The organism is Glutamicibacter sp. B1 (genome assembly GCF_039602135.1).
Taxonomy (GTDB): Bacteria; Actinomycetota; Actinomycetes; order Actinomycetales; family Micrococcaceae; genus Glutamicibacter; species Glutamicibacter ectropisis.
In genome coordinates this window covers 2,466,862-2,582,204 of record NZ_CP125942.1, presented here as the reverse complement: position 1 = coordinate 2,582,204, position 115,343 = coordinate 2,466,862, and the positions used below count along the sequence as shown (strand labels likewise).

General features: G+C 54.8%; 109 protein-coding genes, 5 tRNA genes, 1 pseudogene and 1 riboswitch (2 of these 116 only partly in view). Of the genes and pseudogenes, 76 read left to right on the top strand and 39 right to left on the bottom strand.

The window, feature by feature from the left end; translation table 11 throughout:
- Positions 1-830: the 3' portion of a 3-hydroxyacyl-CoA dehydrogenase family protein gene (locus QMQ05_RS12125; RefSeq protein ID WP_345470336.1), read on the top strand. Its footprint begins 43 nt before the window's first position; the window shows 830 of its 873 coding nt (coding positions 44-873); its start codon lies beyond the left edge, outside the window; the stop codon is at positions 828-830.
- A gap of 78 nt (positions 831-908) precedes the next feature.
- On the opposite strand, the gene QMQ05_RS12120 is transcribed toward QMQ05_RS12125, so the two are convergent.
- Positions 909-1,811: a serine protein kinase RIO gene (locus tag QMQ05_RS12120; RefSeq protein ID WP_345470334.1), complete on the bottom strand. Its 903-nt coding sequence runs from the start codon at positions 1,809-1,811 to the stop codon at positions 909-911.
- Between the two features lie 149 nt (positions 1,812-1,960).
- Between QMQ05_RS12120 and QMQ05_RS12115 the strand changes: the two genes are divergently transcribed.
- From QMQ05_RS12115 to QMQ05_RS12105, 3 genes are all read left to right on the top strand, one after another.
- The gene (locus QMQ05_RS12115; protein ID WP_345470332.1) at positions 1,961-2,674 is read left to right on the top strand and encodes a tyrosine-protein phosphatase; all 714 of its coding nucleotides are present in this window, start codon (positions 1,961-1,963) and stop codon (positions 2,672-2,674) included.
- 144 nt (positions 2,675-2,818) lie between these two features.
- Positions 2,819-4,942: a phenylacetic acid degradation bifunctional protein PaaZ gene (gene paaZ, locus QMQ05_RS12110; RefSeq protein ID WP_345470330.1), complete on the top strand. Its 2,124-nt coding sequence runs from the start codon at positions 2,819-2,821 to the stop codon at positions 4,940-4,942.
- A 326-nt stretch (positions 4,943-5,268) separates the two neighbouring features.
- Positions 5,269-7,053, top strand: a complete 1,785-nt coding sequence (locus QMQ05_RS12105) for a carbohydrate-binding module family 20 domain-containing protein (RefSeq protein WP_345470327.1) — start codon at positions 5,269-5,271, stop codon at positions 7,051-7,053.
- 51 nt (positions 7,054-7,104) lie between these two features.
- Here the strand turns inward: QMQ05_RS12105 and QMQ05_RS12100 are convergent, their stop codons facing one another.
- From QMQ05_RS12100 to QMQ05_RS12075, 6 genes are all read right to left on the bottom strand, one after another.
- The gene (locus tag QMQ05_RS12100; RefSeq protein ID WP_345470325.1) at positions 7,105-7,845 is read right to left on the bottom strand and encodes a nicotinamide mononucleotide transporter; all 741 of its coding nucleotides are present in this window, start codon (positions 7,843-7,845) and stop codon (positions 7,105-7,107) included.
- A gap of 191 nt (positions 7,846-8,036) precedes the next feature.
- Positions 8,037-8,654, bottom strand: coding sequence for a TetR/AcrR family transcriptional regulator (locus tag QMQ05_RS12095; protein ID WP_058254976.1), 618 nt, complete (start codon positions 8,652-8,654; stop codon positions 8,037-8,039).
- Between the two features lie 32 nt (positions 8,655-8,686).
- Entirely contained in the window at positions 8,687-10,006 is a 1,320-nt protein-coding gene (locus QMQ05_RS12090) for a phenylacetate--CoA ligase family protein (RefSeq protein WP_345470322.1), read from the bottom strand.
- A gap of 38 nt (positions 10,007-10,044) precedes the next feature.
- Positions 10,045-10,488: a hydroxyphenylacetyl-CoA thioesterase PaaI gene (gene paaI / locus QMQ05_RS12085; protein WP_434063142.1), complete on the bottom strand. Its 444-nt coding sequence runs from the start codon at positions 10,486-10,488 to the stop codon at positions 10,045-10,047.
- A gap of 109 nt (positions 10,489-10,597) precedes the next feature.
- Entirely contained in the window at positions 10,598-11,611 is a 1,014-nt protein-coding gene (locus QMQ05_RS12080; RefSeq protein WP_345470320.1) for a GNAT family N-acetyltransferase, read from the bottom strand.
- A gap of 21 nt (positions 11,612-11,632) precedes the next feature.
- Entirely contained in the window at positions 11,633-13,786 is a 2,154-nt protein-coding gene (locus tag QMQ05_RS12075) for a S9 family peptidase (RefSeq protein WP_345470318.1), read from the bottom strand.
- Positions 13,787-13,987: 201 nt separating this feature from the next.
- On the opposite strand from QMQ05_RS12075, the gene QMQ05_RS12070 reads away from it, so the two are divergent.
- The 9 genes from QMQ05_RS12070 to QMQ05_RS12030 all read left to right on the top strand — a co-directional run bounded on the left by QMQ05_RS12070 (position 13,988) and on the right by QMQ05_RS12030 (position 21,624).
- On the top strand, positions 13,988-15,454 hold the full coding sequence (locus QMQ05_RS12070; RefSeq protein ID WP_434063141.1) for an amino acid ABC transporter substrate-binding protein/permease: 1,467 nt from the start codon (positions 13,988-13,990) through the stop codon (positions 15,452-15,454).
- The gene (locus QMQ05_RS12065; RefSeq protein WP_058254971.1) at positions 15,451-16,206 is read left to right on the top strand and encodes an amino acid ABC transporter ATP-binding protein; all 756 of its coding nucleotides are present in this window, start codon (positions 15,451-15,453) and stop codon (positions 16,204-16,206) included. Before QMQ05_RS12070 ends, QMQ05_RS12065 begins: the two co-directional genes overlap by 4 nt.
- A 199-nt stretch (positions 16,207-16,405) precedes the next feature.
- Positions 16,406-16,855, top strand: a complete 450-nt coding sequence (locus tag QMQ05_RS12060; protein ID WP_334122648.1) for a DoxX family protein — start codon at positions 16,406-16,408, stop codon at positions 16,853-16,855.
- Positions 16,856-16,997: 142 nt separating this feature from the next.
- Positions 16,998-17,984 carry a 1,2-phenylacetyl-CoA epoxidase subunit PaaA gene (gene paaA / locus QMQ05_RS12055; RefSeq protein WP_334122649.1) on the top strand — a complete coding sequence of 329 codons (987 nt, stop codon included), beginning with the start codon at positions 16,998-17,000 and terminating at the stop codon, positions 17,982-17,984.
- A 2-nt stretch (positions 17,985-17,986) separates the two neighbouring features.
- Positions 17,987-18,277 (top strand): 1,2-phenylacetyl-CoA epoxidase subunit PaaB, encoded by a 291-nt coding sequence (gene paaB, locus QMQ05_RS12050; protein WP_141686263.1) that lies wholly within the window; start codon positions 17,987-17,989, stop codon positions 18,275-18,277.
- Entirely contained in the window at positions 18,274-19,134 is an 861-nt protein-coding gene (gene paaC, locus QMQ05_RS12045; RefSeq protein ID WP_345470313.1) for a 1,2-phenylacetyl-CoA epoxidase subunit PaaC, read from the top strand. The genes paaB and paaC overlap by 4 nt, the downstream gene beginning before the upstream one ends.
- Before the next feature lie 31 nt (positions 19,135-19,165).
- Entirely contained in the window at positions 19,166-19,663 is a 498-nt protein-coding gene (gene paaD, locus QMQ05_RS12040; protein ID WP_345470311.1) for a 1,2-phenylacetyl-CoA epoxidase subunit PaaD, read from the top strand.
- Positions 19,660-20,820, top strand: a complete 1,161-nt coding sequence (gene paaE, locus QMQ05_RS12035) for a 1,2-phenylacetyl-CoA epoxidase subunit PaaE (RefSeq protein ID WP_345470309.1) — start codon at positions 19,660-19,662, stop codon at positions 20,818-20,820. The genes paaD and paaE overlap by 4 nt, the downstream gene beginning before the upstream one ends.
- 18 nt (positions 20,821-20,838) lie before the next feature.
- Complete coding sequence (locus tag QMQ05_RS12030) at positions 20,839-21,624, top strand: enoyl-CoA hydratase/isomerase family protein (protein ID WP_345470307.1); 786 nt, start codon at positions 20,839-20,841, stop codon at positions 21,622-21,624.
- A gap of 101 nt (positions 21,625-21,725) precedes the next feature.
- Here the strand turns inward: QMQ05_RS12030 and QMQ05_RS12025 are convergent, their stop codons facing one another.
- On the bottom strand, positions 21,726-22,178 hold the full coding sequence (locus QMQ05_RS12025; protein ID WP_334122653.1) for an Lrp/AsnC family transcriptional regulator: 453 nt from the start codon (positions 22,176-22,178) through the stop codon (positions 21,726-21,728).
- 224 nt (positions 22,179-22,402) lie between these two features.
- On the opposite strand from QMQ05_RS12025, the gene pdhA reads away from it, so the two are divergent.
- From pdhA to QMQ05_RS12005, 4 genes are all read left to right on the top strand, one after another.
- A complete protein-coding gene (pdhA, locus tag QMQ05_RS12020) occupies positions 22,403-23,566 on the top strand; it encodes a pyruvate dehydrogenase (acetyl-transferring) E1 component subunit alpha (protein ID WP_345470304.1) in 1,164 nt (387 codons plus the stop codon).
- 1 nt (position 23,567) lies between these two features.
- The gene (locus tag QMQ05_RS12015) at positions 23,568-24,650 is read left to right on the top strand and encodes an alpha-ketoacid dehydrogenase subunit beta (RefSeq protein ID WP_345470302.1); all 1,083 of its coding nucleotides are present in this window, start codon (positions 23,568-23,570) and stop codon (positions 24,648-24,650) included.
- Positions 24,651-26,090 (top strand): dihydrolipoamide acetyltransferase family protein, encoded by a 1,440-nt coding sequence (locus QMQ05_RS12010; protein WP_345470300.1) that lies wholly within the window; start codon positions 24,651-24,653, stop codon positions 26,088-26,090. It abuts the gene before it with no gap.
- A 255-nt stretch (positions 26,091-26,345) separates the two neighbouring features.
- The gene (locus QMQ05_RS12005) at positions 26,346-27,344 is read left to right on the top strand and encodes a hypothetical protein (protein ID WP_345470298.1); all 999 of its coding nucleotides are present in this window, start codon (positions 26,346-26,348) and stop codon (positions 27,342-27,344) included.
- A 29-nt stretch (positions 27,345-27,373) separates the two neighbouring features.
- Here the strand turns inward: QMQ05_RS12005 and QMQ05_RS12000 are convergent, their stop codons facing one another.
- A complete protein-coding gene (locus QMQ05_RS12000; protein WP_345470296.1) occupies positions 27,374-28,237 on the bottom strand; it encodes a phosphatase PAP2 family protein in 864 nt (287 codons plus the stop codon).
- Positions 28,238-28,317: 80 nt separating this feature from the next.
- Here QMQ05_RS12000 and QMQ05_RS11995 point away from each other — a divergent pair, with 80 nt between their 5' ends.
- From QMQ05_RS11995 to menD, 3 genes are all read left to right on the top strand, one after another.
- On the top strand, positions 28,318-29,313 hold the full coding sequence (locus QMQ05_RS11995) for an o-succinylbenzoate synthase (protein WP_345470295.1): 996 nt from the start codon (positions 28,318-28,320) through the stop codon (positions 29,311-29,313).
- A 123-nt stretch (positions 29,314-29,436) separates the two neighbouring features.
- Positions 29,437-31,572: a PhoX family protein gene (locus tag QMQ05_RS11990; RefSeq protein WP_345470293.1), complete on the top strand. Its 2,136-nt coding sequence runs from the start codon at positions 29,437-29,439 to the stop codon at positions 31,570-31,572.
- Between the two features lie 147 nt (positions 31,573-31,719).
- Positions 31,720-33,429: a 2-succinyl-5-enolpyruvyl-6-hydroxy-3-cyclohexene-1-carboxylic-acid synthase gene (gene menD / locus QMQ05_RS11985; protein WP_345470291.1), complete on the top strand. Its 1,710-nt coding sequence runs from the start codon at positions 31,720-31,722 to the stop codon at positions 33,427-33,429.
- Positions 33,430-33,508: 79 nt separating this feature from the next.
- On the opposite strand, the gene QMQ05_RS11980 is transcribed toward menD, so the two are convergent.
- The 4 genes from QMQ05_RS11980 to QMQ05_RS11965 form a co-directional block, all read right to left on the bottom strand.
- The gene (locus QMQ05_RS11980) at positions 33,509-34,291 is read right to left on the bottom strand and encodes an amino acid ABC transporter ATP-binding protein (RefSeq protein ID WP_345470289.1); all 783 of its coding nucleotides are present in this window, start codon (positions 34,289-34,291) and stop codon (positions 33,509-33,511) included.
- A gap of 13 nt (positions 34,292-34,304) precedes the next feature.
- Positions 34,305-35,096: an amino acid ABC transporter permease gene (locus QMQ05_RS11975; RefSeq protein WP_334122663.1), complete on the bottom strand. Its 792-nt coding sequence runs from the start codon at positions 35,094-35,096 to the stop codon at positions 34,305-34,307.
- Between the two features lie 112 nt (positions 35,097-35,208).
- Complete coding sequence (locus QMQ05_RS11970; protein ID WP_345470286.1) at positions 35,209-35,997, bottom strand: ABC transporter substrate-binding protein; 789 nt, start codon at positions 35,995-35,997, stop codon at positions 35,209-35,211.
- A gap of 174 nt (positions 35,998-36,171) precedes the next feature.
- The gene (locus QMQ05_RS11965; protein WP_345470284.1) at positions 36,172-37,509 is read right to left on the bottom strand and encodes an isochorismate synthase; all 1,338 of its coding nucleotides are present in this window, start codon (positions 37,507-37,509) and stop codon (positions 36,172-36,174) included.
- Positions 37,510-37,798: 289 nt separating this feature from the next.
- Between QMQ05_RS11965 and QMQ05_RS11960 the strand changes: the two genes are divergently transcribed.
- Positions 37,799-38,896 (top strand): polyprenyl synthetase family protein, encoded by a 1,098-nt coding sequence (locus QMQ05_RS11960; RefSeq protein ID WP_345470282.1) that lies wholly within the window; start codon positions 37,799-37,801, stop codon positions 38,894-38,896.
- Positions 38,897-38,988: 92 nt separating this feature from the next.
- On the opposite strand, the gene QMQ05_RS11955 is transcribed toward QMQ05_RS11960, so the two are convergent.
- From QMQ05_RS11955 to QMQ05_RS11945, 3 genes are all read right to left on the bottom strand, one after another.
- Positions 38,989-39,378, bottom strand: a complete 390-nt coding sequence (locus tag QMQ05_RS11955; protein ID WP_345470280.1) for an HIT family protein — start codon at positions 39,376-39,378, stop codon at positions 38,989-38,991.
- Positions 39,379-39,500: 122 nt separating this feature from the next.
- Entirely contained in the window at positions 39,501-39,935 is a 435-nt protein-coding gene (locus tag QMQ05_RS11950) for a hypothetical protein (protein WP_334122668.1), read from the bottom strand.
- A gap of 19 nt (positions 39,936-39,954) precedes the next feature.
- Positions 39,955-41,358, bottom strand: coding sequence for a PucR family transcriptional regulator (locus QMQ05_RS11945; RefSeq protein ID WP_345470278.1), 1,404 nt, complete (start codon positions 41,356-41,358; stop codon positions 39,955-39,957).
- 114 nt (positions 41,359-41,472) lie between these two features.
- On the opposite strand from QMQ05_RS11945, the gene QMQ05_RS11940 reads away from it, so the two are divergent.
- The 3 genes from QMQ05_RS11940 (at position 41,473) to gabT (ending at position 44,775) form a co-directional block, all read left to right on the top strand.
- Complete coding sequence (locus tag QMQ05_RS11940; RefSeq protein ID WP_345470276.1) at positions 41,473-43,080, top strand: sodium-dependent transporter; 1,608 nt, start codon at positions 41,473-41,475, stop codon at positions 43,078-43,080.
- 2 nt (positions 43,081-43,082) lie between these two features.
- The gene (locus QMQ05_RS11935; RefSeq protein WP_074439759.1) at positions 43,083-43,235 is read left to right on the top strand and encodes a methionine/alanine import family NSS transporter small subunit; all 153 of its coding nucleotides are present in this window, start codon (positions 43,083-43,085) and stop codon (positions 43,233-43,235) included.
- 196 nt (positions 43,236-43,431) lie between these two features.
- The gene (gene gabT / locus QMQ05_RS11930; RefSeq protein WP_334122671.1) at positions 43,432-44,775 is read left to right on the top strand and encodes a 4-aminobutyrate--2-oxoglutarate transaminase; all 1,344 of its coding nucleotides are present in this window, start codon (positions 43,432-43,434) and stop codon (positions 44,773-44,775) included.
- Positions 44,776-44,876: 101 nt separating this feature from the next.
- Here gabT and rarD read toward each other — a convergent pair whose 3' ends face one another.
- Positions 44,877-45,815 (bottom strand): EamA family transporter RarD, encoded by a 939-nt coding sequence (gene rarD / locus QMQ05_RS11925; RefSeq protein WP_345470273.1) that lies wholly within the window; start codon positions 45,813-45,815, stop codon positions 44,877-44,879.
- 257 nt (positions 45,816-46,072) lie between these two features.
- Between rarD and htpX the strand changes: the two genes are divergently transcribed.
- Positions 46,073-46,951 (top strand): zinc metalloprotease HtpX, encoded by an 879-nt coding sequence (gene htpX, locus QMQ05_RS11920; RefSeq protein WP_334122673.1) that lies wholly within the window; start codon positions 46,073-46,075, stop codon positions 46,949-46,951.
- A 126-nt stretch (positions 46,952-47,077) separates the two neighbouring features.
- Here htpX and QMQ05_RS11915 read toward each other — a convergent pair whose 3' ends face one another.
- Complete coding sequence (locus tag QMQ05_RS11915; protein ID WP_345470271.1) at positions 47,078-47,566, bottom strand: YajQ family cyclic di-GMP-binding protein; 489 nt, start codon at positions 47,564-47,566, stop codon at positions 47,078-47,080.
- A 181-nt stretch (positions 47,567-47,747) separates the two neighbouring features.
- Here QMQ05_RS11915 and QMQ05_RS11910 point away from each other — a divergent pair.
- Positions 47,748-47,829: transfer RNA gene (locus QMQ05_RS11910), tRNA-Tyr, on the top strand.
- Positions 47,830-47,965: 136 nt separating this feature from the next.
- Positions 47,966-48,340, top strand: coding sequence for a thioredoxin (gene trxA / locus QMQ05_RS11905; RefSeq protein WP_058254943.1), 375 nt, complete (start codon positions 47,966-47,968; stop codon positions 48,338-48,340).
- Between the two features lie 22 nt (positions 48,341-48,362).
- Here the strand turns inward: trxA and QMQ05_RS11900 are convergent, their stop codons facing one another.
- Positions 48,363-49,325: a DNA-3-methyladenine glycosylase family protein gene (locus QMQ05_RS11900; protein WP_345470270.1), complete on the bottom strand. Its 963-nt coding sequence runs from the start codon at positions 49,323-49,325 to the stop codon at positions 48,363-48,365.
- 138 nt (positions 49,326-49,463) lie between these two features.
- On the opposite strand from QMQ05_RS11900, the gene QMQ05_RS11895 reads away from it, so the two are divergent.
- Positions 49,464-50,828 carry a cystathionine beta-synthase gene (locus QMQ05_RS11895; RefSeq protein ID WP_345470268.1) on the top strand — a complete coding sequence of 455 codons (1,365 nt, stop codon included), beginning with the start codon at positions 49,464-49,466 and terminating at the stop codon, positions 50,826-50,828.
- Positions 50,829-50,853: 25 nt separating this feature from the next.
- Positions 50,854-52,011 (top strand): cystathionine gamma-synthase, encoded by a 1,158-nt coding sequence (locus QMQ05_RS11890; protein ID WP_345470267.1) that lies wholly within the window; start codon positions 50,854-50,856, stop codon positions 52,009-52,011.
- A gap of 84 nt (positions 52,012-52,095) precedes the next feature.
- Here QMQ05_RS11890 and QMQ05_RS11885 read toward each other — a convergent pair whose 3' ends face one another.
- Positions 52,096-52,515, bottom strand: coding sequence for a hypothetical protein (locus QMQ05_RS11885; protein WP_345470266.1), 420 nt, complete (start codon positions 52,513-52,515; stop codon positions 52,096-52,098).
- Between the two features lie 304 nt (positions 52,516-52,819).
- Between QMQ05_RS11885 and QMQ05_RS11880 the strand changes: the two genes are divergently transcribed.
- Complete coding sequence (locus QMQ05_RS11880; RefSeq protein ID WP_345474731.1) at positions 52,820-54,721, top strand: DEAD/DEAH box helicase; 1,902 nt, start codon at positions 52,820-52,822, stop codon at positions 54,719-54,721.
- A gap of 113 nt (positions 54,722-54,834) precedes the next feature.
- On the opposite strand, the gene thiC is transcribed toward QMQ05_RS11880, so the two are convergent.
- Positions 54,835-56,577, bottom strand: a complete 1,743-nt coding sequence (gene thiC, locus QMQ05_RS11875) for a phosphomethylpyrimidine synthase ThiC (RefSeq protein ID WP_345470265.1) — start codon at positions 56,575-56,577, stop codon at positions 54,835-54,837.
- Positions 56,573-56,682: riboswitch (TPP riboswitch) on the bottom strand. It overlaps the preceding gene by 5 nt.
- 176 nt (positions 56,683-56,858) lie before the next feature.
- Positions 56,859-56,930: transfer RNA gene (locus QMQ05_RS11870), tRNA-Thr, on the bottom strand.
- Positions 56,931-57,450: 520 nt separating this feature from the next.
- Between QMQ05_RS11870 and QMQ05_RS11865 the strand changes: the two genes are divergently transcribed.
- A tRNA-Thr gene (locus QMQ05_RS11865) sits at positions 57,451-57,522 on the top strand.
- Between the two features lie 47 nt (positions 57,523-57,569).
- A tRNA-Met gene (locus tag QMQ05_RS11860) sits at positions 57,570-57,643 on the top strand.
- A gap of 126 nt (positions 57,644-57,769) precedes the next feature.
- On the opposite strand, the gene QMQ05_RS11855 is transcribed toward QMQ05_RS11860, so the two are convergent.
- Positions 57,770-58,501 carry a GTP pyrophosphokinase gene (locus QMQ05_RS11855; protein WP_058254937.1) on the bottom strand — a complete coding sequence of 244 codons (732 nt, stop codon included), beginning with the start codon at positions 58,499-58,501 and terminating at the stop codon, positions 57,770-57,772.
- A gap of 346 nt (positions 58,502-58,847) precedes the next feature.
- Between QMQ05_RS11855 and QMQ05_RS11850 the strand changes: the two genes are divergently transcribed.
- The 7 genes from QMQ05_RS11850 to QMQ05_RS11820 all read left to right on the top strand — a co-directional run bounded on the left by QMQ05_RS11850 (position 58,848) and on the right by QMQ05_RS11820 (position 64,040).
- Positions 58,848-59,789: a DUF2797 domain-containing protein gene (locus tag QMQ05_RS11850; protein ID WP_345470262.1), complete on the top strand. Its 942-nt coding sequence runs from the start codon at positions 58,848-58,850 to the stop codon at positions 59,787-59,789.
- Between the two features lie 87 nt (positions 59,790-59,876).
- Positions 59,877-60,152, top strand: a complete 276-nt coding sequence (locus QMQ05_RS11845; RefSeq protein ID WP_345470260.1) for a hypothetical protein — start codon at positions 59,877-59,879, stop codon at positions 60,150-60,152.
- Positions 60,153-60,246: 94 nt separating this feature from the next.
- Positions 60,247-60,693: a MaoC family dehydratase N-terminal domain-containing protein gene (locus QMQ05_RS11840; RefSeq protein WP_345470258.1), complete on the top strand. Its 447-nt coding sequence runs from the start codon at positions 60,247-60,249 to the stop codon at positions 60,691-60,693.
- Positions 60,694-60,695: 2 nt separating this feature from the next.
- Positions 60,696-61,136, top strand: a complete 441-nt coding sequence (locus tag QMQ05_RS11835) for a MaoC family dehydratase (protein ID WP_058254933.1) — start codon at positions 60,696-60,698, stop codon at positions 61,134-61,136.
- Positions 61,112-62,350 (top strand): MFS transporter, encoded by a 1,239-nt coding sequence (locus tag QMQ05_RS11830; RefSeq protein WP_345470254.1) that lies wholly within the window; start codon positions 61,112-61,114, stop codon positions 62,348-62,350. The genes QMQ05_RS11835 and QMQ05_RS11830 overlap by 25 nt, the downstream gene beginning before the upstream one ends.
- Before the next feature lie 53 nt (positions 62,351-62,403).
- Positions 62,404-63,465, top strand: a complete 1,062-nt coding sequence (locus QMQ05_RS11825; RefSeq protein ID WP_345470252.1) for a UDP-N-acetylmuramate dehydrogenase — start codon at positions 62,404-62,406, stop codon at positions 63,463-63,465.
- Between the two features lie 44 nt (positions 63,466-63,509).
- The gene (locus QMQ05_RS11820; protein ID WP_334123933.1) at positions 63,510-64,040 is read left to right on the top strand and encodes a GNAT family N-acetyltransferase; all 531 of its coding nucleotides are present in this window, start codon (positions 63,510-63,512) and stop codon (positions 64,038-64,040) included.
- A gap of 96 nt (positions 64,041-64,136) precedes the next feature.
- Here the strand turns inward: QMQ05_RS11820 and asd are convergent, their stop codons facing one another.
- The 9 genes from asd to QMQ05_RS11775 all read right to left on the bottom strand — a co-directional run bounded on the left by asd (position 64,137) and on the right by QMQ05_RS11775 (position 72,504).
- Complete coding sequence (gene asd, locus QMQ05_RS11815) at positions 64,137-65,255, bottom strand: aspartate-semialdehyde dehydrogenase (protein WP_345470249.1); 1,119 nt, start codon at positions 65,253-65,255, stop codon at positions 64,137-64,139.
- 112 nt (positions 65,256-65,367) lie between these two features.
- Positions 65,368-65,595, bottom strand: coding sequence for an NF038396 family protein (locus QMQ05_RS11810; RefSeq protein ID WP_058254929.1), 228 nt, complete (start codon positions 65,593-65,595; stop codon positions 65,368-65,370).
- 7 nt (positions 65,596-65,602) lie between these two features.
- A complete protein-coding gene (locus tag QMQ05_RS11805) occupies positions 65,603-66,178 on the bottom strand; it encodes a dihydrofolate reductase (RefSeq protein WP_345470246.1) in 576 nt (191 codons plus the stop codon).
- The gene (locus QMQ05_RS11800; protein WP_058254927.1) at positions 66,175-66,978 is read right to left on the bottom strand and encodes a thymidylate synthase; all 804 of its coding nucleotides are present in this window, start codon (positions 66,976-66,978) and stop codon (positions 66,175-66,177) included. The genes QMQ05_RS11805 and QMQ05_RS11800 overlap by 4 nt, the downstream gene beginning before the upstream one ends.
- Positions 66,979-67,051: 73 nt before the next feature.
- Positions 67,052-67,384: a GNAT family N-acetyltransferase gene (locus tag QMQ05_RS11795; protein WP_058254926.1), complete on the bottom strand. Its 333-nt coding sequence runs from the start codon at positions 67,382-67,384 to the stop codon at positions 67,052-67,054.
- A gap of 134 nt (positions 67,385-67,518) precedes the next feature.
- Complete coding sequence (locus tag QMQ05_RS11790; protein WP_434063198.1) at positions 67,519-68,481, bottom strand: NUDIX hydrolase; 963 nt, start codon at positions 68,479-68,481, stop codon at positions 67,519-67,521.
- 44 nt (positions 68,482-68,525) lie between these two features.
- Complete coding sequence (locus tag QMQ05_RS11785) at positions 68,526-70,742, bottom strand: RNA degradosome polyphosphate kinase (RefSeq protein ID WP_345470241.1); 2,217 nt, start codon at positions 70,740-70,742, stop codon at positions 68,526-68,528.
- An 84-nt stretch (positions 70,743-70,826) separates the two neighbouring features.
- Entirely contained in the window at positions 70,827-71,783 is a 957-nt protein-coding gene (mshD, locus tag QMQ05_RS11780) for a mycothiol synthase (protein WP_345470240.1), read from the bottom strand.
- 52 nt (positions 71,784-71,835) lie between these two features.
- The gene (locus QMQ05_RS11775; RefSeq protein WP_345470238.1) at positions 71,836-72,504 is read right to left on the bottom strand and encodes a winged helix-turn-helix domain-containing protein; all 669 of its coding nucleotides are present in this window, start codon (positions 72,502-72,504) and stop codon (positions 71,836-71,838) included.
- 126 nt (positions 72,505-72,630) lie between these two features.
- Here QMQ05_RS11775 and QMQ05_RS11770 point away from each other — a divergent pair, with 126 nt between their 5' ends.
- From QMQ05_RS11770 to QMQ05_RS11760, 3 genes are all read left to right on the top strand, one after another.
- Positions 72,631-73,371 carry a hypothetical protein gene (locus QMQ05_RS11770; protein WP_345470236.1) on the top strand — a complete coding sequence of 247 codons (741 nt, stop codon included), beginning with the start codon at positions 72,631-72,633 and terminating at the stop codon, positions 73,369-73,371.
- A gap of 255 nt (positions 73,372-73,626) precedes the next feature.
- Positions 73,627-74,241 (top strand): FABP family protein, encoded by a 615-nt coding sequence (locus QMQ05_RS11765; protein WP_345470234.1) that lies wholly within the window; start codon positions 73,627-73,629, stop codon positions 74,239-74,241.
- 2 nt (positions 74,242-74,243) lie between these two features.
- Positions 74,244-75,326: a YgfZ/GcvT domain-containing protein gene (locus tag QMQ05_RS11760; protein WP_345470232.1), complete on the top strand. Its 1,083-nt coding sequence runs from the start codon at positions 74,244-74,246 to the stop codon at positions 75,324-75,326.
- 89 nt (positions 75,327-75,415) lie between these two features.
- Here QMQ05_RS11760 and QMQ05_RS11755 read toward each other — a convergent pair whose 3' ends face one another.
- The 4 genes from QMQ05_RS11755 to QMQ05_RS11740 form a co-directional block, all read right to left on the bottom strand.
- Positions 75,416-76,444, bottom strand: a complete 1,029-nt coding sequence (locus tag QMQ05_RS11755) for a 6-phosphofructokinase (RefSeq protein ID WP_345470230.1) — start codon at positions 76,442-76,444, stop codon at positions 75,416-75,418.
- A gap of 257 nt (positions 76,445-76,701) precedes the next feature.
- Positions 76,702-76,944 carry a PspC domain-containing protein gene (locus QMQ05_RS11750; protein ID WP_058254918.1) on the bottom strand — a complete coding sequence of 81 codons (243 nt, stop codon included), beginning with the start codon at positions 76,942-76,944 and terminating at the stop codon, positions 76,702-76,704.
- A gap of 40 nt (positions 76,945-76,984) precedes the next feature.
- Positions 76,985-77,233: a hypothetical protein gene (locus QMQ05_RS11745; RefSeq protein WP_345470226.1), complete on the bottom strand. Its 249-nt coding sequence runs from the start codon at positions 77,231-77,233 to the stop codon at positions 76,985-76,987.
- Between the two features lie 12 nt (positions 77,234-77,245).
- Positions 77,246-78,583 (bottom strand): PspC domain-containing protein, encoded by a 1,338-nt coding sequence (locus QMQ05_RS11740; protein ID WP_345470224.1) that lies wholly within the window; start codon positions 78,581-78,583, stop codon positions 77,246-77,248.
- Positions 78,584-78,709: 126 nt separating this feature from the next.
- Between QMQ05_RS11740 and QMQ05_RS11735 the strand changes: the two genes are divergently transcribed.
- Both QMQ05_RS11735 and QMQ05_RS11730 read left to right on the top strand, forming a co-directional pair.
- Complete coding sequence (locus QMQ05_RS11735; RefSeq protein WP_345470223.1) at positions 78,710-79,975, top strand: ATP-binding protein; 1,266 nt, start codon at positions 78,710-78,712, stop codon at positions 79,973-79,975.
- Positions 79,972-80,640: a response regulator transcription factor gene (locus QMQ05_RS11730; protein WP_345470222.1), complete on the top strand. Its 669-nt coding sequence runs from the start codon at positions 79,972-79,974 to the stop codon at positions 80,638-80,640. Before QMQ05_RS11735 ends, QMQ05_RS11730 begins: the two co-directional genes overlap by 4 nt.
- A 75-nt stretch (positions 80,641-80,715) precedes the next feature.
- Here QMQ05_RS11730 and QMQ05_RS11725 read toward each other — a convergent pair whose 3' ends face one another.
- Complete coding sequence (locus QMQ05_RS11725; protein ID WP_345470220.1) at positions 80,716-81,915, bottom strand: pyridoxal phosphate-dependent aminotransferase; 1,200 nt, start codon at positions 81,913-81,915, stop codon at positions 80,716-80,718.
- 269 nt (positions 81,916-82,184) lie between these two features.
- Between QMQ05_RS11725 and QMQ05_RS11720 the strand changes: the two genes are divergently transcribed.
- From QMQ05_RS11720 to QMQ05_RS11685, 8 genes are all read left to right on the top strand, one after another.
- Positions 82,185-82,257 (top strand) — tRNA-Trp (locus QMQ05_RS11720).
- Between the two features lie 117 nt (positions 82,258-82,374).
- Positions 82,375-82,623 carry a preprotein translocase subunit SecE gene (secE, locus tag QMQ05_RS11715; protein WP_058254912.1) on the top strand — a complete coding sequence of 83 codons (249 nt, stop codon included), beginning with the start codon at positions 82,375-82,377 and terminating at the stop codon, positions 82,621-82,623.
- Positions 82,624-82,697: 74 nt separating this feature from the next.
- Positions 82,698-83,534: a transcription termination/antitermination protein NusG gene (nusG, locus tag QMQ05_RS11710; RefSeq protein WP_345470217.1), complete on the top strand. Its 837-nt coding sequence runs from the start codon at positions 82,698-82,700 to the stop codon at positions 83,532-83,534.
- A gap of 130 nt (positions 83,535-83,664) precedes the next feature.
- Entirely contained in the window at positions 83,665-84,096 is a 432-nt protein-coding gene (gene rplK / locus QMQ05_RS11705; protein ID WP_022874150.1) for a 50S ribosomal protein L11, read from the top strand.
- 135 nt (positions 84,097-84,231) lie between these two features.
- Positions 84,232-84,936: a 50S ribosomal protein L1 gene (gene rplA / locus QMQ05_RS11700; protein ID WP_345470214.1), complete on the top strand. Its 705-nt coding sequence runs from the start codon at positions 84,232-84,234 to the stop codon at positions 84,934-84,936.
- 545 nt (positions 84,937-85,481) lie between these two features.
- Entirely contained in the window at positions 85,482-86,003 is a 522-nt protein-coding gene (gene rplJ / locus QMQ05_RS11695; protein WP_058254908.1) for a 50S ribosomal protein L10, read from the top strand.
- Positions 86,004-86,075: 72 nt separating this feature from the next.
- Complete coding sequence (gene rplL, locus QMQ05_RS11690) at positions 86,076-86,450, top strand: 50S ribosomal protein L7/L12 (RefSeq protein ID WP_066140753.1); 375 nt, start codon at positions 86,076-86,078, stop codon at positions 86,448-86,450.
- A gap of 148 nt (positions 86,451-86,598) precedes the next feature.
- Positions 86,599-87,768, top strand: coding sequence for an acyltransferase family protein (locus QMQ05_RS11685; RefSeq protein WP_345470211.1), 1,170 nt, complete (start codon positions 86,599-86,601; stop codon positions 87,766-87,768).
- Here QMQ05_RS11685 and QMQ05_RS11680 read toward each other — a convergent pair.
- The gene (locus QMQ05_RS11680; RefSeq protein WP_345470209.1) at positions 87,722-88,219 is read right to left on the bottom strand and encodes an aminoacyl-tRNA deacylase; all 498 of its coding nucleotides are present in this window, start codon (positions 88,217-88,219) and stop codon (positions 87,722-87,724) included. The two genes, QMQ05_RS11685 and QMQ05_RS11680, sit on opposite strands and share 47 nt — an antisense overlap.
- Positions 88,220-88,835: 616 nt before the next feature.
- On the opposite strand from QMQ05_RS11680, the pseudogene QMQ05_RS11675 reads away from it, so the two are divergent.
- The 19 genes and pseudogenes from QMQ05_RS11675 to QMQ05_RS11585 all read left to right on the top strand — a co-directional run bounded on the left by QMQ05_RS11675 (position 88,836) and on the right by QMQ05_RS11585 (position 111,308).
- Positions 88,836-92,344 (top strand): annotated as a pseudogene (locus tag QMQ05_RS11675) (DNA-directed RNA polymerase subunit beta).
- A gap of 98 nt (positions 92,345-92,442) precedes the next feature.
- Positions 92,443-96,333, top strand: a complete 3,891-nt coding sequence (locus QMQ05_RS11670) for a DNA-directed RNA polymerase subunit beta' (protein WP_345470207.1) — start codon at positions 92,443-92,445, stop codon at positions 96,331-96,333.
- 560 nt (positions 96,334-96,893) lie between these two features.
- On the top strand, positions 96,894-97,268 hold the full coding sequence (rpsL, locus tag QMQ05_RS11665; protein WP_013349694.1) for a 30S ribosomal protein S12: 375 nt from the start codon (positions 96,894-96,896) through the stop codon (positions 97,266-97,268).
- The gene (rpsG, locus tag QMQ05_RS11660; RefSeq protein WP_022874142.1) at positions 97,268-97,738 is read left to right on the top strand and encodes a 30S ribosomal protein S7; all 471 of its coding nucleotides are present in this window, start codon (positions 97,268-97,270) and stop codon (positions 97,736-97,738) included. Before rpsL ends, rpsG begins: the two co-directional genes overlap by 1 nt.
- Before the next feature lie 69 nt (positions 97,739-97,807).
- Positions 97,808-99,922 (top strand): elongation factor G, encoded by a 2,115-nt coding sequence (fusA, locus tag QMQ05_RS11655; RefSeq protein WP_345470204.1) that lies wholly within the window; start codon positions 97,808-97,810, stop codon positions 99,920-99,922.
- Positions 99,923-100,163: 241 nt separating this feature from the next.
- On the top strand, positions 100,164-101,354 hold the full coding sequence (gene tuf / locus QMQ05_RS11650; protein ID WP_345470202.1) for an elongation factor Tu: 1,191 nt from the start codon (positions 100,164-100,166) through the stop codon (positions 101,352-101,354).
- Between the two features lie 161 nt (positions 101,355-101,515).
- Positions 101,516-105,253, top strand: coding sequence for a hypothetical protein (locus QMQ05_RS11645; protein WP_345470200.1), 3,738 nt, complete (start codon positions 101,516-101,518; stop codon positions 105,251-105,253).
- 422 nt (positions 105,254-105,675) lie between these two features.
- Entirely contained in the window at positions 105,676-105,984 is a 309-nt protein-coding gene (gene rpsJ, locus QMQ05_RS11640; RefSeq protein WP_013349689.1) for a 30S ribosomal protein S10, read from the top strand.
- A 20-nt stretch (positions 105,985-106,004) separates the two neighbouring features.
- Positions 106,005-106,655 carry a 50S ribosomal protein L3 gene (gene rplC / locus QMQ05_RS11635; protein WP_345470199.1) on the top strand — a complete coding sequence of 217 codons (651 nt, stop codon included), beginning with the start codon at positions 106,005-106,007 and terminating at the stop codon, positions 106,653-106,655.
- Positions 106,656-106,659: 4 nt separating this feature from the next.
- Positions 106,660-107,262: a 50S ribosomal protein L4 gene (gene rplD / locus QMQ05_RS11630; RefSeq protein ID WP_058254900.1), complete on the top strand. Its 603-nt coding sequence runs from the start codon at positions 106,660-106,662 to the stop codon at positions 107,260-107,262.
- Positions 107,259-107,561, top strand: a complete 303-nt coding sequence (rplW, locus tag QMQ05_RS11625; RefSeq protein ID WP_022874136.1) for a 50S ribosomal protein L23 — start codon at positions 107,259-107,261, stop codon at positions 107,559-107,561. The genes rplD and rplW overlap by 4 nt, the downstream gene beginning before the upstream one ends.
- A 31-nt stretch (positions 107,562-107,592) precedes the next feature.
- On the top strand, positions 107,593-108,432 hold the full coding sequence (rplB, locus tag QMQ05_RS11620; RefSeq protein ID WP_345470198.1) for a 50S ribosomal protein L2: 840 nt from the start codon (positions 107,593-107,595) through the stop codon (positions 108,430-108,432).
- A 12-nt stretch (positions 108,433-108,444) separates the two neighbouring features.
- A complete protein-coding gene (gene rpsS / locus QMQ05_RS11615) occupies positions 108,445-108,726 on the top strand; it encodes a 30S ribosomal protein S19 (protein WP_022874134.1) in 282 nt (93 codons plus the stop codon).
- Between the two features lie 59 nt (positions 108,727-108,785).
- Positions 108,786-109,148, top strand: a complete 363-nt coding sequence (gene rplV / locus QMQ05_RS11610; RefSeq protein ID WP_022874133.1) for a 50S ribosomal protein L22 — start codon at positions 108,786-108,788, stop codon at positions 109,146-109,148.
- Positions 109,149-109,934, top strand: a complete 786-nt coding sequence (rpsC, locus tag QMQ05_RS11605) for a 30S ribosomal protein S3 (RefSeq protein WP_058254899.1) — start codon at positions 109,149-109,151, stop codon at positions 109,932-109,934. It begins immediately after the preceding gene.
- A complete protein-coding gene (gene rplP / locus QMQ05_RS11600; RefSeq protein WP_022874131.1) occupies positions 109,935-110,351 on the top strand; it encodes a 50S ribosomal protein L16 in 417 nt (138 codons plus the stop codon).
- A 2-nt stretch (positions 110,352-110,353) separates the two neighbouring features.
- Positions 110,354-110,617, top strand: coding sequence for a 50S ribosomal protein L29 (gene rpmC, locus QMQ05_RS11595; protein WP_022874130.1), 264 nt, complete (start codon positions 110,354-110,356; stop codon positions 110,615-110,617).
- Positions 110,617-110,904: a 30S ribosomal protein S17 gene (gene rpsQ, locus QMQ05_RS11590; protein WP_058254898.1), complete on the top strand. Its 288-nt coding sequence runs from the start codon at positions 110,617-110,619 to the stop codon at positions 110,902-110,904. The genes rpmC and rpsQ overlap by 1 nt, the downstream gene beginning before the upstream one ends.
- A gap of 194 nt (positions 110,905-111,098) precedes the next feature.
- Positions 111,099-111,308: a hypothetical protein gene (locus QMQ05_RS11585; RefSeq protein WP_345470191.1), complete on the top strand. Its 210-nt coding sequence runs from the start codon at positions 111,099-111,101 to the stop codon at positions 111,306-111,308.
- A gap of 130 nt (positions 111,309-111,438) precedes the next feature.
- Here QMQ05_RS11585 and QMQ05_RS11580 read toward each other — a convergent pair whose 3' ends face one another.
- Positions 111,439-112,233 (bottom strand): AraC family transcriptional regulator, encoded by a 795-nt coding sequence (locus QMQ05_RS11580; RefSeq protein WP_345470189.1) that lies wholly within the window; start codon positions 112,231-112,233, stop codon positions 111,439-111,441.
- Positions 112,234-112,301: 68 nt separating this feature from the next.
- On the opposite strand from QMQ05_RS11580, the gene QMQ05_RS11575 reads away from it, so the two are divergent.
- From QMQ05_RS11575 to rplE, 5 genes are all read left to right on the top strand, one after another.
- Positions 112,302-112,823 (top strand): VOC family protein, encoded by a 522-nt coding sequence (locus QMQ05_RS11575; RefSeq protein ID WP_345470187.1) that lies wholly within the window; start codon positions 112,302-112,304, stop codon positions 112,821-112,823.
- Positions 112,824-112,858: 35 nt separating this feature from the next.
- The gene (locus QMQ05_RS11570; RefSeq protein WP_345470185.1) at positions 112,859-113,824 is read left to right on the top strand and encodes an endonuclease/exonuclease/phosphatase family protein; all 966 of its coding nucleotides are present in this window, start codon (positions 112,859-112,861) and stop codon (positions 113,822-113,824) included.
- 468 nt (positions 113,825-114,292) lie between these two features.
- A complete protein-coding gene (rplN, locus tag QMQ05_RS11565) occupies positions 114,293-114,661 on the top strand; it encodes a 50S ribosomal protein L14 (RefSeq protein WP_058254887.1) in 369 nt (122 codons plus the stop codon).
- Between the two features lie 2 nt (positions 114,662-114,663).
- Positions 114,664-115,008, top strand: coding sequence for a 50S ribosomal protein L24 (gene rplX / locus QMQ05_RS11560; RefSeq protein ID WP_058254886.1), 345 nt, complete (start codon positions 114,664-114,666; stop codon positions 115,006-115,008).
- Positions 115,008-115,343 carry the 5' portion of a 50S ribosomal protein L5 gene (gene rplE / locus QMQ05_RS11555; RefSeq protein ID WP_058254885.1) on the top strand. Its footprint extends 234 nt past the window's final position, so only the first 336 of its 570 coding nucleotides appear in the window; its start codon is at positions 115,008-115,010; its stop codon lies off the right edge, out of view. Before rplX ends, rplE begins: the two co-directional genes overlap by 1 nt.

Sequence of the window (115,343 nt, the reverse complement as noted above, 5' to 3'; positions counted from 1 at the left end):
ATAGTGGTGTGCTCGGCGGTGGCCGCATGGGTGCCGGCATCGCCCACGCGCTACTCATCAGCGGCAGTACCGTTGTGGTCGTTGAACGAGACGAAGCCTCCGCACAAGCCGCATACGAACGAGTTTCTGAGTCCGTGGACAAGTCCATCGCGCGTGCCGTGGTCAGCGAGTCCAAAGATCAGCTGATGCAGCGTTTCTCGGTCAGTACGGATTATGCGCAGTTCGCTACCGCGCAATTGGTGATTGAAGCGGTGCCGGAAATTTGGGAACTGAAAGTTTCCTCGCTCCAGGCCGTAGAAAAGGTGCTGGATCCCAATGCTGTGCTGGCATCAAATACTTCCTCACTCTCGGTCAGCGGGTTGGCCAAAGAATTAGTGCGACCGGGTAAGTTCCTTGGATTGCATTTCTTCAATCCGGTGCCGGCATCAACGCTTATTGAAGTGGTTATCGGTGAACAGACCGACGAAAACTTGGTCGAAGCATCGCGCGGTTGGGTCCAGGCCCTGGGTAAGACTGCTGTGGTGGTTAACGATGCTCCAGGCTTTGCTTCCTCGCGTTTGGGGGTGGCTATCGCATTGGAAGCCATGCGCATGGTGGAAGAAGGTGTCGCCTCGGCTGAAGACATCGATAACGCCATGGTGCTCGGATATAAGCATCCGACAGGCCCACTGAAAACTACCGATATTGTCGGATTGGATGTGCGTCTGGGAATTGCCGAATATCTTCATGAGACCTTGGGGGATCGGTTTGCACCACCGCAGATCCTCAAAGACATGGTGGCCCAGGGCAAATTAGGCCGTAAGAGCGGTCAAGGGTTCTACTCCTGGTAAATCGCAGGTAGCCTGACACCAATAGGACAGTCCCCGTCGGAGCAAAGGTTCCGGCGGGGACTGTCCTGCGATGAGCTACTAGAACAGGTGCCCTAGAAGGGAAGCAAAGAGCTCATCAGGATCGTTGGATAGTCCCTTGGAGGCGAACCAATCACACAGGTTCACACAATCGCGATGAAGGAAGTCCATTCCTTGCGGGTTACCGGCCAGATCGACACACTGCGGTACATCAATGACGACCAAGCGCTCGCCGGAAACCAAAAGGTTGTAGGCAGAGAGGTCACCGTGCGCCACACCCAAGCTAGCGAACTTTTCCAAGGCTTCGGTGAGCTGTTCCCACAGTGACGGTAGGCGTGGGTCAAAGCGCGAGAGCTGCTGAAGGCGTGGCGCTGCGGTCAATGGATTATCCGGGTCAGCAATGAACTCCATCAAGATTTCGGTGCCATCAATCTGCACCGGATACGGAACCGGAATGCCAGCGGCATAACACCGCAACAGGTACGTCCATTCAGCATTAGCCCACTGAAGGGCGGCGATGTCCCGACCATACGTGGAATTATTGCGGATAGCTCGATTATCTCGGGATCGCCGGGCCGAGCGACCGTCACTATAGGCTTGCGAGCGGCTAAATTGCAGGTGCTCGCGGGAACGATAGCGTTTGGCAGCCAGTAGGCTCTTGCGTTCGGCAGTGGCCCGTTCAAGCAAAAAGACATCGCCCTCTTTGCCCGTCTTGAGGATGCCTAGCTCGGTGTCAATGGCCGCTGCATCCTCGATCAACCACACTGGATAGGGTTGCGGACCGCGCAAACCCTTCTCGACGAATGGCCAGGTGGAGTACCGTTGGCCGGCAGGAGGCTCATCGGGCGCAGACTCTTTCCAAACGGGCTTACGCTTGAGGAATTTGAGTTGACTGTCGTTGTCAGCGAAGTCAGAAGTGATCAGCTGTGCGCTGGTGGATTTTTCTCCAGCTGGAAAATGCATTGGGGGAAGTCCTTAGAAAGGGAGATACGTGACTGGGAACGGCGGTAAACAATCATCGTTACCCCTCCTTCAATAGACTGATTGACATTTGCCAATGGCTGTAACTCTACATTAGAGAATTGGTGTGTTGCAATGGGTCTATGGGCCAAATGGTGAACTATCAAAAGCAATCCGGGGACTTGTCATGGGCAGGGGCTGTCAACGCACGACATATCTGCGGCGCTTTTTACCGCATGGGCCGTCATGAATGGCTCAGCGCCTCAGGCTGGGAACGCATGCGCGAGGACGGCATTACTAAGGTGATCGACCTACGTAACCCGCAGGAGATTCACCGGCGCGAATATGACCCTGAGGTGCCCGCGGCCAGTCTATCCGGCATAGAACTGGTTAACCTTCCGCTGGAAACCGCTGGTAATCCACGATTTGAAGCTATCGCTGTGCCTTATATGAACCACACGGGCATGTACCAACTGGTTTGTGAGGAGTTCGGCGGGCACGTGCGTGCAGTATTTGAGAACTTAGCGTCCTCCCAAGGCTCTACTGTCATCCACTGCTCCGCAGGGCGCGATCGCTCCGGGCTCATCGCCACACTCTTACTTGACCTTGCTGGACGTAGGAATCAGATCCTGGAGCATGACGAGTTGGCCGTGCGGGGCATTAACGAATGGCACCGAGTTTCGCCACGAAAGCATCCCTACGAGAGTTACCAGCAGGAGGATGAGCTACAGGCAATTATTTCCGAGCGTGCCGCAGCGCTTGAGGAATTCTGCGACTGGATCGGAACAGCGAGTTCGTACCTGCTAGGCCAGGGGATGAGTGAGCATGCCATTGAGCGGTTGCGTTCGCTGACCAAGAGCAGTTGATGTATTCCTGCCCTATCTCCCATAACTTTTGAATGGCGCTAGGCGCGAAAATTACGCCGCGGAAGATTTGGGTGTCCTCCGTCACGATCTTGCTGATAAGGTTAACGGTAATACTGACCGACCGTTCAGGAAGGAATTGTGTCAATGTCGACAAAACAGATCAGCGTAGTCCCAAGCTTCATCGCAGGACAATGGTGGACCCCCGCCGCCGCGGGCGGAACAGAAGTCCGAGATGCTAATACCGGCGAACTACTTGCCACAGTCACCAACGACAAATTAGATGTCGCGGCTGCCGTGCACTATGGCCGTAGCACCGGGCAACAAGAACTAGCTAAGCTCTCCTTGCATGAGCGTGCGCTCAAGCTCAAGGAGCTAGCGCTGTATCTGAATGATCTACGAAAAGACCTCTACGAGGTCTCTTTTAAGACCGGCGCCACCAAAATTGATTCCATGGTGGATATTGATGGCGGCATCGGCGTGCTCTTCACCTTTTCTTCCAAGGGTCGTCGCGAACTACCCAACAGCAACGTCATTCTTGATGGACCCAGCGAGCCATTGAGCAAGGACGGCTCATTTGTGGGCACCCACATCTACACTGCAATGAGTGGTGTTGTGGTTCAGGTCAACGCTTTTAACTTCCCTGTCTGGGGCATGCTCGAAAAATTCGCCCCAGCCTTTATTGCCGGCGTGCCGACTATCGTGAAGCCGGCAACTCCAACGGGCTACCTCACCGAGGCTACCGTCCGACTCATGCTTGAATCTGGAATTCTTCCAGAGGGGTCCTTGCAGTTACTTTCCGGCTCGGCCCGAGACCTCATGGATCACCTGGACTATCGCGACATGTTCGCCTTTACGGGTTCGGCTGCCACCGCCAGTAAGCTCAAGTCTCATCCAAACGTCATTGATGGGGGAGTGAAGTTCGCGGCAGAAACTGACTCGCTCAACGCTGCAATTCTGGCGCCGGACGCGGTGGAAGGTAGCCCAGAATTTGAGGCCTTCGTCAAAGTCGTGGTGACCGAGATGACCTCTAAAGCTGGCCAGAAATGTACTGCTATCCGTCGAAACATCGTCCCTGCTGAGCTGGTTGAGCCAGTCATCGCTGCTATCGGAAAACGCATTGACGAGCGAGTAGTCATTGGTGATCCACGTGTTGAGGGCGTAAACATGGGTGCGCTGGCATCTTTGGAACAGCTGGCGGATGTACGCTCGGCGGTTCAAGACATGATCGACGCCGGTGGCGAGCTGGCCTATGGTCGTCTGGATGCCCCTGCGGTACGCGTGGCTCCTGAAAAAGACGCCGTGGCGGAGTCAGGTGCGTTTATGTCTCCCGTTGTTCTTCGCTGGGCAGATGCGCGCAATCCACTCGTGCACTCTCGCGAAGCCTTCGGACCAGTCAGTTCTGTGATCGGTTACGAGAACCTTGAAGAAGCAGTGGAACTTGCTGCAATGGGCTCCGGTTCATTGGTCGCCACCGTGTGCAGTAATAACACTGACAGCGTGCGCAAGCTCGCTTTGGGTATTGCTGCCCACCATGGTCGCGTGCACATCCTCAATCGAGAGACCGCTCGTTCAACGACCGGCCATGGCTCGCCGGTGCCTCATTTGGTCCATGGCGGTCCAGGTCGAGCCGGCGGTGGTGAAGAACTAGGCGGAATTCGATCGGTCAAGCACCACATGCAGCGTACCGCCGTACAGGGCTCACCCAACATGTTGACGGCGCTCAGCGGGGTCTGGCATACGGGGGCCGAACAGCGTTTGGCAGGTTGTGAAGAATTCGGTGGGGAAGCGAAATACACTCACCCATTCCGGAAATCACTGGCCGAATTGCGCGTAGGCGACGGCTTTGCCTCCGACTTACGTACTGTGAATCTGGAAGACATCAGCGAGTTTGCGCAGAAGACCGGTGATACGTTCTATGCGCATACTGATGCTAAGGCAGCAGAAGCTAATCCGTTCTTCCCTGGCATCGTCGCTCACGGCTACCTCTTGGTGTCTTGGGCAGCTGGCCTGTTCGTTGAGCCAGCTCCGGGGCCGGTATTGGCCAACTATGGATTAGAGTCCTTGCGCTTCATCACCCCTGTGGCCGCAGGAGACGCGATTCGCGTGACACTCACGGCCAAGAAGATCACGCCTCGTGTCACCGACGAATATGGTGAAGTCGCCTGGGATGCCATCTTGCACAACCAAAATGGCGAAATTGTCGCAACCTATGATGTCTTGACTCTCGTGGAGAAAGAAGACGTCACCTACGCCAACTTCCAGAGCTAATCGATAGTCCTTTCACGGGTGGATACCGCGCATGCGGTATCCACCCTTTTCTTATGTTCAGAGCAGCATTTTTCTCTCCAAAACATCGTGGAAGCGTTTCCATCTCTGACGTGTTCTTTGAGATTCCGAAAAATTATTTCGTTGATATAGGCGTGTAGATTCGCGCATTTAAGGTATTTACAGAAATTTACTTGTTGGTTTACCTTAGGAAAGCGTTTACAGTTATGTCGCAGGTCACACGTTGATGGGGAGCGTGTGGTTGAGCGATATCGACGCAGTCGCGTCGTTCGATCGCAGCCCAATCATCACATCGAAGGAGCTTTTCTGTGGGACTCTTGTCATCGCGTGCTAACCCAACACAACGACGAAAAGGTACAAAGATTGCCAAACCAGCCGCAGCTTTGGGAGCCTCCCTGGCTTTGCTTGCTGCCCCGCTGTTCTCTGCACCTGCCCAGGCTGCTACCCCGTCCAATGACGGGAAAGACGTTATCCTCAATTTGTTCCAGTGGAACTGGAATTCTGTTGCGCAAGAGTGCAAGTCATCCATTGCCCCCGCAGGTTACGGCTATGTGCAGGTTTCCCCTCCGGCCGAGCATTTGCGCGGCACAGCATGGTGGACCTCGTACCAACCGGTCAGCTACAAAATTGATTCGAAGCTAGGTAACCGTGAAGAATTCTCTGCCATGGTCAAAAGCTGCAATGATGCAGGGGTCAAAGTGATAGCTGACGCGGTGGTCAACCATATGACCGGTGCTGGACAGTCGGGAACAGGAACCGCCGGATCGCCCTTCTCAGATGACAATTTTCCAGAGTACTCGGCACAAGACTTCAATGACTGCCGCACCAACATCTCCAACTACTCTGACCGTTGGCAGGTGCAGAACTGCCGCCTAGTGGGCCTACAGGACCTCAAGACCTCAAGCAGCTACGTTCAACAGAACATCGCCGATTACCTGGATGATCTCGTTTCACTCGGAGTCTCAGGATTCCGCATCGATGCTTCAAAACACATTCCAGCAACGGATCTCGAAGCCATCAAGTCCAAGATGAAAAACCCGGGCGTCTTCTGGGTGCATGAAGTCATCGGAGCGTCCGGAGAACCAATTCAAGAAACCGAATATCTTGGCAGTGGTGACTCTCATGAGTTCGACTATGCCCGCCAGCTCAAGCATGATTTTGACGCGCAGATCGCCAACTTACGCTTCATCGGTGATGGCAAACTCACCAGCGACCGTGCCGGCGTCTTTGTGACCAACCACGACACCGAACGTAATGGCGAGTCCATGAACTACAAATGGGGTGCCAAGTACCTATTGGCCAACGTCTTTATGCTTTCCTGGCCTTATGGGTCGCCCACCGTGTACTCAGGGTTCACCTTCACCGACAAGGAAGCCGGTGCACCTGGTGCGAGCGATGCTTCCGTGCCAAACGCAAACTGCGATTCTTCATCCTGGACCTGCGAGCAGCGCCAAGACGAAATTACCGGCATGGTTGGATTCAACAATGCTGTGGGAGACGCTGCGGTTGGTAACTGGTGGGACGACGGGAGCAACCAAATCGCTTACGGCCGAGGCAATAAGGGATTCGTAGCCATTAATAACACTGGGTCTGCCACCACCCACGAATACACCAGCGCTCTGGCGGCAGGAACCTATTGCGATGTGGTTGCTGATGGGGATTGCTCAAAGACTATAACCGTCGGTGCCGACGGAAAGTTCACCGCGACCCTGCCAGCCTACGGTGCTCTTGCATTACACGTCGGTGCTCTCTCCGATGGCACCGGTGGTGGGACGGAAACCCCAGATCCGACTGAAGGCTCAGCCGATGTTAGTGTGGCAGTGACTGCTGAAACCGTCATGGGGCAGAACATCCGCATCGTTGGCAATCAGCCAGAACTTGGAAGTTGGAATCCAGCTAAGGCAGTTCAGTTATCTGCCAAGAATTACCCCAGTTGGACTGGGACGGTTGATCTGCCGGCCGGCACCCAATTTGAATACAAGTACGTCAAATGTGACCAAAGCGGCAACACCGTGTGGGAATCGGGAAGCAATCGCACCGCCACGGTGAAAGCCGACGGCTCTCTCAAGCTGGCTGACAGCTGGCGTAACTAGGCAACAAAAAAGTGTTCCCGGCACAATGTCGGGAACACTTTTTGCACTGAATTAGTTTTCGGTTTTGGTGTTCAACTTATCCAAGGTTGCCTGCTTAGCTTTTTGCAGTGCCAGCTCTTCCTCGCTCAGCTCTACACCTTCGACTTCGCTTCCTGCCACCGGCAAATTGCGCCACAGGAAGTAGCCGTAGAGCGCGGATAACGCAATAAAGACATATAGGCCCAGCATGCCAAGCATTGGTGAAATCAGGAAGTAAACCACCAAATCGGCGATGGCAGCCACAGCCAGTAGCAACCAGCCTTCGCGAACGCCGCGGGCAACCATGACGAAGGAAGCAAAAATGGCTGCGTCCGCAAAGTACATGACCCAGACTTCAGGCGTTGCGGAGAGGAAACCAGAGTTGAACAGGAATGGGCCAAAGCGAAGGGCGACAAGCAAGATCAAACCCACGACCATGCCGATTCCAGACCATAGGGTCACAGATGTTTTGGTCACCTCACGGGTGAACTTGCCGCGAAGTTTGAACTGCGAGAACCGCCAAAGCCCAAAAATAGGGAGCAACAACAGTGGGATCGCGTAGATCAAACCCATCAGATCGTACTGCAAGGCCGAGATCATCGGGCCGACAAATACCGAGAGGATTAGAGTCCACCAGCCCAGATCATTGCGATGCGCAAGCAAAATTGCGGAGACGAAAACTAACAACATGCTAGCGGCAGACAGCAGGATCTGAACGTAGGAACTACTGCCGTCCGCAGTAGTCATGAACAGGGTTTCTAAGATGGAATCCACGGTGCTCTTCACTCGATTGATTGGCAACGACAGGTGCAAAAGGCACCCCTTAGATGCTAGCGGTGAAACCTGTGAGTACGTGAATTCCCCAAGGTTGCATGTACCACAGGGCGTTAGATATTTATCGGTTGAAGACCAATGGGCCCTCTGTTCAACGAACAGAGGGCCCATCAGTGATTATGTAAGAATTCCTACTTCGCTACAGTATGCAGACCATCAAAGAGTAGCGATACCGCCTGGTTTTCCAACGACGAAGCTTCGATCGGGCCATCAACGCGATACCAGTCAACCACTGAGTTGATCATGCCGAACAGCAAACGAGCGGTGGAACGCGGTTCTAGGTCGTCTCGCAGTTTGCCGTCGCTTTGCGCCGCAGTGACCAATTCCGCCAACTGACGGTCCATTGCACGACGGCGTTGCAACGCATCGCGTTCCAACTCGGTATTACCGCGCAGGCGCAACAACAAGGTCACGTAAGGGCGCTTGTCGATCAGAATGCGGATGGTCGAACGTAAGAAAAATTCCAAACGTTCATCGGCGCTACCTGCGTGTGTGCGTACTTCGCTGATGACCGCTTCCAGTGGAAACAGTGCCTCATCTAAGGCCAGGCGGAGCAAATCCTCTTTTGAAGGAACATGGTGATAAATCGCGGACTTGCTAATGCCCAATCGGTCGGCGAGCTTGCCCATTGAGGTCGCGTCGTAGCCGTATTCATTAAAAGCCTCGACGGCAATTCTTAGTACGGTTTCCTGATCGTACCCGGGGCGCCCGCGTTTTACTGGGCGACTAGCAATGTCGGTTGTGTCCATGATGAATCGATTATTCCATGTCCCTGAGGATATTACTGGTTACGTAGGTCATAGATGCGCTTGAGTTTACCCATGGAACGTTCGAGAGACTCTGGCTCTACAACATCGATGGCGCAGGAAGAACCAATGTGGATCTTGATCAGTTTGGCCAATTCCTTGCCGGCAAGTGCTGCCTGCTCAGCGGTAGCATCCGAACGTCGCTCAACTTTTACTGCCAACTGGTCCATGCGGTCTGGACGCGTGAGAATCAGCTGGAAGTGAGGGGAGAGGCCTGGAACCTTCAAGATGAGTTCTTCAATCTGGCTCGGGAAGAGATTGACTCCGCGCAGAATGATCATGTCATCACTGCGTCCGGTAATACGTCCCATACGGCGGTGGCCCGGTCGAACACTGCCGGGAAGAAGGCGAGTCAGGTCGTGGGTGCGGTAACGGATAATTGGCAGGGCCTGCTTGGTCAACGAGGTAAAGACCAGCTCTCCGTGTTCACCGTCGCCTAATACCTTGCTGGAATCAAAGGCATCAATGATTTCTGGGCGGAAATGATCTTCCCAGATGTGGCTACCGTCTTTGCGTTCGTTAGATTCACCGGCAACGCCTGGGCCCATGACCTCTGAGAGACCATAAATGTCACAGGCATCGATGTTGAACATCTCTTCGAGCTCGTGACGCATTTCCTCGGTCCACGGTTCAGCACCAAGGACTGCGACCTTCAGCGAAGTATTGCGCGGATCCAGTCCCTTACGCTGCATCGCATCTCCGATGGTCAACAGGTAGGTAGGTGTGCACAGAATCGCATCCGGAGCGAAGTCTTGGATCAGTGAAATCTGCTTATCCGTTTGGCCACCGGACATGGGGATGACCGTGGCTCCCAAACGTTCGGCAGCAGCATGGGCGCCCAAGCCACCCGTGAAAAGTCCGTAACCGTAAGCATTGTGAACTTTCCAGCCTGGCTTCACTCCAGATAGGCGAAGGCACCGCGCCCCGAGCTTGGCCCAGTCGTCCAAATCCTTTTGGGTATAGCCCACGACTGTTGGTTGTCCGGTAGTCCCTGAAGACGCGTGGATCCTTGAGATTTCATGCTGGGGAACAGCAAACATTCCGAAGGGGTAGTTCTTGCGCAGGTCTTCTTTATCGGTGAAGGGGAAAAGCGCAAGATCGCCCAGTTCCTTCAGGTCCTCTGGATGAACTCCAGCGGCGTCGTATTTTTCTTTGTAATACGGAACGTTGGTGTAGGCGTGGTTCAGTGTTTCCTTGAGCCGTTCAAGCTGGATAGCTTCGATCTGATCACGACTCATGGTCTCTTCGGGATCCAATGGATTAGGAAGGGAATCGCGGCTGGAAGTCTGGGACATGGTGAAACTTTCGTGTGGAGTGAACTGAAGAGTAGGCGCTACTGGGGCTTGGGAACGGTGCGGGATCGGCCGCGGAATTCAGCCACGACTTCGGTGGTGCCCTCGGGTGATTCTTGGGTCACGGTAATGTCATAAACCCCGCTACGTCCTTGTTGCGAGACTCGTTTACCGGTGGCGGTGAGCGTTCGTCCTGGAATTGCCGGCCGTAGGAAGTTGATGTCTGCGCCGGAGGCGACGGTGATGTTCTGCTCGGAACCTTCTACTGGATTGCAACTTAACGCGAAGGCGGTATCGGCGAGGGCGAAGATCATTCCGCCGTGTCCAATGCCGAAACCGTTGAGCATTTCGGGGCGCAGCTCCATGGTGATGACAGCGTGCCCGTCACGTACTTCGATGACATTGATGCCCATCCACTGGGTGGCGTAGTCATTACGGAGAATGGCGTGCGGTACTGGTTCTTCTACTTGTGCTTTGGTCATCATTGTCCTTCGCCGATTTATTTACCGAACGATCATTAGGTAATAACATAATGTGAGCTAAGTCAAGTTTTGAAATGCTAAACAACGCTCTGTTGCGAATAAGAAGTGCAGACTAGTGGCGGAAGAGCTTTTCGTGCAGCCGAAGAATGAAGGGTTCCTTGACCCGGTTGTAATCCATGACGAGACCATCTTCGCCCTGCTCACGTAATAACTGAGCGGCCGCCTGACGCTTGACGCGGGCATACGCCGTTCGATCAACAGCATCGGTACGTAGATGCTCACGAAAGAGCATCATGCGTAGATATTCTGGGCTACCAACCGAAAACACATGGATATTGGCATCCATACGATCATGCTCAGCCCGTGGCTTGAACATGCGATGTGCATACCAACCGGGCTCGCGATGCCAAAACACTAGCCCCGCTTTTTCCAGTGCGGGAACGTAGCTGGCTTCATCATTGGCATCTAGTACCAGTAAGGCAATATCAATAATGGGTTTGGCAGCAAGACCTGGAACTGAGGTGGAACCAGTATGCTCGATGGCCATGGCGGCCGGGCCTAGTGCAGCCCTGATCGTTTCTGCGAGCACGTTGAACTCCTGTGGCCAGCTCTCAGAAGGATCCTCAAGGACAATTTTTCTCCGCATCAGTTGACCACCAACTGCCTCATACTCGGGATCTTCGTCCGGCTGACTGGTCAGCAGTGGAAGATAGGGCAGAGTGCACAGATAACGTGAAATTCCGGGCCACCGTGGATCTTCGGGGCCAGATGAGATGACGCAACCCAAAGACCGATAAAAATCGATGGCATCATCGTCCGTGGTGGCCCACACGCTTTTGTGGTGCACGGTGCGTAATTCTTCGACCACGGCTCGTCCCAAACCCCGCTGCTGGAATTCAGGAAGTACTGCTAGATACTCCAGACAGAGCGAATATCGGTCGCTGGGCCGATAAGCGGCCAGGGCTGTGATGGATTCATCCTCGGTGAAATGAGCCAGCACTTGAAGGTTCTGACATTCATCGAGCAAGTCTTCGAGTCCTTGTGCGCCCACAGGATCGGCGGCCAGCACCAATAACTGGCGTACCGACGGATCGTTACGATAGTCCTTGATGTTGATATGGCGCATGGCCGCTCCTCCTGTTTTCGGCTAGATGAGTTTGGTGCAGCCCAAGGCATCTAGGGCAAAGGCGTAATCCCACGCCCGCGACTTCCACGATTCGTAGCGGCCCGAAGCTCCACCGTGGCCACCATCCATCTCGGTCTTGAGCACAATCGGTGCATCCCCGGTTCCAACTTCGCGCAGCTTGGCCACCCACTTGGCTGGCTCGACGTAGAGCACGCGAGTGTCATTCAGTGATGTCACCGCGGCGATCTTGGGGTAGGCCTGGGCCGTGACATTCTCGTAAGGAGAGTAGGACTTCATGTAGTCATAGACTTCCTTGCTCTCAATCGGATTACCCCATTCTTCCCATTCCAAGGCGGACAGGGGAAGCTCTGGATCCAAGATTGACGTCAGTGCGTCAACGAAGGGAACCTGGGCGATGATCGCGGTGTACAGCTGCGGTGCCATATTCGCGATGGCGCCCATCAGTAGTCCACCGGCAGATCCGCCAAGAGCAACAATGCGGTGTGGATCAGCCCATCCGGCGTCAATCAAATACCGGGTGGAATCGATGAAATCGGTGAAAGTGTTTTTCTTGTGCAGCTTCTTGCCCTGTAGGTACCAGTCGCGACCCAATTCGCCGCCACCGCGTACATGCGCAATGACAAACACCACACCACGATCCAGCACGCTCAAACGAGGAATGCCGAAGCCCGGATCCATTGAAGCTTCGTAGGAACCATATCCGTAAATCAAGACCGGCTGCGGCACCGAGGTATCCAGATCCGCACGACGCATGATGGTCAGAGGAATCTTGGTGCCATCGGCGGCCGTGGCCCATTCGCGGGTGGACACGTACTTCGACGCATCATAATCGTTGACTGGCGTTTGTTTGCGTAGCACCAATGACTGATCTTCCAACCACAGGTCGTAGACGCGAGCTGGCGTGAAGTCCGCGGTGTAGCTAATGCGGATCAGTGGTGCATCAGGTTCAGCGAAGGTAGGTGAAGCGGTGAACAGCTCATCATCAAACTCTGGCTCGATGACCGAAGCCTGTTGCTCCGTGCCCAACCCTTCAAGTGGTAGCAGCTGGACGCGTTCGCAGGTGTCTCGACGGACCGAAAGGATCACGTGGGAACCGCTGAGCGCGGTGCCTTCAACCTTGACGGTGTTTTCATGGGCCACCACGGTCTGCCACTGTTCGGGTGTGGTGTGCTGCCCTAGCTGATCCAAGGAGGCCAGCGAAACCATGTTGTTCGGTGCCTGGTAATCGTGGGTAATGAGCGCTTGATCGGTACCCGGCATGAGGTCAATACCGTGCAACACTCGCAAAGTACGGGGAACCAACACGGTTACTTCAGCGTCTTGCGCCACCAGATCGAGCATGCTGGATTCTGAGTATTCAGAGTTGCCGCTGGAGATCATCAGAGTTTTGCGGTCCGGACTCAGCTCGAAGCCCAACCACATTCCGGGGTCGTTTTCTTCAAAGACCAGTTGATCCTGGGAAGCATCGGTACCGAGGCGGTGCGCGCGAATCTGATGTGGGCGCCAGGTCTCGTCGACGACGGTGTAGAAAACGGTCGAGGAATCAGGGGAGAATGCAAGCCCATAAAAGACGCCTTCAATGACATCGGGCAAGAGTTCCCCGGTGTTCAAATCCTTGATGTACAGGGTGAAGCGTTCGTCGCCGGCGTTGTCCACACAGTAGGCCAGCAGGTTCGCTTCTTCGTTCAGTGCCATGCCACCCAGGGAGAAGAATGGTTGGCCCTCGGCTAGTGCATTGCCATCGAGCAAAACTTCTTCGGCGGGCAAGCTGTGTTCCGGGTCGATGACCGGTGGGGTCCAATCGGCCACCAGATCCGAGGAATCGTTTGCTTTGACTCGGCACTGCACCGTGTAGGGCTTGCCCTCGGCAGAACGGGTGAAATACCACCAGCCGCGGCGACGTACTGGAACCGACAGATCGGTCTCTACGGTACGTTTCTTGATCTCGTTGAAAAGTTCATCGCGCAAGGGTTGCTGGTTGGAGGTGACTGCATCGGTGTACTCATTCTCGGCTTTAAGGTGGTCGATCACCTCAGGGCTGGACTTTTCGCGGAGCCACTCATAGTTGTCGATGAAATCATCATCATGGAAGCTGCGAGTAGTCGGACTCTGCACGGCGCGCGGTGGAATAGCGGTCAACGATGGTTCAGTCATAACCCTATTCAATCTCACCTCTGTGACTGTTGGACACAAGCTATGCTCAGCGCGGACAGATTCGCCAGATCCAAAACTGAAAACCTGTGGCAACGAGGGACAAAGGGTTCCGGCTAGACTTTATTGCGCTTAGGCTTGCTGGAATAGGAACCTATCTGCAGCTTGGGCCACTCGCCCTTCAGCACGAGAAAGCGATCATCAGTGGAAAAGAAACAAAGAGTTGCCTACACCGGGCGCCTGAGGCGATGGGTTGCCGCCGCAACCATTGGCCTAATGGCCCTGGTTGTTGGCGCACCATCTGCAATGGCCCAAGGCAGTGAAAGCGTCGAAGGTCAGACCTACGTTATTGGTACCGATACCACCTTCGCCCCCTTCGAATTCCGCAAGGATGGGGAACTGACCGGTATCGACATGGATATTCTGAACGCGATTGCCGAAGATCAGGGTTTCAAGGTTGAAGTCCGCTCGCTCGGTTTTAGCGCTGCCCTAGCTGCCTTGTCGGCTAACCAGGTGGACGGCGTGATCGCAGGCATGTCGATCACCGATGAACGTAAAGCAATTTATGATTTCTCCGAGCCTTACTTCGAGTCCGGCGTTCAGATGGCCGTGGCCCAAAATAATGAGGACGTCAAAAGCTATGAAGATCTTGATGGCAAGACGGTAGTAGCTAAAACTGGCTCCGAAGGTGAAACCTACGCGAAGTCCATTTCTAAGGAATATGGGTTCACCGTCAAGTCGCTAGATCAGTCGGCAACGATGTACGAGTCAGTCAAGGCCGGTTCAGCAGTGGCGGTCTTCGATGACTATCCGGTGCTGGCCTATGGCATTGCGCAGGGCAATGGGCTGAAGACCGTGACCGATAAGGTTCCCGGCGGATCCTACGGCTTTGCAGTTAATAAGGGCGAGAACACCGCGCTGCTGGCAGCCTTTAATGACGGCCTAGCCGAGTTGAAGGCAAGCGGCGAGTACCAGAAGATCCTCGATGAGTATCTCGCAGATCCAAGCGCTGCAGTTCCGAGTAACTTCTTTGACCTCGTAGTGAAGTCCTTCCCAGCGTTGATGAGCGGTTTGTGGCACACCCTGCTAGTCACCGCGATCTCCTTCGCCATTGCGATGGTCTTGGGCTTACTCTTCGGCTTCATGAAGATCTCCAGCAACATCGTATTGCGCGGTATTGCCACGACCTTCGTGAACATCTTCCGCGGAACCCCATTGTTGCTATGGGCGTTCATGTTCTACTTCGGCCTGCCACAGCTGTTGCACGTTGATATCAGCGTGTGGACCGCGGGTGTTTTGACCCTGTCGCTGAACGCTGGCGCCTACGTGGCTGAAATCGTGCGCGGTGGTATCCAGTCGGTGGATCCAGGACAGCTTGAAGCATCACGTTCGCTGGGTCTGGGCTACGGCAAGTCGATGCAGAAGGTCGTGGTTCCGCAGGCCTTCAAGATGATGACTCCGTCGCTGATCAACCAGTTGATCATCAGCCTGAAAGACTCGTCGCTTCTATTGGCCATCGGCTTCGGCGAACTGCTCTACCAAGGTCAGCAGATCTACGCAGCGAACTTCCGCGTCACCGAAACCCTGCTCATTGTGGGTGTCATCTACTTCATCGCCATCATGGCCCTAACCAAGCTGGCTAACTACGCCGATCGGAGGTTCAACAAATGAGCACTGAAACTGTCAAAAGCTCCGAGGTGAAAATTCAGGTCAAAGACCTGCACAAGTCATTCGGCTCTAACAATGTCCTCAAGGGTATTGATATTGATATCCGTGAAGGCGAAGTCGTGTGCGTGATTGGGCCTTCGGGTTCCGGTAAGTCCACCCTGTTGCGGTGCCTGAACAAGTTGGAAGATATCACCTCCGGCAAGGTGGTCGTTGACGGTTTTGATGTCACCGATCCCAAGGTGGATATCAATGAAGTCCGCCGTCACGTGGGCATGGTGTTCCAGCACTTTAACCTCTTCCCACACATGTCCGTGGCCGAGAACATCATGCTCGCCCCGGTGGAACTAAAGAAGATGAACAAGGCACAGGCGCGTGAACGTGCCCTAGAGCTGCTGGAGCGCGTTGGCCTGCGCGATAAAGCGGATGCTCGGCCGGTCTCGTTGTCCGGTGGTCAGAAGCAGCGTGTGGCCATCGCCCGAGCCCTAGCTATGGCTCCTGGCATCATGCTCTTTGATGAGGCCACCAGTGCTCTTGACCCGGAGATGGTCGGTGAAGTGCTCCAAGTTATTAAGGAGCTGGCCGAGTCGGGTATGACGATGGTCTTGGTGACTCACGAAATGGGCTTTGCCCGTGAAGTGGGTGACCGCGTGATCTTTATGGCTGATGGTGTCGTCTGCGAGCAGGGGGAGCCTGAGCAGCTCTTTGGTAACCCTCAACAAGAACGCACCCGTGACTTCCTTTCCAAGGTTCTCTAGCGTCTAACCTAGTGGTTTCTTCAAAAGCCGTACTGTCCATTCCAGCTTGTTCTGGGCATGGGCAGTACGGCTTTTTGCGTGAGGAAGCTTACTGACTTTTGACGTCAATGTGCTTGAAGGTTCAAGTTGATGTGAATAGCGTGGGGTAGGAAAACGAGCTGGAACCCCTGGCCGGAAGTCTCTATTTAGGAGCTAGACCATGACCACGTTGGAAAATAATCACCGCTTGCTTGCCGCGGCGCAGATCGTCTTGCGCTTGGCGATCGGTTTCCTCTTCGCAGCTCACGGATGGCAAAAATTCTCACAATTCACCATCGCGGGTACCACTGCCAGCTTTACCGAGATGGGTGTCCCGGTGGCAAACCTTGTCGCGCCTGTCGTGGCAACCTTGGAACTTGTTGGCGGTATTGCGTTGATTCTTGGTATCGCAACTCGAATCTTCGGAGCTCTCTTGGCTCTGGATATGTTTGGCGCTATTGTTTTGGTTCACGCCCAAGGTGGCGTTTTTGTTGCTGAGGGCGGTTTTGAACTAGTCCTCGCACTGGGTGCAGGTGCAGCTGCCTTGGCATTGATGGGTCCAGGTAGCTGGGCATTGGATCGACTGTTTGTTCGCCGAAAGGGCGCGCAGCGCGATTCAGTTAACGCCTAGTTGATAGTGCTTTAGGCAAAACCCCAAGGAATCTTCCTTGGGGTTTTGCTTTACCTGGGCAAGCCATGTTGACGTGATGGAGCGCACTCTGACATACTGAACGAACGGTCAGTATGTAATTTGTAATCGATGAGGTGAACCCATGGCTCCGACCACACCGCAGGAACCGGGACTAAGTGCCGTCCCTAGCTACGAAGAAGAGCAGTCTAAAGCTCGCTTTGATGCCTTGATTGATCAGGACTCCCGCGTGGAACCACGCGACTGGATGCCTGAGCCCTACCGCAAGACTCTGACCCGCCAGGTCTCCCAGCATGCGCACTCTGAAATTATTGGCATGCAGCCAGAAGCTAACTGGATTACCCGCGCTCCATCGTTGAAGCGCAAATCCATTTTGATGGCCAAGGTGCAGGATGAAGCAGGCCACGGCCTATACCTGTACTCCGCCGCTGAAACCCTAGGTACCAGTCGCGACGAGCTCAACGAGCAACTACTGACCGGCCGTGCAAAGTACTCGTCAATCTTTAATTACCCGGCTCGTTCCTGGGCTGATATGGGTGCCATTGGATGGTTAGTCGACGGCGCAGCTATCGCAAACCAGGTACCGCTGTGCCGTGCATCCTACGGACCGTATGGCCGTGCAATGGTACGTATCTGCAAGGAAGAATCCTTCCACCAGCGTCAAGGCTTTGAAATCCTGCTTTCCTTGTCCCGGGGAACTGAGGCGCAGAAGAAGATGGCCCAAGACGCCATTAATCGTTTTTACGAGCCATCGCTGATGATGTTTGGGCCACCAGATGACCAGTCGCCTAACTCCCAGCAGTCCATGGCTTGGAACATCAAGCGATTCTCCAACGATGAACTGCGCCAGCGCTTCGTGGGCATGATTGCAGAACAGGTCAAGGTTCTGGGGATGACCCTGCCAGATCCAGAACTGCACTATGACGAAGAGAAGAAGCAGTGGATCCACAAGGATTTGAACTGGGATGAGTTCATGGCAGTGATCAAGGGCAATGGCCCGGTGAACTCCCAGCGTCTAGAACGTCGCCGCGAGGCACACCGCGAAGGCGCATGGGTCAGGGAAGCAGCATCGGCGTACGCCGCAAAACAAGCACAGAGCGAGGTCGCCTAATTATGAGCCAGTCAAACAATTGGCCTCTATGGGAAGTTTTTGTCCGTTCCTCCCGAGGTCTCTCGCATGTTCATGCTGGGTCCTTACATGCACCAGATGAACAGATGGCGGTACGCAATGCCCGTGACCTGTACACCAGGCGCAATGAGGGAGTCTCCCTCTGGGTAGTGAAGTCATCGGACATTATTAGCTCTGATCCGGATGAAAAGGATTCGTTCTTTGAATCGCCACAGGGCAAGGATTATCGCCATGCCACGTACTACAAGGCCAGTGAAGGGGTGAAGCACCTGTGAAGCACGAAGAACTAGATGCCGCCCTGGACAGCTTCGGCGATGCGCTGGCATCAGCCACCCGCGTTACCCCCGGCAACGCATTGCGCCCGGAAGACATTGCGGTTGACGGCGTTGCACCGAGTGACGAGGTTGCGCAGTATGCGCTGACCCTGGGCGATGACGCACTGATCCTGGCCCAGCGGTTGGCACATTGGATTTCACGAGCACCGGAACTAGAAGAAGACGTTGCAATGGGCAACATTGCCCTAGACATCCTCGGTCACGCCCGCTCTTTCCTTACCTATGCCGGACTGGCCTGGGATAAGAGCGAAGACGACTTGGCGTACTGGCGTGAAGAAGAAGAATTCACTTCACTATGGATCGTCGAACAGCCCAACGGACACTTCGGCGTCACAATTATTCGGCAGCTCATCGTTTCCATCTACCAGCACCTGCTTTACCAAAAGCTGGCTACTTCCCAGGATGAAACCCTCGCAGCCATCGCGGCCAAGGCAGTCAAAGAAGTGGACTACCACCGTGACCATGCGATCCAGTGGACCATTCGCTTAGGTCAAGGCACCGAAGAGTCAGCCCAGAAGATGCGCCATGCATTAGAAATTCTCTGGCCCTATGTTGATGAAATGTTCCGCGACGAACCGGTTCATCAGAATCTGGAATCAATTGCAGTTCTCCCATCATCTTTGCGAAATGCCTGGCAGGAAGAAATCTCGGCCGTGTTGGCTGAAGCTGGTTTGGAAATTCCAGCAACCGGTCAAGCCATGGCTTTTGGCCGTCGCGGTGAGCACTCCGAGCACCTTGGCTATTTGCTAGCCGAAATGCAAGTACTTGCCCGCAAACATCCCGGCGCCAGCTGGTAACCACACATTAAGCCCAAGAGGGGGAGCAGTCTTGAGCAAACTGATCGCTGACACCACAAAGCTGTTCGCCATCGCCGCGAACGTTAACGACCCAGAAATTCCCGTGCTGTCCATTGCGGATCTCGGGATTCTGCGAGAAGTTACTCTCGACGATGATGGACAGGTGCAGGTTGTCATCACACCTACGTATTCCGGATGCCCTGCCATGGACGTGATCACCGAAGATCTGCACCGGGTATTTGAGCAAGCCGGGTACAACAAGGTGGACATCAAGCTCGTGCTGACGCCTGCCTGGTCGACTGACTGGATGAGCGAGGAAGGCAAAAAGAAGCTCGAAGAATACGGTATTGCTCCGCCGACCGGGCGGGGCCATGCTGGGCGCATCACCCTAGGTATGAGCGTGAAGTGTCCGCGGTGCCACTCGCTCAATACCCGTGAACTAGCCCGCTTCGCATCGACTTCTTGTAAAGCGCTCTATACCTGCAAAGACTGCTTGGAACCCTTCGACTACTTCAAGGTGCTCTCATGACCGAACAACAAACTTCCACACGCCGTAGGGCCTCATTTCATCGCCTCACCGTTTCGAACGTGCGCCGACTGACCAAAGATTCCATCGAAGTAACCTTTGATATTCCCGAAGCACTCAGCGATGAATATGACTATGTAGCCGGCCAATACGTGGCATTACGCAAAGAACTGCCCAATGCGGAAGGTGAACTCGTAGAGCTGCGTCGCTCTTACTCGATCTGTGCCGCACCGACCGGCGATGAAATCAAGGTTGCTATCAAGCGCGACCTTGGCGGTCTCTTCTCTACCTGGGCTAACGAAGAACTCACCGCTGGCAATCAGATTGATGTGATGAGCCCTGCTGGTGCATTTATTTCCAAGCACAAGCTCACCGAGATCAACGATCCAACGAAGATCAATACGACCAGCCAGGACCGATTTGTGGCCGTTGCAGCTGGCTCGGGTATTACCCCCGTGTTGGCCATTGCCCGCACGATCCTCGAAGCTAATGATCATTCTCGCTTTGATCTGATCTATGCGAATAAAGCGGCTATGGACGTCATGTTCTTAGAAGAGCTAGCGGATCTGAAAGATCGGTATCCATCACGACTGGCATTGCACCACGTGCTCAGCCGAGAACAGCGCATCTCTCCTTTGCTCTCGGGACGCATTGACGCGGAAAAGCTGAGCACCCTGTTGACCAATGTCGTGCAGGCTCCAACAGTTGATGAGTGGTTCCTCTGTGGGCCATTCGAACTTGTTCAGCTGGTCCGAGATCAACTTACGGCCTTGGAAGTCCCGGCCGAAAAGGTTCGTTTCGAACTCTTTACTACGGGTGAGCCGAACAAACCACAGGGACACATTGGACGCCCAGTGACGGTGGATGAAAACGAGGAAAGCTATGAGATTAGCTTTAACCTCGATGGGCTCAAGGGTGAAGTGAAATCCCCAGTTCGCGCAAACGAAACGGTGCTGAATGCTGCTTTGCGAGTGCGTCCGGATGTTCCTTTTGCTTGTGCCGGTGGCGTGTGTGGTACCTGCCGTGCCAAGGTGACCTGTGGTTCGGTGACGATGGCCGAAAACTATGCGTTGGAGCCAGAAGAAGTCGAAGCCGGCTACGTGCTGACCTGCCAGTCGCATCCAACCAGCGAAAAGCTCACCGTCGATTTTGACGCCTAGGAAGGTTCACGAACCATCATGATCGAATTGACGATTGCTGACTCAATTGCTCGCGTGGTGCTTAACGCACCGCAGAAGATGAATTCCTTAGACGAAGCGGCACTGGCTGAGCTTGCTGAAGCCTATGACACTGCGGCTGCTGGAGTTGCCGATGGAAGCGTTCGCGCGTTGATACTCACCGGCGAAGGCCGGGGATTTTGTGCAGGACGAGATATCTCTGGCGTGAATCCGGCAGATGATGACGTCATCGGCTATTTGGAAGGTAAGGTACAACCCTTACTTGAGAAGATGTCGACCTTTCCGGCACCAACCTTTGCCTTGGTACAGGGAGCTTGTCTGGGCGTCGGACTGGGTCTAGCGATCGCCACCGACGTGGTCTATGTCGCCGAGAATGCAAAAATTGGGTCGCCCTTTGCCAATCTTGGGGCAACCCTTGACTCCGGTGGCCATTGGTTGCTGACCGAGCGCCTGGGGGCTCACCGCACCTTGGACATGATTTACACGGCCGAATTGATTTCTGGTGCTGAAGCCGTGCGCTCGGGCCTGTTTTCGCGGGCGTTCCCTGCGGAGGAACTTGTGAGTCGTTCTGAAGCATTGATCGGAAAAGTCGCTCGGGGTGCTACCCAAGCCTTTGTTGCTTCAAAGCAGCTCGTGCAAGAAATTCGTGACCAGCGTGTTGGGCTCTGGGCTTCTATGGCTAACGAAAATCGTGCTCAAGCTGCCCTATGCGACACGGCAGACTATGCCGAAGGATTTAAGTCTTTCCAGGAGAAACGACAGCCAGTATTCACTGGCAAGAAGTAAACCCAGAGAATTCAGTTCTCAAATACAACATGAAGCTGCTTCCAAGGCCGATGGTTCTCTGTGAACCTATGGTCGGGGGAGCAGCTTCTTGTGTTCTCGGTCTAGCGAGTATCGGTGTCCTCGAAGATCAAATGAGTCTGTGTGTCGAGCACGGTGGGAAGTGCTTGTAGCTCTTCGAAAACTACGCGCCGTAAATCGAGATTATCTTTAGCACGCACCAAAAGAATCACGTCAAAGTTTCCACCGACCAGACCAATGTGCTGGACCTCCGGGATCGAGGCAAGGTGATTGCGTAGCTCTCTCCACGAGTGTTGGCGAAGCTTCAACGTGACGTAGGCGCTGGCCTTGAGCCCAGCTTTGACTGGGTCAACCACGGCCGTATAACGCGTGATCACCCCGGCATCTTGTAACTTGGCGATCCGTGAATAGGCATGGGCACGTGACACGTGAACTTTTTGCGCCACCGTTGTTACCGACTGGCGCCCGTCACGGGTTAATTCTGCCAATATGGCCCGGTCAACATCATCAAGTTTAAGTTCCGCTTCCGCGGCCATAACTCCCCTTTTCAATGTGTCTGACGTCTCAGCGCTAAACACAATTTAATGCAACGTTTCGTCCACAAGTATACGTATCTGATTCTCAACTTTCCATGATTTCCGACCCGACTGGATACAGAATGCAATCGCTACGCATAATTGATTGCAAATGATGTTTAGGTGAACTGAGTCACAAGGGTGTGTGCCCGTGGACTGAGCCCAAAAGATGGAAGGTGGGGGAGATGAGCGCGGACGCAACCTCGGATCGAATTTCTGAAGTCAGCAAAAAGTTCGGCATTAGCCCAGAAGACTACATGCTGCCAGCACGGCACATGATCAACCTGTTGAACCCGGATGGAACACTACGCCCGGAGAATGAACAGGGCACCGAACCAGGTCACGAGTATCCACTGCCTTCCCCAGCCAGACTCATGGAAGCCTACGCCGCACTCGTCACCGGCCGCCGAGTCAACGACCAGAACTCGGCACTAGTCCGCCAGGGCCGCATGGCCGTATACCCATCAAGCCACGGCCAAGAAGCATGCCAGATCGCAGCCGCACTTTGCCTTGAAGAAAACGACTGGCTCTTCCCTACGTATCGCGACACGGTAGCCGTGCTGACCAAGGGCGTTGCGCCGATGGAAGTGATGACTAGCTTCCGTGGCGAATGGCATTGTGGTTATGACCCTAAAGCCTACAAATGTGCGCCGATGTCCACCCCACTGACCACCCAGCTCTTACACGCGGTGGGAGTTGCACACGCAGCCAAACTACGCGGTGAAAATACCGTAGTCGTCGCGATGTGCGGTGACGGCGCCACCAGTGAAGGCGACTTCCACGAAGCACTGAATTTTGCTGCAGTATTCAATCTGCCGGTGATCTTCTTTGTGCAGAACAACAAGTACGCCATCTCCGTTCCACTCTCTCAGCAGAGCGCAGCCCCATCACTCGCACACAAGGCTGTGGGCTACGGCATGGCCGGCGAGCGCGTGGATGGCAACGACTTGATGGCTCTGATGGCCATCATGACTCGTGCCGTTCGTATGGCCCGCGAAGGTAACGGTCCACTCTTGATTGAAGCCCACACCTACCGTATGCAGGCTCATACCAACGCGGATGATGACAAGCGATACCGCGAAGACTCCGAAGTCCAGGCGTGGATCGCCAAAGACCCGGTGACACGAATGAAGGCCTACCTCGAAGACGCCGGCCTACTCACTGATGAAGCCGCTGACAGAATCGCGCAGGATGCCGAAGAAGTTGCCAAGACGCTGCGCGATGGCATGAATCAGGATGCCAATACGGATCCTCGTGAACTGTTTGAACATGTCTATTCCACCAAGAGCACTCAGCTCGCAGAGCAGCAAGCACTACTTGCTGACGAACTAGACCGTGAGGAGGCCTAAGTTGACTGCCACGACATCGAGCGTGAATCCGAACGTGAGCGCCGCTACCGCCCGAGCGGCTGCAAAAGCTGCCAACGAAAACCAGCCGGTGACCTTCGGCAAGGCCTTGAACACGGCGCTCGCCGACGCATTGGTTGCCGATGAGTCCGTCGTCATTTTTGGTGAAGACGTAGGAACCCTAGGCGGTGTCTTCCGTATTACAGACGGTCTGACAGCACGCTTTGGGTCGGAGCGTTGTTTTGATACTCCATTGGCCGAGTCGGGAATTGTTGGAATGGCCGTAGGCATGGCCATTAACGGTATGCGCCCAGTCATCGAGATGCAGTTTGATGCTTTCGCATACCCGGCCTTTGAACAGGTTGCATCGCATGTGGCCAAGATGCGCAACCGTACTCAGGGCAAATTGTCCTTGCCAATGGTGATCCGCATTCCGTACGCCGGTGGAGTCGGCGGCGTGGAGCACCACTGCGATTCTTCGGAAGCTTACTACGCCCATACGCCAGGACTAAAAGTGTTCACGCCATCCTGCGTGGAGGACGCTTACCTGATGTTGCGTGAAGCCATTGATTCGGATGATCCAGTGGTCTTCTTTGAACCTAAGAAGCTGTATTGGTCCAAGGAGCAGGTAGACCTTGAAGATCTAGCGCGCTCCTATGAAGCGCAAAAGAGCGCTCGGACCGAGGGGCGTGCACGTATTGCTCGCGCCGGTAGTGATGCCACGTTAATTACCTATGGGCCAAGCGTCTCCACTGCCTTGGACGCAGCCAAGATGGCCGCCGAAGAAGGCATCAGCTTAGAAGTTGTCGACATTCGTAGCATCGTCCCCTTCGACGATGAGACTGTGAGCGCCTCGGTGCGTAAGACTGGCCGCGCCATTGTAGTGGCCGAAGCACAAGGATTCGCTTCTGTGGCCAGCGAAATCGTTGCACGAGTGCAGGAACGTTGTTTCCATTCACTGGCTGCTCCGGTCTTGCGTGTGACCGGCTTTGATATTCCGTACCCAGCTCCGACACTGGAGAAATTCCACCTGCCTAGCGCAGAACGCATCCTCGATGCCGTTGACCAGCTTCAATGGGAGGCATAAATGACTGTCAAAACTTTCCTGCTGCCCGACCTCGGTGAAGGACTGACCGAGGCAGAGCTTGTACGCTGGATGGTTGCAGCTGGTGACAATGTCGCAGTGGATCAGCCGATTGCTGAAGTTGAAACTGCCAAATCACTAGTAGAGATTCCTTGCCCTTTTGAGGGCGTTGTATCGACCCTGCACGGTGAAGCCGGTCAGATGATGTTGGTTGATGAGCCTTTTATCTCTGTGAATACTGGTGGGGAGGAAGCCTCAACTACTCCAGAGGCTCCTAGCGAGCGGGCTCAGTCTTATCGCGAAGAAGAACTGGCAGGAACTCAGGCTCCATCCGAAGACACCGAGGGCGATTCTGAAGCAGATGAGGGCAGTGGCAACGTGCTCATCGGATACGGAACTGGTTCCGCGCAGCGTAAGACTAGTCGTCGACGCAAGCCACGGACCGCGGTCGGTGGGGCCAGAGCAGCCGTTCAGGAACCGAGCGAAGCAGTTCGCGTGATCAATCCATTGGTCCGCAAGCTGGCACGCGAGAATTCACTAGACATCAATTCGGTGAAGGGCAGCGGTCCGCAGGGACTGATCCTGCGTTCTGATGTTGAAGCCGCATTGGCTGGTTCTAATACCGACACCTCTATGAGCGCACCTGTGACCGAGACTGCTGCGCAGTCCGAGGCTCCCGCGGCGTCTGCACGCCCAGAGCAGGTAGCAGCAATGGGCGAGGCGGATTCCCGTACTGGTCTGCCAGTGGCTTCATCACAGGTTCTTTCCGGTGTTCGCAAGACTATTGCTAACGCCATGAGCACTTCGCGTCGCGAAATCCCTGAGGCCACCGTGTGGGTCGATGTGGACGTGACCAAGCTGCTGAAACTGCGGTCTAAGATCAAGGAAGCTGATGGGCGGGCGCCGAGCGTCATGGCCTTGATTTCACGATTCGCCGTGGCTGGACTGCAACGCTTCCCAGAACTTAATAGCCGAATTGATACCGAGGCTAATGGCGCCCTACGCCATACCCTTTTCGAAGGGGTTAATCTTGGTTTCGCTGCGCAAACCGACCGTGGTTTGGTAGTACCGAATGTACGCGATGCTCATAAGCTCAATGCTCAAGAGCTATCTGCTGAGTTCGCTCGCCTCGCCACGGTTGCTCGTGAAGGCAAGGCCTCAGTGGCTGATCTTTCCGGAAGCACCTTCACCATCAATAACTACGGTGTGTTCAACGTCGACGGATCGGCAGCTATCATCAATTATCCTGAGGCAGCAATTCTCGGCATCGGACGCATCATCGAAAAACCATGGGTGGTCAACGGCCGGCTTAAAGTCCGTTCTGTCTGCGAACTGACATTGAGCTTTGACCATCGGGTTTGTGATGGCGGGACTGCTGCTGGGTTCCTGCGCTACGTTGCTGACGCGATGACCGACCCTAAACGAGCCTTAGCGACTCTCTAACAAGAGCTTTCGATACCTTGATACTTTGTCAAGGGTTGCTGATGCCCGCCAAACCAATCCGGTTTGGCGGGCATCATTCTTAATGCTGAAATTTCCGCACGAGTTGAACTTTTATTCCCAAGTCAAGTTAGTGTGGATGAATAGCTGACAAGCTTTGTTTAGCGATACACAGGCCTGTGTGCGACCGTTCTAGAAGCCGCTTGCAGGGTTGGATCTTAGGGGAGTAGGACCGAAATGACGGTGGCTGGGCACACAGTGAAGAATCGACCATGGGTATACGTTCTGTTGATCCTGCCGGTCTTCGTAGTGCTAGGCATTTACATGCCCTTGGCAGATCAGTTGCCGGAAGTTATTGCCACGCATTGGTCATCCACCTATCCGGATGGATTCACCCGTGCAGAGCTCTTCGTGCCAACTTGCATTGGGCTGAGCATTCTCGGGACCATCATTTCTTTAGTTTCGTTAGCTCAGCACCGCAAGCCTGCCCTGCTGCTCACGCTCATGTTTATTGGTTCCCTTCTTTCATGGACCACGGTAGGGGTCTTCATCGGTTCAGCTGTGCCGACCGCGCTGGCAGAATCACCTGAAACAGCCGTCATTGGGTACTGGATTATTCCAACGGTGGCCTGCACACTTGTAGCCTTAACTCCACTGTGGATTTGTGGGGTCTATCAGACCTATTCGAAGCAACTGCAGGATCAGCGGCAAGCTCGTATCGCGGCGGGACAAGTTCTTGCAGTGCCCCCATCGCAGGCCCCCGAAATTCTTGAAGACTCGGAATTTAGCGAAACCATGAAAGGTCCATGGTGGTTATGGGCGCTTGGGTTGATTATTGCTGTCACCGGGGTTTATGTATTCGTAGAAATGCTCGTGCAACCAGACTCAATCAATTGGACATCAGCCATCATCGGCCTGGCGACATGTTTCATCGTTACTCCGCTCGTGCTGGGATTGTGCATGATTCGAGTAACCATCACTGACCAACGAACTAGGGTGAGTTCAGCAATCTTGGGATTCCCCCTGCGCACCATCAACTTGGACGACATTCAGTCGGTGACTCATGCTGAGATCAATCCCATGGCTTGGGGCGGATGGGGATGGCGTTTCTTCCCGGGCGGATCTGCAGTGGTCTTGAGACGAGCCGAAGGATTGGCCTTTGAGCTGAAGAACTCTTCGCGATTTGCAGTTACCATTCCCAACGCCCAACGTGGCGCTGAAAAACTCAACACATTATTGTCCCAGCGCGAATCCTGAATTACGTGATGCGACTGCAATCTGAAAATTTAGTTCGCGAAAGTGCGCGTCGGGCCTATGACTACCGAACGCAAGACTAAGGAAGAGATCAGCGAAGCGGCCACAACGTGGAGAATCCCTAGCCCCGCGTAAACCAACTGCAAAGTATCCGGAATCTTTTGGATGTGCGGGTGTGGCAGGAAAAACGACAAGCCAATAATGACGGCCCAAACGATCAAGTTGGTAACCCCAAGGCTTCTAGACCAGCTGGTCTTCGGCGTCTCCTGACTCAACGGCTGAATGCGCTGCAAGATGGCACTGGCTAGCACCATCCAAAAGGCCGCCACCAGAAAACCTGCTGCGATGTCGCTGGGACGGTGCCAACCACACACCAAGGTGGCTACACCAGTGATCGTGGCAAACAGCCACGCAATGGGTTGAACTACCGGACGCAACTTCGGCGGGGAAATGACATACATGAGCCCCATAGCCGCAGCAGCGGCCGTGGTATGTCCGGAAGGAAACGAATTGCCTGTGGTCCCAAAATTGAAGTCTGGGCGGATCAAGACGCCGTGCTTCAACAACTGTGTGCTAGCCAAGGCAGCCGCGCAAGCCAAGATCGCAACAACCGCACGCAGGAAATGACGATCTCTAATCACCCTGTAAAGCAAAAAGATCGCAGCGATGACACCACAAATAACTGGAAGCAAGTCCAGGAATTGTCGTACCGGATCCAATAATTCGGTACGTGGCCACCATTGGGACCAAGCCATGAAGCCAGCCTGATCGGCCCATTGACCTGAGCGCAGAAGTACGAAGAAAAAGTACTCGACGCAGAAGAAAATCACCAACAACAATGCAGCCAACCACCAGCGAAGGTGGTGTGGGCGTGTCGTTGCTGAATGTCGAGGCATATCTCTAGCCTTACACAACTTTTAGGTCAAACGTCAGTCAATGAGACTGTAACTATGCCCACGCTCGCTAGGCTTAGACCATGAGTACTGAACTTCCACCGCTTGATGAGCTGCTAGCAAATAGCTTTGTGGTCCGCCTTCCCATGAGGGTTAAATTCAGAGGAATCACCCAGCGAGAAGCATTACTCATCAAAGGTCCAGAAGGATGGGGCGAATTCTCTGCGTTTACCGAATACGCACCTGCAGAGGCATCACGCTGGCTAGCTGCTGGGATCGAAGCGGCCTACCAGCCTTTCCCGGAACCTCGTCGTACTTCCATACCAGTTAATGCAACTCTGCCCGCGGTGCCTGCAAACCAGGTGGGGACGGTGCTGGAGAAATACGATGCGCCACACACCATTAAGATCAAAGTCGCCGAGCAAGGCCAAAGCTTCGATGATGACATGGCTCGTGTTGCCGAAGCCCGACGTTTATACCCACAGGCAGCATTACGCGTAGATGCCAACATGGGTTGGGACGTTGATCAAGCGGTGGAAGCCTTAAAGGCCCTGAGCGAATTTGATCTGCAATACGCTGAACAGCCTGTGCCCGGAATAACCGGCCTTGCCCAGGTGCGAGAGAAATTGCGCAACGCCGGAGTTGACCTGAGGATTGCTGCTGATGAGGCGGTGCGCAAACACACGGACCCCTTGGAAGTCTCCCGACTTGGTGCCGCTGACCTCATGGTGATCAAAGCCCAACCACTGGGGGGAATCCAAGCCGTCCTCGACATCGCTGAGCAAGCAGAACTCGATGTAGTGGTCTCAAGCGCCTTGGACACCTCTGTTGGGCTGGCCCAGGCCGCTGCGTTGGCCAGCGCACTTCCAGATCTGCCTTTCGCTTGTGGGCTATCTACGGGGACGCTCTTTGCTGATGATGTTTCACACGAGCCCTTGCTGGCTACAGCAGGTTTTCTTGCCGTACGACGTGTTGATGCTGATCTTGAAAAACTAGCGCGGCTATCGCCAGAGCAACAGCGCGTTGACTGGTGGCGACACCGAGTTGAGGAATGTTATCAATACCTAGTCAGGGTCTAGTTTCTACCATCGATCTATTTCCCTGCAGTTAACTTTGGTGTTGCAATTTGCACACTTAGGGGTGAAAACCTCGTATGGCGTCGTTCCCCTGACAGCGAGCCCTAACTGAGGAAGTGATGGATCATGAATCCGACCCGTACCCTTTTGCCAATGCTAGGCCACACCCGAGGCGGACGTTCCGCAGCTACCTGCCACTTCAAGTGTGGAGATGCCTGCGTTAAGCCGGATTGCAACACCTCAAACAACAGTTACTTCAAAGACGTTGCAGACAAAGCCCTTTCCCGCCGCAGCATGCTCGGCCTTGGCGCCGTCGGTGCTTCCGCATTGGTTGTCGGACCGCAGTTCTTCGGTGCCCCCGACGCTAGCGCTGTAGCACTCGTACCAACCAAGAACGGCAATAACGCCGGTGGTCACCTGTCCTTCGACGCCATTGAGCCGGTGTCGCGTTCAGTAGATGACCTCACCGTTCCTGAAGGCTACGACTGGAATGCCATCATCCGCTGGGGTGATCCACTATTCAAGAACACTGCAAAGTTTGATGCGACCAAGCAGAGTGCGCGCAAGCAGGCCGAACAGTTCGGTTATAACTGCGATTACTTGGACATCATCGTTGACAAGTACTCGGGCCGTACCGGTGTGCTGGTAGCAAACCATGAATACACCAACGAAGACATGATGTTTGACGCTGACTGGTTCGAAGCGAACAAAGACGAAGCCCGTCGCATCGCCATGAATGCTCATGGTTTCAGTGTCGTCGAGGTCAAGCGCAAAAAGAAAGACAAGAAGTGGACCTACGTCCAGGGCGGCGAGCGTAACCGCCGTATCACCGCGCAGACTGAATTCACTGTTGACGGACCAGCAGCCGGAAGTGACCTGCTCAAGACTGTCGCTGATCCAACCGGCACCAAGGTCCTAGGCACCTTGAACAACTGCTCCGGTGGCACCACCCCATGGGGAACCATCCTCTCCGGTGAAGAAAACATCGACCAGTACTTCAGCGGTAAGGGCACCGCTGAAGAAGCTCGCTACGGCATCGCTACCGGCGCCACTGAGCGCGGTTGGGAAGACACTGACCCGCGCTTCGGTTTGAGCAACGAAGGCTACGAAAACGAAGTCAACCGTTTTGGCTGGGTTATCGAAATCGACCCACAGGATCCAAAGTCAACCCCGGTCAAGCACACCAACCTGGGCCGCTTTAAGCACGAAGGCGCCAACGTGCGCATCGCCAAAAATGGCAAGGCCGTAGCCTACTCCGGTGACGACTCACGCTTTGAGTACCTGTACAAGTTCATTTCCAAGAACACCTACTCCAAGCATGACCGTAAGAAGAACATGAAGCTGCTCTCTGAGGGTGACCTCTACGTCGCTAAGTTCGCCGGCAACTCGCCTGAAAGCGAAATTGACGGTAGCGGTAAGGTTCCATCCGACGGTGCGTTCGACGGTACCGGCACCTGGTTGCCACTGCTCAAGGGCGGTGCCTCCATGGTTGAGGGCATGAGCGTTGAAGAAGTTCTGGTCTACACCCGTCTGGCAGCCGACAAGGTTGGCGCCACCAAGATGGACCGCCCAGAAGATGTTGAGCCAAGCCCAATCTCCGGCAAGCTCTACGTGGCACTGACCAATAACTCAGATCGCGGCAAGGCTGGCAAGGAAGGCGCCACCGAGACCAACCCACGTATCGCTAACCGCGATGGCCACATCGTTGAGCTGACCGAAGCAGGAAACGACGCCACCAGCACCAAGTTCACTTGGAACATCTTGTTGGTTGCCGGCGATCCAAAGGTCAACGGGTCCACCTACTTCTCGGGTTACCCAACTGATAAGGTTTCGCCCATTTCTTGCCCAGATAACTTGGCATTCGACTCCAAGGGCAACCTGTGGATCTCCACCGACGGTGCCCCAAGCACCATCGGTTACTCGGATGCTTTGCACAAGGTCACCCTGACCGGCAAGAACCGCGGCCGTGTAGAACAGTTCCTCGCTGTCCCAACCGGCGCAGAAACCTGTGGCCCGCTGGTGCATGACAAGGACAATTCGGTATTTGTCGCCGTTCAGCACCCAGGCGAAGGTGGAACCTTCGCTGCTCCTACCTCGTTGTTCCCAGATTTCTTGAAGAACCCGGAAGCAGCTTCGGCTGGCCAGTTCTACGGCCCGCGTCCAACGGTAGTTCAGGTCTTCAAAGAAGACTCGAACTCAGGTAAGGGCAACGGAAACGGTAAGGGTAACGGAAAGGGCAATGGTAAAGGCAACAACAAGTAGCCTTTAGCTCTTTGGCCACTAAGGCGCCGGTGTTATCAGGTAACTGATGACACCGGCGCCTTAGTGCATCACCATACGTTCTGAAACAACCTCAAGGCATAGACTGGGAGAACTGCCTTAACTTAGGATTCGAAGGAGCCACACCGCGTGGGATCGCAACCAGTAGATCAACAACTTGCTATCACCACCGCACGACAGGTGCTCGGCACGCTGATCCAAGCTGGTATTCAAGATTTGGTGATTTCTCCTGGCTCTCGCAGCGCCCCAATAGCCTATGCAGCAGCTGAAGCCGAATTCGCTGGGTTGCTTCGCATCCACGTGCGCATCGATGAACGCTCGGCAGCATTTATGGCTTTGGGCCTTGCCCAGAGCACCCGGCGACCCGTCATCGTCGCGGCCACCAGTGGAACAGCCATTGGCCAGATGCTTCCTGCTGTGATGGAAGCAAACCATACAGCCACACCATTACTTGTGGTTTCTGCGGACCGGCCTGATGAGCTTCACGGGACCGGAGCTAGCCAGAGCACCAAACAGAAAACGCTGTTTGGTGAACATGTTCGCGTGGCGCTCAACGTTTCAGCCGGGGCTGAGCCCATCGAAGCCATTAAACAAGCACTGCTTAACCTGCAGGGCACCCAGCTGGTTCCAGCAGGTCCAGTCCAGCTCAATGTACAGTTCCGGGATCCTTTGATTCCGGCAGACAGCGAGAGTATCAAGCATCAATTTTGGACTGAGATTCGGCCAGGCGTATGGCCTGATACCGTCCATGCTCAGAGTGCTTCTGACGAGGTTCAAGCTGAAAACTTGCCACGACGACGCACGGTCGTCGTGGCTGGGCACGAGGCCGGGGCGCAAGCCCAAATATTTGCCCGTCAATTGGGGCTGCCATTGTTCGCTGAGCCATCGTCTAACGCACGCTACTCAGAACACGCGATCGCTCACTATCGGCCACTGATTTCGGTGGGTCTGGAGCGTATCGAACGGGTAGTGCTATTTGGGCGTCCCACCCTCAGCCGCCCTGTCGCTAAACTCTTGGCTGATCCCCGGATCGAATCGGCGATCTGGCAACCTGGGCCTGTGGCTTGGTATGAAGCAGGGCGTAGATCCGAGACTCCCATCGGTAAGTGGCAGGAGCTTCGAGAGTTTGCTGGTACTGCTCCTCAGGGATGGCTAGCGGCCTGGCAAGAACTAGACTCTCAGGCACAGCGCATTCGCAGCAGCCGGGAAAATGAATCCAGTATTAATGGGTTGGATGTTGCGCAAGCGATATGGGAGCAACAGCCCAATGTTTTGCTGTTGGGCTCCTCGAATATCGTTCGAGATTTTGACCTTGCCGCCACACCAGCTGGGGACCATGAAGGCACAGTGTTTGCTAACCGTGGCTTAGCTGGTATCGACGGCACCATCTCCACCGCATTAGGCCTGGCCGTTGGAAGCCAGCAACGAACGGTGGCGGTGATGGGAGACATTACTTTCGCACATGATGCTAGTGCACTGTCGTGGACGCCGGGGGAGTCGCAACCTGAACTGGATGTCGTGGTGTACAACGACGCGGGTGGCGCGATTTTCTCCACCTTGGAACACGGGGCCGTAGATGATTCCGGGCGGTACGCCGATGCAGTGGAGCGTTTGTTCGCAACACCTCAAAAGTTTGATATTCAGTACTTGGCCAAGGCTTATGGATGGCAGTATGAACGGGCCACGACGAAGTCAGACCTAAAAAATATTCTGGAACACACCGGAGATACAAAGTTACGTTTGATCGAAGTCGTTGCCTCTAGAGAAAACCTACGTGCCGATAACCAGAACCTGAACCAGTCGATTGGGCAGCTTTCGTGGCCAGGCGCAGGCGGGTAAAAAGATCTTAAAATGACGCATCCCTTGCACTGAGAACCTCCTGTTTCTTAGTGCAAGGGATGCGGTTTATTGACAATGACTAGATGTCCACGTGAGTCGGATCCAAGACTCGACGCAAGAAGTCCTGAGTACGCGGCTGTTGAGGATTACCGATAACTTCAGCGGCCTTTCCTTCTTCCACCACGACGCCACCGTCCATGAAGATCACACGATCAGCGACTTCCTTGGCGAAAGCCATTTCGTGAGTCACAACCAACATGGTCATACCAGCCTGAGCCAGGCTCTTCATAATGGCGAGAACTTCACCAACGGTCTCAGGATCCAGCGCACTCGTTGGCTCGTCAAAGAGCATCAAGGTTGGTTCCATAGACAACGCGCGGGCAATGGCCACACGCTGCTGCTGACCACCAGAGAGCTGATCAGGGTAGCGCTCGCTGAAATCGTCCAAACCAACACGATCCAAATGGCCCTTCGCGACCTTTTGAGCATCTACCTTTTTGCGCTTAAGCACTTTGATTGGCGCCACGGTGCAGTTTTCCAACACAGTCAGGTGTGGGAAAAGATTGAACTGTTGGAACACCATTCCAACCTTTTGGCGCATCTGATCCAGATTAACTTCAGGGTCAGTGGCGTTAAAACCGCCGACTAGGATGGTTCCGCCGTTGGGCTTCTCCAACAGATTCACGCAACGCAGGAGAGTGGATTTTCCTGATCCCGAAGGACCGATAAGGCAGACAACTTCGCCTGGCTTGACGTTCAAGTCAATGCCTTTGAGCACCTCGTTATCCCCGTAGGACTTTCGCAGGCCGGAAATCTCCACGCCAGCGGCATGGACTGAAAGTGCATTAGTGTCATTCGACATTCTCAAGTCCTAACTATCGCTTGGTCTTCGCAGCGCGGGATTCAAACTTACGGGCTACCAAACTCAGCGGAATGGTGATCACCAGGTAGAACAGGCCGGCCACTACCAGTGGGGTGATACCTGCGTCCAGTTGAGTGATGCCATCTCGACCGAATTTGGTCATCTCGTACTGGGCCATCGTCGCACCGAGGATGAACGCCAAAGAAGTGTCCTTGGTGAGTAAAATGATTTCGTTAGTCATCGGAGGAAGCACGATTTTGAAGGCCTGCGGGATAACGATGGTGACCATCGCGCGCCATGCTGGCATGCCCAGAGAGCGCGCAGCTTCTGTCTGTCCTTTAGGAACTGCCTGCAAACCAGCACGCAGTGTTTCGGCGATATAGGCTGCTGAAACCAAGCCCAAGGCAAACATGACGTTGACTGGCTGTGGCCACTGCGTGCCGAAAGCCTGTGGAAGTCCCACACCAAACGCTAACAGCACCAAGATGGCGGGGATGCCACGGAAGAACTCAACGAATGCGGTGGCAAACCATCGATATGGCGCGAATGAGGCCATCTTCATCAGGGCTAGGATCAGACCTAGCACCAAGCCAAAGGCGAAAGCAATAATGGTGTAGAAGACGGTGTTTTTCAGGCCCACCAGAATCATGTCTGGGAACATCGGGCCCAGTTTGTCGAAGGAGAAGAAAGCATAAGAAGCTTTGTCCCAATCAACGAGTGCAATTACAGCGATGATGATGGCAAAGAAGAGCACAATCTGCACGATTTTGCTCGTACGGGCACGCTGACTAGTAGTCATTGCCATGGGTTATGTACCTCTCGTAAAGGTAGCGAGGGTCCGTGTAGCGACGAATTTTGATGGCATTCGTTGCGTGGCGAACCCTCGCCTGATAGATCAGTGCGTGTTCAGCTCAGAATTACTTCTCGCCGAACCACTTCACGGTCAGTTCTTCCATGGTTCCGGCATCGGTCAGACGCTTGAGGGTGCCGTTGACCAAGTCCAAGGTCTCTGCTTTGTCCTTGGGGACCGCAACTCCAAGCTGCTCGCCCGTCTTGAAGTTCGCAACAGCCTTGTAATCAGGCTTGTCCTTCACTGCATAGCCGAGGACTGACTGGTTGCCCAGTACCGCGTCAACCTGGTTTGCGAGTAAGGCTTGGGTCTGCAGACCAGCGTCTTCGAAACCTACGAGGTTTTCCAGACCATTTTCTTTGCCGTATTTTTCGCCGGTGGTTGCCTGCTGAACGCCAACCTTCTTATCCTTGGCCGTTTCCAAATCGGTAATGCCAGAATCGTTTCGTGCGATCAAGACTAGGTCGTCATCCATATACGGAGTGGAGAAATTCATCTTGGCTTTACGTGCGTCAGTGATAGAGATCGATGAGATCGCAATATCGCATCTGGTATTGAACAGGCCAGATTCAATGGAATCAAAGCTGTCGTCGAGGACATCCAAGTCTAGCTTTGCGTCCTTGGCGATTTCCGCGGCGATGTCCATATCGAAGCCGACAATTTTGTCGCCTTCTTTGAATTCGAATGGTTCGTAGGGGATATCCGAGCAAACGGTCAGCTTGCCCTTATTCAGCTCGAAGGATGAGTCACTCGACTCGGAGCTGGAGCTGCTGTCGGAACCGCAAGCGGTCATGGCCAATAGTGCTACGGAGCTGAGCGCGATGGCAGCTACGAACTTATTCTTGGGGCTACGCATAGGATCAAGAACCTACTTTCGGGTTAATGCGAGTGGATCACTACGATGCCCCCATCATAACCGCGCTAACACCAGCATGAGACACAGTTCACACAAGTGTCATCGAGGGTAAGAAAAATTTACGCTCGTGAAACATCCACCCGACACATAACCCCGGACAAGTTGCCGAAAGTACTACTCGGCTCCGAGAGCCTGACGCATCGGACGCATTTTGGCCCAAGACTCGGCCAGCTCATCTTCAGGGACTGAACCCGGAACGATGCCGCAACCCGCGTAGAGACGCATGAGCTTCTCATCTTCCAAGATTCCACCACGCAGTGCGATGCCGAATTCTCCATCGCCCCTGCTATCCACCCAACCGACGGGGCCAGCGTAGGGGCCACGATCCATGCCTTCTAATTCGCGCAAAAGCACACCGGCTTTTTTGGTTGGAGTACCACATACTGCTGCCGTCGGATGAAAAATCTCGGCAACATCCAACGCAGAAGGCAGGGCACCTGTGGCATCCGCCCGCAATTGAGCCCGGACATCACTGGCCAAATGCCACACATTAGGCAACTGCAAAATGAAGGGCTCTTCTGGTGCGCTCATGCCGTGGGAAATTGGATTCAATGAATCTGTCAACGAATCAATGGCCAGCTGGTGTTCATTGCGTTGCTTAGGATCTTCGAAGAGATGATGCTGTGCAAAGTCTGGCTCATCGGCACCCTGCGATGCCCTGTCCAAAGTTCCAGCCAATACCCTGGCTTCGGCCAAACCATCGGTGACCCGTACCAACATCTCAGGGGTTGCTCCGACCAAACCGTCAACGCTGTAGGTCCAACAATTGCCATAGCGTTCGGTGAGGGCATGCACGATCTTGGACAGATCAATAGGGGTACTGCTGTGGGCGAGGACATCGCGGGCCAAGACCAACTTGGAAATTCCACGCTCATCAAAATGACCCAACGCCTTCTTGACTGCTTGGACATAGGAACCGGCAGTCAGCTGCCCACTGGTTAACTTGATACTCCCCGCCGAGCCTTCAGCAGTGGCTGCATCTGCCATGGCTTTATTCGCTCGGTTTAATGCCTGCTCGAAAGTGACCCCGTTTAGTTCCTCCGCGGTACCCGTCAGAGTAATCCAGGCTGTGTGTTCATCACGTCCAATAACAACCTGCGGAATGATCATGCGAGATTCAAAGACGCTAGTAAAGGAGAAGGCGAATGATCCAAAGCTGACCAAACCAGTGCCTGGACGGTTCAACGGATCAGTGATCTGAGCGTTCTTGATGAGCTGAGCAAACCACGCACGAGCTCGCGCAAAACGCTCTTCACCATGGGTGTGTAGACGTGCTGCAGTGCCGAATCCAACCAAGCCGTGACCGTTGCGGGTCCACACGAGGCTTCGGTGACGCAATGAGTCGTCAAGCAATGTTGGCGGAGCATCAACATATTCAAAGGTGATGCTGGTGAGGCTAGGAGCCGACGGCTGATGAGCGCTGGCGCTAAGAACGGGCGAATCTGCAGACATGATAAGGCTAAGCCTACCGCGCGATGCCGGGGAAAATGCCCTGCAGGTGTCCCCAGTCACGCATGTGAGATGTGGCGGGTCTGGTGATAAGTACTGGCTCAAGCCGGTAAACTCTAGAACGAACTGCTAGGTCTCTAGCCGCAAGGCCTTCGTGTCTTGTGCCGTGCCAGCAACCAGTGGTGGACCGCATCGGATAGAGTGAAGAGATGTTTGTCTGCATGATGCAGACATTAATGTCTTCGCATACCGCGAGGGCCACCCCGATGAAAGATAAGTAAGCCGTAGAACAGTGACTGATTCGAAGAGCAACTGGACCGCAGCCGGACACGAAGTGTCTGACTCGATTGAGCTGAATCCTGAAACCGCTGCATTAGCTGCGGCTATCAATCTTCCCTCGGGCTTTGCGCTGCTTGCCGAGGACCCGGACTTTGGTCCGGCGATTTCCATGGGCATGGCGAAGGTTGAGAAGCTGCTGCGCGATGCGCTGGCCAATTCCGATCCATTGATTGATGCTTCCAGCCGACATCTTGTCGAAGCTGGTGGCAAACGTGTTCGCCCACTGCTGGTGCTACTGACTTCTCTGCTCGGTCACGGCGTGAGCGATGAAGTGATCAAGGCTGCAGCCATCGTGGAACTCACGCACCTTGCAACTTTGTACCACGATGACGTTATGGACTCCGCTCCACTGCGTCGTGGCGCACCAACCGCTCACGAAGTCTGGGGCAACTCAGTGGCCATTTTGGCTGGTGACCTGATCTTTGCCCGTGCTTCGGTATACGGTGCAGACCTTGGTCCGGAAGCCGTGATGTGGCAGTCGCGTACCTTTGAACGCCTGTGCCTGGGACAACTGCACGAATCCATTGGACCGCGTGAAGGCGACGATGAGATCGAGCACCACTTGCAGGTCATTAGCGACAAGACCGCATCCCTGCTCTCCACCTCCGGTGCCTTCGGTGCCCGCTTCGGTGGCGCACCAGAATACATCGACGTGCTGCGTGAGTACGGTGAAAAGGTTGGCGTGGCCTTCCAAGTGGCCGATGACGTGATTGACCTTGCCTCGGAAAAGGCTGACTCGGGCAAGACCCCGGGCACTGATTTGCGTGAAGGCGTCCCAACCCTACCGATCTTGCTACTGCGTCAGGCTGCTGCCAACGGCGATGAGCAAGCTGCCGGGGCCGTTGCATTGGTTGACGCTGATCTTTCCACCGATGAAGCGCTAGCCCAGGCCGTAGAAGCTGTTCGTGGGCACTCTGCTGTGCACGATGCGTGGAAGGTCGCACGCCAGTGGGCAGACGACGCGATCCAATCGCTAGCTCCGTTGCCGGAAGGCACCGTGAAGCAAGCCTTGATTTCCTTCGCTGACGCCGTGGTCACCCGCGACGCCTAGAAGAAGCATCAAAGAAATATCCAAAAAGGGCAATGTGCGAAGACTTCAATAGAAGTCTTCGCACATTGCCCTTTTACGTTGCTACGAAGCTATTAACGCACCAGGTCTGAAGCCTGAAGTGGTTCTGGGTGCTCGGGGGAGAACAGTGCACGGCGTAGCTCTTGCGCCTTCCGCGCCCGGTCCTCAACAGAAACCCGATGACGTAACTGTTGATACAACTGGTCATCGTGATAGCGGGGGAACACGTGCTGATGGTAATGCCATACATGCTGATTTCCCGCAGGCTCATTATGCTGTCGTGTGCTGGTGCCTTCCGGGTTCCACGCTAGCTTCATGGCCAGGGCCACCCGTTTGGTTTCTTTCATGATCGCTGCCCCGGTGGCATCATCAAGATCATAGAGTGCTTCCAAATGAGCAGTGGGGATAATCATCGCATGCCCACCGTAGTTTCCAAACCCATCGCAGGCCATAATCGCTGCCACCAGTTCAGTCTGATAAATCAGATCAGTGGGCGCGCAAAGATTATCCTGACTAAACGGCAGACCTTGGACCAGTTCACAAAACGGGCATTGGTAATCTGCCGGCTGATGGGAGCGGTGAAGCACTAGTCCTCCAGTTCGGCTGCCAATTCGTCAAAGACCCACGCGAACATGTCCAGCGTGAACTCGCTAAACGTGCCTTCTTCGCTGGTCCAAGTGCCCTTGGCATTATTGCGGCGGTAAACGATGGGATCAGGAACATCCACTTGCGAGGCCTTGAAAGCCCAGACGAATTTTTCTTCTTCGTCCTCTAGGAACAGTAGGTGTCCGTCTTCGATTTCCAGCTCTTCGGGATCAAAGAAGTAGTGGTAGGCCTCCATGAAATCTTCATTGTTGCCTAGCGCAAGGTAGAACTCTTCGAGTACGAAGGGAATGGATACTTTGGACTGGGCTAAGGCTTCACGCAGTTCTTCACTGTTTAACCCGTCGGCTTCATTCCACTGGTCATCCAAGTACTTGGGGACCAAGGAACGGAACTTCTCTAGAAACATGTCAGCCATAGGTTAATCCTATTCGAGATTAGCCAAGCTCAAGTGCGCTCAACGCGATCCACAGCTGGACTCGGTCGCTTGTCACATTTGGGTCGTAGCCCGAGAGCTCGGAAATCTGCTGCATCCGGTAGCGCACCGTGTTTCGATGTAGGCCCAAGGCTTCGGCAACCGCACCTACCGAACCATCGCGGTTGAGGTATTCGCGAAGTGTTAAAAGCAGATCCGAATCGTGGGTGGAATCAAAGTCCTGTAGCGGTCCAAGCGCTTCAGCCGCGAGATCTTGAAGTGGAACATCACGGGCTGCCAAGAGCAAAGAGGTCAACGAAAGTTTGGTTGGGACATTGATCCGCTCGCCGTGGCGCAGAGATTCGAGGGCTTCGAAGTAGCTCCAACGGATCCCGGTGGTATTTGAATAACGGCCACCGTAGCCAACTCGGGCCGAGATCCCGGCAGCTTCTAGGTACTCATCAAGATGTTTGATGGACAGCTGAACTTTGCTGTGCGCGACAATCACCGCCAAGCGGCCTTCCATGATGGCCGAAACCTGCGAGGAAAGGTCAGCGGGAAGCGGCAGAGTCTGTAGGCGCTCGGCTTGGGAAGAAGCCTGCACCAAAATTACTGAGTGCTCGCGTTGCGGATTTAGTCCCAGCGCACCAAGTCGTCCAGCAGCGTCGGCGCCGACCAGGGTGCCCGCCGCGAGGTCGGCGAGAACCTGCCCATTGGCTTGGCGCTGTGAGGCGCGCAGCCGGGATTTGTTGGCCATTTCCAGACCAATCAGTGATTGCGCGTAGTCCACCACGGGGTCATGAACGTAGGGCTCGGCTAGGTGCAGGATGCATTTATCCCGTAGTCCGGTGGCTACCGGTAGCTCGTGCCAGGTGCCCTCAGGTTCATAGTCTCCGCTGATCACTTCACCGTGAAGACTCAGGGCGACGCTGGTACCGAGCATTCGAGAAAGCTCGTCGAGCATGCTGTCCAAATCCGAGGAGAGCAAAGAACGAGCCAGCTTTTGGTGTGACTTGAGTAGATTTTCCACCCGCTTAAGGTGGTCTGCATTCATGGCTTCGGCGATGAGTCGAGTGATGGCAGCAAAAGGGATTTGGTAGGGGACCTCAAAGACCGGTAGCCCAACTTCGCGGGCTGCAGTGATGGTGGCTTCGGGAACCGAAGCATGCTCCAGGCCGGTACCAAAACCTAGGGCTACCGCGTCATTGGCGGCCAAAACGCGGACAAATTCTCGTTGTGCAGCTTTAGTTTTTTGGCGAACCCCGGTAGTCAGTACGATTTCTCGTCCAGTAAGGAATTTTGAGGGATCCAGGAGCTCGGTAATGGCTGACCAAGTGATAACCATGTCATCGCGATGTGCATGTTCGGTCATCGGACGAAGGTCGAGCTCGTCATGCTCTAAGAGCCCGCGTAAACTAATTGCCATGGAGCCATTCTAGTTGGCAGACGGAAAGTTCCCATTTCAGCAAAATGCTCAAATACTGGACACGCTTTACCGAAAATTGACCATAATGTGAACTTTTTGCAGTAGCTTAGACACATGAGCTCTCCATCTTCAAAACAGGGCGCTCCACTCGCATCTGAAAAGCGTGAGACTTTCAATTCACGAAAGCTCTTCATTCTTTCTGCGGTTGGTTCAGCTGTTGGACTGGGAAATATTTGGCGTTTCCCCTATGTCGCCTACGAAAACGGTGGCGGTGCATTCCTCATCCCGTACCTCGTAGCCATTCTTTGCGCAGGTATCCCGCTACTCTTCCTCGACTACGCGATCGGTCATCGCTATCGCGGCTCGGCACCGTTGGCCTACCGACGTGCTAACCGCAAGGCTGAGGTACTCGGTTGGTGGCAGGTACTGATCTGCTTCGTCATCGCTATTTACTATGCAGCCATCATTGCGTGGGCTGCCATGTACTGCTGGTTCTCCATCACCAAGGCTTGGGAGTCCAACCCTGAAGGCGCCTCCGGCTTCTTCATGCAGGACTTCCTCAAGGTTTCGGATGACGTCAACGTCTCCTTCGACTTTGTTGGCCGAATCTTCGTACCAATGCTGATTGTTTGGCTGATCACCGTGATCATCATGGTTGCCGGTGTGAACAAGGGTATTTCCCGTGCCAACGCCGTGTTCATGCCACTGCTGATCGTGATGTTCGTGATCCTCGTTGTTCAGTCGGTCTTCCTGCCTGGTGCAATTGATGGCTTGAATGCCTTCTTCACACCGAACTTTGAAGCACTACAGAATCCTGCAGTGTGGGCGGCGGCCTTTGGACATATCTTCTTCTCACTATCCGTGGCCTTCGGCATCATGGTCACCTACTCTTCCTACATGAAGCGTAAGAGTGACCTGACCGGCTCGGGCTACGTTGTAGCCTTCGCGAACTCTGGCTTTGAGCTGCTGGCCGGTATTGGTGTCTTCGCTGCCTTGGGCTTCATGGCACAAAATGCAGGATCAAGTGTTGACGAAGTGGCCACCAGCGGTATTGGTCTGGCCTTCATCGCTTTCCCAACCATTGTCTCGCAGGCAACGTTGGGCGGATTGATCGGCGTACTATTCTTCGGTTCTCTGGTCTTCGCTGGTCTGACTTCGTTGATCTCCATCCTCGAGGTCATCGTGGCGGCGTTCCAGGACAAGCTGGGTTGGAAGCGTACCCCGGCCACCTTGGTGGTTGTGCTTCCTGTGGCGTGTATTTCATTGATCCTTTTCCCAACCACCACGGGCCTCTACTTGTTGGACACTATGGATGCCTTCGTCAACCAGTTCGGCATCCTGGCATGTGCACTGGTATTGGTGATCGTCTTTGGTGCAGGCCTTGGCATGCTGCCGAAGCTGGCCAAGCACCTGAACCGTCACAGCTCCATCAAGCTGGGTACTGGTTGGAAGGTCTTGGTTGGTGGCATCGGCCCAGCAGCGTTGGGTTACATGCTGATCAACGAAGTCCAATCGAAGATCAACGAGTCATACTCTGGCTACCCACTGTGGTTCAACGGAGTCTTCGGATGGGGTATGGCAGGTGCCCTCATTGTCGGGGCAGTGATACTGTCCTTTGTTCCGTGGAGCAAGAACTCGAAGATCAATGACCCTGAGTTCGAAGAGCATCAGCGGAACGTTGAGGCCGAAGAACTTCCGGATCCAGTCGGAAAGGAATACTAGCCATGAGCGGCGTTGCTATTGTCTTCATGATCATTTCTATGCTGACCATCTGGGGCGGTCTCGTCCTAGCCTTGATCAACCTCTCGCGTCACCCTGAAAAAGACGACGATGACGTTATAGAAACCGCTGGCGCTACAGGAAATAACAGTCTGTAATATTGGTGCCTAGCTACAAATACCTCCTCGCCTCGGGTAGCCCCGGAGCGAGGAGGTATTTTTCTGTGCAGATGCACTACGGACCCCGGAAGTGGTTGTGCCACTTCTGGTAGTGGCCACGGGCCGTGAAGAATATTCTTCTAGTAAGAACACGTCGAGCCGCGTGCTCGTAAAACATCAATGAAAGGACAAGCAGGTGGACGTTAGCTACCGCATTGAACAGAAGCGTAAAATCAACGGGCCATTCCCCGGCCCAAAGTCGGAAGAACTTGCCGCACGCCGCGCCAAGGCAGTGGCCGCTGGCGTAGCTTCCAGCCTGCCAGTCTATGCAGCAGACGTTGACGGCGGCATCATCGTCGATGTTGACGGTAACCAGCTCATCGACCTCGGCTCGGGCATTGCAGTGACCACCGTTGGTGCCTCCAACGCAGCAGTCGCTAAGGCCGTCGCCGAGCAGGCACAGCGCTTCACCCACACCTGCTTCATGGTTGCTCCTTACGAGAGCTACGTAGCACTGGCTGAGAAGCTTGCCTCGATCACCCCAGGTAACTTTGAGAAGCGTGCAGTCTTCTTCAACTCGGGCTCTGAAGCAGTAGAGAACGCCATCAAGGTTGCTCGTATTGCCACCGGCCGTCAGGCAGTTGTGGCCTTCGATCACGCATACCACGGCCGCACCAACCTGACCATGGGTCTGACCGCTAAGGCAGCCCCATACAAGCGCGGCTTCGGCCCACTGGCACCGGAGATCTACCGCATGCCAATGAGCTACCCATTCCGTGAAGAGAACCCAAACATCTCCGGTAAGGAAGCTGCAGAGCGCGCCATCTTGGCCATGGAGAAGCAGATCGGTGGCGATCAGATCGCTGCGATCATCATCGAGCCAATTCAGGGCGAGGGCGGTTTCATCGTTCCTGCCACCGGCTTCCTGCCACGCATCGCCGAATGGGCCAAGGAAAACGGCATTGTCTTCGTTGCTGACGAAGTTCAGGCCGGCTTCGCACGTTCCGGTGCATGGTTCGCTTCGGACATCGAACAGATCGAACCAGATATCATCACCGTCGCTAAGGGCATCGCCGGTGGTATGCCACTGTCGGGCATCGTCGGCCGTGCAGAGCTGCTGGACTCGGTACACGGTGGCGGCCTGGGTGGCACCTACGGTGGTAACCCAGTGGCTGTTGCTGCTGCCTTGGAAACCATCAAGTTCATGGAAGAGCAGGATCTGCCAGCTCGTGCCCGCGAGATCGAAGAGAAGTTCTTCGCTCGTTTCACCGCGTTGCAGTCCGCTTTCCCAGCCATCGGTGAAGTTCGTGGCCGCGGTGCCATGATTGCCCTTGAGTTCGTCAAAGCTGGCGGCAAGGAGCCAGATGCTGATCTGACCAAGGCTATCGCTGCCGAATGCTTGGCTCAGGGTGTTGTCATCCTGACCTGCGGTACCTACGGCAACGTTATTCGCCTGCTGCCACCATTGGTCATCGGCGACGAGCTGCTCAACGATGCATTCGACGTTCTCGAATCTGCCATCCGCAAGCTGGCTGCCTAGTATCTAGGCCCTGATCCCCAGAATAAGTAAAGCTTCGGTTTCTCACTGATTCAGTGAGAAACCGAAGCTTTACTCGTTAATGCCTGACCTCTTCGAGGTCACTAACCAACTTTTTTCGGCTCCGGAATACGTCCTGCCCTGGGAGCGCGAAGCATGTCAATCAGGACAAAGATCACCGCGATCCAGACCAAGATGAAGCCCACCCAACGTTCAAAGGGCATGTGCTCGCCAAAGACTAGGATCCCAAGGATGAACTGGAGCAGGGGAGCGATGAACTGTAAGGAACCGACGGTGCTCAATGGCAGGCGACGGGCCGCACCGCCAAAGAGCAAGAGTGGGACAGCGGTGATAATGCCACTGGAAGCCAGCAACAGGATGCCAGCCCAATTGCTATTGAATAGGGTGGATCCGGTGGTCTGCGAGAGCCAAATGAGGTAGATAATCGCCAGCGGAGTCAACCAAAGGGTCTCAATGGTCAACGCACCGAGGGCGCTGCCTTTTGAACCGACCTTATTCTTGACCAGTCCGTAGAACCCAAAGGAGAAGGCCAAGCCCAATGAAATCCATGGCACTCGTCCTAGTCCCACGGTCAGCACAATCACTGCGACAGTAGCTAGTGCGACAGCGGCCCACTGCAACGGGCGCAGTTTCTCCTTGAGCACGATGACACCGAGCAAAATGGCAACGATGGGATTAATGAAGTAACCCAGGGAGGCTTCAAGCACGTGCCCGGTCAACACCGCTAACGCGTACAAGACCCAGTTGCCGGCGATCAGGATGCTTGCCAACGCCAACTGTCCCATGGTTTTGGTATCACGGAACATCGCTGCAAACGCGCGGATCTGTGAGGTGGCAGCAAGCAAGATGAAACAGAAGATCAGAGAGAAAAGAACGCGTACGGCAACGAACTCAACGGCAGAGATCTTCGGAAGCAACAGGAAATAGGCTGGCAGCAAACCCCAAATGAGGTAGGCCGAGGTGCCTTGGATGAGACCATAGCTGTGTTCAGAGCGGACGGGTGTGGCGGTGCTTGATGACATTCAGAATGTACGCTTTCGAGCTAAAATGATTCGAAAAGATGGTCCATGGGTGCAAAAATTGCACTTTGCAACTAATAGCTACAACGTCGCAGTCAGCGCATTATTCCCCGCTGAGCTTAAAGTTCACGATGCGTTCAGTTCCTTACATCACAGTGAGAATTTGAACTTTAGAAAGTCGGAACCCACGGTGACTTCCATACGTTGACTAGACTAGGAATCACCATCGTGGTCATTGTCATTTAGGGGAGTGCGTTCAGGTGCATGGACATAACAACGGACTGAAAACAGCATTGTTGCTCGGCGGTATGTTCGCCTTGCTCTTGGCTATCGGTTCGCTACTTTCTGCCGGAACCGGCCGGTCAATGTTCATCTGGGTTTTCGCACTGATTGGTCTAGGAACCACCGCATACGGTTACTGGAACAGTGACAAACTCGCGTTGCGTTCCATGCATGCCTACCCGGTGAGTGAAGCCGAGAATCCCATGATGTACCGCATTGTGCGTGAGCTGTCGATGAACGCTCAGCAACCGATGCCACGCCTGTACATTTCTCCAACGTCCTCACCCAATGCCTTTGCTACCGGACGTAACCCCCAGAACTCTGCAGTGTGCTGTACCGAAGGTATTTTGCAGCTGCTGAATGAACGCGAATTACGTGGGGTACTGGGCCATGAACTGATGCACGTATATAACCGTGACATCCTGACCTCATCGGTAGCCGCGGCCATTGCCGGTGTCATCACGTCCATTGCCCAGTTCTTGATGTTCTTCGGCGGCGGTGGAAACAACGACAACCGCAACGTGAACCCCATCGCGCTGATCGCCTTGTCGTTGTTGGCACCTTTTGCGGCCTCCGTTATCCAGATGGCTGTAAGCCGTACCCGTGAATACGATGCTGATGAAGATGGCGCCAAGCTGACTAACGATCCTTTGGCCCTGGCTAGTGCACTGCGCAAACTAGAATCGGGAATTTCGCAGGCACCTTTGGCTTCGAACGACCAGAAGCTGGTCAACAGCTCGCACCTGATGATCGCCAACCCATTCGGTTCGCGACTGAAGCAGATGTTCTCCACCCACCCGCCAATGGACCAGCGAATCGCCCGACTGGAAGCTATGGCTGGCGGACGCGGATACTAAGCCAATAAGGCGTCCGCACTTCGTAGAAATCGAGGTGTGGACACCTAAAAGACAGTCGAGGCGGCTTTCCCATCACTGGGAAAGCCGCCTCGACTGTTATTGGCATAAAAGATGCCGATCTTACTTCTAGCGGAAGTTCACAAACTGGAGATCTGCTTCTTCGAAGTCACGCAGCAGAGCCATCGTGGCCTGCAGGTCATCGCGGGACTTGGAAGAGACGCGTAGTTCGTCGCCCTGAATGGTGGACTTAACGCCCTTGGGAGCTTCGTCGCGGATCAACTTGTTGATCTTCTTTGCGACATCCTGTGCGATGCCTTCCTTGATGCTCGCCTCAATGCGGTATTCCTTGCCGGAAGCAAATGGCTCGCCAGCGTCCAAGGACTTCAGTGAAACGCCACGCTTGATTAGCTTGGACTGGAAGACGTCCAGAACAGCGTTGACGCGTTCTTCCGAGTTCGCCTTCATCAAGATTTTTTCACCGCTGAAATCGATCTCAGCGCCGACGCCCTTGAAATCGTAACGCTGGGCGATTTCCTTCTGAGACTGGTTCATCGCGTTCGCGACTTCCTGGCTATCAACTTTGCTGACAACGTCGAATGTGGAATCACTAGCCATGTGAATACTCCTAGCTGTAACGGTTCTGATTCGCTACATAGCCTACCGGTTTTAAGCCCTAAAATCGGGCTGTGATCAGGCTTACAGCAAAAAGAGCCTCCTCGATTTCACTTCACTGTAAATCTCCTGTAGAGTTATTTCTCGTTCCGACAAGAACAAATGTTCTTGAAAGAGCAAACTCGGCAGATTACCCGAGTGGCCAAAGGGGGCTGACTGTAAATCAGCTGGCTATGCCTTCACTGGTTCGAATCCAGTATCTGCCACAAATAACTCCCGGATCTTTGATCCGGGAGTTTTTTGCATCTCGGAAGTAGTTTCATTGTGATTCGGATCTATTCCCACTGCCAATGAAGATCACCTTTCTACGTATTTCATCTGAAATTCGGCTACCGTATAGGCATGGCAACTAGAAATGTGAGCGAAGACGACTTCGCGAAGTTGATTGAAGACAATGACATCGTCCTCGTGGACTTCTGGGCTGATTGGTGTGGACCGTGCAAGCAGTTTGCTCCGGTTTATGATCAGACTTCGGACAAGTTCACCGATGTTGTTTTTGCCAAGGTAGATACCGAAGCCGAGCAGGGCTTGGCACGTGCAGCCAACGTTACCTCGATTCCTACCATCATGGCATTCCGTGAACAGGTTCTTGTTTTTTCGCAGGCTGGTGCCTTGAACCAGTCACAGCTCGAAGACTTGGTCACCGCAGTCAAGGGTATTGATATGAGTGAAGTACACAAGCAGATCGCTGAGGAAGCCGCACAGGCAAACTCCTAAGATCACTTGTGGGCTTCGGGCCCTACCTCTGCCGATGATCCAGCGGAGCGTAGCGGGGCCCGAAGCTCTGTTTCTTTTCTCCCGAAAGTCCCAAAAGTCGGATCACCCGCTGCCGGTGCGGGGCAAAAGGAGCCATGAGCTCCAACATCTGATGATCGGTAATTCGACGCCCCGTCAGTACTTGGCCGACAAAATCCGCCAAATGGAAATCACCCACTGAAATGTGGTCCGTTGAGCCATGAGAACGCTGTAGCGTTTCGGCAATAGTCCACGGACCAATCCCAGGGATAGAGCCCATCGCCGCTTCAAGGGTTCCCGGCGCCATCGCTGCCGGTTTTACCTGATCCAAGTCCTTGTCCGCCCACCAGTTGAGGGCACCGGCGACCTGGACAAATCTTCTGATAGTTTCAGCGCGCTGTCCTTCAACGCGGGCAGCCTGCCAATCCCAGCGGCGCAATTGAGCAAGCTGATGCGCCGTAGGAAAAATTCTCAATCCCTCTGGCGCCGGTCCCGGGGCAGGTTGTCCATGGTGCCGGATCAGCCAACGCCATGCATAGTTCGCTTCAATGCCAGTGACCCGTTGTTCCAAAATGGCGCCCAGAGCGTGTTCAAAGATCCTCCCCGTTTTTGGAAAAACGAGATCTGGATTTTCGGAACGGGCACGCACGATGATTTCTGGAAATACTCCGGCGCGTAACTTCTCGTCGAACTCCGTCCAGTCATCGTCGGCTCCCAACAAATTAGGTGCGTGATCAAGGGCCCATTGTCCGCCCAAACCCCACGCCTCTAGTTGTATTGCTCCGTCGCTCTGCTGTTTCAAAATGTGCAAGGTTGCCGGCCCGTCCACTGTAGTGAAAGCGAACCAGGCTTCGGTGGCTGTAAGCCGGATCGTTGGATCGCCTAGGCCGCGTCGCAAGATCCCCAATGACTTCATCAGTGACACTGGTCGTTGCGGGCGGTAGCTGGCGCTCCAAGATTTCTGCATATTTCGCATCCTATAGCTCGGCCCCGACATGAACGTAGCGGTGAGCCTTTATCATCGTTGAAAAGATCACGTCCACTGCATGACGTTTCGCTACGTTCCAGAACGACATGTATGACGTACGCCGGTAAAGTTCTTGACATGAAGTATGCGTCCACAGTTTTAGATCTGATCGGCAATACCCCGCTGGTGAAGCTCAACCGCGTTACCGATGGGGTCAAAGCCACGGTACTGCTCAAACTTGAATACCTGAACCCCGGTGGTTCCATCAAAGACCGCATTGCGTTGAAGATGATTGAGCGCGCTGAAGAAAGCGGTCAGCTCAAGCCTGGGGGAACCATCGTGGAACCAACCAGCGGTAACACCGGTGTTGGTTTGGCCATGGTCGGTCAGCTCAAAGGCTACAAGACGATTTTTGTCACCCCGGATAAAGTCGGCGAAGAAAAACGAGACGTGCTTCGTGCATACGGTGCGAAGGTTGTTGTCACACCGACAGCCGTCGCACCTGATTCTCCGGAGTCCTACTACGGGGTCTCCGACCGACTAGTCACCGAAATTGATGGTGCCTACAAGCCTGATCAGTTCTCCAACCCTGGCGCACCAGACAGCCACTTTGAAACCACCGGACCAGAAATCTGGAACGACACCGACGGCAAGATCACCCACGCAGTGATTAGCGCCGGTACCGGTGGAACCATCACGGGCACGGGCCGTTACCTTAAGCAAATTTCTGCTGACCGCGCTTCAGGACCAGTGAAAATCATTGCTGCCGACCCAGATGGTTCGGTCTACTCAGGTGGTACCGGACGCCCATACTTTGTTGAGGGCGTCGGCGAAGATATGTGGCCAGGCAACTACGATCCATCGGTGCCTGACCAGGTTGAGGCCGTCACCGATGCTGAAGCCTTCGAGATGACCCGTCGCCTGGCCAACGAGGAAGGCCTACTACTTGGCGGATCCTCGGGCATGGCAGTGGTCGCGGCCCTGCGTGCAGCGCGTGATCTGAGCGAAGATGACGTAGTAGTAGTCATTGCACCAGATGGTGGACGCGGATACCTTGCAAAGATCTTCAACGATAGCTGGATGCTGCAGCAGGGCTTCACCACCGATGACTACTCCGCCTTGGACTTCATTGGTTCAGCCTTGTCCAAACAGGGCCCGGAAACCATCAGCGAAGATGCCACCCTGCTTCAGGCAGCGAAGGCATTGCGTGAGCAGGGTGCCGATGCGCTGGTTGTTTCAGCGGTCACCCTTCCGGCACGTATCGGTGAGGTACGCGGTGTTATTGGTGCTAACACTTTGACTGACGCATTGCTCTCCGGCGCCGAGCCAACCACCACGATCAAAGAACTCGGGAGCCTGCCCATGCCCCTGATTGGTGTGGCTGACACCCTTGATAATGCTCAAGAATTGCTTAAGTCTCATCCTGCGGTATTGGTGACCAAGGCCGGCGAAGTTATTGCCGCCGCCACCGCAGCTGATTTGCTGGCCTACTCAACTCGCTAAAGAATTCAATTAAGGACTGATTTTGATGACTGAAAACGCTCAGGGATCTAACACTCGATTTGTCCACGCTGGACAGGAATTTGAGCCACGCACCGGTGCTGTGGTGCCACCATTGCACTTCTCATCGACCTACGCGCAGGACGGCATTGGCAACCTGCGTAGCGGCTACGAGTACGGACGCGGTGGCAACCCAACCCGTGATGCCTTGCAGGCTCAGCTGGCCGGTGCCGAATTCGGCACTCACGCATTCTCTTTCGGCTCGGGCCTTGCCGCCGAAGACTCCCTGATCCGTGCCATCCTGCGTCCGGGGGACCACATTGTCCTAGGAAACGACGCCTACGGTGGAACCTTCCGCCTGATTGATCGCGTGCTCGGGGACTGGGGCATCGGCAATACTCCGGTGAACATGGCTGATGAAGCCGCTTTGGCTGCCGCCATTGAGAAAAACAAGGCCAAGCTGGTTTGGGTGGAGACTCCGTCGAACCCAATGATGACCATTACCGACATTGCTAAGGTTGCTCAGATCGCTCACGCGGCCGGAGCCCTGCTGGTAGTTGATAACACCTTCGCTAGCCCATTCCTGCAGCAGCCCCTGACCTTGGGTGCAGACATCGTGGTGCATTCAACCACCAAGTACATCGGTGGACACTCGGATGTGGTTGGCGGCGCCGTGATCGTCAAGGACGAGGCTCTGGCTGAGAAGATCGGTTTCATCCAGTTTGCTGTGGGTGCGGTTTCCGGCCCGATGGATGCCTTCTTGACCACTCGTGGTCTGAAGACCCTGGGCGTACGCATGCGGGCTCACTCGGAAAACGCTGCGCAGGTGGCTCAGTGGCTGCGTGAACGCAGCGAGGTTGAGCGTGTGCTGTACCCAGGTTTCGAAGATCACCCAGGCCACGACATCGCTAAGAACCAGATGAGCGGTTTTGGCGGTATGGTCTCGGTGCAGTTCAAGGGCGGTGAAGCAGCGGCCCGCAAGATCGCTGAAAGCACCAAGCTGTTCACCCTGGCTGAATCTTTGGGCGGTATTGAATCCTTGATGAACTACCCATCGGAAATGACCCACGCATCGGTGAAGGGTACCGAGCTGGCAGTTCCAGTGAACCTGTTGCGCCTCTCGGTAGGCATCGAAGATCCTGCAGATCTGATCGAAGACCTGGATAAGGCCTTCGCCAACCTCTAAGGGGTTGAACTAAAAGGACGTGGGGAGCAGTTCATATGAACTGCTCCCCACGTCCTTTGTTTCTTTGCGAAATCTCCGCCAGTGTTATCGGCGACGGGTTTTTGCCGGCTTGGGCGAGACCACTTTGAAGTAGCGATTGCTGCTCGGTGTCCACATGAGGACCACGCTGAACATGACGATGGCTGCCAGCAAGGAGTAACGCCCAAAACGCAGCAGCAACGGTAGAGCCATGATCACACCGAGCCAGGTGAGGTTGGTGCGGGCCGAGCGTTCACCAATGAACAGGCGGTAACCGAGCACCGCGCAGGCGCAGCCAGCCACCGCAAAAAGCAGTGCCAAAGCGATAGCGCCAAAGTTTAGTGATGCGTCGCCACTGTGCTCATAAATGAGGAAACCTCCAAAGCCGAGAAATAGCACTCCGGCTAGGAGCCAAAGGAACTGGGCAATGAGCAGTCCACCGGGAACCGTCTCATCGGGGCGTCGCGCCAAAAGAGGTTTTTTCACATCATTAACACTACGTGCTCTGTCGCGGTGCCCGATCTCACACGGCCTGAGCACTGACAATTACAGGGGTTACACGTTAGTGTTAAGTGTTCGCGAACATCAGGGTATCCCTTGCATCCAGCCCAATTTTTGAGGCCGGAGCCTTCTCGTGTTGTATTTCCGCAAAGTGTGTGCGGTTTCTTATGTCATAGGGGAGCGCTGGGTGAGCGTGACTTGTATCTGACTGTGCAGCCTATACGTCGTTTCTTTGGGGACGGCCAAGGCCCTTCCCCAACGAATGAGGTAATTCTTCGTGTCTTCTGACATGCCCGTAAACACTAACGACAACCAGAACCCAGAAGAACCAACGGTTCTTTTCAGCGAACTTGGTCTGGATGCCCGTGTGCTTGCTGCTCTAGCTGACCTGGGCTACGAAAAGCCATCGCCAATTCAGGCAGCTACCATCCCAATGCTTCTCGAAGGCCGCGACGTGGTTGGTCTGGCTCAGACCGGTACCGGTAAAACCGCTGCTTTCGCACTTCCTGCCCTCTCCCGCATGGCAGAGCTGGCTGACACCAATGGTCCAGCCCGCACCCCACAGATCCTGGTCCTTGCTCCAACTCGCGAGTTGGCACTCCAGGTAGCTGAGGCTTTCACTTCCTACGCTAAGTACCTGCCGGACTTCACCGTTCTTCCGGTCTACGGTGGTTCCCCTTACGGCCCACAGCTCAACGGTCTGCGCCGCGGTGCTCAAGTTGTTGTTGGTACCCCAGGTCGCGTTATCGACCACATCAACAAGGGTTCTTTGGACCTGTCCAACCTGCAGTACGTTGTCCTCGACGAGGCCGACGAAATGCTGCGCATGGGCTTCGCAGAAGAGGTCGACAAGATCTTGGAAGCAACCCCAGAAGAGAAGCAGGTTGCCCTGTTCTCGGCCACCATGCCACGCACCATCCGTCGCATTGCCTCGGAATACCTGCGTGATCCGCAGGAAGTTGCTGTTAAGTCCAAGCAGTCCACCGGCACCAACATCACCCAGCGTTACCTGCAGGTGATGGGTGCCCACAAGCTGGACGCTATGACTCGCATCCTCGAATCCGAAGAATTCGACGGCGTGATCACCTTCGTACGTACCAAGATGGCTACCGAAGACTTGGCTGACAAGCTGAAGGCTCGTGGCTTTACCGCCGCTGCCATCAACGGTGACATCCCACAGCAGCAGCGTGAACGCACCGTTGAGAACCTGCGTTCGGGCAAGATCGATATCTTGGTTGCTACTGACGTGGCAGCCCGTGGTTTGGACGTGGAGCGTATCAGCCACGTTATTAACTTCGATATCCCACATGACACCGAGTCCTACGTGCACCGTATCGGCCGTACCGGCCGTGCAGGTCGTTCGGGTGACGCGATCTTGTTCATGACCCCACGCGAAAAGTACTTGCTGCGTGCCATCGAAAAGGCAACCCGCCAGCCGGTGACCCAGATGCAGCTTCCTTCCTTGGATTCGGTCAACAACCGTCGTATCCAGAAGTTCACCGATCGCATCGATCAGACCATCAGCGGTCAGGACCTGACTACCTTCCGCGAAATCGTCGAGAAGTTTGCAGCTGACCACGAAGACCTGGACCAGCTGGAAATTGCTGCTGCTCTTGCCTTGATGGCTCAGGGTGGACGCCCACTGCTGATGACCGAACCAGTGATCCCTCCTTCGAAGAAGGCTCGCATGGATCGCGACCGTGCAGATCGTGGCGAGCGTGGCGAACGCGGTCCTCGTGCTCGCAAGACCGCTGCTGAAGGCAACGCTATGTACCGTCTGGCCATTGGCCGTCGTAACCGCGTACAGCCAGGCTCGATCGTTGGCGCTTTGGCTAACGAAGGTGGCTTCAACTCCTCCGAAATCGGTGGCATTGAAATCCGCTCGGATCACACCTTGGTTGAATTGCCAGCAGAGCTGAGCAAGGACCAGTGGCGTGCACTGTCCAAGACCCGCATCGGCGGCGAACTGATCAGCATGGAGCTGGACTCCGGCCGCAAGCCACGTCGTGACGACGATGGCGACCGCGGTGGTTACCGTGGTGGACGCGGTGGCGATCGTGGAGGCTTCCGTGGTGGCCGCGGTGGTGGCTTCAACGACCGTCGTGGTGGCGGCGAGAAGCGCTTCAGTGGACGTGGTGGCAAGGATCGCTTCAGCGATTCGGGTCGCAGCGGTGGCCGTCGCGACTACTAAGTCAATGGCTTACGCAACTAACTAGTTTGCGCAGCACAACGCCCCTGGCTCAAGCTTTTCAGCTTGAACCAGGGGCGTTGTTTGCGCTTAGGGCTGGTGGAGCCCTAACGCTCCTACGGGGCCGTGCTGCCTACCGGAATCTCGTCTCCGAGATATACTTTTCCGCCGCTTTCAATAAACTCTCGGCTCTTCTGTGCCATCCCTGCGAGAGCGGCCTGAGCTTCCGCTGACCCATACTCATCACGAATGTCTTGCGAGATGCGCATTGAGCAGAACTTAGGACCACACATGGAGCAGAAGTGTGCCGTTTTGGCTGGTTCTGCAGGCAACGTCTCGTCATGGAATTCCTGCGCAGTCACAGGATCCAGACTCAATGAGAATTGATCATTCCAGCGGAACTCGAAACGTGCTTTGCTCAGAGCATCATCACGGGCACTAGCCCCGGGGTGGCCCTTGGCTAGATCTGCCGCATGAGCCGCGATCTTGTAGGTGATCACACCGGTTTTGACATCGTCGCGGTTGGGCAATCCAAGATGTTCTTTAGGAGTGACATAACACAGCATGGCCGTGCCATACCGAGCGATCTCTGTGGCTCCAATGGCGCTGGTGATGTGGTCATAGCCCGGAGCAACGTCGGTGACTAGGGGACCCAGCGTATAGAACGGCGCCCCGTCACACAGCTCCTGCTGACGCTCTACATTCTCTCGGACCAAGTGGAAAGGAATGTGCCCAGGTCCTTCGACCATGACCTGCACGTCGTACTTCCACGCACGCTTCGTCAATTCAGCAAGGGTATCTAGCTCAGCGAATTGCGCCGCATCATTGGCATCCGCGATAGATCCTGGGCGTAGTCCGTCGCCTAAGGAGAAAGCGACATCGTACTGGGCAAAAATTTCACACAGTTCATCAAAGTGCGTGTAGAGAAAATTCTCTTGATGGTGAGCTAAGCACCATCCGGCCATAATCGATCCACCGCGCGAAACGATGCCGGTAACTCGGTTGGCGGTCAGCGGGACATAACGCAAGAGCACCCCGGCATGGATGGTCATATAGTCCACGCCCTGTTCGCACTGCTCGATGACGGTGTCGCGGAAAATCTCCCAGGTCAGTGCGTTTGCTTCACCATCGACTTTTTCCAGAGCCTGGTAGATCGGTACGGTGCCGATCGGCACTGGAGAGTTACGGATAATCCATTCGCGAGTGGTGTGGATGTCATCTCCGGTAGATAGATCCATGACCGTGTCTGCGCCCCATTTGGTGGCCCACTGCAATTTGGAGACTTCTTCGGCAATCGAGCTCGTCACCGCCGAGTTACCGATGTTCGCGTTGATCTTTACCAAGAACGCTTTGCCAATGATCATTGGCTCGGACTCCGGATGATTGATATTCGAAGGAATAATCGCTCTTCCGGCAGCGAGTTCGCTACGCACCAGTTCCACATCGCATTCTTCGCGCAGTGCAACGTAACGCATTTCGGGCGTGATGATGCCAGCACGTGCGTAGTGCATTTGAGTCACCGTAGCCCCATTAGCGGCCCGGAACGGGGGAGCGGCTCTTCCAGCCCATTCCTCGCTTGCGGTACCGCGACGGACCGCTGAGCGACCGTCGTCATGCAGGTTTCGTTCGCGCCCCGCATAGGTTTCAACATCGCCTCGGTCAAGAATCCAAGATTCTCGAAAAGGTCTCAGCCCCTGTGTTGGTTCGCTGCCCGGCCCACTGGTGCGATATACCTGCACCGGTTCGTTGGGCTGGCCGTTGGGGGAGTCCGCAAGAGAAATTTGCGTGACCGGAACTGAAATACCCTCGGATTCGCGGAACGCGAGAGAGTGGGCAGAATGCTGTTCAAATTGTTCCATTAAGAAACTCACTTCCTTCGCCGGCATTATCCGGACAGGTTCAACGGTCGCGGACGGCTGCAGTCCGATCTCAGCCCCTGCCAAGGGGCTCCCGTGTGGTCGCAGACGACACTAGCATGAAAATTTCTGCCTGAGTCAAACGCCCGTCCCAAAATGACGAACGCTCTGCGAAGAGTATCTTGTGAAAAATGAAGAAAATCCGCTCAGATGCGGGAAAGAATAATGGCTTCGTGAAAACGAAAAGAGAGACAACCTGAATTCAGATTGTCTCTCTTATTTCGAGCCCCCTGCCGGAATCGATCCGGCGACCTCGTTCTTACCAAGAACGCGCTCTACCACTGAGCTAAGGGGGCAACGAGTAAATACTCTACACAGGTTTTTGGAGTTTTCAAAATCCTGAAAGCGTTTGTTGTTGAGGTCACAAGATTCCTACTCAAGTCCAGAATAAATAGTGAGGTGTGGCCTAGTTTCGGGGTTGCATGAGTGGGCCTCGTGGAGGGGGAAAATTGTTGTTCATGAATTGGCAATGACGAAACCAAAAGTGTTGGACCGCGCGAGATGCCTGGTGTCATTTGTTGGCCAGGTTCAGGGGAGCTAAGTAGTGGTCTTGAAGGATTGACTGGCTAGAGCGCAGTGAATGCGGGGAAAATTTAGTCATGAATTGAAAGCAGTAATAATCGTGGATTGACCAGTAAATTCCCATCAGTGAGCATCGTCACCAAAGCACTTTTGTGCCACTGATCGTCCCGCATGGGATTAGAAGATGCCGGTAGTGGCATTTGACTAGGTATTATTCGATTTTCGCGTGTTGATCTGAGCCCTGCAGTGCCGATTTTTGTTTGCGCGTGAATCCGTGTAGAGTATTTACTCGTTGCCCCCTTAGCTCAGTGGTAGAGCGCGTTCTTGGTAAGAACGAGGTCGCCGGATCGATTCCGGCAGGGGGCTCTGAGTGAGAAGCCTTCTTGGCTTCTACTGGATAGCTTCTCACTTGTGGCGGCGTAGCTCAGCTGGTTAGAGCGCACGACTCATAATCGTGAGGTCCCGGGATCGAGTCCCGGCGCCGCTACAGATTCAGTCCCGAAATCCTTACGGATTTCGGGACTTTTTCATTTTCAAAAGTATGTCGAATGAAGACAGCCTCCGAGCACGTTGATGTGATGCTCAGAGGCTGTTTGCGGATTAAACCCAGGGCTTACTTCGACTCATTTTTCTCGTGATGATCCTTGCCTGAGGATGCCTCCTTGGCGAGCATGAAGAGTCCTTGAATGATATCGGCATCTACTTCTTGACCGTGAGCGTTTTCGTGATTGGCGTCGTGGCCGTGCACTTCGGTGTGTAGGCGTTGCATTTGCATATCAAGCTTGGTGGCAACCGCTGCTGCCTCAGCCAGTTCCGAAGCCAAGTGCGCTGGAACTTCGCCCTCATACTTGTAGAAAATCTTGTGTTCCAAGCTGGCCCAAAAGTCTTGAGCAATAGTACGAATCTGTAGCTCAACAACGACATTTACCGGTCCATCTGAGAGGAAGACCGGGATTTCAACGATGGCATGCACACTCTTGTAACCGCTGGGTTTCGGATTCTTGATGTAATCCTTGATCTGGATAACGCGGATGTCATTCTGCGCCGTCAAAGTATTGAGAACTTTGTAGATATCCTTCACAAAACTACAAGTAATGCGAACACCAGCGATATCACTGATGTTCTCCCTAATGGCTGTGAGTGACGGATGGATATTTCTCTGGCTCATCTTGCGCATGATGCTCTCCGGAGTCTTCACTCGGGAGGTGATGTGCTCAATGGGATTGTATTTGTGTAAGTAGAGAAACTCTTCGCGAAGAATTGAGACCTTCGTCAGAATCTCGTCGACGGCAAACTGATATTCCATCATGAATCGCTGGAACTCAAGTCTGAATGCCTGAGTCATTTCTTGTAGTTCGGCTGGACTCAGATTTGCCGCAGACGGTAGTGGGATAACACCACTGTTGTCTTCTGGATATGGAATAGAAATCCTAAATCACCTCTACAGGTTGGGGCGATGTCAACAGACATGATCGCTCTATAAATTTTAGAGTAGGTCATCCGGCTAAGAATTAGGTCAGAACAAGACGTGAATCCATCGGGTAAAACACAAACCGTCCTAGTTGACCACTCTGAACAGCTGACTTCGCACCGCACATTTCTTCAATACAGAACGGAACAGTACGGGAAGTGCGCTCAGTAGCGATATGCCGATCGTCTATGGTTGGAAGGGAAACTTCAGGAAGGCATTGATGGATCTCGCTAGCGTTTCTCGGCAACTCTGCCACGGCATCAGCTTCTCACAACACGAGCCAGCGCCAATGCTCCGGCTACGCACAGGGGAGAACTGGAATACCGAATACCTAGAGCTGAATCGCAGCCTGAACTTAGAAGTCGGCGACCTAAAGTTCTGCCTGGGCTACATCACCATGAACCGCGATGGTTCACGCAACGTATTGCCATGCCCCAAAAACAAGGCCTTACGCACCGGAACCCAGTGTGAGAGTTGTCGTAGGCTGGACCATTCCAAATTCATGCATCACTTCCACAAGACCGGTGAAGCACCTGAAGGTATGCGTAAGTATTTGGAGCAGCCACACTTCTTGTACATTGCCAGCTTCGCCCACGGCGCCACCAAGGTAGGAACCACCTCAACGCAAAGCCAATGGACCCGACTTGCACAACAAGGAGCGGTTATTGCCCGCTACATTGCTCGCGCGAATGATGGTACGGCCATCCGCGTACTGGAAGATTTAGTCACCGAGCATGTTGGACTCAGCCAGCAGGTGCGACAAAAATCTAAGATCAAGGGACTAGTGGGCTGGGAATTGGATCACCAGCAACTAGATACCATCAACGAACAGGCAGCCAATCAGGCACGCGATTTTTTGGCCACCCAACGAGGCCTGGAAAACTATGGTGTTCAGCTACTTGATCAGCTCTGGGAACAACCAAGCTTCGCCCGCCCAGTCATCGAGGCATGGGATACCCGCAGCCTGCATGCTTGGTCCTCGACCGTGCCTGGATCTCGACACACGTTGCGTATTCGCGGCGTGCTAGGGCAAAGCATCATGGCCGATAGCGGGGAAGGTACGACCTTGCGCCTGCTTGATGCCGCCGAGCTTAAAACCCGCGAAGTAGACCTGAGTGAAGAACACGGTGAGTTTCAGGAAGAACAATCCGCGTTGTTCTAGAAAGCGTGGGTGTGCTGTCGGTCGAGTCACGAGGAAATACCGCTTCAGCAATGAGCCCAAAAGCAGTAGCTGAACTAGACTTGATCTATGACCAACACTCCTTGGGAAGCTGCCTCACCACGCTATAAGAAGCTCGTCTTCACGGCCATGGCCATCATGGGAACCGGCATTATTCTGGCGATCATTGGCGCCAACATCCCGTCCCTACCCACGGTTTACACCGCCATCGGCATCATGATTGTCGGCATGCTTTGCCACATCGCCGGCATGGTGGTTCGGGCCAAGGACGCTCGCCAGTGGCGCATTGACAACGGGCTCGCAGCCCCACGTGCGCCGAAGCGTTCAGGCAACGACGCACAGTAAGTACTAGCTAGAACAACACAGCAGATGGCGTCTTGGATAAGTGGCTCTTGGAGCACCGCGTCATTTTCAGTTACATCAACGTTCAGGAGAATCAATGGGCATCAATCCCGAACTGGTAGGGCGCGTATTCCCTGCCAACCAGTCCTACCAAGTAGGACGCGAGAAGATCCGCGAATTCGCTCAGGCAACCAAAGCCACCTCGCCAGCTCACTTCGACGTACAGGCAGCCAAAGAGCTTGGATACAGTGACGTGGTGGCACCGCCAACCTTCGCCATAATTGTCGCTCAGCGAGCCGACGCACAGCTCATCGCCGACCCAGCTTCTGGCATCGATTTCTCCCGCGTGGTCCACGCCGACCAGCGCTTCACCCACCACCGTCCGATTGTGGCAGGCGACGAACTAGTGGCCGAATTACATGTGGATCAGGTTCGCGAAATGGGTGCCGGTGCCATGATCACCACCCGCGCAGAAATTGCTACCGTGGACGGCGAAAAGGTCGCCACCACCATTTCATCGTTACTGGTAAGGGCTGAGGACTAAACATGATCGATTTCGAGACACTTGAAAAGGGAACTGTCATCGGTTCCCACACGGTTCAGGTCAACCGTGCAGACCTTGTCCGATACGCTGGCGCATCAGGGGACTTCAACCCTATTCACTGGAATGAGCGCTTCGCCAAGGAAGTAGAACTTCCTTCAGTGATCGCCCACGGCATGTTCACCATGGGCTCTGTCATTGACTTGGTTTCTACCTGGGTAGGCAACCCTGGGGCCGTCATCGACTATCAGACCCGCTTCACCAAGCCCGTCGTTGTAGAAGACCCTGAAGGTAGCAATCCCAGTGAGGCTGAAGGCACCAGCATCTTTGTTGAAGGCAAAGTTGGAGCACTAGACAGCGAAAAGCGTACCGCTCGCATTGACTTGGCTGTCACCGCCAATGACAGCAAGGTATTGCTCAAGTGCCAGGCAGTGGTGCAACTCTAACGATGCAGCCTACCGGTAATGCGCAACCGTCAGTAATCCACTGGCGCAACGCGTTGATGGCTGCCTATCTGGCCAGCGGTCTACTGATTTCCGCGTTGGTCTCGCGCCTGCCCGCGGTGCGCGACGCACTTGAACTAGACCATGCGAAGGTAGGTTTACTCCTACTGTGTATGAGCGCAGGTTCTTTCCTGTCGGTCTCCATCTCGGGCCAATTGGTGTTGCGTCTGGGCGCAGCAAACGTGATGCGCATTGCCGCAACCATTGGTGGTGGCTCCTTACTCCTGGTTGGAGTCAGCACCGGGCTTCTGGGTAATACCCTCGCCTGCGGAATCTTCTTGTTTACTCAAGGACTAGGGACAGCTTCTTGGAACGTGGCATCTAACGTTCAGGGAGCGGCCATGGAACGCGCGTTAGGCAAGAGCATCATGCCGGCTCTCCACGGATTCTTTTCCATAGGAACTGTCATTGGCGCGGGTATTGGAGCACTGGCAGCAGGCATTGGCCTGCCGTTGCAGTACCATTATGGGCTCGTCGGTCTAATCATCATCGGTACCGTGCTTTATAGTTCTCGTTACTTCGGTGAAGACTTCAGCCGCACCTCCAGTAACTCTCGCACGTCCAATGGCCCATCACTTAAGCGTGCCTGGACCGAACCACAGACAGTGCTCCTCGGTGTGCTGGTCTTGGGCATGGCGCTCGCCGAAGGAGCAGCAGGGGACTGGGTCGCCTTGGCCCTGGCAGACGGTTATCAGACCACCGAAGCTACCGGCGCTATTGGTTATGGCGTATTTGTCACTGCCATGACCCTGACGAGGTTGCTCTCTGGAGATCTGATTTTGCGTCTGGGTCGGGTGACCATGATCCGCGCCAGTGCGATTTCTGCTTTTATCGGTGTCTTGCTCTTTGCCTTTGGCCACAGTTTGCCACTGGCCTTCGTTGCACTAGCAATTTGGGGTATGGGTGTTGCTTTGACCTTCCCGCTAGCCATGAGCGCTGCCTCCGATGATCCAATTCATGCCGCTACACGAGTAGCCGTGGTTTCTACCATTGGTTACGGAGCGTTCTTGGGCGGGCCACCATTATTAGGGCTGTTAGCTCAAGCGATTGGTCTACTGCCGGCTCTGGGATCAATTTCTTTGCTGATCGTCTTAGCGTTTATTCTTTCGTCGAATACCGCTGGCTATCCGCAAGACGAGCAACCTAACGAAAACTAAACTGTTGACCTGGCTGAACGCTATGGCCTCGACACTGAAAGTATCTTGAAATAATGCTGAAGAATCTGACGACAACCCGAGTTGGTGGCCCAGCGCAGCAGCTGATCACCGCAACGAGCGAAGCCGAGCTGGCCCAAGCGGTCGCTTCCGCAGATCAAAACGGCCAGAATGTTCTGCTCATCGGCGGTGGCTCCAACTTGGTGATCAACGATGAGGGATATCCAGGGGTAGCCATCCAAATCGCTACTCGTGGACTACACCTAAGCGAACAGCCCTCCGGCAGTGTCTTGCTTCGGGCAGCAGCCGGGGAAAGCTGGGACAGTACCGTTGAATTCAGCCTCGTTCAGGGCCTGAGTGGCCTTGAAGCCCTCTCCGGCATCCCCGGGTGCACCGGTGCAACGCCAGTACAGAACGTGGGCGCTTATGGGGCAGATGTTTCCCAGAGTTTGGCATGGGTGCGGGTCTATGACCGACAAACCAGCCAGGTACTCAAAATGGATAACGCGCAATTGGAATTCGCTTACCGCGATTCGATCATCAAACGAACCAGCCCCAACGGTTCACCGCGCTATGTGGTGCTGGAGGTAGCTTTCCTCCTTGAACGCGATAGCCTGTCTGCGCCGATCCGTTACGCGGAACTTGCCCGACGCTTAGGAGTGGAAGCTGGAGAACGCGCCGATGCGCACCTGGTTCGACAGAACGTGCTTGATCTTCGCCGCTCCAAGGGCATGGTGTTTGATCCGAAGGATGCCGACTCGCATTCCACTGGTTCTTTCTTCACCAACCCGATCGTTGAGGCCTCGGTACTTGAGCGCCTCCCGGAAAATGCTCCAAACTACCCGGTGGCTCAAGAAGGCATGGTGAAGCTGTCTGCCGCCTGGCTCATTGATCAAGCAGGATTCGGCAAGGGCTACGGTCTTGAAGGCACCGCTGGCTACGAAGTGGCAGAGGGCCGTGCTTCACTGTCCACCAAGCACACCCTGGCTATTACTAATCGCGGTGATGCCACGGCTGATGATATCGTCGCGATTGCTCGCGCGGTGCGCGCCGGAGTGCAGGAACGCTTTGGAATTACACTGGTCAACGAGCCGCTCTTGATCGGCCTTTCGCTCTAGGAACGCAGCTTTATGGAAGTCCGTTTGCAGAAAGGGTAAGGACGATGCAAGAACTCTCCCTACACAAATTGCGTCACTCGGACATCGACTTATTCGAGGAAAATTTCCAGTCACGCGCTGGCGCCAGCGAATACCAATGGTTCGGGTTTTGGGATACCAACAAATTACGCACGCGTCTGGAGCAGGACCAATTCATTGGAAGCCATGATGGGGCCTTGGCCGTACGCCTAGGGGAGCGGACCATCGGCAAAGTTGACTGGTTTACCGTGAACAGCTGGGGACGCCCGAACACCTCGGCCTGCTGGGAAATTGCCATAGGACTCTTTGCGAAGTATCGCGGTCAAGGCTATGGGACTGTGGCTCAGCGGCTACTGGTTGAATACCTTTTTACGCACTACCCCCGCCATCGGTTACAGGCTACGACAGCGGCAGAAAACTTGGCCGAACAGCGCGTTTTGGAGAAACTCGGATTCACTCGCGAGGGAGTGATCAGGCAGTCACAGTGGCGTGGTGGTGCATGGCATGATCAAGTCATCTACTCGTTACTTCGCCACGAATTCTCCGATGAGATGTAATCACATACTTTGACGCATACTGTGACAAAGAAAAAGCTCGGCCCGGAACAGAAATCTGTTCCGGGCCGAGCATTTACCTTGGGCACTGACTGATGTTTAGAGGCGGCCCTGTGCGATAGCCAGCATGCGGCGTAGCGGCTCAGCAGCTCCCCACAACAGCTGGTCTCCCACAGTGAAAGCGGAGATGTATTCTGGGCCCATTTCGAGCTTGCGGATGCGGCCTACCGGGATGTCCAGGGTGCCGGAAGCAGCAACCGGAGTCAGCTGATCCATGGTCGCTTCCTTCTCGTTAGGAATGACCTTGGCCCACTCGTTATCGGAGGCAAGAATCGACTCAATCTCCGAAACAGGCAAAACTTCCTTCAACTTAAGAGTCAAAGCCTGAGAGTGCGAGCGCATGGCACCGATACGGACACACAGACCATCCATGATGATGTGGTTCTCGCCGGAAGTCTGCAGGATCTTGTTGGTCTCCATTCCAGCCTTCCACTCTTCGCGGGACTGGCCATTGCCTAGGTCTGCATCGATCCATGGGATCAACGAACCGCCGAGAGGAACACCGAACTGCGTGGCATCGAGGTTTCCGCGCTGAGTTTCAAGCACCTTGCGATCAATGTCCAAGATGGCGCTGGCAGGATCAGCTAGTTCGGAAGCTACAGAAGCATTGATGTCGCCAAACTGGGTGAGCAGCTCACGCATGTGGCGTGCTCCGCCACCGGAAGCAGCCTGATAAGTCATGGCGGTGCCCCACTCGATCAGGTTGTTCTTGAACAACCCTCCCAGACCCATAAGCATGCATGAAACGGTGCAGTTACCGCCGACAAAGTCTTTGACTCCAGATTCAAGGGACTGATCGATAACATTGCGGTTCACTGGGTCTAGAACGATAACCGAGTCATCGTTCATGCGTAGCGTGGAAGCCGCATCGATCCATAGGCCATCCCAGCCGGACTTACGAAGTTCTGAATGAACCTTGGTGGTGTAGTCTCCGCCCTGAGCGGTAACGATAATAGGCAGCTTGGACAGCGTTTGGATGTCATAAGCATCCTCTAGAGCGCCAGCGCCCTGCGCGAAAGAAGGGGCCTGTCCGCCCGCATTCGAAGTGGAGAAAAATACCGGATCGATCTGCGCAAAATCGCCCTCGTCGAGCATTCGCTGCATTAGCACGGAGCCAACCATGCCACGGTAACCTACAAAACCAACAGATGAAGTCATATTTCCATGGTAGGGGCGAACCGGGCGTGAAGCCCGGTTCGTTACAGCAGTTAAAGCAGAATCACACCCAAGCCCCAGCAGGGCTCAGGTGTGATTCGATACAGCGCAAGTTTTACTTTTCCTCAAGCAGTCGCTTGCGGTTGTTAATGGCCCACACCGCGGCAAAGATGAAGATCTGGGCGGGGACCAAGAGCAGGATCAAACCGAAGATCTTGTGCCCACCGAGCACCATGAAGAACCCGAGGACAGCGACAGCTAACGCGAGCAATGGAAAAAGCATGTAGCCGAGCACGAAGAGTGCCTCTGGATGCTCCTTGAGCTCACCGATGTATTTTTTCATGTTCGTATTAGTCCTTTTGGCGCAGCCAGGTTTCAAAACGGTAGCGAGTACCAGTGGAAGAGACATGCCAATCGGCATCATCTGAATCTAGTGAAGGATCAGTTGCACCGATAACGAAGTCTTCAGACAGTTGCGGCGCAGACGTGTCCCCGGCAGGTTCCAGATCCAATTTGGTGATCACGGCGACGTCCAGCAAATCCAGCGCTTGCGCGTAAACCTTGCCACCACCGATGATCCAGACCTCTTCGCCGCCATCAGCCTTGCGCGCCAAGGCTAGTGCTTCGTCCAAAGTTGACGCCGGAACCGCGCCGTCCTTGCGCAACTGATCGTGGAGATCAGACTGGGCGGTGAGCACCACATTGGTACGTCCTGGAAGGGGGCGGAACTTTTCCGGGAAGGAATTCCATGTAGCGCGTCCCATAATGACAGGATGGCCCGCGGTGATGCGCTTGAAGTGAGCCAAGTCTTCGGGGACATGCCATGGCATAGAGCCTTGGGCACCGATGATTCCGTTGTTCGCCTGAGCCCAAATGGCTCCGAGTAGCGGTTCTAGCCGCTCGGCATGGCGCGGTGCTTCGGTCATACGGCGACAGTTCCCTTGATGGTTGGGTGATGCTGGTAATCATTGATGCTGAAGTCTTCTAGCGTGTAGTCAAAGATTGACTCAGGCTTGGACGTGAAGCTCAACGTTGGGTACGGGTAAGGATCGCGGCTGAGCTGTTCCTTAACCTGTTCTAGGTGGTTGGTGTAGATGTGCACGTCGCCGCCGGTCCAAATGAATTCACCGGGCTCAAGATCCAGCTGTTGTGCCAGCATCATGGTCAGCAGAGCGTAGGAAGCGATGTTGAAAGGCACACCCAGGAACATGTCTGCGCTGCGCTGATAAAGCTGGCAGGAGAGTTTGCCATCGGCTACATAAAACTGGAAGAAAACGTGGCATGGGGGCAAAGCCATGTTTTGAATTTCCGAGACATTCCAGGCCGAGACGATGTGACGACGGGAGTCGGGGTTATTTTTGAGGGACTCAACCAGCTGAGAAATCTGATCGATGTGGCCACCGTCTGGGGTTGGCCAGCTACGCCACTGCACGCCGTAGACGGGGCCGAGTTCTCCGTCTTCATCGGCCCACTCATTCCAGATACGCACGCCCTGATCCTGCAGCCACTTCACATTGGATTCACCACGCAAGAACCACAGCAGTTCAGCCGCGACCGACTTAAAATGCACTCGCTTGGTGGTGATCAGAGGGAAGGAATCTTGAAGATCAAAGCGGATTTGGCGACCAAAAACGGAGATAGTTCCGGTTCCGGTGCGGTCTTCTTTGGAAGTACCGTTTTCCAGCACATCCTTGAGCAAGTCTTCATAAGGCGTCGCAATGTTCACGCAACCAAGTTTAGTTCACCCGCACTTTGCACAGAACACCTGATCGAGATGACTCTTCTCGCATGAAACGAATTTAGTTGGGTTTGACGACCATGGAGTTGTATTCAGGATAGCGACGCAGATAATCCTGAACATAGCTGCATTCAGGAATGATCTTCAGTCCTTCATTATTAAAGCGATCCAGTACCAGCGTCACCAGGGCGCGTGCGTAGCCACGGCGGCCAAATTCTTCATTGATGATGGTGTGCTGGATCGTTACCACGTCGCCTTCTTGGTAGTAACCCAAGAAACCGACAAATGTAGAACCATGCCACAGCGAAAAGCGTCCACGACTTTCATCATGGTCAAGGCGCAGACCCTGGTGCACAACTTTATCCACTGGTTGATGCGGTTGTTGGGCATTCATGGCTTTACCTCGATTGACGATCGATAACATCTGTTGAATACAGTCTTATCCCTAATCGGAGCCGAATGCAACGGGTATGGACAGTTCAGGAGGATAAAGCAAGACCCCGCTGTGAGGCGGGGTCTTGCCGGTGATTAGTCGTGGAATGGGGCGTGGACTTCAAAGGAAACAATCCGAGGTTTTGCACCTTGAACTTGCTGCGCGACAATTAGCGAACCGGGTTCAAGGTAGGGGTCTACCTTAGGTAAGCAATCGGCTAATTTAGGCGAGGAGTTTTTCGCCAGAACTTCCAGTACCAAGGGGAGGACTGGTCGGTGTGTACAGATGGCCTGGGAACGATATTTATCAAAAAGCTTCTGAACGGCGCGACGGGCTCTCTCCGGATGCCTCATGGCCGAATGCTCGGTGATTGCCCTGACATTCTTCATTTTCATGGCATGCAAATTGGCATAAGGCGCCAAAGTCTGGACACAACGCAACCACGGGGATGAAGCGATATGGGCCGGTTGCCATGCTTCGAGCATCCGTGAAACTGCCTGCGCCTGACGACGTCCGGTAGCTGCCAAAGGACGCTCGCCCTCGGCACGAGTCCAATTGCCACGTGGCTTCGCCTTGGCATGCCGGACAATCAAAACCGGAACTGCATCAAGCGTCCCATTCTTGTGTGCCTTGATGAGGTCCGCAAGAGGCTGTGCATCGGTGGGGTTGGTTAAGAGCTGGCCAGCCTTTTTGGCACTCACCCACTGTGTGGTGTCGCATTCTGCGCCATCTGGGTCAATCTGCGTACGATGGTCGGTTTTGGCCGCCCAGTAGTACACCACCTTGGACTTTTGCTTGACCGAATAAGCTGTCGCCGAGAGTGGGATGCCGAGCGTAATGCGCAATCCTACTTCTTCACGCACTTCACGCACTGCGCACTCTGCGATGGACTCTCCAGGATCGAGCTTGCCCTTAGGCCATGACCAATCGTCATACTTTGGACGATGAATCAACAGAACTTGCAATTTGTTGTCAATAATCCGCCATGGGATGGCGCCAGCTGCGATGATGTCGAAGTCACCAAGGGTGATTTCCTCGGCATCTACCGAGCGAACGATTTCACGAACTCGCAAAGCGGCTTCGTGTAGTTGAGACTCTGACACTAGCTGTTACGTCCACTGTTTCGTCGGCGGGCATGGTCATCGATGAGCCAGAACTGAATGTCGGTGAGCGGATTACCTTCTTCGTCCTGGGAGTGGCGAGTCCATTCCCCATCCGAGTTCAGATGCCAAGAAGCGGTGGTATCAGCCATGTACAGATTCAACTGCTTGATCATGTCCTCAACGTCCTCAGGATTACGCAAGGAGACCAGTGCTTCAACTCGACGGTCCAAGTTACGGTGCATCATGTCCGCAGAGCCAATGTAAACCAGCGGTTCCCCACCGTTGGCAAACAGGAACACGCGACTGTGTTCCAAGAAACGACCCAAGATTGAACGAACTTCGATATTGTCGCTCAGCCCTGGTACTCCCGGACGCAGTGCACAGATACCGCGGACGATGACCTCAACCTTGACGCCTGCCTGGCTAGCTCGATACAAAGCATCGATGATTGCTTCATCAACGATGGAGTTGACCTTGATGACGACCTTGGCTTCGATACCGGATTTTGCGTTGGCAATTTCCTTCTCGATATGTGCCAACAAGCCCGTGCGTACCGAACGGGGTGCAACAAGCAGACGGCTGTAAGTTGAGCGTGGAGCATAACCGGAAAGCTGGTTAAAGAGCTTGGAAACATCCTCGCCAACGGTGTCATCGCAAGTGAGCAAACCGAAGTCTTCGTAGTACCGTGCGGTACGTGGGTGGTAGTTACCAGTACCGATGTGGCAGTATCGGCGCAACTTATCGCCTTCGCGGCGGACCACCAATGACAGCTTGGAGTGCGTCTTGAGGCCGACGATGCCATAGACCACGTGGACGCCGGCCTGCTCCAGTTTCCTAGCCCAAGAGATATTGGCCTGCTCATCAAAGCGTGCCTTGATTTCGACGAGTGCCAAAACCTGCTTGCCTGCCTCAGCAGCATCAATCAGAGCATCAACAATCGGGGAGTCACCACTGGTGCGGTACAGGGTCTGCTTGATTGCCATGACCTTAGGGTCAGCAGCAGCCTGCTCTAAGAACGCCTGAACGCTCGTTGAGAACGAATCGTAGGGGTGATGCAACAAGATGTCGCGGCGACGAACTGCAGCAAAGACGTTGGCGGCCTTAGCAGTTTCCGATTCGTTCAGGTGGCTTGAAGTGTGGCCGACATGCTTTGGATAGTGCAACTCCGCACGGTCCAAGGAAGCGATGACACCCAGGCCTCGCAGATCCAGCGGTGCTGGGAGCTTGAAGACTTCGTCTTCGTCTACGCCCAGTTCCCTGGTGAGCAGATCCATGATTTCAGGATTGATGTCATCAGCAACTTCAAGACGCACCGGAGGGCCAAAGCGACGACGCAACAGTTCCTTCTCCAGAGCCTGAAGCAGGTTTTCTGCGTCGTCTTCTTCTACTTCCAAGTCCTCGTTACGGGTAACGCGGAAGAAGTGGTGTTCAACGATTTCCATGCCTGGGAACAGCAACTCAAGGTGTACTGCGATCAGTGCTTCAAGAGGAATGAAACGTGCGGTGCGATGTGAAGAATGCGCAGCTCGCGTTCCATCGATGCTGATCAGGCGAGCAATGGTATCGGGCACCTTGAGTCGAGCAAAGAGTTGCTTGCCGGTCAGTGGGTTGCGGACAACAACCGCTAGGTTCAGAGACAAACCTGAGATGTATGGGAATGGGTGTGCCGGATCTACGGCAAGTGGAGTGAGTACTGGGAAGACCTGTGCAACAAACCACTTGGAAAGCACATCGCGTTCGCTGGCTGAGAGGTCTTCCCAAGTTGTAATACGGATACCCTGTTCGGCTAGGTCAGGGGCAACCGATTCGGAAAAGACGTTTGCGTGTCGGGTCTGCAAAGAGTGAGCCGAAGACAGTAGCAGTTCCAGCTGATCCACCGGGTTCATCCCGTTGGCCGCTGGAACCGCCAAGCCGGCGGCGATACGCCGCTTAAGCCCCGCAACTCGAACCATGAAGAATTCGTCGAGGTTCGAAGCGAAAATTGATAAGAAGTTCACACGTTCCAGTAATGGAAGGTTAGTGTCTTCGGCTAGTTCGAGAACACGAGCGTTAAAGTGCAACCAGCTCAGTTCACGATCGAGAAAACGTTCGTTTTGAAATTCTCCCTCAGGATGTAAATCCGGGAGTGAATCAGCAGGCTCTATTCTGTCTTCATTGACTTTAGAAGAGGGAACGTCGCGTAATTGAGAAGTAGTTTCCTGGGGGGAGCTAGTCATCTGCTGAACTCATTTCTTCCTGCGAGGAGATGCCAAAACACCTCGTGAGCGCGGTCCTATTAGTACATGAAACCGCTGATACTTCTAGTCTATCGTTTTCGGACCATACATAATGTCAGCGTCCCAAAGTGTGAAGCCCAATGAACGATAGAGCTTGACAGCGGGTTCGTTCTCGGCATCGACATAGAGGATGACGGGGTCGACTCCGAGCTCCAACAGGTAGTTGACACCAGTGATAGTCAACGACCGACCCAAGCCCAATCCCTGTGCCTCGGGAACAACACCAACTACATAGACTTCACCGCTGGGGCGAACAGCATCACCGGAAGCTGGGTGAATCTTGGTCCAGTGGTAGGCCAACAGGTTTTGCTCGGCATCAAAGGCCAGGAAGAAACCTGAGGGGTCAAACCAGTCCTCGGCCATACGGGAATCGAGATCAGAGAGGGTCAGGGAACCCTGCTCTGGATGGTGTGCAAAGGCCTTGGCGTTAGCCTCAAGCCAAGCAGGCTCGTCTTCGCCCACACGGAAACTGCGGACCGAGATACGGCGATCTGCCGGAGCTTCCTCAATGTAGTCGGTACCTTCACGACGCATCCGGTATAGCTCACGGACACGGCTTAGACCAGTCTTCTCGGCGAGCTTCTTGGCTGCTTCGTGGTCACCGTGTGCCCACGCCTGAACTTTGGTTAGATCAACAATCTCATTGAGCTTGGTCAGCAGTGCGCGGCCAATACCGGCCTGTCGGTGGTTGGGGTGAACCACGAGTTCCAGTACCCATGGCTGATCTTGTGCCTCGCGCACAAGAACTGCGATGCCTGCCAGAACGGCATCGGAGCCTTCACCAACTTCAGCGAGCAACGTGATGATGTTCTCATCTGTTTCATCGGCTGCTAAAGCGACCAGCGTTTGGTCGCTCAGTGGGGGATTACCGTCGACATCCTGGGCTTGTGTAGCTAAGCGACGGACATCGCTCAGGGTGCGCTCATCAAGCTCCGCGGGCACGTGGTGAATCGATACTGTGGTCTGTGGCAGTTCACTCATGTCTTTCACGATAGTGGGTGAATGAATGAACTGGCCATAAATTAGCTGAAAGTTATGCTTCGGTATGGAAACGGTAACCGACGTTACGAACTGTTCCGATGAGTTGTTCGTGGTCAGTGCCTAGCTTGGCGCGTAAACGACGGACGTGAACATCAACGGTGCGAGTGCCACCGTAATAGTCGTAACCCCAGACTTCATGCAATAACTGTTCACGGGTGAACACTCGACCTGGGAACTGAGCTAGATACTTTAGAAGCTCAAATTCTTTGTAGGTAAGATCCAGCATGCGGCTATCAATGCGAGCGGTGTAGCTCAGTTCATCGATACGCAATCCTGAAGTGTTCTCTGCTGGTTCTGGAGTAGGCGCAACGACGGGGCTAGCTGCGAGCATCAAACGAATACGCGCGTCAAGTTCTGCCGGTATCGCTGAGGGCAAGAGAAAGTCAGCTGCGTGCCACTCAGAATTTAGAATCCCCAACGCGCCTTCGCTAACAACTAGCAATAGCGGCAAGTTAAGATTCGTGTGGAGGATTTGTGCCAAAGACCGAGCTGGAATTAAGTCCGTACGCGCATCTAGGATGATGGCGTCACATTCAGGAACCTGATTCAGCGATTCGGTGCTGGCCGGGAGAAAAGAAATCTCATGCAGTAGTAATTCGAGTGCTGGAAGAACTTCGGCAGCGTTTTCGGCATGATTGCTAAGTAGCAGTAGGTGGGCCAATAGCTCGTCCTCCTGCCAAGTGGTTGCGAATTAATCATCTTTACGTGTCACAGTATAAGGAATGAATTCGTTGAATCATGCATGTGAACACGCAGATGCAGACACATTACCGTCAGGAAACATAGATTGAGAATCAAAGTTTTATTGTGCGGGCTAGTTGCTGTCGCCCTATTAACCGGGGCTGCAAGCCTCTCAGAACTGACATGGCCCATGGGCATGGTCACCGCAATATTACAGCTGGTTTTTGCCTACACTTGGCCGCGAATGGTCCGCTCTGATGCCCCATGGCCAATCACCATTATTCTGGCCCTAAGCTCACTAGCTGCAACTGCCGCAACAGTATTTATGCCCGGTTCCTCGGTCATGTCACATAGCGTAGAAGTTATCGCCGTCGGAGTGCTGTTGGTATTCATCTCGCAAGTTTTGCGCGGAGCTGCAGCAGAAGGTCGACTGGCCGGAGTCGTCTCTGGCGTTACCGGTATGGTGTTGGCCGTCTTAGGTTCAGCATGGGCCGCCAGCGCGCAAGTCGGCTACGGGTTTGGGCTCACCGTCACCACAGTTATTTCTTTGCTTGGTGCCGGGGCAGTCGTTGTTACCCGCTTGCCCAACAGAATGACCATGATCTTGGCACCACTTATAGCTGTTGCTTTAGGCGCGGCCGCCAGTGCATTGCCCATAGATATCCTGTGGTTCCAGGGTGCAGTCATTGGCCTGCTTGTTGGGCTACTTGTCGGGTCATTACGCGCCCTGGCACTGGCTAGCCGAAGCGTTCGGAATATCAGCGGAATTCTTGGTCTTTCCTGCGGAATTATTCTGATCAGCGGTGCCGCCAGCTGGTATGCCATGGAGGTTCTGGCGTTCATTTAGCGCAACATGATGCGCGGTACGTCACGTGTGTCGAAGTTATGCTTCGTCTCGCGCTAAGATGAAGCCATGAATGAAAATTATCTTGCACTCGAAATTTTCTTCCAGGCACTAGTTGTTATCGCCGGTCTAGGCATGGCGGGCTTCGCAGGCTTGGTAGTCAAGCGCCTCTTCCAAGGTCAGAAGTAAAAACAGCGCACACAACAACGTGTGCGCTGTTTTCATTTCTCTACTGACGAATTTAGGAGCGAGCAGTCCATGGCATTTGATCTCCCTACGGACCTCACCCCGGAACTAGTACCTTTCGCATGGCTCATCGGCACTTGGGAAGGTGCTGGTCGACTTGGCGAAGGCGAAGCCGAGGACGAGTACTTTTGGCAACAAGTCACTTTCCGTGACGTTGGCGGCCCTTATCTTGAATACCGCAGCGAAGCGTGGCTTACCGAGGCCGACGGAACGAAGTTGCGGATCCTTGCCGTTGAAAACGGTTTCTGGTCTCTAGACCGACAACAACAAGACGCTGACGCTGGCCCGGGTATGACTCCGGGCGATATCTTCCCGGTACTGCGTTCAGCTGACGATGTGCAGAAGCTTCACACCGATGAAGGTTTTAAGATTCAGGCGCACATCGTCCATCCTGGCGGCCTGTCTGAGCTCTATTACGGACTGATTGACGGTCCACGAATCCAGTTAGCAACTGAAGGCCTGTTACGCAGTAAAAATGCGAAAGCATATGCTTCCTCAACCCGTATTTACGGTTTGGTCAACGGTGAACTGTTCTGGCGTTGGGATGTTTCCCAAGGCAACCTCGATCTGCAAGCACACGCCTCAGCTGCGCTTAAGCGAGTCGTCGCCGAAGACTCGGTGAACTAACCATGAGCACTGGTTACCATTCGCCGCTTTTACAGCGTGCAGGCGCAGTGGAAGCTGGCGGCGTTGATGCTGGCGTGGCCGCGCACTACGGTGCCCCGACTCGTGAGGCACGGAAACTGGCTGAAGGTCAGGCCATTGCGGACTTGAGCCATTTCGATGTACTGGAGATCCGTGGTGATGATCGCCAGAGCTGGCTTGATACGCTGAGCACCCAACGCATAAATACGCTGAAGCCTTCACAGAGCACACAAACGTTGTTGCTCTCGGTCCAAGGTCGCATCGAGCACGAGATGAAGGTGCTTGTTGATGAAGACCGCCTAGTTCTCATCGTGGAACCAGGTGCGGCAGCTGCACTGGAAGAGTTCTTGAACTCCATGCGTTTCATGTTGCGCGTCGAGGTCAACAACTTGTCTCAGACTCATGGAGTGTTGGCGGCAACCCGCCCCATTCCAAGCGCCGGAACATTGATCTGGACCGATCCATGGCCGGGCGTCACCCCAGGCGGGTGGGCTTATTCGCGTGAAGATCACCCAGGTTCGGAACGTCCTTGGTTATTGCATGTGGTGGCACTAGATGATCTGGTCTCCGCCGTAGCTGACGAAGAACTCGCCGGAATGATGGCAGTTGAAGCGTTGCGTATTGCCGCGTGGGAACCACGCTTCGGCGCGGAAATCGACGAGAAGACCATCCCACATGAGCTGGACTGGTTGCGTACCGCAGTGCATCTGGAAAAGGGCTGCTATAAGGGTCAGGAAACGATTGCTCGTGTGCACAACATCGGGCATCCGCCTCGCCGGGTAGTGTTCCTCGACCTAGATGGTTCAATGCACACCCTCCCTGCTCCTGGCTCAGAAGTTAAGTTGGGGGAGCGGACAGTTGGCCGTGTCACTTCAGCAACGCTGCACTATGAAGCTGGACCGATCGCCTTGGCCGTGGTCAAACGCAATGTTGATCCAGAAGCTGTTTTGAGTGTTGTCGACGGTGAAACCAGCTACCCTGCGTCGCAGGAAGTCATCGTCGCACCCGACGCTGGTCAGGTTGCAGGACGCTTTACTGGATTCCTTCGTACGCCGCCTCAAGGCTAGGGCAACGCGCCGAAGGTATCGTTCAATGAACTAAGGGGTGGGCTGGCAATGCTAAGCATTGCCAGCCCACCCCTTAGCTCGTTTCAAGATTATCCGAAGAGAATCGCAGCTTCCTCGTAGCGGTCCATCGGAACACGCTTAAGGTTATTGAGCGCGGCGCGCAACGGAACCCGCAAAACCTTGGTTCCGTGCAGGGCCACCATCGTGCCCCAAGCGTTTTCGTTAACCGAGTTCACGGCGGCCATACCCAAACGGGTGGCCAATACACGGTCGAAAGCAGTCGGAACGCCGCCACGCTGGATATGTCCCAGCACGGTTGCACGAGTCTCAATGCCGGTGCGCTCTTCAAGAAGTGGAGCGAGCATTTCACCAATGCCACCGAGTCGTGCACGACCAAAGGTATCCACGCCACGTACCGAGAACGCTTCTTCCATACCCTCAGGGACAAAGCCCTCGGCTACGACTACCAATGGTGCACGACCACGCTCATGCGCTTCGGTGACCCACTCGCAGATCTGTTCCATGGGGGTGGACACCTCTGGGATCAAGATTGCGTGGGCGCCTGAGGCCATGCCAGCGTGCATGGCAATCCAGCCAACGTGTCGACCCATGACTTCGGCAACCATGCAACGGTGATGCGAGTCGCCAGTGGTGCGCAGGCGGTCGATGGCTTCCACAGCAATTTGGTTGGCCGTGTCGAACCCGAAGGTGTAATCGGTAGCGTCAAGGTCATTGTCAATGGTCTTGGGAACACCAACGATCGGCAGCCCCTCGGCACACAAACGCTGCGCACCAGCCAGGGTACCTTCTCCACCAATGGCAATCAGCGCGTCAATGTTGTTGTCCTTCAGGACACGGGAGATGTTTTCTGCGCCGCCGAGCTCACCTTCAAAGGCGTTGGTACGCGAGGTACCAAGAATAGTTCCACCCTGCTTAGCGATGCCTCGAACAGCGGTACGTGGCAGGTCAAAGAAGTCTCCTTCTTTGACGCCCCGCCAACCGTCACGGAAGCCGACGAATTCGTAGTCGTAGCTCTTGATGCCGTTCAGGACGGCTCCTCGGATGACGGCATTCAGGCCTGGGCAGTCTCCGCCTGAGGTCATGATTCCAACGCGCATTGGGCCTCGCTTTGTAAACGTGGAAAGCCTCGTGCAGTAGAGAAGGTGCAATTTTCATGGCAACAGCACTAGTGCGACGAAGATTTCCATTCGGATGTCAATTAATTTCCGCGCGCCATTGAGCATCAATTCTGCATGACAGTCTACGTGCTTAAAGCCACAAGGGCGAGTTGCAGGCCACTGAAGTAACCGCATCTCGCCCTGTATTGGGAACTAGCTTGGTGAATTCCGCGAAACATTACGGAAATCTTGAGATCCTAAAACTTTCGAATCCAGTCCTGCAAAATGATGCTGTTGTCCTGAGCTGGAATCAGAATCCAAGCAACGATGTAGGCACCGATTCCGAAGACTGGAAGTAAGAAGGAAAGTAGCAACGCAATACGGACAATGGTGACATCCCAACCGAACTTGTCGGCGATGCCTCCAGCGACTCCGCCAGCAATACGAGCTGGCCCGCGACGGAGTGGCATTTTACGTAGGGAGTTGAAGAACTGGTCCATGGTGAATCTCCTTGTGCTTGAGGTAGCTAATAGTTGGGGATTAGAGGTTAGGGTCGGTGGGGGCTGGGATTTCCGACTCGCTTCGGCGGCGTTTGCCGGCTGCGGAAAGTCCGGAGATGATCATTGCTACGCCTGCAAAGGCGACAACAATGATCAAAAACAGCGGCATGTCAAAGCTCCAATGGAAGATGGTCCGGCTCAGCGTAGCCAGTGACACCACAATCAGGATGAGGCCGAATACCAACGTTCCGGTAGGGAACTTTTTGGGTTGTAGAGAATCATGGTTCATGGTGCTCAGTCCTTAGAATTCCGGGGTGATTACGGCAGGGGTGCTGGTACTGGCTACCTCGGTCCCGAAGGAGGAGAAGAGGCCATCAACTTTGATCGTCAGCAGCGGTGTGTTCTCAGGTACCTGTCCTTGATCCTGTGGCAGCTCAAGATCCGACTGGGAGTTGAAGACACCGTCGGTGATTACCTTGACTGGCACATTCGGCGGGAGTTTGAGGTCCAACCGGGAGAAGACTGAATCAACTTCCACTGTAGTCGGCGTTGAGATCGAGTTGAGGTAGGTCAGATCGATAGTCGAGCGACTGAAGACAGCGCTGTAAGCATTAGCATCTGACTCGGAACGGACAACCTGACGGTCTTGGGTTCCCAATGAACTGCCGGAGAAAATCAGCGTCAGGACAAGCAAGGGAATTCCTAAGCCCAACAACCCACCACTGGTGCGCCGTACCAGGGACGCCAGCACAATGGCCACCCCAGTGACAAGTAGTCCGGCTGCCAGGGCGACGCTCCAACCAGCTCCGGGCAAATCGAGAATGTGAAGGTAGTCGGCACACAATACTGCGGCCATCACCAGAACACTCAAACCGACGATTGTTGTGGCCAGCCACCCTGGAACGGGTTCGCCTAACTGAGCCTTTCGGGAAGCCTTGCTCTGATAGGCATCTTTGTCATAAGGCCGTGTGTATTTGGGATCAGGAGTATACGAGTAGTCGTAACCGCTGCTCTGTTGCCTTGGATCTGGTCCTTGCGAAGCCATGGTTTCCTCCTGATCAAAGTAGTTCGTACTGGACGTCGGTGATTTTGGGGGAACGCTGGAGCTAAAGCTCGAAGTATCTTTGCGCCAGGTTTTTTCCATCGCTGTGCTGTGAGTCGTATTGTCAGTTTTGCTTGCAGCCGTCGGTGTGTCCTTATAAGGCTTGGCCGCACGAGGCCTTTCGAACTTGGTGTTCTTCCGGCTGAAAACAATGAAGAGGACCGCTGCCACGATGGCTATTGGCCACAGCACCGGAGCCACCGAATCCAAGATCCATTGGGCCGGGAAGATGCCCAAGAAAACGAGCAGTACCGATCCGGTCATCCCGCTGGTCCACTCTTTGTTCAGTGCACGTTCCAGATGGATACGTCCTTGTTCGTCAGGCAGTAGTGCCCACGCCAGACCGTAAAGAATGAGACCTAAGCCGCCGAGAAAGCTCAGTACGACAACAATGCCACGCGCCAGAATTACGTCGATCTTGAAATAATCGGCGATACCTGTGGCAACACCACCAAGCCACCGCGACTCTTTGCGGATGATTGGTGATTTGCTTAGTTGAAGGAAAAAGCCTCGACGCTCGGCCCGTGAAGTGTTCATGCTTCAATGTTCTCGTGAATATGGGTGCCACCGCTATGAGGGGATACCCTGAACTTCCCCTAGGGGTGCCCCTAGAAGTAGTGATCAAGCACCAAAAATTCTTCATAACGTGTTTGACTTAGAAGCATGGAAAGCCCTGAACGAAGCCTCTTGGTGCGCAGCGAACATCGTATGATCGCCGGCGTCAGTGGCGGTTTGGCTGCGCATCTGGGAATCCCGCTGAATTATGTACGTCTAGGCTTCATCGCGTTGAGCGCCCTCGGCGGCATCGGCATCCTGCTGTATGCGTGGCTCTGGGTCTTTGTTCCTAGCGCGGAAGAAGCCCAGGCGGATGAAATCCGATCTTGGGGCACTCGGACGCGTAGCCTTGCCGAAGAGATGAATCGGGTTCAGCAAGGTTTTTTCCGATCTCGTGAAGGCTGGGAGAAGAACTCCTCTTGGCGTGAAATGCTGATCGGTTGTGGACTGTTAGTTCTCGCCGTCCTAGCCTTGGCGCAATGGGCCGGGTGGAATATTCGCTGGGATCTTATCTGGCCCTCCGTAGGGATCCTCGCCGGCATCCTCGTGGCGTGGCTGCAACTAGACGCTCAAGTCATCAAACCGGGGGCGAAGAAATCGGCGCCACTACTGATTCGCCTTGGACTAGGACTTGTCTTGGTTATTGGCGGTCTACTGGCCATCCTCAGCGGTTCCGTGGGAGTGGCAGATCTTCTCGGTGGCATGTGGGCTGCCCTAGCGATCATTGTCGGCGCCGTGGTAGTTCTACTGCCTTGGGGTACCAGACTATGGCGCGACTTCCTCGCCGAGCGTAGCTCTAGACAAGCAGCGGCCCAACGCGCAGAGTTCGCCGCACACCTTCACGACTCGGTCTTGCAGACTTTAGCCGTCATACAAAAACGAAGTGAAGACCCAGCGGCCGTGCGGACCCTGGCCCGCATTCAAGAGCGAGAGTTGCGTCAGTGGCTCTATGGGAATCAAGACCTAGACGATGAAGATGTAGTTGTTGAGGTGCAACGTGAGGCCAGCGACATAGAGCAATTGCTCCTAAAGAACGTAGAAGTCATTGCGGTGGGGAATGCCCAAGGATTTGACGGTCAGCAGGCATTGGTCGCCGCCACTAGGGAAGCGATGATGAATGCTGCAAAACATGCGCCGGGCAAAATTTCTGTTTATCTTGAATGCTCTGAGGATGTCGTAGAAGTTTTCGTCCGTGACCGTGGGACTGGTTTTGAGCTCGCGGATATCCCAGAAGACCGGCATGGTGTGCGGGAATCGATTATTGGGCGCATGCAGCGAGCTGGTGGGAAGGCCGAGATTAGAAGCAGCGAAACCGGCACCGAAATACAGCTGAGCATGCCTCGAATTACAACGCAGGAAGAGACACATTCGTGAGTACTGAAAATAATGTCCAAAGCTATCGTGTAGTCCTGGTTGATGACCATGCGATTTTTCGTTCCGGCCTCAAAGCGGATCTGGCTAGCGACATGCATATTGTGGGGGAGGCTGGGACCGTTGAAGAAGCTACCGCGGTAATTACCGAGCAAAAACCCGATGTGGTGTTGCTCGACGTGCACTTGCCAGGTGGTCGGGCCGGCGGCGGCGCAGAAGTATTGAAGAACTGCACCCAGTTGTTGGGTTCAACTAAATTCTTGGCGCTGAGCGTTTCTGACGCAGCACAAGACGTGGTCACGGTGATTCGTGCCGGGGCACGCGGATATGTCACCAAGAGCATTTCCGGCGAGGAAATTTCAGATGCTGTACGTCGAGTGGCAGCCGGCGATGCGGTATTTTCACCGCGCCTTGCAGGATTTGTGCTTGATGCTTTCGGTGGAAGTAGCGCTGTCTCGGAGATTGATGAAGAACTAGATTTGCTCTCAGACCGCGAATTGCAGGTCATGCGACTGATTGCCCGTGGCTACAGTTACAAGGAAGTAGCTTCAGAGTTGTTCATCTCGGTGAAGACTGTGGAATCTCACGTCTCAAACGTCTTACGTAAACTTCAATTATCTAATCGCCATGAGCTCACCCGGTGGGCCGTTGACCGCAAGATCCTCTAAGTATTTCAATGCATAAAAGCCTGCGGGTGACCCAAGAAAATTCTTGGGTCACCCGCAGGCTTTTTAGAACCTCGACTACTTTGCTTCGCCAAGCAAATTAGCGATACGAGCTACGCCCTCTGCAAGATCAGCATCGCCCAGTGCATAGGACATGCGGATGTAGCCGGATGGACCGAAAGCTTCACCAGGAACAACGGCTACCTCAGCCTGCTCCAGGATGAAAGCAGCCAGCTCTGCGCTGGTGTTGTTCACGACGCCACGGAATTCACGTCCGAGCAGGCCGCGCACATCCGAGTAGGCGTAGAAGGCGCCCTCTGGGGTAGGGCAGTGCAGACCATCAATGGCGTTCAGGCCCTCAACGATTGCTAGGCGTCGACGGTTGAAAGCGGTCTTCATCTCGTTCACCGCATCTAGAGGCCCTGCAACGGCAGCTAAAGCGGCTCGCTGGGAAACATTGGCAACGTTCGAGGTGGCATGCGATTGCAGGTTGGTAGCCGCCTTGATGACATCGGCAGGTCCAGCCATCCATCCCACACGCCAGCCGGTCATGGCGTAGGTCTTGGCTACACCGTTGAGCACAACGACGCGGTCTTCGAGTTCTGGAGCCAGGGTAGCGATGGAACTGAAGGAAGCATCACCATAAGTTAGGTGTTCGTAGATCTCGTCGGTGACAACCCAGAGGCCCTTAGAAGCAGCCCACTGGCCAATTTCGCGAACCTGTTCTGGTGAGTACACGGCTCCGGTGGGGTTGGAAGGGGAGACAAACAGCAAAATCTTGGTGCGTTCGGTCAGCACCGATTCGAGCTGCTCCACGGTGACCTTGTAGCCCTGTTCTGGGCCAGCAAAGATTGAAACTGGCTTGCCACCAGCCAACTGAATGGCTTCAGGATAGGTGGTCCAATAAGGTGCAGGAACGATGACCTCGTCGCCTGGATCAAGCAAGGTGGCGAAGGTGTTGTAAACAGCCTGCTTGCCACCGTTAGTGACCAAGACCTGGGAAGCAGAAATCTCATAGCCAGAATCGCGCAAGGTTTTCTCTGCAATGGCTTCACGCAGTTCTGGAAGGCCGGCGGCAGGGGAGTAGCGGTGATTCTTTGGATCGCGGGCAGCTTCAAGCGCAGCCTCAACAATGTAGTCAGGCGTTGGGAAATCAGGCTCACCGGCACCGAACCCGATGACTGGGCGACCTGCGGCTTTCAGAGCCTTAGCCTTGGCGTCGACTGCGAGAGTGGCGGATTCGGAAATTGCGCCGATACGGCGAGAAATTCGAGACATGTGAGAATTCGTCCTGAAGTTTGTGGGGACAGCTGTTAGTTCTCAGTTTAGTTCCCAGTCCACTAGAACACCTGAGGATGAGTAAAAATGACATCAACGAGGCCAAAAATGAGCTGAACTATGCGTTCTGCGCCACACCATGGGTTGTCAGTTCGACAATTGCCATTTCGTTGCGTACAGTTATTTCTCGTTGCCGAGACATCGCAACGGAAGAAACTTCAAGTCTTCATCCGCTAAGATGTTCTAGGTGGGAGCGAAAAATGCTCCGAAGGGTAGTGGCGCAATTGGTAGCGCAGCGGTCTCCAAAACCGCAGGTTGCAGGTTCGAGTCCTGTCTGCCCTGCGCAGTAGCGATTTATCGCTTAGCGAATTATCTTACGTCACGGTGTGTTGTTGTCGATCAGGCTACGACGCACCGTGATTGTTTCAACTGGCCAAAAAAATTGAAACGAGGAAGATCATGACCGAGTCTGCTCTTAGCTCTGGCAAGGGTAAGCAGAAGAAGGGCTTTTTTGCCCAGATCATGCTATTTTTCCGTCAGGTAATCGCGGAACTTAAAAAGGTAGTCACCCCGACCCGAAGCGAACTGATCAACTACTTCTTAGTAGTCGTCGGATTTGTTGTCGTGGTGATGCTGATCGTGACAGCCCTAGATTTTGTCTTCGGACAGGGTTCGATCCTCCTGTTCACCAAACAGGTAGAACAGTAAGTTTAGTTGCCTCGGAGGTATAATCTCTCCGAGGCAATTTCAGTGTCATTCAGTCAAAGAGAGCAGGAGCTGCAGTGTCCGACAAGGAACTCGAACCGCAGATTAATGACGAGGTCGAAAACGAGTTCGTTGAAGCCGACAGCGATCAGGTAGATGCAGCCGTTGAGGCTGACGTCGACTCGAACGAAGCCCCAGCCGTAGAAGCTGAAGATGCTCAGGTTGCTGAAGCCGAAGCCGAGGTTGAAGAAACCGAAGCTGAGGTTGCGCAGGACGAAGCCGAGGAATCTGGCGAGGACAAGGTTGCTCGCCTCAAGGAAGAATTCCGTTCCAATCTACGTCGCCTTCCAGGTGACTGGTTTGTCATTCACACTTACGCCGGCTACGAAAACCGCGTCAAGGTGAACCTCGAAACCCGTATCCAGACTCAGGATATGGAAGAGTTCATCTACGACATTCAGGTGCCGATGGAAGAAGTCGTTGAGGTCAAGAACACTCAGCGTAAGATCGTTCGCCGCGTGCGCATTCCAGGCTACGTTCTGGTTCGCATGGAACTCACCGACGCTTCATGGGGTGTTGTTCGACACACTCCAGGTGTCACCGGATTCGTCGGAAACGCCCACGATCCAAACCCACTGAACCTTGACGAAGTGTTCTCCATGCTGGAGCACACTGTCGTAGACCCAGTAGAGCAGCCATCGGCTTCGAAGCCAGGTCGCGCACCAATTACTGAGGTCACCGTGGACTTTGAAGTTGGAGAATCGGTCATCGTCAACGATGGTCCATTCGAAACGATGCCTGCGACTATCTCCGAAATTAAGCTGGAAGCAGCTCAGCTGGTGGTACTGGTTTCCATCTTCGAGCGCGAAACCCCAGTGACCTTGAACTTCAACCAGGTCACCAAGATCCAGTAGTATTAAGTCTTCGTGCCCCATATCGATCGCTTATCGGTGTGAGGGCGCGTTTGGCTGTCGCGCCACGATAGCCAGATCCCCGTACCACGCTCCTGTGCTGCGGGAACCGCAAGAGTAAGAAGGACCCGACATGGCCCCAAAGAAAAAGGTCACCGGACTCATCAAGCTGCAGATTCAGGCAGGTGCTGCTAACCCAGCTCCTCCAATTGGTCCAGCGCTTGGTCAGCACGGCGTCAACATCATGGAATTCTGCAAGGCTTACAACGCAGCGACCGAGTCGCAGCGCGGTAACGTGATTCCAGTTGAAATCACCGTTTACGAAGACCGTTCGTTCACTTTCATCACCAAGACTCCTCCTGCAGCTGAGCTGATCAAGAAGGCTGCTGGCGTTGCAAAGGGTTCGGGCACCCCTCAGTCCCTGAAGGTTGCAAACCTGACCCAGGCACAGGTTGAGGAAATCGCCACCGCTAAGATGGCTGACCTGAACGCTAACGATCTTGCTGCTGCAGCAAAGATCATCGCCGGTACCGCTCGTTCCATGGGTGTCACCGTAGAAGGCTAATTCCGCCTTCCGCTGTTCACCTAGTGAAGAGCACCAAAGAATTTAATCTAAGACGAAACGATCACCTGATCGATTCGCCCGTGGCAGGACCGCGCGCGGTCCATATGACCACGACTGCATAAGGAGAAAACGCAGATGGCAAAGCGCAGCAAAGCATACGTAGCCGCCGCGGCTAAGATCGATGCCGACAACAACGTCTACACTCCTGCCCAGGCAATCGCCTTGGCAAAGGAGACCGCAGGCGAGAAGACCAACTCGACCGTTGAGGTTGCTTTCCGCTTGGGTGTTGACCCACGTAAGGCTGACCAGATGGTTCGCGGTACCGTAAACCTTCCACACGGCACCGGTAAGACCGCTCGTGTTGTTGTTTTCGCTAACGGTGACAAGGCAGAAGCAGCTCGTGAAGCTGGCGCCGACTTCGTTGGCTCGGACGACCTGATCGAAAAGATCCAGGGCGGCTGGACCGACTTCGACGCAGCAGTTGCAACCCCTGACCTGATGGGTAAGGTTGGCCGCTTGGGTAAGGTACTGGGTCCACGTAACCTGATGCCAAACCCTAAGACCGGCACCGTAACCATGGATGTTGCTAAGGCTGTTAACGACATCAAGGGCGGCAAGATCGACTTCCGCGTCGACAAGCACTCGAACCTGCACTTCATCATTGGCAAGGTTTCGTTCGATGCTAAGCAGCTGACCGAGAACTACGCAGCAGCACTTGACGAGGTATTGCGCCTGAAGCCTTCGGCTTCGAAGGGTCGCTACATCTCGAAGGCTACCCTCGCAACCACCTTCGGTCCAGGCATCCCTGTTGACCCGAACGTAACTCGCGTCGAGGCCTAAGCTTAGTAGCTTAACTAATTGAGGGAGCATACCGATCATCGGTATGCTCCCTCAATTTTTAACCTTAAATTGGCAAGAGATCCTATAAAAAGTGTCTGCGGGTAGGAAACTATTATTGCCGGTGATAGGCTTTGAATGCCGAGTTTCTCGGTCATCTGTGTATGGAACCCCCAAGTTCATACACCGATGAAGTTAAGAAGTTCCCCAAGCTTCTTAACTCGGCGGGACTTTTTGCCAGTGTTCCCCAAGCGCCGGTAAAAAGTACCGCCACCCTAAACTTTCTTACGTGATCAGTATCATGAGAAGTTTGCATGGCTTCGATTTGCTGTGCCCTGCTGATCTAACTTAGACTAGAAATACCGAAGACCGTCGGTTGAACATCTGGTTTCCAAATGTTCCTAAAGGTCCGCAAGGACAACCAACGCAGGTTACATAGATTTGCTTTGACTTGAATGAGTTGAACTGCCCTGTGCTCCTGCGCGGGGCTATTTTTATGGCCTCGCCGGTTTTGAAACGGTACCGAACAAATCCCCGGAAGGAGTGTTATGGCAACCCCGAGCAAGACTGCAGCGATTGAAGAAATCACTGCGGACTTTAACGAATCAACCGCGGCTGTCTTGACCGAATACCGTGGGCTTACCGTTGCACAGCTCAAGGATCTACGCCGCTCGCTTGGTCAGGAGACCAAGTACGCAGTTGTGAAGAACACCTTGACCGCAATCGCAGCTAAGAACGCTGGCATCGATGCATTCGATGAGCAGCTTTCCGGCCCAACCGCTATCGCCTTTGTTAAGGGCGACGCTGTTGCAGCTGCTAAGAGCCTCACGGAATTCGCCAAGACTAACGACAAGCTGGTTATCAAGACCGGCTGGTTCGAAGGTAAGGCGCTGGATCAGAGTGGCATCGCTGCTCTGGCCGCACTGGAATCCCGCGAAACCCAGCTCGCTCGCGTTGCTGCAGTACTGCAGGCTCCGGCCTCCGCTGCTGCTCGCGTGGTCGATGCACTGCGTGCAAAGCTCGAAGAGAACGGTGGCGCAGCTGCCGAGGAAGCTCCGGCAGAAGCCTAAGCTTTCGCGATCTCTCGCAACGTAATCCCAAATTCATTAGGCCTTCGGGCCAAAACCGAAAGGACGCCGACCATGGCGAAGCTCAGCAACGAAGAGCTGCTTTCCGCATTCAAGGAAATGACCATCATCGAACTTTCCGAGTTCGTTAAGGAATTCGAAGAGACCTTCGACGTAACCGCTGCTGCTGTTGCAGTTGCCGGTCCTGCAGGCGGCGGCGAAGCTGCTGCTGAAGAGAAGACCGAATTCGACGTTATCCTTGAGTCGGCTGGCGACAAGAAGATCGCAGTGATCAAGGAAGTTCGTGGCATCACCTCCCTGGGTCTGAAGGAAGCTAAGGAGCTCGTTGACGGCGCTCCAAAGGCTCTGCTTGAGGGTGTTGCAAAGGACGCTGCCGAGAAGGCTAAGGAAGCTCTGGAAGCTGCCGGCGCTACCGTCACCGTTAAGTAAGTTCCGCGGTCACTCGCAACTTATTGTTAAGGGGTTCACAGGCGAAAGCCTGTGGGCCCCTTAGCCGTTAACTGGTACTTTCATCTGAATTGTTTTATAACGTTTCTATTAACAGCGTTTATTCAAGTTCATTGCATACGCTAATTGGGTGTCGAATTCATTAGCTCCACGGACCCCCGCATCTGCGCCGAGACTTGGTCTATTAGACGCGTTGCGTATCACCGCCGCTCTCTTGGTGGTGTTCTATCACTACACGGCCTGGGGGCATGACCACTGGGGGAGTAAGGCTCCTGAATTCTGGCCAGTGCTTTCTGAATTTACCCGGTACGGGCAATTAGGCGTGCAGCTATTCTTCCTGATTTCAGGGTTCGTCATCCTCATGTCCCTGCAAGGGAAAAACATCATCGGCTTTATCGGATCACGAGTTGGCCGGCTCTATCCAGCCTATTGGGTCGCCGTTATTGCCGCTGCCGTTCTGTCGTTGGTGATTTGGCCCGAAGGTAATGGTGGGCGTGCAGCCAGCGATATCCTTCCGAACCTCACCATGTTCCAGGGCGCCTTCGGTGTCCAGAACCTCGACGGGGTCTATTGGACCCTGTGGGTAGAGCTACGGTTCTATCTCTTATTGGGACTGCTTCTTGCCTTGAAACTGACCAAGGTCAAGCACATCATGGTGCTCTGCACACTCTGGCCAGCTCTTGGCCTCTACTTACACTTCACCAATCTTAACCAGCTGCAGGACAAGGTGGCCGGTGAGTACGCCGCACTCTTCGCCGCAGGCATGATGTTGTACCTGATCTACCAAAACGGTCATACCCTGATGCGTTGGATCTTAGTCGCAGGTAATACTGCTGTCGCAGCATTCTTTACCGGGATCAAGGGACAACAGGATGCCAGCGAATTATCTGGCCTTGATGTCCCAGCCTGGCATTTTCAAGCCCTGGTAGTACTTTGCGTTGTGCTCTTGGCAGTGTGCACACTGACCCCGCTTAAGCACATTCAAGCCAAATGGCTGGCTGTCGCCGGCTCTTTGACCTTTCCGCTGTACCTATTCCACCAACTGTGGGGCTGGTGGATTATTGAAGAACTGCACGGCGTTGTAAACAAATACGTGCTGCTCTTCGGACTGATTGCTGCGATGCTCGGATTCGCTTATCTGGTGGCACGCTTTGTAGAGAAGCCGCTGGGCTTGCCACTGCGAAACGCCACCATCAAGACCCTCACCGTCTCCACAGCGTGGGTCAAGAAGGTGATGAGCCGCCCAGTGCCAGCTATATCGAAGCCGAAATATCAGCAATCGTGGCATCAAACCCGGTAACTAGATCCTGCGGGCGGACCAATAAGCCGTGTCCTCGATCGCCACTTCCCAGGCCGATATGCTCGGGTACCGGTTCATCGAATACGCTGGCATCGATAAACACGGGCAACACAGTGTGCGAGCCAAATGGTGTGATCGTTCCACTCTCGTAGTGAGTGACATCCCAAGCGATATCTGCATCTGGTAGAGAGAGCTTGTTGACGCCTAATTGGCCTCGCAACTTGGCCCAGTCCAGCTTGCGCCCACCGGGAATCAGCGCGAAAACGAAAGTGTCATCGGACTTCTTAATTACTAAAGACTTGAGCAGGTGCGCGGGTTTGATCCCTAAAGCCTCGGCTGCTTCTTCCAGAGAGTTCACCTTGTCTCGGGGCACCAGCTCGATGGGGATATTTCGGCGAGACGCGTCGAGGGTAACGCGGGTCAATGCTTCATCAGACTGCAACTTGTTCACTTGATCTCCGTTCCTTCGATGTTTGCCCCAGCATAGTCACAAGGACATGAAGTTTCCATGAAGCAACCTGCAACCATAGACACGAATTTGGAAGGCTGAAGAATCAAAAGTGGGGGAATAGATCTTCTGCGCGCAGTGTTCTGATGGACAGGGAATTCTTTTGAAGGAAGTTTCTTCTCGGAGTACCAAGACCTTATTTGACGAGAAAACTTAGTCGGTGTGACAAAACGCATAGGCGTTCATATTTGCACATACAAACGTCAGCCGCTGGTTGTAGCTTCGATGTCGCACTGAACGCGATATTCCGGAAAATAGTGGTGTCAATAGGCCAATTGCATAGCGGAGCGGAAGGGTTCGAAAGCTCTGAGTCAGTGCGTGAAAACAGTCGGACTCTGCATTCAGAATTCAGGGGTCGAAAACTATAGCACGAATTTGGGCACCGAGTATCGACAACCGCAAATTCCTCCGGTAGAGTAGAAATTTGCGCCTTACTGTATGCGCGCGCGACCTTCATATAGCGGTGGGTTCGCGCGGTCCAAAAAGAGGAACTGTCCTACGGCAGGTACCTTAGCACGGTAAGCGTTCGGAAACCTGACGGTCTTTGGAAGGATCCATCTTGGTCGCCTCGAGCAACCCTAACAACCAAACCGCTAGTTCGGCTCGCGATGCTGCATACGCTGGCCGACTTTCTTTTGCAAAGATTCACGAACCACTTGAAGTGCCTAACCTGTTGGCATTGCAGACCGAGAGCTTTGACCGCCTCGTCGGCAATCAGAACTGGGTAGAGCGTCTTGCCAAGGCTGAAGCCGCTGGTGACACCAGCGTGCCAAACACCTCGGGCTTGGCTGAAATCTTCGAGGAAATCTCCCCAATTGAGGACTTCCAGGACACCATGTCCTTGAGCTTCTCGGAGCCGGAGTTCGCTGATCCTAAGTACTCAATCGCAGAGTGCAAGGACCGCGACGCCACTTACGCGGCACCGCTGTACGTCAAGGCCGAATTCATGAACAATGAAACCGGCGAAATCAAGCAGCAGACCGTGTTCATGGGCGATTTCCCGCTGATGACCGAAAAGGGCACCTTCATCATCAACGGCACCGAGCGTGTCGTTGTTTCCCAGCTGGTGCGCTCCCCAGGTGCATACTTCGAGTCCGCACCGGACAAGACCAGTGACAAGACGATCTACTCGGCACGTATCATCCCATCGCGTGGTGCATGGTTCGAGCTGGAAATCGACAAGCGTGACCAGATCGGCGTACGCCTTGACCGTAAGCGTAAGCAGTCGGTCACCGTGCTGCTTAAGGCTCTGGGCTGGAGCGAAGAGCAGATCCTGTCTGAATTCGGCCAGTACGATTCGATGCGCGCTACCTTGGAAAAGGACAGCATCAAGGATCAGGACGAAGCGCTGCTGGATATCTACCGCAAGCTGCGTCCAGGCGAGCCTCCAACGGTTGAAGCTGCTCAGGCACTGTTGAAGAACATGTACTTTGAGCCTAAGCGTTACGACCTGGCGAAGGTTGGCCGCTACAAGCTGAACCGCAAGCTCGGTGTCGAGACTCCGGTTAACGCTGAGAACGCTTCGGTACTGGCACTCGATGACCTCGTTGCCATGATCCGTTACCTCGTTGCACTGCACGCAGGCGAGAAGACCGTTCAGGGTACCCGCAAGGGCGAGATCGTTGACATCCCAGTGAACATCGACGATATCGACCACTTCGGTAACCGTCGTATCCGTGCTGTTGGCGAACTGATTGAGAACCAGGTCCGCACCGGTCTGTCCCGTATGGAGCGTGTTGTGCGTGAACGCATGACCACCCAGGACGTCGAGGCCATCACCCCGCAGACCCTGATCAACATCCGCCCTGTGGTTGCTGCCATCAAGGAGTTCTTCGGAACCTCGCAGCTCTCGCAGTTCATGGACCAGAACAACCCACTGGCAGGTCTGACCCACAAGCGTCGTCTTTCGGCGCTGGGCCCAGGTGGTTTGTCCCGTGACCGTGCAGGCATGGAAGTTCGAGACGTTCACCCGTCGCACTACGGACGTATGTGCCCGATTGAAACTCCCGAAGGTCCAAACATTGGTCTGATCGGTTCGTTGGCAACCTATGGTCGTATCAACGCCTTTGGTTTCATCGAAACCCCATACCGTCGTGTGTCCAACGGTGTGTCGTCTCCAACGAGGTTGACTACCTGACCGCAGACGACGAGCTGCAGCACTACATCGCTCAGGCTAACGCGCCTTTGGATGAGAACGGTCGCTTCGTTGAAGACACCGTACTGGTCCGTGAAAAGGGCGGTGGCGGTGAGCCTGTAATCGTGGACGCCGATGAAGTAACCTTCATGGACGTTTCGCCTCGCCAGATGGTGTCGGTGGCAACCGCCCTGATTCCATTCCTGGAGCACGACGATGCTAACCGAGCACTGATGGGTGCTAACATGCAGCGCCAGGCTGTGCCACTGCTCAAGAGTGAGCGCCCATTGGTTGGTACCGGCATGGAGAAGTTCGCGGCAGTTGACGCCGGCGACTCCGTGGTTGCTTCCAAGCCAGGTGTGGTCACCGAGGTTTCCGCCGACCTGGTGGTTGTCATGAACGATGACGGCACCGAGTCGATGTACCCAATCATGAAGTTCGCTCGCTCGAACCAGGGTAACGCTTACAACCAGCGCGTGCGCGTCTCAGAAGGCGATCGTCTGGAATACCAGTCGATCATCGCCGACGGTCCGTCCACCGACTCCGGTGAGCTGTCCCTGGGTAAGAACCTGCTGGTGGCCTTCATGTCTTGGGAAGGTTACAACTACGAGGATGCGATCATCCTTTCCCAGCGCATGATCTTCGACGACGTGCTCACCTCGATTCACATCGAAGAGCACGAAGTTGATGCCCGCGACACCAAGCTTGGTGCCGAGGAAATCACCCGCGACATCCCGAATGTTTCGGAAGACATCCTCTCCCAGCTTGATGACCGTGGCATCGTCTACATCGGTGCTGAAGTTGAAGCCGGCGACGTACTGGTAGGCCGTGTCACCCCTAAGGGTGAAACCGAGCTGACCCCAGAAGAGCGCCTGCTGCGTGCCATTTTCGGTGAGAAGTCCCGCGAAGTTCGCGATACCTCGCTGAAGGTTCCACACGGCGAGTCCGGCACTGTGATCGGTGTTCGTATCTTCGACCGCGACAACGACGATGATCTGTCCCCTGGTGTCAACCAGCTGGTGCGCGTGTACGTTGCCCAGAAGCGTAAGATCTCGATCGGTGACAAGCTTGCAGGCCGTCACGGTAACAAGGGTGTCATCTCGCGCATTATGCCGTTAGAAGATATGCCATTCCTGGAAGACGGTACCCCGCTGGACGTCATCCTGAACCCACTGGGTGTGCCAGGCCGTATGAACGTCGGTCAGGTTATGGAAATCCACCTGGGTTGGGCTGCTAAGCAGGGTTGGAAGATCGAGGGTGAGCCTGAATGGGTTCGCGATCTGCCTAACCTGCCTCGCGAAACCGGTTCCACCACCGTGGCAACCCCAGTGTTTGACGGTGCTTCGGAAGAAGAAATCCGCGGCATCCTGGATTCGACCAACAAGACTCGTGACGGTGTGCGCCTGATTGGCAACTCCGGTAAGGCGAAACTGTTTGACGGTCGTTCCGGCGATCCGTTGCCAGATCCAGTCTCCGTGGGCTACATGTACATCTTGAAGCTTCACCACCTGGTGGACGACAAGATTCACGCCCGTTCCACCGGTCCATACTCCATGATCACCCAGCAGCCACTGGGTGGTAAGGCCCAGTTCGGTGGCCAGCGCTTCGGTGAAATGGAAGTTTGGGCACTGGAAGCATACGGTGCCGCTTACACGCTGCAGGAAATCTTGACCATCAAGTCGGATGATATCCACGGTCGCGTGAAGGTCTACGAAGCAATCGTCAAGGGCGAGAACGTTCCAGAACCTGGTGTTCCAGAATCGTTCAAGGTGCTTATCAAGGAAATGCAGTCGCTGTGCTTGAACGTTGAGGTACTTGGTACCGACGGCAACACAATCGAAATGCGTGAGTCGGACGAGGAATCGTTCCGCGCCGCTGAAGAGCTGGGCATCGACCTTTCCCGGTCGGAGCCAAACTCCGTAGAGGAAGTTTAATTTGACGCCCTGCCTGCAGTAGCCCTGCAGGCAGGGGCCGAAAATTCAACCCTCATTCGTATCGACTTCAGACACCACAGAAGAGAGAAAAGGACCATATGTCCAGCGATTCCTCATTCGGCCTTATGCGAATCAACCTCGCCACCGCGGAAGAAATCCGTGGATGGAGCTACGGCGAGGTCAAGAAGCCGGAAACCATTAACTACCGCACCCTCAAGCCGGAGAAGGACGGTCTTTTCTGCGAAAAGATCTTCGGCCCTTCCCGCGACTGGGAATGCTACTGCGGTAAGTACAAGCGCGTGCGCTTCAAGGGCATCATCTGCGAGCGTTGTGGCGTTGAGGTGACCCGTGCGAACGTTCGTCGTGAGCGCATGGGCCACATCGAGCTTGCTGCTCCAGTGACCCACATCTGGTACTTCAAGGGCGTTCCTTCGCGCTTGGGCTACCTGCTTGATCTGGCTCCGAAGGACCTGGAAAAGGTCATCTACTTCGCTGCCTACATGATCACCAGCGTGAACGAAGACCGTCGCCACGCTGAAATGCCTAACCTGCAGGCCCAGCACGATCTGGAACTGCGCCAGTTGGCTACCAACGCCGAAGCTGACAAGAAGGCTGTTGCAGCCGAATTGGAAGCAGAGCTGGAGAAGCTGGAAGCAGACGGCGCGAAGAACGCCGAGCTGAACAAGGCTCGTACCTTGGCCGAGAAGACCGTGCTGCAGATCGACAAGCGTGCCAAGGCTGAAGCTGAGCGCCTGCGTGCAGTGTGGGAACGCTTCAAGAACCTGAAGGTCGCTGACCTCGAAGGTGATGAAGGCCTGTACCGCACCATGCGTGAGAAGTACGGACTGTACTTCGAAGGCTCCATGGGTGCAGAAGCAATCCAGAAGCGTCTGGAAAACTTCGATCTGGCGGCCGAAGCTGAAGAGCTGAAGACCGTCATTGAGAACGGCAAGGGCCAGAAGAAGGCTCGTGCACTCAAGCGCCTGAAGGTTGTTAACGCATTCTTGGCCAATGGCAACTCGCCAAAGGGCATGGTGCTCGACGCCGTTCCAGTGATCCCGCCAGAACTGCGCCCAATGGTTCAGCTCGACGGTGGCCGTTTCGCTACCTCGGACCTGAACGACCTGTACCGTCGCGTGATCAACCGCAACAACCGCCTGAAGCGTCTGCTTGATCTTGGTGCACCTGAGATCATCGTGAACAACGAAAAGCGCATGATGCAGGAAGCTGTTGACTCGCTGTTCGACAACGGCCGCCGTGGCCGTCCGGTCACCGGTCCAGGTAACCGTCCACTGAAGTCCCTGAGCGACATGCTCAAGGGTAAGCAGGGTCGTTTCCGTCAGAACCTGCTCGGTAAGCGCGTTGACTACTCGGGCCGTTCGGTCATCGTGGTTGGCCCGCAGCTGAAGCTGCACCAGTGTGGTCTGCCTAAGCAGATGGCTCTGGAGCTCTTCAAGCCTTTCGTGATGAAGCGCCTGGTTGACCTCAACCACGCACAGAACATCAAGTCGGCTAAGCGTATGGTCGAGCGTTACCGTCCACAGGTTTGGGACGTTCTCGAAGAGATCATCACCGAGCACCCGGTACTGCTCAACCGTGCACCAACCCTGCACCGTTTGGGTATCCAGGCCTTCGAACCACAGCTCATTGAAGGTAAGGCTCTGCAGCTGCACCCATTGGTTTGTGGCGCGTTCAACGCTGACTTCGACGGTGACCAGATGGCAGTACACCTGCCGCTGAGCCCAGAAGCACAGGCTGAAGCTCGCATCTTGATGCTGTCCTCGCACAACATCTTGAAGCCTTCCGATGGTCGCCCGGTGGCACAGCCTTCGCAGGATATGATCATCGGTCTGCACCACTTGACCACCAAACGTGCTCATGAGGTTGGCGCTGGCCGCGTGTTCTCGACCGTTTCCGAAGCCATCATGGCCAAGGATCTGGGCGAACTGCACCTGAACGCACCGATCAAGGTCCGCGTGGAGAACTTTGTTCCTTCCGCAGACCAGCCAGCCCCTGAGGGCTGGGAGCCAGGTACCCCAGCACTGCTGGAGACCTCGCTGGGTCAGGTACTGTTCAACGACACCCTGCCTGCGGACTACCCATGGGTAGCCACCGTTGCCGGTAAGGATGCACTCTCGGAGATCGTCAACGATCTGGCAGAGCGCTACCCGAAGGTCATTGCTGCAGCTACCTTGGATAACCTGAAGGACGCCGGTTTCTACTGGTCGACACGCTCGGGTGTCACCGTGGCAATCTCGGACATTACCTCGAACATGGACAAGGCCGCGATCCTTGCACCATACGAGGAACGTGCCGCGAAGGTCCAGGCTTCCTACGACAAGGGTCTGATTGCAGATACCGAACGTCGTCAGGACCTGATCGACATTTGGACCAAGGCTACCGACGAGGTTGCCGAGGCCATGAAGAACGGCATGGAAGAACTGAACACCATTAACCGAATGGTGACTTCCAAGGCTCGTGGTAACTACCTGCAATTGCGTCAGATTGCCGGTATTCGTGGTCTGGTGTCCAACCCTAAGGGTGAAATTATTCCTCGCCCGATTAAGTCTTCCTACCGTGAAGGCCTGTCGGTTCTGGAGTACTTCATCGCTACCCACGGTGCCCGTAAGGGTCTGGCCGATACCGCACTGAAGACCGCAAACTCGGGTTACCTGACCCGACGTCTGGTTGACGTTTCGCAGGACGTTATCGTCCGCGAAGAGGACTGCGGTACCAAGCGCGGCTTGACCGTTGCCATTGCTGATAACTCAGCTGGCATCCGTGTGAAGCACGAAACCGTTGAGAACTCGGCTTACACCCGTACGCTGGCTGCAGACGTGAAGAACGCTGAAGGCACCGTATTGGCTACCGCCGGTTCGGATGTAGGCGACGTACTGATCGACGAACTGTACGCTGCAGGCGTGGATGAAATCCGCGTTCGCTCCGTACTGACCTGTGACTCGGCAGTGGGAACCTGTGCACTGTGCTACGGCCGTTCGTTGGCCAGCGGCAAGACCGTGGACATTGGTGAGGCTGTTGGCATTATCGCTGCACAGTCCATCGGTGAGCCTGGTACCCAGCTGACCATGCGTACCTTCCACACCGGTGGTGTGGCATCGGCTGACGATATCACCCAGGGTCTGCCTCGTATTCAGGAACTTTTCGAAGCCCGTACCCCTAAGGGTGTGGCTCCGATGTCCGAGGTCACCGGTCGCGTGTCGATCGAGGACGACGAGAAGCAGTTGCGCGTTGTGGTTACCCCAGACAACGGCGACGAGAAGCAGGCCTACCCGGTTCTGCGTCGTGCTCGCCTGTTGGTTGAGGAAGGCCAGAACATCGTTGCCGGTACCCAGCTCACCTCCGGTACCTTGGATCCGAAGCAGGTTCTTCGAGTCCTCGGCCCACGTGAAGCACAGAAGTTCCTGGTCCGCGAGGTTCAGGATGTGTACCAGTCTCAGGGTGTAGGCATCCACGATAAGCACGTGGAAGTTATCGTCCGCCAGATGCTGCGTCGCGTCACCGTGATCGAGTCCGGCGAAACTGACTTGCTGCCAGGCGAGTTGGCTGACCGTTCGCGCTTCACCGCTGCGAACCGTAAGGCTGTCTCGGAAGGCAAGCGTCCAGCTGCCGGCCGTGACGAAATGATGGGTATTACCAAGGCCTCGCTGGCTACCGATTCATGGCTGTCGGCTGCTTCCTTCCAGGAAACCACCCGCGTCCTGACTCAGGCTGCGATGGAAGGTAAGGAAGATCCGCTGCGCGGTCTGAAGGAGAACGTGATCATCGGTAAGCTGATCCCGGCCGGTACCGGTCTGGACCGCTACACCCAGGTCGCCGTCGAGCCAACCGATGAAGCAAAGGCAACTTTGTTCACCGGCACCTCGGCCTTCTCCTCGGGTCTGTACGACGATGCACTGGAAGGTGGGCTTTCGCCTGAATTCCGTGCCATCTCGATGGACGACTACGACCACGGTTCGGACTTCCGCTAAAACCGGAACGAACGCCGTTAGGTAGTTGACCCAACGCCTGCCCACACAATCGTGTGGGCAGGCGTTGGGCGTTTAACCACCAACCCGCCGCATGATCATTACTAGATGAATACTCTCCTGAGAGATAAAACAACTAGAGGCTTAGTCGTGATCATTATGTACGTTGGGGGAGTGGCGCCACCCCACAGGTTCAGGTGCCAGTCATCTTAGTGTTGGGCCCCGTTCAGCAATGCGCGATAGCGTCAAAGGGCGAGATCGTTTAGCCAACGTCGCGAAGGGTAAGCCCGGGCATCAACGGTGATTTCGGTTACTGGAGATGGTGGGTCGGCGGATTAATGCTAGACTGAAAGTAATTGTTTTATGTGTGGCAAAATGGACACAGTCCGGGTTGCGGGTAGGTTGCGCAACGAATGCCACACTTTCGCACGCCTAGGGACTTTTAGATTCTAGTTGAGCGGTAAAGCAAGCAGCTAGCTCCATGATCGAAGCACCGAAACTCTACTAGGCAACAGTGCTTATGACGTGGTGCCGACAAACTTAGACAATGGAAGGACACGAAAGTGCCTACTATTCAGCAGCTGGTCCGTAAGGGCCGCTCGCCTAAGGTCGTCAAGACCAAGGCCCCTGCCCTGAAGGGCAACCCAATGCGCCGTGGCGTATGCACCCGTGTGTACACCACCACCCCAAAGAAGCCAAACTCGGCTCTGCGTAAGGTCGCACGTGTGCGCCTTGCCGGTGGCGTCGAAGTTACCGCTTACATTCCAGGTGTCGGACACAACCTGCAGGAACACTCCATCGTGCTCGTTCGCGGTGGTCGTGTAAAGGACCTTCCAGGTGTTCGCTACAAGATTGTACGTGGTGCTCTGGATACCCAGGGTGTGAAGGATCGTAAGCAGGCTCGTTCCCGCTACGGTGCAAAGAAGGATGGTAAGTAATGCCTCGTAAGGGTCCGGCGCCAAAGCGCCCACTAGTTTCTGATCCAGTCTTCGAATCCCCATTGGTCACCCAGCTGATCAACAAGGTTCTCGTCGACGGCAAGAAGTCCACTGCAGAGCGCATTGTTTACGGTGCACTCGAAGGTGCCGCTGCAAAGTCCGGTACCGACGCTGTTTCGACTCTCAAGAAGGCTATGGATAACATCCGCCCAGCCCTTGAGGTTCGTTCCCGCCGTGTCGGTGGCGCGACCTACCAGGTTCCTGTAGAGGTAAAGCCAGGCCGTGCAACCGCACTGGCTCTGCGCTGGTTGGTTGGCTACTCGAAGGCTCGCCGCGAGAAGACCATGATCGAACGTTTGATGAACGAGATCTTGGATGCATCGAACGGTCTGGGTGCCGCTGTGAAGCGTCGCGAAGACACTCACAAGATGGCCGAGTCCAACAAGGCCTTCGCACACTACCGCTGGTAAGAAATGCTTGAACGTGCTGGGCATCAACCGATGCCCAGCAGTTCTCGCCTCACCTTTTAGGGAGACAACGTGGCACAGGACGTGCTTACTGACCTGAACAAGGTCCGCAATATCGGCATCATGGCCCACATCGATGCCGGTAAGACCACTACTACTGAGCGCATCCTTTTCTACACGGGTGTGAACCACAAGCTCGGTGAGACCCACGACGGTGCGTCGACCACCGACTGGATGGAGCAGGAAAAGGAACGCGGTATCACCATTACCTCCGCGGCCGTGACTTGCTTCTGGAACAAGAACCAGATCAACATCATCGATACCCCAGGCCACGTTGACTTCACCGTTGAGGTGGAGCGCTCGCTGCGCGTGCTCGATGGCGCCGTTGCCGTGTTCGATGGCAAGGAAGGCGTTGAGCCTCAGTCTGAGACCGTTTGGCGCCAGGCTGACAAGTACAACGTTCCACGTATCTGCTTCGTGAACAAGATGGACAAGCTGGGTGCTGATTTCTACTTCACCGTAGACACCATCATCAAGCGTCTGGGTGCCAAGCCGCTGGTTATGCAGCTGCCAATCGGCTCCGAGTCCGAGTTCACCGGCGTTGTGGACCTGCTGAGCATGAAGGCATTCGTTTGGGAAGGCGACGCCAAGGGCGACGTCACCATGGGTGCTGCTTACGAAACCCGCGAGATCCCTGCTGACTTGGTTGAGCGTGCTGAAGAGTACCGCGCCAAGCTGGTTGAGGATGTTGCTGAGGCTTCCGAAGAGCTCATGGAAAAGTACCTCGAAGGTGAAGAACTCTCCATCGAGGAACTCAAGGCTGGCATCCGCAAGCTGACCGTGAACTCCGAAGCTTACCCAGTATTCTGTGGTTCGGCCTTCAAGAACCGCGGCGTGCAGCCAATGCTCGACGCTGTTATCGATTTCCTGCCATCCCCACTGGACGTTGGCGCAATGGTCGGTCACGATCCAAAGAACGAAGAAATCGAGCTCACCCGTGAGCCTTCCGAGGATGCACCATTCTCGGCACTGGCTTTCAAGATTGCTGCTCACCCATTCTTCGGTCAGCTCAACTTCATCCGCGTTTACTCCGGCAAGGTAGAGTCCGGTGCTCAGCTGCTGAACTCCACCAAGCAGAAGAAGGAACGTGTTGGCAAGCTCTTCCAGATGCACTCCAACAAGGAGAATCCGGTAGACGAGATCCACGCAGGTCACATCTACGCTGTGATCGGCCTGAAGGATACCACCACCGGTGATACCCTTTGCGATCCAGCTAACCCAATCGTTCTTGAGTCGATGACCTTCCCGGATCCCGTGATCTTCGTGGCCATCGAACCTAAGACCAAGGGTGACCAGGAGAAGCTGTCGACCGCTATCCAGAAGCTGTCCGCAGAAGATCCAACCTTTACCGTTTCGTTGAACGAAGACACCGGCCAGACCGAAATCGGCGGCATGGGCGAGCTTCACCTCGACATCCTGGTTGACCGCATGAAGCGCGAATTCCGCGTGGAAGCAAACGTTGGTAAGCCACAGGTTGCATACCGCGAAACCATCAAGAAGGCTGTGGAGAAGGTTGACTTCACCCACAAGAAGCAGACCGGTGGTTCGGGTCAGTTCGCAAAGGTCCAGGTCTCCTTTGAGCCTCTGGAAGTTGTCGATGGCGTAACCTACGAGTTCAAGAACGCCGTTACCGGTGGTCGTGTGCCTCGTGAATACATCCCATCCGTTGACGCTGGTATCCAGGAAGCAATGCAGTACGGCATCTTGGCTGGCTACCCACTGGTTGGTGTGAAGGCTACCCTCATCGATGGTGCATACCACGATGTTGACTCCTCGGAAATGGCGTTCAAGATCGCTGGTTCGCAGGTATTCAAGGAAGGCGCACGCCGCGCTAACCCTGTTCTGCTCGAACCACTGATGAGCGTTGAAGTTCGTACCCCGGAAGAGTACATGGGCGACGTTATCGGCGACCTGAACTCCCGCCGTGGCTCGATCACCGAGATGTCCGACGCTGCAGGCGTCAAGGTCATCAAGGCTGGCGTTCCACTGTCTGAGATGTTCGGTTACATTGGTGACCTGCGTTCGAAGACCCAGGGTCGTGCAGTTTACTCGATGACCTTCGACAGCTACTCTGAGGTCCCGAAGGCTGTTGCCGACGAGATCGTTCAGAAGTCCCGCGGCGAGTAACCGTCTCGGAACCAAAACTTGGCCGTGACCCCCATTGTGGGGAAGTGGCCGATCGCGGAGCCGGCTTCAACGCCATTGAGGCCGGCCCCGCAAACGGCCAACGAGGGATTTGCATCACATGCAGGGCCCGCAGAGGACCGAAATTTCCAAAATTATCAACGCCCCCAGTAGACTGTTTGAAGTTCGTTTGCGAACCGCGCAGACGAAAAAAGTCTTCTGTAAATGTTTCTAGGAGGAACTTGTGGCAAAGGCAAAGTTCGAGCGCAACAAGCCGCACGTCAACATTGGTACCATCGGTCACGTTGACCACGGTAAGACCACTCTGACCGCAGCTATCTCCAAGGTTCTGGCTGACAAGTACCCAGACCTGAACGAAAAGCGCGACTTCGCTAACATCGACTCGGCTCCAGAAGAGCGCCAGCGCGGTATTACCATCAATATCTCGCACATCGAGTACCAGACTGAAAAGCGTCACTACGCACACGTTGACGCTCCAGGCCACGCTGACTATGTCAAGAACATGATCACCGGTGCTGCTCAGATGGACGGCGCAATCCTCGTGGTTGCTGCTACCGATGGTCCAATGGCTCAGACCCGCGAGCACGTTCTGCTGGCCCGCCAGGTTGGTGTTCCTACCCTGATGGTCGCACTGAACAAGTCCGACATGGTTGACGACGAAGAGCTGCTCGAGCTCGTGGAGATGGAAGTTCGCGAACTTCTGTCCTCCCAGGGCTTCGATGGCGACGACGCACCAGTGATCCGCGTTTCGGGCCTGAAGGCTCTGGAAGGCGACGCAAAGTGGGTTGCAGCTGTTGAGGAACTGATGGACGCTGCTGACAGCTTCATCCCAGATCCAGTTCGTGACCGTGACAAGCCATTCTTGATGCCAATCGAGGACGTCTTCACCATCACCGGTCGCGGTACCGTTGTTACCGGTCGCGCCGAGCGTGGCACCCTTGCCATCAACTCGGAAGTTGAGATTGTTGGTATCCGCCCAATCCAGAAGACCACCGTTACCGGTATCGAGATGTTCCACAAGCAGCTCGACGAAGCATGGGCAGGCGAGAACTGTGGTCTGCTGCTTCGCGGTCTGAAGCGCGACGACGTTGAGCGTGGCCAGGTTGTTGTAGCCCCAGGCTCCATCACCCCACACACCAACTTCGAAGCTAACGTCTACATCCTGTCGAAGGACGAAGGCGGACGTCACAACCCGTTCTACTCGAACTACCGTCCGCAGTTCTACTTCCGCACCACCGACGTTACCGGCGTTATCACCCTCCCAGAGGGCACCGAAATGGTTATGCCAGGCGACAACACCGAAATGTCGGTTGAGCTGATCCAGCCAATCGCTATGGAAGAGGGCCTCGGCTTCGCAATTCGCGAAGGCGGCCGCACCGTTGGTTCGGGCAAGGTCACCTCGATCACCAAGTAGTCATTACTTGATGATTTAGATCCGTAGAGATCAAAGAATTCCCCCAGCACTTATGTGCTGGGGGAATTTTTTTGCTTAATAACGAACTTGAACTAGTGAATATTTCTAGAAGCTGGTCTAATTGGAGGGCGCACTAAAAATTCATTAGGGGAGTGGGCTCAATGATCGGTTGGATTGTGCTGGTAATCGTACTGGCCCTTGCTGGATACTTCTTTGGACGCTCCCGCGGACGCAAACTCGCACAAGACCAGGCAGAACCAACGGCACAACGCTTGCGCGAAGCATGGCAAGAAGGCTACGAAGCGGCCAACGACTATTTACGTCGCACCGGCCAACTGACGCACGCTCCACCCGGCGAGCTAGCGCCGGTACCACTTCAAGAATCATCCGGACCCGGCACCAGCGGTATCCTCACACCACTACCGGTACAGCCTCAAGGCACTGGCGTGCCACAACAAGTCAGTCCGGCACCGCGCGCCGAAGTTCAAGCGAAACCAGTCAAGGTACTGACCAAGCGCGAACGCGAACTACGCAATATCAACATCACTCTCTACGTAGCAGCCTTGATGATCGTTGCCGCAGGGGCACTCTTCTTGAGCTTCGCGCTACCACCGGTGGCCAAGCTGATAGCGTTCTTCCTCCTTGCCGTGGCCTTCTACCTCGGCGGTCTAATTACCTACGCGGTGAAGCCATCCCTGAGGCCGGCCGGAGCAGCCTTTGCCGGTACCGGCCTAGCTCTACTGCCACTGTGCGCCATCGCTACCTACAACACCTTGAACATCTCTGGGCCAAGCACTTGGCTGATCTTCTCCGTCATCGGGACGGTGGCCGTCGGCTATGCCACCGTCAAACTGAAATCTCGAGTCCTGTCTTGGGTGGCTGTGTTGATTTTGGTCAGTACAGGCATGGCATCCGCGGCCGCGATGCAGCGCGGAGTCTTGAACTACATGCTGGTCTTGCTCCTACTCTCCGTTGTGCTCATGCTCTTGGCAGTGCGAAGCAAGAAAATCCAAGACTCGATTTTCTTCCAGGCTATTCTCGGCACCGCACAATTGCTGCCCGCTTTTGTCGTAGTTCTTTCGTTGATACTTTTTGAGTCTCTGCGAAGCCGCGACTACTTTTGGATCTTCGCATTACTCACCGCTCAGCTCTTGCTCACCCTGAGGCTATTGAGCAATCTACGGCTACTGCGATTCTTCGCGGCCCGCCTCACCTTCTTACTTATGGTGTTAGCGGCCTGCAACTACCTCGCATTGTCTAACACCACGACCGCACTGATCTTCGCTTTCATCTTCGGATTGCAGGCGGTCGCCGTGATGCTCTATTCCGAGGGCTATCGGAAACGGATGCCATTGACGCGAGGACACCTGCAGCTAGAGCGTTCAGTGCTCTGGGGCTTGGCACTAGTCTCCGTGGTTATCGCCTGCTTCTTCGCTAACGAAACCACGTCAACTGTCCTGCGATTACTCGTGCTTCCTACTTTTGCCTTGCTGTGCCTGCCTGGGCTCCTACGCGTTGCCAAGGCAGAAATGGCGGTGATCGCAGCCCTCCCATTGGTGGTTCTGGTCGGCAGGGAGCAGCACGGCTGGCAGCCTTTGGCACTCTTTCTCATGGCGATCATTGGACTGAGCCTTGCGCATCACCGCACTGAAGGCCTGACACGGCAGATCTGCGGACATATCCGTTGGGTATTGCTGTTGATTACCGCCGGCATGCTCGGTGGGGCAATCCATGAGTCGTTCCCGGCATTGTCCACGGGTAGCGAGTTGGGCGCACGACTGATCACGGTTCTGCTGGTACTACAGTTCCTGTGGGTCATTGCCCTGCTGAACTCCAGCACGGCCAACGACGGGGTGAAACGGATTCATACGTTGTGGCGGATCGCCGCCTCGGTCGTGATAGCCCTTGGGATCGTGGGATACCTGCAGTTCTCGGTCATCGCGGCGCGCGGCACCTATGATCGCCTCGGTTACCTGACGCTGAACTCCCTACCGTGGTTTGTCATCACGCTGAGCATCACGACCTTGTTGATGATCCTCAGTGGGTGGCGTCTTCACTCTCCCGAGCATCAGTCTGGGCGCACCGCGCAGAGTGTCAAGGTGGTCGAAGCATCGGCGCTGTTGGTACTTTATGCGCTCAGCTTTGAAAAAGATGCATGGGTGCTTGCGTTAGTTATTGGTACTGGCACGCTCGCGCATTTCTTGGTTCATGTGCGACGAAGCAATGATCAGAGTTGGAAGATCATTTACGCGAGCCTTGCTCAGGTGCTCTTTAGCTCGATGATGTGGTGGTTTGCGCGGTCCATGGACTTTGACATTCACGGACGCTTCGCCTTACTGGTGGTCTCATTGAGCATTCCTCAGCTGACTCGACTGCTCATCAATATTCGCCATCACAAACCTCTACGACAAGAACTGCGCTGGGTCGCTATCGGACTGTTGATCGGTATCCCTGTTGCAGTGTTGGGCTACGGATGGCTTGCCGGCGGGGCTGACCGCGGTGTGATTCTCTTAGCTGCCGTGTGCGTCGGCACTCACGGGTGCGCAGCTTTCATTGCGGAGCGGACAGGTCTGTCACACCGGGCGCAGTATTATCTCTTCGCACCGATCGTGGCGATCATCGTGGTGATTACCGTGCAAGCATCGGTAATGTCGGATCAGAGCGGATGGCTGCGATCTCGTTGGTGGAACGAACAAGTGGCCGCAGTGCTTCTGCTGGTGATGGCGCTTCTCGCAATCGCGGCCGAATGGCGCTGGCGTTCTCAGCGGCACATCTCTAGTGCCATTGCCCTGGCCATCTTCCTGCCAGCGCTGGTCGTGGGTTGGTGGCAGATAGACACTTGGTGGGCCGTGGCGGCCAACACTGTCCTGGCCGTTGCTTTGACGCTGCTGGTGATCACTCGCAAGAGTGCATGGTACGCTCTCGGCTCTGTCATCATGCTCACCGTGACTATCGTTCAAGCGGTGATCAAGATTCGCGGTGTTGGTTCACTGCGTGTACTGGATTCCATGGATATCTCGTGGGCACTTATCGCTACAGGCGCTGTGCTCTACTTGTTGGCCATGGCTCATGGGCGCATGAAAGAACCAGCCCCTGACTATCCGCCAGCGAGCTACCGACATGCTGATCCACTCGGCGCCGCGTCAAGGATCTACTTCGCCGACATGCTCTTGGCTTTGCTGATCGCCGGTGGCCTAGCGCACCTAGATGGTGTTGCCAGCTGGAGCATTATTGGGGGAGCGGTCCTGATCTTTGGTGTGGGGGTACTGGTGTGCTTCTTCGAACTACCGGACGGTGCCAAAGCCTATATGGTGGACGGGCTGATTGTGCTGGGCGCCGTGCTGGCTCTCAGCTCTTATTCGTGGATCAGAGGTACACCAGAATTTAGCGGCATCATGGCCTATTTGTCCTTGGTTGCGGTAGTGCTGGTCATCTGGCGCACCTTCAAGGCTCATCCTGCGTTGGAGCGGGCGTATCTCATCGCAGGATCCATCGCGGCCAGCATGACGCTCTTTGCTGCCCTGGCCGAATCCAACACCATCGCGCAGATCATCGGGTTGCTCTTCTTTGGATGCCTGATCGCCTGGGGACTGAAATTAGGGCAGCGGCTGTTCATCTGGTGGGGTGCCATTGCCCTGACCCTGAGCGTGATGTGGTTCTTGCGTGAATTGGTGTTCTTGTGGCTGGTCCTGATTGGTCTGGGGCTGATCATTGCAGCCGTCTACAAACTGGTGAAGGTTGATCGGGCGGGCCCATCAACCGCGCAACCACCAGTTGATCAATCAACGGCTAACTTGCCATCTGCGCCACGATTGCCTTGGGGCCAGCCTGCGCAGCATCCTGCACAGGGTCCCGATTCCGCCGAGGATTCAGGAGCGCAGGATCCTGAACAGCGGTAGAAGTGGGACCATTGCAGGCGGTGAGGTCAAGATCACGGGGCTAGAAGGCCATAAAAGATTTGCGCGATCGTTGCCAACCTGTCAGACTAGATAAGTTGCTTGAGTGCAACTCGATCCCCATTGTTGGGGTAATCGATACTGATTTGAACAACCGGGATCGGCTCTCACGCAGGATAATGCCTGTGGTTCGGGAACGATACAACTGTTTCAAATTATCAGGCCCTCGATAAAGTGAAAACTTAGCGGTCTTGTCGTGACTGAAAATTTTACGACACGCCCGAGTTCGGGGGTCGGAGCCTCCTGCGGGTGAGGAACCCGGATCTGATCCGGATTCAGTCGCAGAGTAAGGCGTGCCGGTTCGCAAGAACCCGTATATAGGCACAGCAATTTTAGATAGTGCTAACAGAAAGAGGCATGACGCCATGGCGGGACAGAAAATCCGCATCCGGCTGAAGTCGTATGACCACGAGGTCATTGACGTTTCGGCCCGGAAGATCGTTGAGACGGTCACGCGCGCAGGCGCAACCGTAGTCGGCCCAGTGCCGCTGCCAACGGAGAAGAACGTGTACTGCGTTATCCGTTCGCCACACAAGTACAAGGACAGCCGCGAGCACTTCGAAATGCGCACGCACAAGCGTCTGATCGACATTGTTGATCCGACCCCGAAGGCCGTTGATTCGCTGATGCGTCTCGACCTGCCAGCGGATGTCAACATCGAAATCAAGCTTTAAGGGGAGGTGGCGAGAAAACTATGACCGCAACCCGTAATTTCAAGGGCCTGTTGGGCACGAAGCTCGGCATGACCCAGGTTTGGGATTCGAACAACAACCTGATCCCTGTCACCGTCGTGCAGGCTGATAGCAACGTTGTCACCAAGCTCATCAACGAAGAGCGCGATGGCTACACCGCAGTTCAGATCGGCTACGGCCAGATCGATCCTCGCAAGGTCACCAAGCCACTGGCTGGTCACTTCGAGGCTGCAGGCGTCACCCCACGTCGTCACTTGGTAGAACTGCGCACCGCAGACGCTGCTGAGTACACCCCGGGCCAGGAACTTTCCGTGGAGCTCTTCGAAGCCGGCCAGAAGGTCGACGTCGTTGGCACCTCCAAGGGTAAGGGCTTCGCCGGTACCATGAAGCGCCACAACTTCTCTGGTGTTGGCGCATCGCACGGTGCTCACAAGAACCACCGTAAGCCAGGTTCCATCGGCGGCGCATCGACCCCAGGTCGCGTTTTCCGTGGACAGAAGATGGCTGGTCGTATGGGTGCTGAGCGTGTAACCACTCAGAACCTGACCATTCACGCTATCGACGTTGAGAAGAACCTCCTGCTGATCAAGGGTGCCGTTCCAGGTGCCCGCGGCCGCGTCGTTCTCGTACGCAACGCCGTGAAGGGAGCATAAGTAAATGACTAAGGCACTTAACGTCGAACTGCCTGCAGCAATCTTCGACGTACAGACCAACGTCCCGCTGCTGCACCAGGTTGTCGTTGCACAGCTTGCTGCTGCCCGCCAGGGTACCCACAAGACCAAGGACCGCTCCGAGGTTTCGGGTGCAGGTCGCAAGCCGTTCAAGCAGAAGGGTACCGGCCGCGCTCGTCAGGGTTCGATCCGTGCTCCTCACATGACCGGCGGTGGCATTGTCCACGGTCCAACCCCACGTGATTACGCACAGCGTACCCCGAAGAAGATGAAGGCTGCTGCACTGCGCGGCGCTTTGTCTGATCGTGCACGCTTCGGTCGCGTCCACGTGATTGAGAACTTGGTTGCAGGGGAAACCCCATCGACCAAGGAAGCTCTGGCTACCTTGCGTTCGCTCACCGAGCGCAAGAACCTGCTTGTCGTCATCGAGCGCGCCAACGATGTTGCAGCCCTTTCGGTTCGCAACCTCGACGCTGTGCACGTTCTGTACGTCGACCAGCTGAACACCTACGATGTTCTGGTTTCGGATGACGTAGTCTTCACCAAGGCTGCCTTCGATGCCCTGGTCCAGAAGGAGGAAGCCAAGTGAGCATCAACTCCAAGGCTCCACACGACGTGGTCATCGCACCAGTCGTATCGGAAAAGAGCTACGGTCTGATCGACCAAGGTCAGTACACCTTCGAGGTGGCACCAAGCTCCAACAAGACGGAAATCAAGTACGCCGTTGAAGCTATCTTCAACGTCAAGGTTGACTCCGTAAACACCATCAACCGAGCCGGTAAGCGCAAGCGCACCCGCTTCGGGTGGGGTGCACGCAAGAACACCAAGCGTGCCATCATCACCCTGAAGGAAGGCTCGATTGACATCTTCGGCGGTCCGCTTTCCTAAGCGGAGACCACTTTAACGAGGAATATAAATAATGGGAATTCGTAAGTACAAGCCGACTACCCCGGGCCTTCGCGGCTCGTCGGTAGCCGACTTCGCAGAAATCACCCGATCGACTCCGGAAAAGTCGCTGGTTCGTCCACTCACCAAGACTGGCGGCCGTAACAACTCCGGTAAGATCACCACCCGACACAAGGGTGGCGGACACAAGCGCGCTTACCGTGTTGTCGACTTCCGTCGTCACGATAAGGACGGCGTTCCGGCAAAGGTCGCTCACATTGAGTACGACCCAAACCGTACCGCTCGTATCGCTCTGCTCCACTACGTGGACGGCACCAAGCGCTACATCATCGCACCGAACAACCTCAAGCAGGGTGACCAGATTGAGGCCGGCGCAAACGCTGACATCAAGCCAGGTAACAACCTGCCACTGCGTAACATCCCGGTTGGTACCGTGATCCACGCTGTGGAGCTTCGCCCAGGTGGCGGCGCTAAGATGGCTCGTTCCGCAGGTGCTTCGATCCAGCTGGTAGCCCGTGAGGGTCGCTTCGCTCAGCTGCGTTTGCCTTCGGGCGAAATCCGCAACGTTGATGTGCGCTGCCGCGCAACCATCGGCGAAGTTGGTAACGCTGAGCAGATCAACATCAACTGGGGTAAGGCCGGCCGTATGCGCTGGAAGGGCGTTCGCCCAACCGTTCGTGGCGTTGTCATGAACCCAGTTGACCACCCACACGGTGGTGGTGAAGGTAAGACCTCCGGTGGTCGTCACCCGGTCAACCCTAACGGTAAGCGTGAAGGACGCACCCGTCGTCCGAACAAGGAAAGCGACAAGCTCATTGTGCGTCGTCGCAAGACCGGCAAGAACAAGCGATAGGAGCCTGGAAACATGCCACGCAGCCTGAAGAAAGGCCCCTTCGTCGATCAGCACCTGTTCCTGAAGGTCGTTGCTGAAAACGAAAAGGGCACCAAGAACGTCATCAAGACGTGGTCCCGCCGTTCGATGATCATCCCGGACATGCTGGGACACACCATCGCCGTACACGACGGTCGCAAGCACATTCCTGTGTTCGTTACCGAATCGATGGTTGGACACAAGCTCGGAGAGTTTGCCCCAACCCGTACGTTCCGTGGCCACGTAAAGGACGACAAGAAGGGCAAGCGCCGCTAGGCCCCGCAAGGGAACTAGTATCGCTTAGCACTTCTTCGATAGACGAGAGAAGGATAGCAATGGAAGCCAAGGCAATTGCGCGTCACATCCGCGTAACGCCTATGAAGGCCCGGCGCGTCGTCAACCTTGTTCGTGGTCTGCAGACCAACGAGGCACTGGCCATCTTGAAGTTTGCCCCACAGGCAGCTTCGGAGCCGGTATACAAGGTTGTCGCATCGGCAGTGGCTAACGCCCGTGCCGCCGCGGACCGCGCAGGTGAAGCATTCAATGAGGACGAGCTGATTATCAGCGAAGCGTTTGTTGATGAAGGTCCGACCATGAAGCGGTTCCAGCCGCGTGCACAGGGTCGCGCATTCCAGATCAAGAAGCGCACCAGCCACGTGACTGTGGTTGTTTCAACCCAGAAGGGTGGGGAGAACTAAATGGGACAGAAGGTAAATCCGAACGGTTTCCGTCTCGGCATCACCACTGACCACGTCTCGCACTGGTTCGCTGATTCCAGCAAGCCAGGTCAGCGTTACGCGGATTACGTAAAAGAAGACGTACAGATCCGTGCACTGCTCTCCAAGGGCATGGACCGCGCAGGCATCGCCCGCGTAGAGATCGAACGTACCCGTGACCGCGTACGTGTGGACATCCACACTGCACGTCCAGGTATCGTTATCGGTCGCCGTGGTGCAGAAGCCGACCGCATTCGTGGCGAGCTGGAAAAGCTCACCAAGAAGCAGGTTCAGCTGAACATCCTCGAGGTCAAGAACCCTGACATGGAGGCCCAGTTGGTCGCCCAGGGCATCGCCGAGCAGCTTGCTTCCCGCGTGGCTTTCCGCCGTGCGATGAAGAAGGCAATGCAGTCGGCAATGCGCGCAGGTGCCAAGGGCATCCGCGTTCAGTGCTCCGGTCGTCTTGGCGGTGCAGAAATGTCCCGCAAGGAGTTCTACCGCGAAGGTCGTGTGCCACTGCACACCCTGCGCGCGAACATCGACTTCGGCAAGTTCGAAGCCAAGACCACCTTCGGCCGTATCGGTGTGAAGGTTTGGATCTACAAGGGTGACGTCACCGCCAAGGAACTGGCTGCACAGCAGGCTGCTGCTGCTCCAGCTCGTGGCGGCCGCGGCGGCAACGATCGTCCACGTGGTGGCGAGCGTCGTCGTCGTAACGACCGTAACAAGGGCGCTGCAGCTCCGGCTGCGGAAGGAGGAGAGGCTTAAATGCTTATCCCACGTCGAGTTAAGTTCCGTAAGCAGCACCACCCAAAGCGTTCGGGTGCTGCCAAGGGCGGAACCACCGTTGCATTCGGTGAGTTCGGTATTCAGGCGTTGACCCCGGCTTACGTGACTAACCGTCAGATCGAAGCCGCTCGTATCGCTATGACCCGTTACATCAAGCGTGGCGGTAAGGTGTGGATCAACATCTACCCAGACCGTCCGCTGACCAAGAAGCCTGCTGAAACCCGTATGGGTTCCGGTAAGGGTTCACCTGAATGGTGGGTCGCCAACGTCAAGCCAGGACGAGTCATGTTTGAACTCGGTGGCGTCAGTGAAGAGGTAGCTAAAGAGGCATTGCGTCTTGCAATCCACAAGCTGCCAATGAAGGCACGCATCGTGCGTCGTGAAGGTGGTGAATAGGGATGTCTATCGGTTCTAAGGACCTTAGCATTGAGTCCCTGGACGGCTTCGATACCGCTCGTTTGAACGAGGAATTGAAGAAGGCCAAGGCAGAACTGTTCAACCTGCGTTTCCAGTCGGCTACCGGCCAGCTGGAGAGCAACGCGAACCTGAAGGCAATCAAGCGCGATATCGCCCGCATCTACACTGTGCTGCGCGAGCGCGAGCTGGGCATTCGTCAGGATGTCGTCGTTCCGGTTGAAGAAACCAAGAAGGAATCCAAGTAATGAGCGAGAAGGAGAACGGTGTGGATAACGCTACCGAGCGTAACTACCGCAAGACCCTCCGTGGTTACGTGGTATCCGACAAGATGCAGAAGACCATCGTCGTTGACGTTGAGGACCGTGTAAAGCACGCTCTCTACGGCAAGGTTATGCGTCGCAACAAGAACGTCAAGGCTCACGATGAGAACAACGAAGCCGGCATCGGCGACTTGGTTGTTATCGCTGAGACCCGCCCGCTGTCTGCTGACAAGCGCTGGCGTCTCGTTGAGATCGTAGAGAAGGCTAAGTAAGCTTTCCCCACGATTTCACGGATCTCGTGATTGAAGAACGCCCCGAACACTTCGAAAGAAGAGTTCGGGGCGTTTCTGCGTTTCGGAACTTTTTGACCATGTAATACGGGCAGCGTCAGTACAAGGCCGGATAGAATATGGGTTCAATGAGAAAACGGCTGTCGCTCCGAGCAGCTGAAAGGTGAGTTTCGGTTTTGAAGAAGCCTGACAAGGTTCTCGTACAACGAGTGGGACTCTACCTCACTATCGCAATTGCTGGACTCGCCTTGTTGCTAGGCGCGTATTGCCTGATCGCCCAGCGTTCGGTTCTTGCGGCAATCCAGAACCTCTGGATAGCGCTGGTATTCGCATTGATTGCTTCGGCTGCAGCAGCTGTGCGTGATCATCGGGCAGATGCTGAATAGAAAATCAGGCGGTCAGTCTTCGCAAGCTCGACAATTAGCGTGGACGCCAACTCGATAGTTTCTGGCAAGCATCTTGGTTGGCCAATCGTCAACAACTTGCGAATCGCCGAAATTTTGGTGCTATCACTGACTAGCGGCTTCGGTAATTGCCGGGGGAGTAGCCGAGAACTTTCTTGAAGTCTGTAGACAAGTGCGCCTGATCTGTGTAGCCAAGCTCCGAAGCAAGCTCGGCCAGTGAAGCTTGTGGATGTTCACGTAGCTGTAGTGCCGCCTCCTGCAGGCGGTAGCGTCGGATCACAGCCAGGGGAGAGAGTCCCAAATATTTTAGGGACAACCGTTGCAAGCTACGTACCGTCAGATGCAAGTGTTTTGCCACCTGGTCGACCCGAAGCGCTGCGCTATTACTGGATACATAATCTAAGAATTCGTTGGCTACGTTCGCTAACCGTGTGATGGGCGGGAGACGTTCCTCAAGCCATAAAGAGAATTGATGAGCGCACCGCTCGTTGAGCTGTCGCCCATCAGTGATCAGATGTTCTTCCTTGAGACGACGGTGGAGGTCTACTGCGTCCAGTGAAACTTCTTGATTCAAAAGCAATTGCGGACTACTGCCGGCATGGGAAGCAAACAAGGGTGCTGCTGCTGGGCGAAGCAGGGCTGCGACTGCCCAGCCGGTACCACGTAGGTTCCTATGCGAGGATCCACTACTTGGTCCGGAGATGGTCACACCTTCTGGTTGCACAACCAGATTCATTAGCGGGAACGGCAAAAGGTGCTGGCGCGAAACTTTGCCTGGCGCAATATCCCAGCGCGAAATCCAATACCAATTTACGTACTGTTGTAAGTACTCCGGCGGCAAAATGCGTTGGAATTCCGGGAGCCTTGAAGGGTAGAGAACGCCTCGACCGTCACGGATATCGGTCATAGGTCAGCACCTCAAATTCGTCGCAAATTTACAAGCTCCAGCATGGCACACGGGCGTAGTCTCTAGTCATGCAAAATGATAACGAAATGGTGCATGGTGTCACCGGAAAGTACACCACCGCTGGCGTTCCACAGGGAGTAACTTCTTTGACTCCTTTTCTTGCGGTACCAAATGCTGCGCAAGCATTGAAATTCTACAAAGACGTGTATGGCGCACGAATCATTGATGCCACAGAAATGGGTGGGATGGTCGTTCATGCAGAGATTGATTTCGGTGAAGGGCACCTGCAAATTGGGGAGCCGAGCCCCGACTACGGGTTGGTGCCACCACCGCAGGCGCCGAACGCTTGCTACTCGCTGGGGCTGTACTGTGCCGATGTGAACGTGGTCTTGGCCAAAGCAATCGAGGCCGGGGCGACGGTGAGGGAACCGGCGACGAATTTTGTTTCAGGAGACAGATTCGCCTCGATCATTGATCCGTTTGGAATCAGATGGACGATCATGAGCAGGGTTGAAGACCTGAGCGAAGAAGAAAGCGCGCAACGGGTGGCGGCCTGGGCTGCCCAGCAGTCCGAGTCCGCATCGAATTGAGCGATGACCTGAAGTTATTGAACTAAGCTAAGGGCATGACGAAGAATCGCCCAAGACCACCTTTTACGTATCTATGGGCGATTCTTATTCTGCTCAGCTGTGCTGTGGGTGCGCTACCTTATATTCCCTGGCTAGCTTCTGGGTGGACCCCACGTCTTCAAGCTTTTCAACCTTGGGCATTAATCGCTGTAGCCTTCGTAGTTATATTTGCACTCATCAGACGGCGCTGGATCGCCGCAGTGATCGTGGCTGTGCTGCTGATTGCAGGTGTCGTGCCGAATCTGGCTATGCCTAGCAAACAACAGGCATCGGCATCAGACACCGGTGCCAGGATCACTGTCTTTTCATTCAACGCACTTAAAGCTGGTGCTGATTCGAAAGAACTGGCGACGAACATCAAGGCGACAAATCCTGATGTGCTGGTTCTTGTTGAAACTAGCGAGTCCTTACATGACCGGTTACGTGCCCAAGGTGCACTTGTCTCGTTGAAATACCGCAGCTCTCAAGTAACAACCGGTGGAGAGCGCGATACCGTGGTTTTTTCGCGCTATCCGCTCAAAGAACGCGATGCGGCGCTTGGTCCGCAGGCCACCGATTGGTACGGGATGCCTGTGGTTGACATTGCTTCGCCGTTGGGGGATTTAACTGTTGTCGGAGTTCACGTCTATCCGCCTTTGGGTAGCGCTACACGCTGGGGCACCGGATTGGATGCCTTAAAGCAGTTTTTGGATCAGCAAACAGGTAAACCGGTGATTTTGGCGGGGGATTACAATTCGACGAGGACGCACCCGCAATTTAGGAAACTCACGTCTGTCATGGACGAAGAGCCTTCGCTGTTTCCTCAATCAACCTGGCCGGCAGACCGGAATGTACCTGCACTCGTCGGTATTGATCACGTTCTGTCCCGTGGCTTTGAGCCATTGGCACAAGAAACGTTGCATATCCAGGGATCTGAACACTTAGCAATTAAAGCAACGCTGGGTCTTGTAGCCGGAGAATGAGTCGGTTCAGTTACTGATTTCTGCGACTATGAAATATTTTCTCAGAATCTGTCCTGCAGACTGGGACGGGAGTGAAATTGGCTCGAGACGTAACTGGCAGTTGGTCGGTAAGGGAACTCGACAATATTGCTAAGCATTGATTTTCCGCGGAAGTTCACGGATGTACATGTGACGAACAACGCCTTATTTGCGCATACCACACCATTTCGGTTTTGCGCCACTCTGCGCTAGACTTAAGAATCTGTGCGCATCGTGTTCGGGGACTATCCACCTTCGGCGCGATGCAGTGCGGTCTAAATCAGTTTAGACGCACAAGTACAGCCTCGATATTTTACGCCTCGGCCCTGCCGCCATTTGGGATCAGCATTCGGTGCGCCCGCGTCGGTGGGGGTAAGCGATACGTATCGTGGAGACCATATCCGTTCCGCAAGGCTCGTTAGAGAACCAGCGAGACGACAGGAGTAAGAAGTGATTCAGCAGGAGTCGCGACTCAAGGTTGCCGATAACACCGGTGCTAAGGAAATCCTTACCATTCGTGTTCTTGGTGGCTCGAAGCGTCGCTACGCAAGCATTGGCGACACCATTGTCGCTACCGTCAAGGATGCAATTCCTGGCGGCAACGTGAAGAAGGGCGACGTCGTAAAGGCAGTCGTCGTTCGCACTAAGAAGGAAATCCGTCGTGCAGACGGTTCCTACATCAAGTTCGACGAGAACGCAGCTGTGATCTTGAAGAACGAAGGTGAACCACGCGGTACCCGTATTTTCGGCCCAGTGGGTCGTGAGCTTCGTGACAAGAAGTTCATGAAGATCGTTTCCCTGGCTCCGGAGGTGCTGTAACCATGGGCGCAAAGATCAAGAAGGGTGACCTGGTTCAGGTCATCTCAGGCAAGGATCGTGGCTTGCAGGGCAAGGTCCTGAAGGTCATCACCGAGTCCAACCGCGTGCTGGTTGAAGGCGTAAACCGCGTCACCAAGCACACCAAGGCTGGTCAGAACGAGAACGGTTCCACCACCGGCGGCATCGAGGTTGTTGAGGCTCCAGTGCACGTTTCTAACGTTGCAGTGGTTGACCCAGAAACCAAGAAGCCAACCCGCGTCGGCTTCCGCGAGGAAACCGTAGAAAAGAACGGCGTGTCCAAGACTGTACGCGTTCGTTTCGCCAAGGCTTCCGGAAAGGATCTGTAATGACTGAAGCAGCCACCAAGATCCAGCCACGTCTGAAGGCAAAGTACAACGCAGAGATCCGCCCTGCATTGCAGGAGCAGTTCAACTACGCAAACCCAATGCAGGTACCATCCCTGACCAAGGTTGTAGTGAACATGGGTGTCGGCGAAGCTGCCAAGGACTCGAAGCTCATTGAGGGTGCCGTCAAGGACCTGACCGCTATTACCGGTCAGAAGCCAGTGATCACCCGTGCTCGCAAGTCCATCGCACAGTTCAAGCTGCGCGAAGGCATGCCAATCGGTACGCACACCACCCTGCGTAACGACCGCATGTGGGAATTCGTTGATCGCCTGATC

Excerpts from the sequence above, each read along its gene's own strand:
- QMQ05_RS12120 (WP_345470334.1), bottom strand. The coding sequence starts at position 1,811 with ATGCATTTTCCAGCTGGAGAAAAATCCACCAGCGCACAGCTGATCACT.
- QMQ05_RS12115 (WP_345470332.1), top strand. The coding sequence starts at position 1,961 with ATGGTGAACTATCAAAAGCAATCCGGGGACTTGTCATGGGCAGGGGCT.
- paaZ (WP_345470330.1), top strand. The coding sequence starts at position 2,819 with ATGTCGACAAAACAGATCAGCGTAGTCCCAAGCTTCATCGCAGGACAA.
- QMQ05_RS12095 (WP_058254976.1), bottom strand. The coding sequence starts at position 8,654 with ATGGACACAACCGACATTGCTAGTCGCCCAGTAAAACGCGGGCGCCCC.
- QMQ05_RS12090 (WP_345470322.1), bottom strand. The coding sequence starts at position 10,006 with ATGTCCCAGACTTCCAGCCGCGATTCCCTTCCTAATCCATTGGATCCC.
- paaI (WP_434063142.1), bottom strand. The coding sequence starts at position 10,488 with ATGATGACCAAAGCACAAGTAGAAGAACCAGTACCGCACGCCATTCTC.
- QMQ05_RS12080 (WP_345470320.1), bottom strand. The coding sequence starts at position 11,611 with ATGCGCCATATCAACATCAAGGACTATCGTAACGATCCGTCGGTACGC.
- QMQ05_RS12075 (WP_345470318.1), bottom strand. The coding sequence starts at position 13,786 with ATGACTGAACCATCGTTGACCGCTATTCCACCGCGCGCCGTGCAGAGT.
- QMQ05_RS12065 (WP_058254971.1), top strand. The coding sequence starts at position 15,451 with ATGAGCACTGAAACTGTCAAAAGCTCCGAGGTGAAAATTCAGGTCAAA.
- QMQ05_RS12060 (WP_334122648.1), top strand. The coding sequence starts at position 16,406 with ATGACCACGTTGGAAAATAATCACCGCTTGCTTGCCGCGGCGCAGATC.
- paaA (WP_334122649.1), top strand. The coding sequence starts at position 16,998 with ATGGCTCCGACCACACCGCAGGAACCGGGACTAAGTGCCGTCCCTAGC.
- paaB (WP_141686263.1), top strand. The coding sequence starts at position 17,987 with ATGAGCCAGTCAAACAATTGGCCTCTATGGGAAGTTTTTGTCCGTTCC.
- paaE (WP_345470309.1), top strand. The coding sequence starts at position 19,660 with ATGACCGAACAACAAACTTCCACACGCCGTAGGGCCTCATTTCATCGC.
- QMQ05_RS12030 (WP_345470307.1), top strand. The coding sequence starts at position 20,839 with ATGATCGAATTGACGATTGCTGACTCAATTGCTCGCGTGGTGCTTAAC.
- QMQ05_RS12025 (WP_334122653.1), bottom strand. The coding sequence starts at position 22,178 with ATGGCCGCGGAAGCGGAACTTAAACTTGATGATGTTGACCGGGCCATA.
- pdhA (WP_345470304.1), top strand. The coding sequence starts at position 22,403 with ATGAGCGCGGACGCAACCTCGGATCGAATTTCTGAAGTCAGCAAAAAG.
- QMQ05_RS12010 (WP_345470300.1), top strand. The coding sequence starts at position 24,651 with ATGACTGTCAAAACTTTCCTGCTGCCCGACCTCGGTGAAGGACTGACC.
- QMQ05_RS12000 (WP_345470296.1), bottom strand. The coding sequence starts at position 28,237 with ATGCCTCGACATTCAGCAACGACACGCCCACACCACCTTCGCTGGTGG.
- QMQ05_RS11995 (WP_345470295.1), top strand. The coding sequence starts at position 28,318 with ATGAGTACTGAACTTCCACCGCTTGATGAGCTGCTAGCAAATAGCTTT.
- QMQ05_RS11990 (WP_345470293.1), top strand. The coding sequence starts at position 29,437 with ATGAATCCGACCCGTACCCTTTTGCCAATGCTAGGCCACACCCGAGGC.
- QMQ05_RS11980 (WP_345470289.1), bottom strand. The coding sequence starts at position 34,291 with ATGTCGAATGACACTAATGCACTTTCAGTCCATGCCGCTGGCGTGGAG.
- QMQ05_RS11975 (WP_334122663.1), bottom strand. The coding sequence starts at position 35,096 with ATGGCAATGACTACTAGTCAGCGTGCCCGTACGAGCAAAATCGTGCAG.
- QMQ05_RS11970 (WP_345470286.1), bottom strand. The coding sequence starts at position 35,997 with ATGCGTAGCCCCAAGAATAAGTTCGTAGCTGCCATCGCGCTCAGCTCC.
- QMQ05_RS11965 (WP_345470284.1), bottom strand. The coding sequence starts at position 37,509 with ATGTCTGCAGATTCGCCCGTTCTTAGCGCCAGCGCTCATCAGCCGTCG.
- QMQ05_RS11950 (WP_334122668.1), bottom strand. The coding sequence starts at position 39,935 with ATGGCTGACATGTTTCTAGAGAAGTTCCGTTCCTTGGTCCCCAAGTAC.
- QMQ05_RS11945 (WP_345470278.1), bottom strand. The coding sequence starts at position 41,358 with ATGGCAATTAGTTTACGCGGGCTCTTAGAGCATGACGAGCTCGACCTT.
- QMQ05_RS11940 (WP_345470276.1), top strand. The coding sequence starts at position 41,473 with ATGAGCTCTCCATCTTCAAAACAGGGCGCTCCACTCGCATCTGAAAAG.
- QMQ05_RS11935 (WP_074439759.1), top strand. The coding sequence starts at position 43,083 with ATGAGCGGCGTTGCTATTGTCTTCATGATCATTTCTATGCTGACCATC.
- rarD (WP_345470273.1), bottom strand. The coding sequence starts at position 45,815 with ATGTCATCAAGCACCGCCACACCCGTCCGCTCTGAACACAGCTATGGT.
- QMQ05_RS11915 (WP_345470271.1), bottom strand. The coding sequence starts at position 47,566 with ATGGCTAGTGATTCCACATTCGACGTTGTCAGCAAAGTTGATAGCCAG.
- trxA (WP_058254943.1), top strand. The coding sequence starts at position 47,966 with ATGGCAACTAGAAATGTGAGCGAAGACGACTTCGCGAAGTTGATTGAA.
- QMQ05_RS11900 (WP_345470270.1), bottom strand. The coding sequence starts at position 49,325 with ATGCAGAAATCTTGGAGCGCCAGCTACCGCCCGCAACGACCAGTGTCA.
- QMQ05_RS11895 (WP_345470268.1), top strand. The coding sequence starts at position 49,464 with ATGAAGTATGCGTCCACAGTTTTAGATCTGATCGGCAATACCCCGCTG.
- QMQ05_RS11890 (WP_345470267.1), top strand. The coding sequence starts at position 50,854 with ATGACTGAAAACGCTCAGGGATCTAACACTCGATTTGTCCACGCTGGA.
- QMQ05_RS11880 (WP_345474731.1), top strand. The coding sequence starts at position 52,820 with ATGCCCGTAAACACTAACGACAACCAGAACCCAGAAGAACCAACGGTT.
- thiC (WP_345470265.1), bottom strand. The coding sequence starts at position 56,577 with ATGGAACAATTTGAACAGCATTCTGCCCACTCTCTCGCGTTCCGCGAA.
- QMQ05_RS11855 (WP_058254937.1), bottom strand. The coding sequence starts at position 58,501 with ATGACTCAGGCATTCAGACTTGAGTTCCAGCGATTCATGATGGAATAT.
- QMQ05_RS11850 (WP_345470262.1), top strand. The coding sequence starts at position 58,848 with ATGGATCTCGCTAGCGTTTCTCGGCAACTCTGCCACGGCATCAGCTTC.
- QMQ05_RS11845 (WP_345470260.1), top strand. The coding sequence starts at position 59,877 with ATGACCAACACTCCTTGGGAAGCTGCCTCACCACGCTATAAGAAGCTC.
- QMQ05_RS11840 (WP_345470258.1), top strand. The coding sequence starts at position 60,247 with ATGGGCATCAATCCCGAACTGGTAGGGCGCGTATTCCCTGCCAACCAG.
- QMQ05_RS11835 (WP_058254933.1), top strand. The coding sequence starts at position 60,696 with ATGATCGATTTCGAGACACTTGAAAAGGGAACTGTCATCGGTTCCCAC.
- QMQ05_RS11825 (WP_345470252.1), top strand. The coding sequence starts at position 62,404 with ATGCTGAAGAATCTGACGACAACCCGAGTTGGTGGCCCAGCGCAGCAG.
- QMQ05_RS11820 (WP_334123933.1), top strand. The coding sequence starts at position 63,510 with ATGCAAGAACTCTCCCTACACAAATTGCGTCACTCGGACATCGACTTA.
- asd (WP_345470249.1), bottom strand. The coding sequence starts at position 65,255 with ATGACTTCATCTGTTGGTTTTGTAGGTTACCGTGGCATGGTTGGCTCC.
- QMQ05_RS11810 (WP_058254929.1), bottom strand. The coding sequence starts at position 65,595 with ATGAAAAAATACATCGGTGAGCTCAAGGAGCATCCAGAGGCACTCTTC.
- QMQ05_RS11805 (WP_345470246.1), bottom strand. The coding sequence starts at position 66,178 with ATGACCGAAGCACCGCGCCATGCCGAGCGGCTAGAACCGCTACTCGGA.
- QMQ05_RS11795 (WP_058254926.1), bottom strand. The coding sequence starts at position 67,384 with ATGAATGCCCAACAACCGCATCAACCAGTGGATAAAGTTGTGCACCAG.
- QMQ05_RS11785 (WP_345470241.1), bottom strand. The coding sequence starts at position 70,742 with ATGACTAGCTCCCCCCAGGAAACTACTTCTCAATTACGCGACGTTCCC.
- mshD (WP_345470240.1), bottom strand. The coding sequence starts at position 71,783 with ATGAGTGAACTGCCACAGACCACAGTATCGATTCACCACGTGCCCGCG.
- QMQ05_RS11765 (WP_345470234.1), top strand. The coding sequence starts at position 73,627 with ATGGCATTTGATCTCCCTACGGACCTCACCCCGGAACTAGTACCTTTC.
- QMQ05_RS11760 (WP_345470232.1), top strand. The coding sequence starts at position 74,244 with ATGAGCACTGGTTACCATTCGCCGCTTTTACAGCGTGCAGGCGCAGTG.
- QMQ05_RS11755 (WP_345470230.1), bottom strand. The coding sequence starts at position 76,444 with ATGCGCGTTGGAATCATGACCTCAGGCGGAGACTGCCCAGGCCTGAAT.
- QMQ05_RS11750 (WP_058254918.1), bottom strand. The coding sequence starts at position 76,944 with ATGGACCAGTTCTTCAACTCCCTACGTAAAATGCCACTCCGTCGCGGG.
- QMQ05_RS11745 (WP_345470226.1), bottom strand. The coding sequence starts at position 77,233 with ATGAACCATGATTCTCTACAACCCAAAAAGTTCCCTACCGGAACGTTG.
- QMQ05_RS11740 (WP_345470224.1), bottom strand. The coding sequence starts at position 78,583 with ATGAACACTTCACGGGCCGAGCGTCGAGGCTTTTTCCTTCAACTAAGC.
- QMQ05_RS11735 (WP_345470223.1), top strand. The coding sequence starts at position 78,710 with ATGGAAAGCCCTGAACGAAGCCTCTTGGTGCGCAGCGAACATCGTATG.
- QMQ05_RS11725 (WP_345470220.1), bottom strand. The coding sequence starts at position 81,915 with ATGTCTCGAATTTCTCGCCGTATCGGCGCAATTTCCGAATCCGCCACT.
- secE (WP_058254912.1), top strand. The coding sequence starts at position 82,375 with ATGACCGAGTCTGCTCTTAGCTCTGGCAAGGGTAAGCAGAAGAAGGGC.
- rplK (WP_022874150.1), top strand. The coding sequence starts at position 83,665 with ATGGCCCCAAAGAAAAAGGTCACCGGACTCATCAAGCTGCAGATTCAG.
- rplA (WP_345470214.1), top strand. The coding sequence starts at position 84,232 with ATGGCAAAGCGCAGCAAAGCATACGTAGCCGCCGCGGCTAAGATCGAT.
- rplJ (WP_058254908.1), top strand. The coding sequence starts at position 85,482 with ATGGCAACCCCGAGCAAGACTGCAGCGATTGAAGAAATCACTGCGGAC.
- rplL (WP_066140753.1), top strand. The coding sequence starts at position 86,076 with ATGGCGAAGCTCAGCAACGAAGAGCTGCTTTCCGCATTCAAGGAAATG.
- QMQ05_RS11670 (WP_345470207.1), top strand. The coding sequence starts at position 92,443 with ATGTCCAGCGATTCCTCATTCGGCCTTATGCGAATCAACCTCGCCACC.
- rpsG (WP_022874142.1), top strand. The coding sequence starts at position 97,268 with ATGCCTCGTAAGGGTCCGGCGCCAAAGCGCCCACTAGTTTCTGATCCA.
- QMQ05_RS11645 (WP_345470200.1), top strand. The coding sequence starts at position 101,516 with ATGATCGGTTGGATTGTGCTGGTAATCGTACTGGCCCTTGCTGGATAC.
- rpsJ (WP_013349689.1), top strand. The coding sequence starts at position 105,676 with ATGGCGGGACAGAAAATCCGCATCCGGCTGAAGTCGTATGACCACGAG.
- rplC (WP_345470199.1), top strand. The coding sequence starts at position 106,005 with ATGACCGCAACCCGTAATTTCAAGGGCCTGTTGGGCACGAAGCTCGGC.
- rplD (WP_058254900.1), top strand. The coding sequence starts at position 106,660 with ATGACTAAGGCACTTAACGTCGAACTGCCTGCAGCAATCTTCGACGTA.
- rplB (WP_345470198.1), top strand. The coding sequence starts at position 107,593 with ATGGGAATTCGTAAGTACAAGCCGACTACCCCGGGCCTTCGCGGCTCG.
- rpsS (WP_022874134.1), top strand. The coding sequence starts at position 108,445 with ATGCCACGCAGCCTGAAGAAAGGCCCCTTCGTCGATCAGCACCTGTTC.
- rplV (WP_022874133.1), top strand. The coding sequence starts at position 108,786 with ATGGAAGCCAAGGCAATTGCGCGTCACATCCGCGTAACGCCTATGAAG.
- rpsC (WP_058254899.1), top strand. The coding sequence starts at position 109,149 with ATGGGACAGAAGGTAAATCCGAACGGTTTCCGTCTCGGCATCACCACT.
- rplP (WP_022874131.1), top strand. The coding sequence starts at position 109,935 with ATGCTTATCCCACGTCGAGTTAAGTTCCGTAAGCAGCACCACCCAAAG.
- rpmC (WP_022874130.1), top strand. The coding sequence starts at position 110,354 with ATGTCTATCGGTTCTAAGGACCTTAGCATTGAGTCCCTGGACGGCTTC.
- rpsQ (WP_058254898.1), top strand. The coding sequence starts at position 110,617 with ATGAGCGAGAAGGAGAACGGTGTGGATAACGCTACCGAGCGTAACTAC.
- QMQ05_RS11580 (WP_345470189.1), bottom strand. The coding sequence starts at position 112,233 with ATGACCGATATCCGTGACGGTCGAGGCGTTCTCTACCCTTCAAGGCTC.
- QMQ05_RS11575 (WP_345470187.1), top strand. The coding sequence starts at position 112,302 with ATGCAAAATGATAACGAAATGGTGCATGGTGTCACCGGAAAGTACACC.
- QMQ05_RS11570 (WP_345470185.1), top strand. The coding sequence starts at position 112,859 with ATGACGAAGAATCGCCCAAGACCACCTTTTACGTATCTATGGGCGATT.
- rplX (WP_058254886.1), top strand. The coding sequence starts at position 114,664 with ATGGGCGCAAAGATCAAGAAGGGTGACCTGGTTCAGGTCATCTCAGGC.